The sequence below is a fragment of the Saccharopolyspora sp. NPDC049426 genome (assembly GCF_040676935.1).
GTDB lineage: Bacteria > Actinomycetota > Actinomycetes > Mycobacteriales > Pseudonocardiaceae > Saccharopolyspora.
Map to the genome: position 1 here is coordinate 170,538 of NZ_JBFAPZ010000010.1, position 114,756 is coordinate 285,293.

The following is a 114,756-nucleotide window of genomic DNA, read 5'->3' on the forward strand; positions in this document are numbered from 1 at the left end:
GGCGGCGTCGAGCACGCCCGCGAGCGCCAGTCGTCCCACGTTCCCGGTGCCGATGTGAGCCACCCGAATCCCCACAGCGCCTACCTCCTCGCGAACCGGCGGCAACGCCGAAGACTACCCGCCCGAACCGAATCTCTGAAACATGTTCCAGAAATTCCGGGCAGCGGATCATTCGCCCGCGAGCAGCACGTCCACCGAGGAAGGCGAGTAGACCGAGTCGACGACCATGGTGTGCACGCCGACGATTCCGGCTCGATCACCGAGTTCTGTGGTGGTGACCAAGAGGTTCCGGGTCGCCCTGGGCAGGGCTCGCCGGTAGAGGACTTCGCGGAGGCCGCTGACGAACTGCGCCTCGGCGAGGTCACCGGCCAGCACGAGCACCTGCGGGTTGACCAGGCAGACCACGGTGCTGAGGACCTCGCCGATGAGCTGCCCGGCTTCGCGGGCCAGGCGCACGGCCTCCGGGTGTCCTTCGCGGACGCGCGCGGCGAACTCGCTGCTGGAGGCCGTCGGCACGCCGGCCGCATCCAGCCTGCTGGCCAGCGCGGAGCCGCTGGCCAGCGCGGCGAGGCAACCGGTCGAGCCGCACATGCACTGCGCCTGCGAGGCGCTCTCCACCCGGACGTGGCCGAGGTCGCCCGCTCCCCCGTCGACTCCGCGGTAGACCTCGCCGCCGAACACCATGCCCGCACCGATCCCGGTGGCGACCTTGATCAGCACCAGCGACGTGCTGTCCGGGAAGCGGGCGGTGCGCTCGCCGATCGCCATCACGTTGGCGTCGTTGTCCACCAGCACCGGCGCGTTCCAGCGCTCGCGCAGGTTCTCGGCGATCGGGTACCCGTCCCAGCCGGGCATGATCGGCGGCTGGCGCACCACGCCCGCGTCGAACTCGACCGGTCCGGGAACGCCGAGCCCGATGCCGCGCACCTGGTCGGGCTCGCCCCCGGCTCGGGACAGCAGGTCGCGGAAACGCCGGTCGACCCAGTTCAGGACCTCCTCCGGGCCGTCGGCGATGTCGATGTCGTCGACCTCTTCGGCCAAGGAGCGCCCGGCGAGGTCGAACACGGCGGTGCGGGCGTGGGTCGCGCCGAAGTCGGCGGCCAGCACCAGGCCGTGCTCGTGGTTGAAGTCCAGCCGCACCGGCGGCCGTCCTCCGGTGGAGGAGTCGACGCCGGTCGGGCGCAGGAATCCGTGCGAGAGCAGGGCGTCGAGCCGCTGACCGACGGTGGACCGGGACAGGCCGGTGACCTGTTGCAACTCCGCGCGCGTGCGAGCGCGCCCGGTCCGCACCAGCCACAGCAGGTGGCCGGCGCTCGTCAGGTCCTCAGCCCTTGTCGGCACCGCTGGTGAGCCCTTCGGTCAGCATTCGTTCCGCCGCGTAGAACAGCACGACGATGGGGATCGTGAGCACCACCGATCCTGCCATGAGCACCGTCTTGGGCACCTCGATGCCGCTGGACAGCTGCGCCAGGCCCAGCGACACCGTCCAGCCGTCGCGGTCCTCGACCAGGAACAGCAGCGCGAACAGGAACTCGTTCCAGGCGATCATGAACACGTACAGGCCGTTGGCCAGCAGGGCGGGCGCGGCCAGCGGCATCGTCACCCGCCTCATCGTCTGCCAGCGCGAACAGCCGTCGATGGCGGCGGCCTCCTCGATGGCGTCCGGGATCGTCGACAGGTAGTTGCGCAGCATGTAGATCGACACCGGCACGGTCTGGGCGATGTAGACGATCGCCAGGCCGAGCAGCGAGCCGCGCAGGCCGAGCCGGGTGAAGGCCACGAACAGCGGCACCGCCAGAAGGATCGCCGGGAACATGTACACCGCGAGGAACAGGAAGTGCACCTGGCCCCGCCCGAAGAACCGCAACCTGCTGACCGCGTAGGCGCCGGGGATGGTCACCAGCAGGGTCAGCACGACGGTGCCCAGCGACACCAGCGCCGAGTTGGTCAGCAGGGTCAGCATGCCCTGGCCCTCGGCGTCCTCCGGGCGCAGCACCTCGGCGTAGGTCTCGGTGGTCCACTCCGAGAAGCCCACCCACAGCGCTCCCGGGTCCTGCAGCAGCTGCTCGACCGGCCGGACCGAAAGCAGAAACATGTAGTAGAAGGGGAACAGGGTCGCCACCGCGAGCCCCGCGAGCACCACCCAGCGCAGCGCGCCGAAGAGCCTGTTCTCGAAACCGATCCGGGACATCACGACTCCTTGCCGTCCGCCGCTGGGGCGAAGAACTTCAGGTAGACCGCCAGGAACACCAGCAACACCGCCGCGAGCACCAGGGCCTGGGCCGAGGCGGCGCCGACGTCGAAGCGCGCGGTGAGGAAGTCGTAGACCCGCACGCTGGCCACATCGGTGCCGGATCCGCCACCGGTGAGCAGGTAGACGTCGTCGAACTTGTTGAAGTTCATGACGAACCGCAGCATCGCCAGCAGCGCGAGCACGGATGCGAGCTCGGGCCAGACGATGTGCCGGAACCGCTGCGTCGGCGCCGCACCGTCGACCACGGCGGCCTCTTCGAGGTCGCGCGGGATCGCCTGCAGCCGGGCCAGAAGGAACAGGAACGCGAACGGGAAGTACCGCCAGCCCTCGAAGACGATCACCGTCAGCAGCGCCACCGGGACCGGGATCTGCATCCCCAGCAGCGAAACCGTGGTCTCGCGGTCGGTGAGGAACGCGATGGGCTCGTCCCAGCCCAGCAGCCTCATCCCCCAGTCGTTGAGGATGCCGTACTGCGGGCTGAGCATCACCTCCCACACGAACGCCACCGCCACCACCGGCGCCACGTAGGGCAGCAGCATCGCACCGCGCAGCAGGGCGCGGCCCCGGAACGGCCGTCGCAGCGCCAGCGCCGCGACCAGTCCGAGCGCGAGCGAGAGCAGCGTGCCGCCGACCGCGTAGACCACGGTGGTGCCCAGCGAGCTCCAGAAGCCCGGCGAGCCGAGCACGGTGGTGAAGTTGCGCAGCGTGTAGGCGTCGAACAGCCCCGCGCTCCGGATGTCGATCAGCCGGATGCGCTGGAAGGCCAACACCACCGTCCACAGGATCGGCAGCACCACGACCGCCAGCACCACCAGCAGCGTGGGTGAGATCAGCAGCAGTCCGTCCCGGTTCTCGCGCTGCCGCAACGAGCGCGCACGAGTCGTCGAAGTCATGGTCCCGCCCTCTAGTTCATGGAGTTCTGGATGGCGCGGATCTCGTCGGCCGCCTCGGTGGCGGCTTCGACCGGATCGCCGCCGTTGAGCATCGAGTTCACCGCGTGCGGGACGGGCATCTCGCCGAGCGTGGCGCCGACGAGCACGCCTTGGCGCTGCTCGAACCCCCAGCGGCGGAACCGGTCGGTGCCGGTGCGCAGGTCGCCGATCGTCTCCGGCGGGTAGATCTCGGTCAGCGGCCGCTTGAGGTCCACGCCGGCCGGCGCCTGCTGCCAGTCGCGGATGAAGCGCTCGGGGTCTTGCGCGGTTCCCTTGCGAGCGGGGAGCTTTCCTTCCGGCGCCATGCCCAGCCAGTCCGGGTAGCCCCGGTCGAGCATGTGCTCGACGAAGCGCTTGGCCTGCTCGCGCTTGGCGCCGACCGGCACCGTCCACGAGGTCAGCTCGCCGTACTGAGCGGGTTCGGTGGCGTCGGGGCCCTTGATGGCGCTGACGATTCCGGTGTTGCGGGCCAGGAACAGCGGATCGGCCTGGCACTGCGGGCATGCCGGCATCGCGTCGGCGCGCAGGCCGCCGAGCTCGTCGAGCAGGAACGTCGACCAGGACAGCATCGCCGAGCGCCCGGCGAAGTAGGTGGCGCGAGTGGAGTCGATGTCCTGGGCACCGGGCGGCGAGTACCGGGTGACGAGGTCGTGCACGAACCGGAAGGACTCGCGGCACCGCGGGCTGTCGAGCTCGACGCGGCCGGTCTCGTCGACGAGCTTGCAGTCGTTGGCCAGGGCGAAGGATTCGAAGGCCTGGCCGGTGGCGGTGTCGTTGGCGTGGGTGGCCATCGAGATGCCGGACCTGCCGTCGCGGTGGAGCACTCGCGCGGCGTGCTCGATCTTCTCGTAGGTGTCGGGCACCGGAAGCCCGGCCTGGGCGAAGAGGTCCTTGCGGTAGGCCAGGACCTGCGCCCACGCATCGGAGGGCACGGCCAGCGGCCGCTGGCCGTCGGAGGTGAGCTCCAGCGCGCGGCCGGAGAAGGTGGCGGGGCCGAGCGCGTCGAGGATCTCCTGGTTGGCGCGGGTGTCGAGCAGTTCGTTGCCGGCCATCTGCCAGGTCGCGCTCAGCGGCAGCGCGCCGATGACGTCGGGCATCGTCCCGGCCGCCGCCGAGGACATCACCATCTGGCTGAACTGGTTCTCGTCGACGGCGACGACGCGGACCGGAATTCCGGTCTCGGCGGTGAACCGCTGCGTGATGGCCTCGGTCGCGCGCACCCGGTCGGACTGGCTCTCCAGGCTCCACACGACCAGCGCGTCGTCCTCGGCCGGAGGCGCGCAGCCCGACAGCAGCGCGGCGCAGCTCACCGCCGCCAGCAAGACGCCCATCGGCCTGGATCTGGCCCGCATCACCATCACGCTCCTTTGCGCGTTCGTCGCGCCGGACATCACACCAGCCACTTATGCTTGCCCGCAAGACATAAGTATGTAAACTGCCCGACAAATCTCGGAGCGAGGAGGCTCAGTGCCACGGGTCGTGCAGTTCACCGGTGCCCGGCAGGTCGACATCACCGAAGTCCCCACCGAACCCCTTGCGGCGGGCCAGATCCGAGTCCGCACCCGGTACTCCGGCATCTCCGCGGGCACCGAGCTCACCGCCTACCGGGGCACGAACCCGTACCTGACGCGGACCTGGGACGCCGACCGGCGCCTGTTCACCACCGCCTCATCAGCGCCTTCGCAGACCTATCCCGTTGTGGGGTGGGGCTATTCGGAGGTCGGCGAGATCGTCGAGGCCGAGGACCCGGCGCGAATCGGCGAGCAGGTGTGGGGAATCTGGGGGCATCGCAGCGAAGCCGTGCTCCCGGCGGAGAAGGTGCGCCCGATCCCCTCCGGCCTGGATCCGCTGGCCGCCGCGTTCGCCCGGGTCGGCGCGGTGGCGCTCAACGCCGTGCTGTCAGCCGACGTGCACCTCGGTGAGCGGGTGGCGGTGTTCGGGCAGGGCGTGATCGGCCTGCTGGCGACGCGGTTGCTGCGCTGCAGCGGAGCCGAGGTCGTCGCCGTCGACACCATCGCTCAGCGCAGGGACAAGGCCGTCGAGTTCGGCGCCGCGCACGCACTGGACGGTGCCGGGGCGGCCGAGCGGGTGCGCGAACTGGGCGGCGCGGACGTGGCGATCGACCTCAGCGGGTCCTACCGCGCGCTGCACGAGGCGATCCGGACGGTGGTGGTCGGCGGGCGCGTGGTCGCCGCGGGCTTCTACCAGGACGAGGGCGTCGGGCTGCGGCTCGGCGAGGAGTTCCACCACAACCGGATCGAGCTGGTCAGCTCGCAGATCGGCGGAGTGCCGCCCACGCTCTCCGGCCGCTGGGACCAGGACCGGCTCAACGCGACGTTCCTGCGGCAGTGCGCCGACGGCGCCGTGGATCCGACCGCCCTGGTCACCCACCTGCTCGCACCGTCGGAGGTCGAACAGGCCTACCGGCTGCTCGACGAAGGCGCGCCCGACGTGCTGCAGATCGTCCTCGACTTCGGACAGGAGCCATCGTGAAACTCGCCTGCCAGGAACAGCTCCTGCCCGGTGACTCGCTGGAAGGCAAGTGGGAGTTCGCCCGCGACGCCGGGTTCGACGCGATCGAGCTGCGCGGCCGCGGCGACTTCCACTTCCGCGACCGGCTGCCGGAACTGCGCCGCGCCCGGGCCAACGGCGTCGTGATGCCGACGGTGTGCGTCGAAATGCCGCACTTCTTCGCGGCTTTCGACGACGAACTGCGGCGGGACGCGATCGAGCAGCTCAAGTCGCAGCTGTCGGTGATGGCCGAGATCGGCGGTCGCGGCGCGATGACCCCCGCGTCGTGGGGCATGTTCTCCCGGCGGCTGCCGCCGTTCGAGCCGCCGCGCTCCTCGGAGGAGGATCGCGAGGTGCTGCTCGCGGGCCTGGCGGAGCTGGGCGAGCACGCGCGGGCGGAGGGCGTGGAGATCTACCTCGAACCGCTCAACCGCTACGAGGACCACATGGTCAACCGGCTGGACCAGGCGACCGACCTCGTCGGCGAGGTCGGTCTGGGCTCGGTGCGGGTGGTCGCCGACACCTACCACATGAACATCGAGGAGGACGATCCCGTGACGGCCCTGCTGGACGCGGTACCGCACCTCGGTCACGTGCAGGTCAGCGAATCGAACCGGTTCCAGCCCGGCACCGGCCACCTCGACTGGTCGACGCTGCTGGGCGCGCTGGCCGCCGGCGGCTACGACGGGTACCTGGCGATGGAGTGCCGGTTGCGCGGTGAGCCCGCCGAGGCCGTCGCGTCGGTGCCGAAGTTCCTGCGGAGGCACGGGTGAACCTGCGCGACGAGGCCGCGAAGGTGCTGCTGGGAAACTGGCGCGGCCGCAGCACCATTCCCGCTCCCGGGCTCTACCCGCACCAGTGGAGCTGGGACTCGGCCTTCATCGCCGCCGGGCTGCGCCACCTGTCGCCGCTGCGCGCCCAGCAGGAGCTGGAATCGCTGTTCGGAGCGCAGTGGTCCGACGGACGGGTGCCGCACATCGTCTTCGACCCTTCGGCACCGCGGGACGGTTACTTCCCGGGACCGGACTTCTGGTGCTCCGCGCGGGTCAACGGGCCCGCGCACGCCGACACCTCCGGCATCGTCCAGCCGCCGGTGCACGCGCTGGCCGCGTGGGAGGTGTTCTCGTCGGAGCCCGACCTGGCTCGACGTCGGGGGTTCTTGGAGCGCTTGTACCCGAAGCTGCTGGCCTGGCACGGATATCTTCGCGGGTCCCGTGATCTCGGTGGTCGCGGGCTGGTGTCGATCGTGCACCCGTGGGAGTCCGGAATGGACAACAGCCCCTCGTGGGACGCTCCCCTGCGGCGCGTGGAACCCGTTCCCGCCGGCGAGTTCCGACGCCGGGACCTCGATCACGCCGATGCGGCCGAGCGGCCCACCGACGCCGACTACGGGCGTTACGTCCGGCTTGCCGCCACCTACCGCGACCACGGCTACGCCGACGGCCTGGACGTGCACGAGTTCGCCGTCGAGGACCCGCTGACCAACGCGCTGCTCGCCGCGTCCGAGGACGCGCTCGCCCGCATCGCCGAGGAGCTCGGCGAGGACCCCCGGCCGCACGTGGCCGAGGTGTCGCGACTGCGGGACGCGCTCGCGCAGCTCCACGCCGACGGGCTGTTCCACTCGCGGGACGTGCACGTCGGCGAGCTGATCCGGGGCGGCAGCGTCGCGGGCCTGGTGCCGCTGGTGGTGCCCGGACTCCCGCAGGCGCCGGAGCTCATCGCGACGATCACCGGCCCCCGGTTCCGGGCCGCCGAGCTCGGGGTGGTGCCCAGCTTCGACCTGACCGATCCGCTGCACGACGCCTCGCGCTACTGGCGCGGCCCGGCCTGGTTCAACATCGGCTGGCTGCTGCGCCGGGGCCTCGCCCGGCACGGGGCCACCGACCTCGCCGAGGTCCTGCGCGGTGGAATGCTGAGCACCGCGACCCGCAGCGGGTTCCGCGAGTACGTGGATCCGACGACCGGCGAAGGCCGCGGAGCCCACCACTTCAGCTGGACGGCGGCGGTGGTGCTGGACCTCACCTCGGCGTGACCACGGCGCCCCGCTGCTGCTCGGTGGCGTGCTGGACGATCCGGGTGCGAAGGGCGTCGATCGCGTGCGCTCGGGCTCCGGCGAGTTCCGGTTCGTCCAGCGTCGCCCGGGCGTAGGCGACCTCGCGGGGTGCGGCGGGACCTCCTGCGAGCGCGTCGAGCACTTCCGGGTCGCGACCCCACGTTCCGCCGAGGACGACCAGCTGCGGGTCGACGAAGGCGATCATGGCCAGGACCACTCCGCGGAGGGCGTCGGCCAGCTGCGGGAGGACGTCGGCGTAGCGGGCGCGCAGCGCGTCGACGTCGATGGCGGTCGTGGCGGGTTGGCGCAGGTCGGTCTCGCGGAAGAAGTCGGTGAAGTGGAGGGCCGAGCCGTCCGGCCCGGTCGTGATCACGTGGGCGATCTCGCCGGTCAGCCCGCTGCCGCCGCGGCGGACCTCGCCGTCGGCGACCACCGCCGCACCGAGTCCCTCGTCGAGGTGCAGGTAGACGAAGTCGTCCACACCGGACGCGCAGCCGCCGTCCCGCTCGGCGCGGGCCGACCAGTTCACGTCGTTGTCGACCAGGACGTCGCCGGAGACCAAGGGGGCCAGCACGGCGACCGGGTCGAGGTCGCCGATCAGGAACGGCTCATCGGGCAGTTGGACCAGCCGACCGGTCCGGCGATCGACCGGGTCCGCGGCGCTGATCACCGCGCAGCGCAACGGCATGCCGTCCGCGAGCTCCCCGGCGACCTCGCGCAGCGCGGCCGCCGCCTTCTCCGGCCCCGCCGCGCGTCCCAGCTCGGCCCGGGAGCGGGCGACGACGGCGCCGAAGGCGTCGACGGCCTCGGCCCGCACGCCGCGCGGGGTGATCTCGGCGACCAGGGCAGCACCCGTCTCGGGGGCCAGCGAGTAGTAGGAGCCCGCCCTGCCCCTGCCGGTGGTGCGTTCCCCCGTGTCGGCGAGCACGCCGGCCTCGGTGAGCCTGCGGACGCTGTCGGAGATCGTGGGCTTCGAGATCCCGGTCAGCGCGGCGATCTCGGTGCGGGTCAGCCGCTCGCCCTCCATGATCGCGCGCAGCACGTGCTCGTCGGTCATGGAGCGCAGCAGCTCCAGCGAAGGCTTGGCGGTCACCGAGCCAGTTTAGTCAGGAGTGTTGCCTAAATGCGCGACTCGGATTACGTTCGACCCATCACTTCTTTAGTAAGGACCCCTAACCAAAGGAGTTCAGGGATGACCGCCGCAGCCGAAGCACTGCCGTCGTTGCCGCACTGGGAAACCCCGCCCGCAGACCTCTCCGGCGCGATCCGGGAGATCAAAGCCGCGCTGCGCGCCCGCATCGAGGCGTCCGGGCGCAGCGTCGACGAGGTCGTCGCAGTCGTGCAGGACCAGGTCCGCACGCGCGTGGCCGAGATCCGGGAGCTGCGGGAACGCGGCGAAGCGGTCTGGCCGGTGATCGACTACGCCGACATCGCCGCGGGCACCGTGCCGCCCGAGAAGGTCGAGGCGGTGCGCACGCGCGGCTGCGCCGTGGTGCGCGGGCACTTCGAGCGCGCGCAGGCGCTGCTCTGGGACGAGAGCATCGTCGACTACGTCGAGCGCAACGCGTTCTTCGAGAACTACCGGGGTCCGGGCGACGACTTCTTCGGCAGCGTCGGCTCGAAACCCGAGATCTACCCGATCTACTGGTCGCAGGCCCAGATGCGGGCGCGGCAGAGCGACCGGATGGCTCGGGTGCAGTCGTTCCTGAACTCCTTCTGGAAGCACGAGTCGCACGGCGCGCGCTGGTTCGACCCGGACCGCGACGCGCTGTACCCCGACCGGATCCGGCGCCGGCCGGAGGGCGCCGACTCAGCGGGCCTGGGCACCCACAGCGACCCGGGCACCCTGGACCTGTGGATGACCGAGTCCTACCAGCGGGCGTTCCGGCACCTCTTCGACGGCAGCGTCGAGCAGTACGACCCGTGGGACGCCGCGCACCGCACCTCGGCCAACCAGTACCCGGGATCGACGATGTGCTCGGCGTTCCGCACGTTCCAGGGCTGGACGGCGCTGTCGGACATGGCCCACGACCAGGGCGTGCTGCACACCGTGCCGATCCCGGAGGCCATGGCCTACCTCATGCTGCGCCCGCTGCTGCCCGACGTCCCCGACGACGACATGTGCGGGGTGACCACCAACCAGGTCTTCCCCGCCGACCACAAGTGGCACTCCGAGCTCCTCGACGGCCTGGTCGGGATTCCCGACGTCGAGGCGGGCGACTCGGTGTGGTGGCACTGCGACATGATCCACAGCGTCGCACCGGTCGCCGACCAGCGCGGGTGGGGCAACGTCATGTACATCCCGGCAGCGCCGTGGTGCCCGCGCAACGAGGAGTACGCCGCGAGTGTCCGCCAGGCGTTCCTGACCGGGTCCAGCCCCACCGACTTCCCCGCCGAGCACTACGAACGCGACTGGGAAGGCCGCTTCACCTACGCCCAGCTCAACGAAACCGGCCGTCGGGGAATGGGTTTCACCGGAGGCTGATCACCGATGACGAACCGTCCGGTCTTCGGGCAACGGGTTTCGGACGAGCTGGTGCAGGGTGATCGCGACGGCCGCCACGAGGGCGGCGAAACCCAGGACCGGCAGGGCTCGCGCGATCAGCGGGGCCGCGCCGAGCGGGTCGACGCCGGCGAGGGTTTCGGCGACCACGACCGCCGCGAAGGCGCCGTAACCGGCTGCTGCCAGCCGCACCACGTTGAGCCGGAAGGCTTCTGATCCGTCGGTGAAGCGCAGCAGCCAGGCGATCGCGGGCAGGACGAGGACGCCGTGCATGGTGGCGGCGTGGCCCGGCTTGAGCACGGCGGTGAACGCGAACGCCGGAGCCACGTCGCCCTGCGTGCGGGTGAGCACCTGGCCGCCCGCCAGCATCAGCACGCCAATCGCCATGGCCAGCAGCAGCGCCAGGAATCCGACCCGCAGCGCCAGGAGCATCCCCGGGTCGAGCTCGTCGTGGCGGCGCAGCGCGAGCACCGTCGAGGTCACGACCACCGCCACGATCACCACCGCGCCCGAAGCCGCCGCGACACCTGCCAGCGCGTCCAGCCCGGTCGCCCTGTCCGGCGGGATGAAGTGCGAGGGAACCCTCCGCCACGCCTGCGTGGTGATGCCCGCGACCTCGACCGCGCCGGCCGCCGCGAACGCGGTGAGCAGCCGGGCGCGCGTGCGCCGCGCCATCGGCAGGAACGACAGGACCCAGGTCAGCGTCGCCACGGTCAGCCCGAACGAGAGCCCGAAGGTCGTCGGCTTGCGCCACGACAGCGGCCCGCTCCACGTCCCTCCCGTCGCGAGAAGTACCCCCAGGTGGAAGATCCCGCTCGCCACGAGCACCAAGGCGACCAGGTAGCAGGCCCGTTCGACCCGCGTCCCGCCCCGGTACGCCTCGGACAGGTCCTTCCCGATCATCGCCACCGCAGATCGCACGTCCGCTCACCTCCGTCGCCTCCGACCGGTCGAGCGTGCGCCAGTCGCCGGTGCGGGTCGTCCGCCGTGGCGCGACGCCGCACCTGCGCGTCCCGACGTAGTTCCGCGGAATCAGACCCTCTGCGTCGGCCCGACGGGGCCGCCGCCAGCTTCGATGCCGTGCCGGTATCGGTGGATGCTCAATCGGGTTTGGACGCGCATCGATGACCGGCTCTACCGTCAGCGTCGACCGAGCACCGGACCTGGAGGAAACGATGTCCCGCTTCTCGCCCGCCGAAGCCGCCGAACGGCTCGCCAGCGGGCTTCTCTCGTTCCCGGTGACGCACTTCCGCGACGACCTGAGCTTCGACGAAGCCGCGTACCGGGACAACATCGGCTGGCTCTCCGGCTTCGGCGCGACCGGGCTGTTCGCCGCGGGCGGGACGGGCGAGTTCTTCTCCCTGACCCCTGACGAGGTCGAGTCCGTGGTGACCGCCGCCGTGCAGGAGGTGCCCGCCGACGTCCCGGTGATCGCCCCCGCCGGGTACGGCACCGCCACCGCCGTGGAGCTGGCGCGCGCCGCCGATCGCGCCGGAGCCGACGGCCTGCTCCTGCTCCCGCCGTACCTCACCGAGGCGCCGCAGGAGGGCCTGATCGAGCACGTCCGCGCGGTGTGCGCGGCCACCGACCTGGGCGTGATCATCTACAGCCGCGCCAACGCCGTCTATACCGACACGACGGTCGCGCGGCTGGCCGAGGAGTGCCCGAACCTCGTCGGGTTCAAGGACGGTGTCGGCGACATCGAGAAGATGACCCGCATCCGCTCGCGCGTCGGAGACCGGTTGACCTACGTCGGCGGACTGCCGACCGCCGAGACGTTCGCGCTGCCCTACCTGGAGATGGGCGTGACGACCTACTCCTCGGCGATGTACAACTTCGTGCCCGAGTTCGCGGTGCGGTTCTACGACGCCGTCCGCGAGCGCGACCGGGCCGCGGTGCAGCGCTACCTCGACGAGTTCGTGCTGCCCTACTGCGACATCCGCAACCGCAGCGCCGGGTACGCCGTCAGCATCGTCAAGGCGGGGATGCGCGCCATCGGCCGTCCGGCGGGCCCGGTCCGCTCGCCGCTGGTCGACCTCGACGACAGCGAGCTGACGATGCTGACCGAGCTGATCGAGCGCGTCCCGGAGGCGGGAGCATGACCGAACCGACCGGACAGATGATCATCGCTAGCGCCCCGGTGGCGGGCTCGGGCGAGAAGATCCGCGCGATCGATCCGAGGACGGGTTCCGAGCTGGAGCCGCCGTTCGGCCACGGCGACGCCGCCGACGTCGACCGCGCCTGCACCGCCGCGGCAGAGGCGTTCGGCCCCTACCGGCGGCTGCCGATCGCCGAGCGAGCGACGTTCCTGGAACGCATCGCCGACAACATCGAGCAGGTGGGTGACGCGCTGGTCGAGCGCGCGCACGCCGAGTCGGGACTGCCGGTGGCGCGGCTGACCGGCGAGCGCGGTCGCACGACCGGGCAGCTGCGGATGTTCGCGACCCTGCTGCGCTCCGGCGGCCACGACGTCCCGCGCATCGACCCGGCCCTGCCCGACCGCACTCCCCCGCGCCCGGACATCCGGCAGCGCCAGGTCCCGCTGGGACCGGTGGCCGTGTTCGGTGCCAGCAACTTCCCGCTGGCGTTCTCGGTGGCGGGCGGTGACACGGCATCGGCGCTGGCGGCCGGGTGCCCGGTGGTGGTCAAGGGCCACGACGCGCACCCGGGCACGTCCGAGCTGGTGGGCCGGGCGATCGCCGACGCCGTCGCCGAGCTCGGACTTCCCGCGGGGACCTTCTCGATGCTGTTCGGCGACGGGCCCGATCTGGGCACCCGGCTGGTGACCGATCCGCGCATCCAGGCGGTCGGTTTCACCGGTTCGCGCACCGGGGGTCTGGCGCTGGTGGCCGCCGCGCGGTCGCGTCCGCAGCCGATCCCGGTCTACGCGGAGATGAGCAGCACGAACCCGGTGTTCCTGCTGCCGGGCGCGCTGGCCGAGCGCGGCCCGCAGATCGCCACCGGGTTCGCGGGGTCGTTGACGCTGGGAGCGGGCCAGTTCTGCACCAACCCGGGCCTCGTGGTGGCCGTCGACGGGCCGGAGCTGCGCTCCTTCCTCGGCACCGCCGCCGACGCGGTGGCCGGGCGCGAGGCGGGCACCATGCTCACCCCGGGGATCGCCCGCGCCTACGCCGAGGGCGTGACCCGGCTGGCCGAGCACCCCGCGGTGGAGGTGCTGGCGCAGGGGCCGGAGACCGATCTCCCGGTGGCGTGCCGCCCGGCGCTGGTGGCCACCGACGCCGAGGCGTTCATCGGGGACGAGTCGTTGCAGCAGGAGGTCTTCGGGTCCTGCTCGGTCGTCGTGCGCTGCCGCGACGCCGCGCAGGTCCGCGAGGTCGCCGAGTCCCTGGAGGGCCAGCTGACCGTCACCGTGCACGCGACGGGTGCCGACCACGCCGAAGCGGCCGAGCTGCTGGACGTGCTGGAGCTCAAGGCGGGCCGGATCCTGTTCGACGGCTGGCCGACCGGGGTCGAGGTCGGTCACGCGATGGTCCACGGTGGACCGCATCCGTCCACTTCGGACTTTCGGACGAGCTCGGTGGGAACGCTGGCCATCGAGCGATTCCAGCGACCGGTGGCCTACCAGGACCTACCCGCCGCGCTGCTGCCCAGCTCGCTGGCCGACGGCAACCCGGACGGGCTCCTGCGCCGGATCGACGGCGAACCCGGCAGGCACTGACCACACGGAGAGCGAACATGACACCCGTGATCTCCCAGATGCGCGTGATCCCGGTCGCCGGGCACGACAGCATGCTGCTCAACCTCAGCGGCGCGCACGCGCCGTTCTTCACCCGGAACCTGCTGGTGCTCACCGATTCCGACGGGCGCACCGGCGTCGGCGAGGTGCCCGGCGGGGAACCGATCCGCTCGACGCTGGAGGACTCGGCGGAGCTGGTCGTCGGGCAGCCGGTGGCACGACTCCGTTCGGTGCTGCGCGCAGTGCACGCCCGCTTCGCCGACCGCGACGTCGGCGGGCGCGGCGCGCAGACCTTCGACCTGCGCGTCACCGTGCACGCGGTGACCGCGATCGAGTCGGCGATGCTGGACCTGCTCGGCAAGCACCTCGGCGTGCCGGTGGCCGAACTGCTCGGTGACGGGCAGCAGCGGGCCGAAGTCCCGGTGCTGGGCTACCTGTTCTTCGTCGGCGACCGCACCAAGACCGACCTGCCCTACCTCACCCCCGAGGACGGCACCGACGACTGGACGCGGCTGCGGCACGAGGAGGCCCTGACCCCGGAATCGGTGGTGCGGCTGGCCGAGGCGGCACGCGAGCGCTACGGATTCCGCGACTTCAAGCTCAAGGGCGGCGTGCTGCCCGCCCGGCAGGAGGCCGAGGCGGTCACCGCGCTCGCCGAGCGGTTCGGCGACGCGCGAATCACGTTGGACCCCAACGGGGGCTGGCTGCTGTCCGAGGCGATCGAGGTCGGTCGCGGGCTGCGCGACGTGCTCGCCTACGCGGAGGACCCGTGCGGCGCGGAGGGCGGCTACTCCGGCCGGGAGACCATGGCCGAGTTCCGCCGTGCCACCGGGCTTCCCACCGCCACCAACATGATCGCCACCGACTGGCGGCAGCTGGGGCACGCGGTGCGCGCGAACGCCGTGGACATCCCGCTGGCCGATCCGCACTTCTGGACCATGAGCGGCTCGGTGCGCGTGGCGCAGTTCTGCCACGACTGGGGACTGACGTGGGGGTCGCACTCCAACAACCACTTCGACGTCTCATTGGCGATGTTCACCCACGTCGCGGCGGCGGCACCGGGTGAGATCACCGCGATCGACACGCACTGGATCTGGCAGGACGGCCAGCGGCTGACCCGCGAGCCGCTGCGCATCTCCGAGGGCCTGCTGCCGGTTCCCACCGCTACGGGACTCGGCGTCGAACTCGACGAGGACCGGGTTCGGGCGGCCCACGAGCTCTACCTCGAGCACGGCCTCGGCTCCCGAGACGACGCCGCGGCCATGCAGTACCTCATCCCGGGCTGGACCTTCGACCCCAAACGCCCAGCCCTCGACCGAACCTGACCCACCAACACCACAAAAGCTCAAGACCCACGCCCCAAAAACCCAGACCCCAGACCCCGATTGCTGCGGTTTTCCGGACCCCGATTACTGCGGTTTTCCGGAACCTGATTACCGGGGTTTTCCGGGGGCGGATTACTGCGGTTTTCGCGTTCCGGAGAACGGCGGTATTCCGTTCCTCAGTCGCCCGATGGAGTGCACCCTGATGAAGGAAGGCAACGATGCCTGCCAGATCGATGGACTTACCCAGCGCGATCACCCTGGCCGCCGATGAGGCACCGGAGACCGCGTGGACGCTGCCGCCCTGGGCGCTGCTGCTGCTCGTGGCCGGCGGGATCGCACTGCTCCTGCTGCTGGTGATCAAGGCCAAGCTGCACGCGTTCGTCGCCCTGCTGGTGGTCAGCGTGGCGGTGGCGGCGGTCGCCGGCATCAGCCCCACCGAGATCCCCGGCCTGCTCGAAGACGGGATGGGCGAAACCCTCGGCGAGATCGCGATCATCGTCGCCCTGGGCGCGATGCTCGGCCGGTTGATCCAGGAGTCCGGAGCCTCCGAGGTGCTGTCCGGTCGGCTGCTGGCGGCGTTCGGCGAGCGCCGAGCTCCGCTGGCGGTCGGGTTGACCGCGCTGATCTTCGGAATCCCGGTGTTCTTCGACGTCGGGTTCATCATCCTGCTGCCGCTGATCTACTCGGTGGCGCAGCGCTCCGGCCGTTCGGTGATCAGCATCGCGCTGCCCGCCGTCGGTGGTCTGGCCATCATGCACGCCGTGCTGCCGCCGCACCCCGGTCCGGTGGCCGCGGCCGGACTGCTGGGCGCGAACCTCGGCTGGGTCACGATCATGGGCCTGATCTGCGGACTTCCCGCGTGGTTCGTCGGCGCGTACCTCTTCGGCACGCGCGTCGGTGACAAGCTGGGCACGCCCGTTCCCACGCAACTGCTGGGCGAGGCCCGCGAGCAGGCCGGGACCTCCGGTGGCGGCGTGACGACGCAGGCTCCGCCGTCGCTGCGGGTGACGGTCGGGGTGATCCTGCTGCCGGTCGTGCTGATCATGTTCAACACCTTCGCCGAGGTCGTGCTCCCGGAGGGAGCGGTCCGCGATGTGCTGACCTTCATCGGCGCTCCGGTGATCGCGCTGACCGTCGCAACGCTGCTGTCGTTCTGGGTGCTGGGGCTGCGCGGCGGCTTCTCGATGGAGCGCATCGAGAAGGCCGCCTCCGCGTCCCTGGGACCGGTGGCGCTGGTCCTGCTGGTCACCGGAGCCGGTGGGGTGTTCGGCGCGGTCCTGGAGGCGACCGGTGCCGGTCAGGCGCTCGCCGACCTGCTGGGCGGCACGTCGTTGCCGGTGGTGGTGCTGGCGTTCCTGATCGCCACCGCACTGCGCGTGGCGCTGGGGTCCAAGACGGTCGCGATCGTGACCACCGCGCCGATCGTGGCTCCCCTGATCGGCGAGCTCGGGCTCTCCCAACCGGAGATCGCCCTGGTCGTGGTCGCGGTCGCCGCGGGCGGCACCGTGCTCTCGCACGTCAACGACTCGGGCTTCTGGCTGTTCAACCGCTACATGAACATCGACATCCGCACCACCCTCAAGAGCTGGACCCTCATGGAGACCTTCATGGGCGGCACGGCGTTCCTCATCGCAGCAGCCCTCAGCGCGGCCCTCTCCCTCACCTGATCCACCCACCCCTAACCCCACGGCTCCGGTGCCCCGTTCCCCGAGGGCGGGACACCGGAGTCACCGCATCCCCCATCGACGTGGTCCCGTCACGAGCACCGGATTTCAGTGGAAATCGGGGTTCCGACTTCCACTGAAACCGGGAACTCCATCCGGGAAGGTGACGTGGTGTGCCGTGTCGGGGACCGCGCGGGTCAGTGCTCGGACACGGGGTGCCGGGTGAAATCCCTCGGGATGATGAGGTCTTCGAGGGTGAGTTCGTCGATCGAGGGGCGGGCGAGGGCCAGGAGGGAGGAGTCGATGCCGGACCGGAGGATGTCGAAGACGTTGCGGACCCCGGCTTGGCCCTCGGCCGCGAGGCCCCACAGGTAGGCGCGGCCGATGAGGACGGCCCGAGCGCCCAGCGCGAGCGCCTTGACGACATCGCTGCCTCGCCGGATTCCGCCGTCCAGCAGGACTTCCACGTCGTCGCCGACGGCGTCGGCGATCGCGGGGAGGAGCCGGATGGTGGCCGGCGTGGAGTCGAGGTTGTTGCCGCCGTGGTTGGACACCGAGATCGCCGTGGCGCCGATGTCGCGGGCGCGGCGGGCGTCGTCGGGATGCGTGATGCCCTTGATCATGAACGGCCCGCCCCAGCGCTCCCGCAACCAGGCGATGTCCTCCCAGGTAGGGGGCGGGGTGAACATCCACTCGCCGTAGGCGCCGAAGAAGGTCGGCGCGGTCTCGCCGCGCGGCACCATGTTCGGCGTGGTCAGATCGGGCAACCCGTGCCGCAGGAACCCGCGCAGCCACCGGGGCCGCAGCAGTCCCTGCGGGGCGAAGCTCAGCTTCGTGCGCAGGTCCAGCTTCTCCGGGATCGGGGGACTCCCCCAGTCGCGCCCGGTGGCGAAGCACCAGTCGAGCGTGACGATGAGGCCCTTCGCTCCGGCGGCTCGGGCGCGTTCGGCGCGGGCCAGCACCTTCTCCCGGTCGCCCACCCAGTAGACCTGGAACAACGTCTTCGGGTTGGCCTCGGCCACGTCCTCGACGGACCGGCTGGCGAACGAGGACAAGCCGATCGCCGTGCCCACCTCGGCCGCCGCCCGCGCGACCGCGACCTCGCCCTCCGGGTGCACGGCCTGCACGCCGGTCGGCGAGACCAGCACCGGGAGTGACAGATCCTGCCCCATCACGGTCGTGGACATGTCCCGCTGGGCCGGCAGGTCCGCCACGCGCGGCGCGAAGCCGAGCTCGCCGAAGGCCCTGATGTTGTCGTCGAGCGTGGCGCCGCGTTCGCTGCCCGCCACCAATGCCAGGTACACCGACCTGGGCAGTCGTCTGCGGGCGCGCCGGTGCGCCTCCGCCACTGTTTCGAACCACTCCGCCATGCCGCACCACGCTAGGGCCAGAAGCCACCGCGAGCACCGTGCGACCGGGTCCACCCCCACCCGTCCGTTCGAACGGGTCCGGTGGGGGTACCTGTCCGAACGGACGGGTGCCGTCCTCCCCGTTCGTCCGGAACCGGGTTCTCGGATGAGGGGTCTTGGGTCGCAGCCGTTCTCCCCGCGTGACGTGGGGCACTAGCTTCCGGGGCATGGCCGGGTTCGACGCCGACGTCCCCCGGAACCGTCCGGGCGCTCCCTCGCCCGGCCGGAGAGCAACGTGCAACGACGCGCGTGGAAAGGACAGCACATGCAGGTCGATGAGCTGCTCAAGCCGTTCCCGATCAAGGAGTTCCACCCGTTCCCCCGCGCCCTGCTGGGACCTGGCTCGCACGAGATGATCGGCCCGGAGGCGCTCAAGCTGGGCTTCAAGAAGACCCTGGTGATGACCTCCGGTCTGCGCGGCACCGACATCGTGCACAAGATCGTCGAATCGATGCGCTACCACGGCCTGGAAGTGGTGGTCTACGACCAGGTCGAGTCCAATCCCAAGGACTACAACGTGATGGACTCCGTCGCGATGTACCAGGAGAACCACTGCGACTCGTTCGTGTCGATCGGTGGCGGCTCCTCGCACGACGCCTGCAAGGGCGCGCGGATCTCGGTGGCCCACGACGGCCGCAACGTCAACGAGTTCGAGGGCTTCAACAAGTCCGAGAACCCGAAGAACCCGCCGCACATCGCGGTGTCCACCACGGCGGGCACGGGTTCGGAGACGTCCTGGGCCTACGTCATCACCGACACCACCACCGACCCCGGCAACCCGCACAAGTACGTCGCCTTCGACGACAACTCGGTGACCTCGCTGGCCGTCGACGACCCGGTGCTCTACTACGACTGCCCGGTCGACTACACCGCGCAGTGCGGTTTCGACGTGCTCGCGCACGCCTCCGAGCCCTACGTGTCGCGGCTGAACTTCCCGCCGTCGCTGGGCAACGCGTTGCACGCGATCAAGCTGACCGCCCAGAACCTGCGCCAGGCGGTGTGGAACGGCCAGGACCTGCCCGGCCGCGAGGGCATGATGTACGCGCAGTACATCGCCGCGCAGGCGTTCAACTCGGGCGGTCTGGGCATCATCCACTCGATCTCGCACGCCGTGAGCGCCTTCTACGACACCCACCACGGGCTCAACAACGCCGTCGCGCTGCCGCGCGTGTGGGCGTTCAACATGCCGGTGGCCTACAAGCGCTTCGCCGACATCGCCGAGGCGATGGGCATCGACACGCACGGCATGACCGACCCGCAGGCGGCCGACGCCGCGCTCAACGCCGCGATCCGGCTGCTGCGCGACGTGGGCATCCCGGAGCGGTTCGTCGACGTCAACGCCGACAGCTACTCGAAGAACCGGCTCGGTCAGGGCCCGACGAAGTTCTACGAGCAGGCCAAGGAGATCAAGGGCGACTCCGGCGACGTCGACCGCATCACCAATCACGTCCTCGGCGACGCCTGCACCCCGGGCAACGCCAAGGAGTGCACCTTCGACACCGTGCGCCCGGTGGTCGAGCACTGCATGACCGGGGATCTGGACGACCTGCTGACCTGATCCCTCCCCCGGACCGGCCGTGGTGTCGCGCCATCCGACCGCGCGGCATCACGGCCTTCCCACCACCGCACCGCTCGAATTCCGGAGGTATCGCAGTGCTCGACGACATCGCGGATCAGCCCGGCGACAAGCCCTTCGAGTCGGTGGAGGAGGTGATCAGCCGATTCGGCGAGCACGGCTACATCGCCGATCGCAGGCTGGCCACCACCGTCTACCTCCAGTCCAGGTTGGACAAACCGCTGCTGCTGGAAGGCCCTGCGGGCGTCGGCAAGACCGAACTCGCCAAGACGCTGGCGGCAGCCACCGGCCGGAGGCTGCTGCGGTTGCAGTGCTACGAGGGCCAGGACGAGAGCAAGGCGCTCTACGAGTGGGACTACGGCAAGCAGCTGCTCTACACGCAGATGCTGCGGGACAAGATCGGCGAGATCATCGCCGACGCACCGGACCTGTCCACCGCGATCGACCGGATCGGCGCGCAGGACAGCGTGTTCTTCTCCGACCGGTTCCTGGCCGCGCGGCCGCTGCTGGAGGCCATCCGCGGTGATCAGCCTGCGGTCCTGCTGGTCGACGAGGTGGACCGGGCCGACGAGTCGCTGGAAGCGGTGCTGCTGGAATGCCTGGCGGAGTTCCAGGTGTCGGTTCCCGAGGTCGGCACCTACACCGCGACGACTCCGCCGTACGTGGTGCTGACCTCCAACAACACGCGCGACCTGTCGGCGGCGCTGAAGCGCCGCTGCCTGCACCTCTTCCTGGACTACCCGGATCACGACCGCGAGTTGGAGATCGTCCGCTCCAAGAACACCGGCCTGCCGGAGAACCTGGCCGAGGAGCTGGTTTCGGTGGTGCGGCAGCTGCGGGCGCTGAAGCTGCGCAAGGCCCCGTCGATCTCCGAGACCATCGACTGGGCCCGCACCCTGGCGGTCCTCGGCGCCGACGAACTCGGCTCGGACGTGCTGGCCGAGACGGTGAACGTGGTCGTGAAGTACGAGCGCGACCTGCACCAGGCGCTCGACGTCATCGGGCACATGGCGGACCCGAACCGCGACATCCCGCAACAGCTGCCGGCCCACGGGCACGGACATGGCCACGGTCACGGACATGGGCATGACCACGACCACGGCGAGGTCGACGGCCGGGAGGTGCGCGCGGCCAAGGACGCACCCGGACGGCACGACGATTCCTACTACGGCGCACCAGGTTCCACCGATTCCGGCCGACGGCCGACGGGCGGTCAGGGACATCGCTCGTTCTCATCGGTGACCCGGCGCAAGTCGTGAGGAGCGGGCCGTGGAATCAGCTCTGCACCGGTTCGTCCGCCTGCTGCGCCTGTTCGGCATCCGCATCTCGGTGTCCGAGGCCACCGACGCGATGCGCTGCGCCGCCCAGCCCGGGATGCTCGACGACCGCGACGCGCTGCGCGACGCCCTGAAGGTCGCGATGATCAAGGACCGGCGCGACGAGGAGATCTTCGACGAGGTCTTCGACGCCTTCTTCACGTTGCGACGTGTCGTTCCCGACGACCACGAGCACGAGCACACCCACGAGCACGACGACCTCTCCGACACCGGCGAGCTCCAGTCGTTCACCGTCTCCGAGGAACCCGCCGACACGCCGCAGGAGGGCCACACCCACGCCAAACCAGCCGATATCCGGGACTACTTCGATCCCGAGGACATGGCCCAGCAGTACAACCTGCACCAGGAGAGCAACAAGATCGACCTCGCGTCGATGACCGACGAGGTGGTGTTCTCCAGCGACAACAGCAGCACGGGAGGCGGATCGGTGCCGTCGGTGCAGCTGGAGACCGAGCACCTGCACAACGCGGGCACGCCCGGATCGCTGGCCGAGCACACCGGTCACCGCATCGACACCCGGCTGAGCATCGCCGAGGAGCAGACGCTGCTGGACTGGCTCGCCGACGACGAGGAACCCGATTCGACGCCGCGCGGGCAGCTCACCGGGGTGTTGGAGAACCTGCCCGAACTGCTCAAGCAGCACCTGGCCAAGCTCGCCGAGCTGGAGCGCACGGCCAAGGAGTCCCGCGAGGTCACCACCGGCCGGCTCGACCGCGTCGACGAGGGCGAGCGGCAGCAGCTGGAGGAGTCGCTGCGCCGGATCGTGCACAGCCTGCGCGGCGCGCCGACCAGCAAGCGCCGCAACACCCCGCGCGGCAGGGTGCATCCGGCTCGCACGATGCGGCGCAACATGCGCTACGACGGCGTCCCGTTCCGGCCGGTCACCGTGACGCGGGCGGAGGACAAGCCGCGGTTGATCGTGCTGGCCGACGTGTCGCTGTCGGTGCGTTCCACCGCGCGCTTCACGCTGCACCTGGTGCACGGGCTGCAGTCGCTGTTCACGCAGGTCCGCACGTTCGCGTTCGTCGACGATCCGGTGGAGATCTCGGAGCTGTTCACCGATCATCCCTTGGAGCGCGCGCTCGGGCTGGTCTTCGACGGGCTGCCGCAGGGCGGGGTCCTCGACGTGGACGGGAACTCCGACTACGGCGCCACTTTCGCGGCCTTCCTCGAGGAGTTCGGCAACAGCCTCAACCGCCGGACCACCGTGCTGATCCTCGGTGACGGGCGCGGCAACGGCAACGACCCGAACGTCGAGGCGCTGGCCGAGATCGCGCGCCGGTCGCGGGAAACCATCTGGCTCACCCCGGAACCGCGCTACTCGTGGCGGCTGGGGCGCTGCGACCTGCCGGACTACGCCGACCACTGCGACCGGGTGCAGGTGGTGCGCGACCTCTCAGGTCTGGCGAAGGCGGCCGAGTCCATCGCGACGGAGGTGACCGGGCGGTGAGCGCGGGAGAGCGCTCGGCGCTGCACCACATCGATCCGCTGGCACCGCACGGCCGCGACCCGCTGGTCACCGTCTCCCGGCACGACGCGCCGTGCGACGCGCGCGTGCAGGTGACCCGCACCGGGCACTTCTGCCTGCACCGGCGCGATCACCGGATGGAGATCAGCCACTGGTTGCGGCCCGATCAGCTGGACAACAACCTGGCGGGCGTCCTCGCCGACGAGCTGTTCGCGCCCGGCTGGCTCAGCGGCGTCGAGGTCTTCGAGCGGGTGTTCACCGAGGTGGTGCAGTCGGTGATCGACGACCCGCTGCGGGCGTGGACGACGTTCTACGACAACACCCTCTCGCGCATCCGGGAGTGCTGGTCGGCTCCGGCGGGGTGCGCGCCGCACTCCTCCATCGCCGACTTCGCCCCGCTGTACCGGCGGGTCCTGCGGCTCGCCCCGCCCGGACGGGTGCTGGACCTGGGCTCGTGCTTCGGGTTCCTGCCGCTGCTGTTCGCCGAACGGGGCGAGCACTCGGTCATCGCCTCCGACCTGGCCCCCGGCAGCATGCGCCTGCTGGAGACGGTCGCGGCCACCCGAGGTCATCGCATGCCCACGCTGGTCTGCGATGCCGCCCAGGTCCCGCTGCCCGACGGCGCCGTGGACACGGTGACGGCCATGCACCTGCTCGAACACCTGGAACCCGGCCGGGGAGACGCGGTCCTCGCCGAAGCGCTCCGCCTCGCCCGACGCCGCGTGATCATCGCCGTCCCCTACGAGGACGAGCCCACCGCGGCCTTCGGCCACGTCCGCACCTACACCCCCACTGACCTCCACCACCTCGGCGACAGCACGGGACACCCCTACGAAGTGACCAACCACCACGGAGGCTGGCTCGAGATCCGCACGTCCCCCTGACCCCGATTCGAATTTCGCGCGAAATTCGAGACGTGTTCGGGCGGCTCGAATTTCGCGCGAAATTCGAATCCCGCCCTGCGGTCGAGCGTGTCCGCACTGGTCAGGTGGGCTTTCTTGTGGATTCGGGGCCGGGGAGATTCGTCAGATGAGGTGGAGCTTGCTGGCTTCGTAGACGGCTTCGGCGCGGCTGGTGGCGGTGAGCTTGCGCATGATGTTGCGGACGTGGAACTTGACCGTGGTTTCGGAGATGAAGAGCTTCGCTCCGATGTCGCGGTTGCTGAGCCCGTGGGCCAGTTGGCGCAGGACGATGAGCTCCCGTTCGGTCAGGCGCGGATCGCTCGACGGCGAGTTCATCGATTCGACCATGGCCGCGGCCGAGCGGGAGTCGAAGGAGCTCTCCCGGCGGGCCACGGCGCGGATGGAGCGGACGAGCTCGGTGGTGTCGACGTCCTTGACGACGTAACCCCGCGCACCGCGGTGGATGGCCTCGACGACCAGCCCGCCGTCGAGGAACGTCGTCAGCACCAGCACCCCGAGTCCCGGGTGCAGCTCGGTGAGCTGCCCGCACAGGTGCAGCCCCTCGGTGCTGTCGCCGGTGGAGAGCTTGAGGTCCAGCAGCACGACGTGCGGGCGGGCGGCGGCGACCACGTCGATCGCCTCGGCAGCGGTGGCGGCCTCGCCGACCACGTGCAGGTCCTCCTCGCGTTCGAGCACCGAGCGCAGGCCGTGCCGGACGATCGCGTGATCGTCGACGAGCACGATCCGCACCTGTCCGCACGATGTGCGCTGGTCGGGCACCGGCGGGGTCATGGCATCACCTCATGGGTCGAGGACAGCGGCACCCGCAGCTGCAGCGCGACGCCGCCCATCCGCGAACGGCGGATGCCCAGCGTCCCGCCGAGTTCCTGCGCGCGGGCGGCCATGTTGGCCAGGCCGCGGTGCCGGCCCGCCAGGTCGGTCGCCGAGGACAGCTTCAGCGATCGCCGCAGCTGCGCGGGATCGCCCGTCCCGTCGTCGGAGATCGTCAGCCTCAACTGCTGCTGCTGGTAGACGAGCTGCACGACGGCACGGCTGGCTCCGGCGTGCGAGACGACGTTGAACAGCGCCTCGCCGGTGAGCCGCAGGATGGAGCTCTCGTCCTCCGGTCGCAGCGGAGCGGGACTGCCCGCCACCCGCACCTCCACCTTCAACTCGCTGGACAGGTGCACGGTGGACAGCTGCTTGAGCAGGACCGGCAGCGAGCCCGGGGGTTCCTCGGCGCCGTGGTGCAGCGCGTAGATCGCCGCGCGCAGGCGTTCCACGGCCTGCTGGGTGAGCCCCTTGGCAGGTGCGAGCTTCTCCGCGACCTGCTCGGCTTCCGGGCCCATCTCGGCGAGTTCGGAGCGGCACACCTCGACGGTCATGCCGGCGCTGAGGACGTACTGGGTGACGGTGTCGTGCAGCTCGCGGGCGATGCGGTGGCGTTCGTCGTCGAGGGCCTGGCGCTGCATGGCCTCCACGAGGCGCCGCTGGGTCTCCTGCAGTTCGGCGTTGCGGGCGGCGAGGTCCCTGGCCTGCTGGGCGGCGGCCTCGGAGAGCTGCTCGGTGCGCCCGCGCAGCTGAGCCGCGGCATGGAACAGGAACGAGTTGTGCACGGCGACCGCGGCCTGGTTCGCCAGCACCCGCATGATCGCCAGGTCGGTGTCGGCGACCTGCACGTCGCCCGGCCAGCCGACGATGCCTCCGACCGGCTCGTCGTCGAGGGTCATCGGCGCCCGGACCCAGCCGGGGCCGTCGGGGGCGAGTTCGATCTCCCACGGCCGGGTTCGGATCACGTCGAGCTGCTCGCGCGCCTCGGGCGGCAGGTGGTCCTCGTCGTCGACGAGTTCGCCGCGGTGCAGCAGCAGGAACCGCGGCCGGGCCGCGCGCAGGGCTCCGTCGGCGATGCCCACCAGCAGCCGGTCGGCCTGGAGGTGTTCGGCGGCGGCGCGCACCACGGCTTCGACGAGCGTGCGGGGGCCTTCGACGGTGCGCACCAGCGCGCGGGAGATGCGGTCGAGCGCCTGCACGGCGCATTCGAGGCGTTCGGCGGAGCGCACGTACTCCGGGTAGAACGAGCGCTTGCCGGAGCGCAGCCCGGTCAGGACGCCGAGGTCGTCGCCGAAGTCGCCGCCTGAGGTCCCGGCATCACCGCTCACAGCGCCGCCCGGAACAGCGCCGCGATGTCGGTCGCCCGCGCTTCGCGCGGATTCGTCGTCAGGCAGGCGTCCTTGAGCGTGTTGCGAGTCAGCACCGGGATGTCCACATCGGACACCCCGAGCGAGCGCAGCGTCTGCGGGACGCCGACGACGTCGGCCAGTTCCCGCACCCGGTCGGCGAGGGCGAAGGCGACCTCGAAGGGGGGAACTCCTGCCGTGTCGATCCCGATCGCCGCGGCCAGCGGCACGTAGCGCGAGGGGTCCGTCTCGGCGTTGAAGCGGATCACGTGCGGCAGCAGCACCCCGTTGATCACCCCGTGCGGGGCGTCGAGCAGCCCGCCGACCTGGTGGCTCATGGCGTGGGTGGCGCCGAGGATGGCGTTGGTGAAGGCCATCCCGGCTTCCAGCGCACCCTGCGCCATGGCCACGCGCGGTTCGGCCTCGGTGGGGCGGAACAGGGTGCGGGCGAGGTTGCCGGTGATGAGCTTCGCGGCGTGCAGCGAGTGCTGCTCGGTGAGCGTGTTGTGCGCGCGGGAGACGTAGGACTCGATGGCGTGGGTGAGCGCGTCCAGGCCGGTGGCGGCGTTGAGCCAGTCCGGCATGCTGGTCAGCAGCCGCGGGTCGACCACCGAGATCTCGGGGACGAGGGCGCGGCTGAGGATGGTGATCTTGGTGGCGTTCGCGGTGTCGGTGATGATCGCGAACTGCGAGACGTCGGCACCGGTCCCCGACGTCGACGGCGCCATGACCAGCGGCGGGATCGGGTTCACCACCTGGTCCACGCCTTCGTAGTCCAGGATCCGGCCCCCGTTGCCGGAGAGGATCGCCACGCCCTTGGCCGCGTCGATCACCGAACCGCCGCCGACGCCGACGATCACGTCGGCACCGGATTCGGCGTAGCGCTGGTGCGCGGCCTCGACCTCGTGGTCCTTGGGGTTGGGCGTGACGGCGTCCCACACGACGGCCTTCAACCCGACCGCGTCGAGGTGCTCGGCGGCTTCGGCGGCCCACCGGGCTTCGGCGACGCCGCCGTCGGTGACCAGGAACGGGCGGCGCGCGCCCAGCCGCCGCGCGCAGTGCCCGAGCTCGGCCAGCGCGCCGGGCCCGAACACGACCTCCGGGACGTGAAACTTCGCCAGCCCGGGCGAGCCGCCGCTCAGCGGCGTGATCTGCGGTCCGGCCAGCTCGGCGACCGCTGGTTCGCGCGAGCTGGGCACCCGGCTTCGCACTGTCATCAGGCATCCTCCAGGCACCGGGGCGGGGGTGTGCGCGGCTCGGACCTCGACGATCACCGTTCGGGCCGACGAGCCGAACCCCGACCCATCCTAGTCCGAAAAGTGACCTGAACCACACCGCGAACCACCGTCGACCAGATTTCCACTGACCGGGGACGCGCGTGCGCGCGGTGAGGGCGCGAGCGGGGCCCACCCGGTGGGGCAGGCCCCGACATCGCCCCCCTGAGAACGACGCCGCCGATCAGGCGAGGCCGAACGCCTCCAGCTCGTCGTCGGTGAGCAACCGGGAGCGGATCAGGAACCGGACCCCCTCGGGGGCCTCCAGCGAGAACCCGCTGCCCCGGCCGCGCACGACGTCGATGGTCAGGTGCGTGTGCTTCCAGTACTCGTGCTGCGCCGCCGACATCCACACCGGAACCGCCTCCCCGTCCACCTCCAGGTCTCCGAGGTGCACATCCGAGCCGCCGGTGCGGAACTCCCCCGCCGGGTAGCACATCGGGGCGCTGCCGTCGCAGCACCCGCCGGACTGGTGGAACATCAGCGGGCCGTGGTCGGCCCGGAGGCGGCGCAGCAGCTGCGCCGCCTCCGGTGTCACGGCGACCCTGGCGGGCTCCATCAGAAGAAGCCCAGCTTGTCGGGCGAGTAGCTGACCAGCAGGTTCTTGGTCTGCTGGTAGTGCTCCAACATCATCTTGTGGTTCTCGCGGCCGATGCCGGACTGCTTGTAGCCGCCGAAGGCCGCGTGCGCCGGGTAGGCGTGGTAGTTGTTCACCCACACCCGGCCGGCCTGGATCTCGCGACCCGCGCGGTAGGCGGTGTTGGTGTCGCGCGACCACACCCCGGCACCCAGGCCGTAGAGGGTGTCGTTGGCGGTCTTGATCGCGTCGGCGTAGTCGTCGAAGCGAGCGACCGAGACGACCGGGCCGAAGATCTCCTCCTGGAAGATCCGCATCTTGTTGTGGCCCTCGAACACCGTCGGCTGCACGTAGTAGCCGCCGGAGAGCTCGCCGCCGAGGTCGGCGCGCTCGCCACCGGTGAGGACCTTGGCGCCCTCCTGCTTGCCGATGTCGAGGTAGGACAGGATCTTCTCCAGCTGGTCGTTGCTGGCCTGCGCGCCGATCATGGTGTCGGTGTCCAGCGGGTTGCCCTGCTTGACCGCCTTGGTGCGCTCCACGGCCTCGCCGAGGAACCTCTCGTAGATGCCGCTCTGGATCAGCGCCCGCGACGGGCAGGTGCACACCTCGCCCTGGTTGAGCGCGAACATCGTGAAGCCTTCGAGCGCCTTGTCGTAGAAGGCGTCGTTGGCCGCGGCCACGTCGTCGAAGAAGATGTTCGGGCTCTTGCCGCCCAGCTCCAGCGTTACCGGGATGATGTTCTCGCTGGCGTACTGCATGATCAGCCGCCCGGTCGTGGTCTCACCGGTGAAGGCGATCTTGCCGATCCGGTTGCTGGAGGCCAGCGGCTTGCCCGCCTCGACGCCGAAGCCGTTGACCACGTTGAGCACACCCGCGGGCAGCAGATCGCCGATGATGCTGATCAGCACGTGGATCGAGGCCGGGGTCTGCTCGGCCGGCTTGAGCACCACGGCGTTGCCCGCGGCCAGCGCGGGCGCCAGCTTCCAGACGGCCATCAGGATCGGGAAGTTCCACGGGATGATCTGGCCGACCACGCCCAGCGGTTCGTGGAAGTGGTAGGCCACCGTGTTGTCGTCGACCTCGCCGAGGCTCCCCTCCTGCGCGCGGATCGCTCCGGCGAAGTAGCGGAAGTGGTCGATGGCCAGCGGGATGTCGGCGGCCAGGGTCTCGCGGACCGGTTTGCCGTTCTCCCAGCTCTCGGCGACGGCCAGCCGTTCCAGGTTCGCCTCCATGCGGTCGGCGATCCGGTTGAGCACGTTGGCCCGCTCGGCGACCGAGGTGCGGCCCCAGGCCGGCGCCGCGCCGTGCGCGGCGTCCAGCGCGCGCTCCACGTCGTCGGCGGTTCCCCGGGCGATCTCGGTGAAGTCCGCACCGGTCACCGGCGTCGGGTTCGCGAAGTACCCGCCCTTGGCCGGGGCCACGTACTCACCGCCGATGTAGTGGTCGTAGCGGGATTCGTAGGCCACGACGCTGCCCTGCGTACCCGGCGCTGCGTACTTGGTCATGCGTTGCCTCCTGCACGAGAACTTCCGTTGTCGCGCGGAATCGTGTCGTGCCTCACGTTGCAACGAGGTTGCACCGGGATTGCGCCGACCGGGTGCCTGACCGAACGGACGGTTTTGGTCCTGGTGGCGGGTGGCGCTCTTGTCCCCGGTGTCGCGCGTGGTCATCATGACCCTCACGCGTCGACGCCGACGTCGGGACTGGAGGCAGGGTGCGCACCGAGGAGGAACCCACGACCGCCGCGATGCTGGCCGACCCGCTGGAGTACGCATCGTTGCTGGGGCGCGTGTGGGACGCGGTGCTGCGCGGGGACCGCGCGCCCCGCTCACCGCGAACGCTGGTCTCGGAGTCCTGGCAGCGTTCGCTGGCCGCCGAGATCGACCCCGACTCCTGCGAGGCGCCGGTGGTCTGCGAGCGCGGCGAAGTCCGCGACATGCGCACCGAACATCCCCTGGCCGCAGCGATTCCCGTGCTGCGGCAGACCGTGCTCGACGTCGCCGACGAGGCGATGCACGTGATGATCGTGACCGACCGGGACGGGCTGATCCTCTGGCGCGAGGGCAACTCCGAGGTGCAGCGGCGCGCCGACCGGGTGCGGCTGTGCGAGGGAACCCGGTGGGCCGAGGAGGCCATCGGCACCAACGCGATGGGAACCACCCTGGCGGTGGGAAAACCGGTGCAGATCTACTCCGCCGAGCACCTGGTGCGCACCTACCACGACTGGACCTGCGCGGCGAGCCCCATCCACGACCCCGACACCGGTGACGTGCTGGGGTCGGTGGACATCAGCGGCCCGCTGCGCACCGTGCACCCGGCGATGGTGTCGCTGGTCAGCGCCGCCGCGCAGCTGGCCGAGAGCCACCTGCGCGCGCGGATGGCCGCGCGCGACGAGCAGCTCCGGGCCCGCAACATGCCGCACCTGCGGGCGCTGCGGGGTGAAGCGGGCGCGCTGCTGACCCGCACCGGGCGGGTGCTGGCTGTGGAACCGGGCGCGTCGCTGCTGCCCGAGCGCGTCGACGTCACCGACGGCCGGGTCACGCTCGCCGACGGCCGCGAGGCGGTGCTGGAACGGCTCGCCGAGGGGTACCTGCTGCGGCTGCCCGGTTCGTCGGCGGCGCGGACGCGTCCCCGTCCCGTCCTGTCGCTGTCCTTCCTGAACTCCGCGGGGCCGCGCGCGGTCCTCGACGGGCGCGAGGTTCCGCTGTCGTTGCGGCACGCGGAGATCCTGACGCTGCTGGCGATGCGACCAGCGGGCCTGACCGCCGACCGGCTGGCCTTCCAGCTCTACGGCGAGCGCGGCAACCCGGTGACCGCCCGCGCGGAGATCCACCGGTTGCGCACGCACCTGGGCGAGCACGTCATCGCCACCAAGCCCTACCGGTTGCAGGCGGCGGTCGACGCGGACTTCCTCACCGTGCGCCGCGCGCTGCACGACGGCGACATCCGCACCGCCTCGGAGACCTACCGGGGGCCGCTGCTGGAGGCCAGCGAGGCGCCGGCGATCCGCGACGAGCGGGAGGAGCTGTTCGCGTCGCTGCGCAACGCGGTCCTCGACCGCGGGGACGTGGCTGCGCTGTGGGCGCTGTTCCGCGACCACCCGACCGACGACCTGGAGATCCTGGGGCAGCTCGCGCACCGCCTCCCCCACCACGACTCCCGCAGGCCGCTGGTCACCGCCCGGATGCAGCAGGTCCTCGCGGGCGAGTCCTGATCAGGCCCGCAGACCGGCGAGCATGACCTCCACGACCCGCTGGACCGACTCCACGCCTCCGGGCACCGGCAGGTGCGACGACAGCGCGCCCTCGACCATCTCGCAGATCAGGGCCAGGTCGTCGGGGCCGACATCGCTGCGGATGACACCGGCCTCCTGCGCCTCGCGCAGTCCCGGGGCCAGGATCGAGACCAGCTGACCGGCGTATCGGCGCTGGTCAGTGGGCGGGAGCTCGCGGAACAGCCGCACCAGCGGGCGCCGCGAGATCTGCTCGTCGAACAGCTCCTCCAGCACCTCGATGAAGTCGCATTCGGCGACGAGCTCGCGCAGCAGGTGCAGCTTGCTCTCGGCCACCGCGATCCCGAGGGCGTAGCGGTCCGAGAAGTGCCGGTAGACGGTGGCGCGGCCCAGTCCGGAGCGGCGGGCGATCTCCGACAGCGGCACGAGGTCGACGTCCTCGGTGAACGCCTCGTCGGCGGCCCGCAGGATGACCTCGCGATTGCGGCGCGCGTCGGTACGGCGAGAGCTCAGCACCGACTACCTCCACGTGGCCACACGGGACCCCAACTTACTCGTCAGTAGTGAGATCGTCGACCAGTTCAATGTCTCGTTTTGGCTCCCTAGGCTCGCGGCTCAGTCACCGAGGACGCGCGCCTGGAGGTACCGCATGCCCGAACTCAGCCGCCGCACCCTGCTCGCCGGAACAGCCGCGGCGACAGGCCTGTCCCTGCTGGGCCCGTACGCCCACGCGGCCGGCCGCGTGCCCCTCACCCGCGAGGAGCACCGGGTGGTCGTCATCGGATCAGGGTTCGGCGGTGGCGTGACGGCGCTGCGGTTCGCCCAGGCCGGGGTGCCGGTGCTCGTGCTGGAACGGGGCAAGCGCTGGCCGACCGGCCCGAACGCCGACACCTTCCCCACCCTGGCCGCCCCGGACAAGCGGTTCTTCTGGCTGGGTTCGGGCCCGTCGCTGTTCGGGATCTCCCCGCCGCCGTTCGAGCGCTACACCGGCCTGCTGGAGCGCGTGACCGGCAACGGCATGGACATCATGTGCGCGGCCGGGGTCGGCGGCGGCTCCCTGCTCTACCAGGGCATGACGCTGCAACCGACCGAAGAGGTCTTCAACGCCAACATGCCCGAGCGGCTCGACTACGCCCGGATGGACGGCGTCTACTACCGGCGCGTGGCCGAGATGCTCAAGATCGCCACCGCCCCGGACGAGCTGATCAACAGCGAGACCTACAGCGCATCGCGGATCTTCGCCTGCAACGTCGAGCGGGCCGGCTACTCGGTGGAGAAGATCCCGATGCCGATCGACTGGGACTACGCGCTGCGCGAGCTCCGCGGCGAGATGAAACCCTCCTACACCAACGGTGATTGCGCGTTCGGCGTGAACAACGGCGGCAAGCACTCCGTCGACGTCACCTACATCGCCCAGGCCGAGGCCACCGGCAAGGTCACCGTCGCCGAGCAGCACAACGTCACCGACGTGGCCAAGACCCGCGACGGCCGCTGGCAGGTCCACGTCGACCGCATCGCCACCGACGGCACCGTGCTGGAGCAGAAGATCATCACCACCGGTGCGCTGGTCATGGCGGCGGGCACGGCGGGCACCACGCGGTTGTTGATGCGCGCCGCCGCCAAGGACCAGATCCCGGACATGCCCGACGGTCTCGGCTCCAACTGGGGCTCCAACGGCGATCGCATCTACACCTGGACCAACCTCGCCGACGACTTCGGCGCGCCGCAGGGCGGACCGGTGATCTACGGCAGCAAGGAGTGGGACGACCCGACCCTGGCCAACACGGTCATCCAGGCGTCGCTGCCTCCGACGCCGAACCTGCGCACCACGATGCTGGTCGGCTACGGCGTCAGCTCCGGGCGCGGCCGGTTCGTCTACGACTCGGCGAAGGACGACGCCGTGCTGGACTGGCCGTCGCAGGCGGATTCGGTGCTGGCCGAGCGCATCGACGAACGCGTCGCCGCGGTCGCGGGCGACGGCTCGGTCCGGCTCGACACCACCTCGCTGGTGCCCAACACCTGGCACCCGCTGGGCGGCGCGTCGATGAACGTGGTCTGCGACCTCGCCGGCCGGGTGAAGGGCCACCGGGGGCTCTACGTCCTCGACGGCGCCCTCATGCCCGGCAACACCGCCGCGTGCAACCCGTCGATGACCATCGCGGCCGTGGCCGAACGCGCCACCGACGAGCTCCTCGCCCAGGACGCCGGCGTCGTCTTCTGATCCCCTGCCCCGCGCCACTGCGGTGGCGCGGGGCGAGGTGTCACCTCGCGGCGTGCGATGCGTCGAGGAACTCCTCCCGGTGGATCTTGCGAGGAGCCATCCGCCGCCGCTTGAGCGCCTTGACCCCCGCCTCGATCATCCCCGGCGGACCGCAAAGGAACGCGCTGAGCCCGCGGCAGGATTGGAAGTCCGCCAGCACCACGTCGGTCACGAGCCCGGTCGCACCTTCCCAGTCCTCTTCGGACAGACAGGGCCGGTACCCGAAGTTCGGGTGCTCGCGTGCCAGGTCCTCGAAGAACTCGACGTCGTAGAGGTCCTGCCTGCTCCGGCCACCGTGGTAGAGGTGCAGCTCCGGGGCGAGGTCGTGGGCCAGCGCGTGCCGCACGATCGACTTCAGCGGCGCCAGCCCGGTGCCCCCGGCGATGAGGATCGCCGGTTCCTCCTGCGCCACGGGCATCCCGAAGTCCCCGAGCGGCCCCTTGAGCTCGACGCGCTCCCCCACCGCCAGGCCCGCGAACATCCAGCCGTCGGTGGCGATCCCACCGGGGGTGCGCCGGACGTGGAACTCCAGGCGCGAGGTCTCCGACGGCGGGTTGGCCATCGAGTACTGCCGCGCCACCTCGGTTCCCGGCACTGAGATCTCGGCGTACTGCCCGGGGTTGAAGACCATCGGTTCGTCGAGCTCGACGACCAACCGCCGAATGTCCCGGGCGATGTCGTCGAGCACGACCACGGTCCCGATGTGGTCGCGCAGCGGGTGCCGCGGCACCCCGTCGTCGGGGTCGACCTGCTCGACGGGTTCGAGCACCAGCCCGGACATCGGCGTGGCCTGGCAGCCCAGGGCGATCCCGGACTCCCGTTCCTCCGGGGTGAGCGTGTACTCCGATGATTCGCGGTGGTCGACCTCACCGGCGAGCACCTTCACCTTGCAGCTGCCGCAGGTGCCCTGCGTGCAGGAGTGCGGCAGCCAGATGTCGTCGCGCAGGCACGATTCCAGGATCGACTGCCCCGCAAGGCATGTCGTCGACCGGTCCAGCGGATCGATGCGGACCTCGTGGGTCGTCTCGGGCGCGGCCATCACACCTCCCACGCCGCGTGCAGCTCGACCGGGCCGCGGAAGCCCCATCCCCAGAAGTCCACCTCGTGATCGGTGTCGGGCTCCAGGTTCGGGATGGCCTCGAACAGCTCCTCCAGCGCGATGCGCACGACCTCGGTCGCGAAGTACGTTCCCGCGCAGGCGTGCTTGCCCGCGCCGAAGGCCAGGTTCGGCACCGGCGTGCGATCGAGGTCGAACACCGCGGGCGAGCTGTAGTCGTTCTCGTCGTGGTTGGCCGACCCGTAGGACATCATCACCACCGAACCGGCGGGCAGCTCGATGCCGTCGATGGTCATGTCCTGGTGGTTGCGCCGCGCCACCGCCGACCAGATCGGCGAGGTCCAACGCACGCCCTCGGTGATCGCCCTGCGCACCAGCGACGGATCGTCGATGACCCGTTCCAGCTGGCCGGGGCGGGTGAACAGGCCGGCGATGGTGGAGGCCATCGCGTGTCCCGGTTCCTGCATCGCACCGAGCAGGAACACGAAGACGTTCGGGTAGATGATCTCGCGGTCGCGGACCTGGCCGGGTGGCATGCCGTCGTGCAGCCAGTGCGACAGCGCGCTGTCGTCGGGCTCGACGGTCCAGGCGTCCAGCAGCGGGTCCACCACCGCGCGGATCTCGGCCTTGGCCTCGTCACCGGGCAGGAAGCCGTCCGGGTTGGCCCAGTCGCCGTTCTCGTCGACACCGGCGTTGGTGAACGAGACGCTGAGCTTGCGGAACCACTCGCGCAGCTTGTCCGAGCTCACCGACCGCAGGCCCATCAGGTCGCCGAGGCTGCGCACGCTGACCGGCTCGCAGAACTGCGACACCAGGTCCGCCTTGCCGTCGTTCTCGAACGCCTCCAGGTAGCGGCGAGCGATCGGCCGGGCCAGGCCGTCGACGTACCGGTCGACCTCGCTGGGCTGCAGCCCCGGGTCGACCATGGCGCGCAGGTCGTCGTGCTCGGCGCCGTTGGCGTCCAGCACCGCCGGGTCGCCGAAGGTGCGGCGACCGGCCGGGGCGATGACGCCCTCGAAGTCGCTGTCATCCGTACCCGCGATCCGCTTGCACATCTCCTTGGTGGAGGCCACCCAGCAGCCCAGCGCCGGGACGTAGGCCAGCGGGGCTTCCGCGCGAAGCCGCTCGTAGAACGGGTACGGGTCGCGCTCCAGCTGCTCCATCGTCACGTCCGCGATCCAGCTCGGCGTGGTCATCGTCATCGCAATTCCTCCGTCGCTCTTCCGGCGCACTCGCATTTCGGGAGATCGGGTTCCTTCCGCAGCGGATCCGGGATCGCCGTCCGGGCGGTGTCAGCAGGAAAAACACCACGGTCCGGCGGGCGCGGTCGAGCCGCTGGGCGCGGTGCCGGGACGAATTGCGCGACGAAATCGGGATTCACCCGTGGCAGCGCTTACCCATCGCGTTCCCGGACGGTTTAATCCCTGGCAAGCCGGCTCAAGGACGAGGAGGCGAGATGGTGACCGGAACGTCGCAGGAGGCGGTCCGCCGGGCGGCGACGCGCGACTGGAGCGAGGCGATCCGCGCCGTCACCGGCGCCTACTTCCCGCACGAGCTGCGCCCGCTGTCGCCCACCGACCGGCTCGACCTGTCGATGCAGACCGTGGACCTGGGGCCGGTGACCGTCGGCCGAATCGGCTGGGGCGTGGACGTGGCCATCGACTGCGCCTATCCCGACGCCTACGAGGTCAACATGCCGCTGGCCGGCCGCCTGGAATCCCGGCACGGCCGCGACCAGGTGGTTTCCGGCGAGGGCACCGGCACGATCTTCCCGCCCAACCGCACCACCCCGATCACCCGCTGGTCGTCGGAGTGCACGGTGGTCGGCGTCAAGTTCGACCGCGCCTGCCTGGAACGCGAGGCCGACCGGGTGCTGGCCGCGCCTCTGCCCGGCGGACTGGACCTGCCCGCGCAGATCGACCGGCGCAGCGCGGCCACCCGGGGCTGGCTGCACTTCGTCCGCAACCTCACCGCGGACCTGGGCGAGACCAACGCGATGCTGTGCGACGACGTCCTCAAGCGGCAGCTGTCGAGCACGATCATGACGGGATTCCTCCTGGCGATGCACCCCGACCGGCGCAGCGCCGCTCCCGCCCGGCCGCGCATCGTCAACCGCGTCCTGGACCGGCTGCGCTCGGACCCGGCCCACGCGTGGACGGCCGCCGAGATGGCCGAGATCGCCGGTGTCAGCGTCCGCCGCCTGCAGGAGGGCTTCCAGGAGTACGTCGGCACGACACCGTCGGCGTGCCTGCGCGACATCCGCCTGACCCGCGCCCACGAGGACCTGCTGGCGGCGAGCGCGTCCACGGTAGCCGAGGTCGCCGCCCGCTGGAACTTCACCAACACGGGCCGCTTCGCCGCCGCCTACCGCGACAAGTACGGCCGCACGCCCTCGGAGACCCTGCAGGGCTAGGCGGATTCGAATTTCGCGCGAAATTCGAATCCGCCCACGCACCCGGGCATGTCCGCACAGGTCAGAGGGCCGTGTCGGGCTCGGTGGTCGAATTTCGCGCGAAATTGGAGCGCTGCGTTTCGCGCTCGAATTTCGCGCGAAATTCGAGGGCTCTCCCCTCCCGGGCGAGCCGCGGGGTGAGGGGTTGCGGGGTGGAAGTGAAGGTCGCACGAGGAGGCTCATGAGTTGACTGTCGACATCGGGCTATCATCTCGGCGTGGCGGAAGAGTCTTTGCGCAGTTTGGATCGCTTGACCTTGCGGGAGCGCGCGCTGGTGGCGCTGCGCGAGGCGATCCTGACCGGGCGGTACGGGCCGGGTGATCACCTCGGCGAGGTCGAGATCGCCTCGCAGCTGTCGATCAGCCGCGGCACGGTGCGCGAGGCGCTGCGTCATCTCCAGCAGGAAGGCCTGGTCACGCCTGGTGTGCGCGGCATGCTGCGGGTGCGCAGCCTGTCGGCGAACGAGATCGACGAGCTGTTCCGGGTCCGCTGCGCGCTGGAGGGCCAGGCGGTCGCCGAGATCGTCGAGTCCGACCGGCTCGCGCAGGTGGTCGGCGAGCTGCACTCGGCGCTGGACAAGCTGGAGGCGGCCACCGGCGACCTCAGCGAGCAGCTGGAAGCCGACCTCGCCTTCCACGCCCAGCTGTGCGAGCTGTCGGGCAACTCGATCCTGCTCGACACCTGGCGGCACCTGGAGGGTCCGATCCGGGTGGTCGTGATGAGCGCGTCCACCGAGAACCGGCGCTTCCCCATGTCCGCTGACCACCACCGGCCGATAGTCGAGGCCGTCGAACGCGGCGACGCCGACACCGCCGTGCGCGTGCTCCGCGAGCACATGCAGGCCGCGGTCAAGCTGCTCAACAGCAAGAGCTGAACCCGGTCTCGGGGCGGAAAATCCGTCCTTGACACCCCGCCGACCGGACTTATGATGACTGTCAACATTGACTGTTGACACTCAACACTCAGCCACCCGGTCAAGGAGGATCGCGATGGCAAGCTCCCCATCCCGGGCGTCGGTGAACGGCAGCCCGGAGAAGTTCAGAGTCGCCGTCGGCTGCGGAGTCGGCGCGACCATCGAGACCTACGACTTCATCGGCTTCGGAACCGCCGCCGCCCTCTACTTCGGCGACGCGTTCTTCCCCGGATCCGACCCCCTGTCGGCTTCGCTGATGTCCTTCGCAACCCTCGGCGTCGGCTTCGCCGCACGTCCGCTGGGCGGCATCATCGCAGGTCACCTGGGTGACCGCATCGGACGCAAGCCGGTGCTGGTGGCCTCACTGCTGCTGATGGGCGTCGCCACCGTGCTCATCGGCTGCCTGCCCACCTACCAGCAGGCCGGTATCTGGGCGCCGGTGCTGCTGGTGGCCGTCCGCATCGTGCAGGGCCTCGCCTTCGGCGCGGAGTGGGGCGGTGCCATCCTGATGACCTTCGAACACGCGCCCTGGCGCAAACGAGGTCTCTACACCGGCATCACCCAGGCCGGGTTCCCCGTCGGCCTGCTGCTGGCGAACCTGGCGTTCCTGCTCAGCGCCGGACTCGGCGGCACGCTGACGTGGCGAGTCCCGTTCCTGCTCTCGGCGGTGCTCATCGTGGTGGGCATCCTGATCCGCCTGAAGATCGACGAGTCGCCGGAGTTCGAGGAGCTCAAGGAATCCGGCGAGGTCGCGCGCAACCCGATCCTGGAGGTGCTGCGCGACGACTGGCGCAACGTGCTGCGCACCTTCTGCCTGCGCGTGGTCGAGACGGCGGGCTACGCGGTCTCGGTGACGTTCATGCTGTCCTACTTGGAGCTCGACACCTCGCCCACCTCGGGGTCCTTGAGCCTGCTGGCGCTGACCACGGCCGCGGGGATCGGCATCCTGGCCACCACGCTGTGGGGGCACTTCTCGGACGTCTTCGGCAGGCGCCCGATCTACCTGCTGGGATGCGTAGCCGCCGTGGCGTGGGGCGTGCCGATGTTCTTGATGGCCAACACCGGCTCCGCGGTGCTGATCGTGCTCGCCTTCGTGATCAGCTACGCGATCTGCCAGAACTCGCTGGCCGGGGTCCAGGGCGCCTGGTTCTCGGAGCTGTTCGAGACCAAGACCCGCACCGCCGGGGCGTCGCTGGCCTACCAGATCTCCGCGGTCGTCTCGGGTTTCACGCCGATGATCGCCACCGCCCTGTACGCGCAGGCCGGTTGGCTCGGACCGGCGCTGCTGTTCAGCGGCTACGGCGTGCTGGGCCTGGTCGCGGCGGTGCTCACCCGGGAGACGTGGGGCCCGGCTCAGAAGGCGGAGGTCGCGGCCCTCGAGCGCGCCGCCAACGGCAAGGAGGAAGCAGTTGTCTGATCGAACGCGCAAGATCGCGGAGTCGGCGCGCCGCATCCGCGAGAACGCCCTGGACATGGGCGAACTCCAAGGACAGGGCTACATCGCCCAGGCGCTCGGGGTCGCCGACGTGCTGGCGGTGATGTACTCCGACCAGCTGCGGTTCCGGCCCGAAGACCCGGAGTGGGAGGACCGCGACCGGTTCCTGCTGTCCATCGGCCACTACGCGATCGCGCTGTACGCGGCGCTGGCCGAGGCCGGGGTGATCGACGCCGACGAGCTGCAAACCTACGCCTCCGACGACTCGCGGCTGCCGATGTCGGCCATGGCCAGCTACACCCCGGGGGTGGAGATCTCCGGCGGTTCGCTCGGCCACGGGCTCGGCGTCGCCGTGGGCATGGCACTCGGGTTGCGGCACAGGGGAAATCCGGCCCGCGTCTACAACCTGCTCTCCGACGGCGAGCTCGACGAGGGTTCCACGTGGGAAGCGGCGCTGGCCGCCTCGCACCACGGGCTGGACGGCCTCATCGCGATCGTCGACGTCAACGCGCTGCAGGCCGACGGCCCGACGGTCGACGTGCTGCGCACCGAGCCGATCCAGGCCAAGTGGGAGTCCTTCGGCTGGAACGCCGTCCGCGTCGACGGCAACGACGTCGACGCCCTGGTGGCAGCGCTGGACGGGCTGCGCGAGCACCGGGGTTCGCCGTCGGTGCTGATCTGCGACACCCGGGTCGGCCGAGGCGTCCCGTTCCTGGAGACCCGGGAGAAGGCGCACTTCATGCGGGTCGAACCGCACGAGTGGCAACTGGCACGCGACCACCTGCAGGAGGCCGGGGCATGACGACCGCGACCAAGAAGGCCACCACGTCGGCGATGATCGCCTCGTTCGCCGACGAGGGCCAGAAGACCACCAAAGCCCCGTTCGGGCACGCGCTGGCCCGGCTCGCCGAGCAGCGCCAGGACGTCGTGGGCCTGTCAGCGGACCTCGCCAAGTACACCGACATGCACGTCTTCCGCGACGCCCACCCGGAGCGGTTCTTCCAGATGGGCATGGCCGAGCAGTCGCTGCTGGCCGCGGCCGCGGGGATGGCGGAGGTCGGCCTGACGCCGTTCGCCTCGACCTATTCGGTGTTCGCGACCAGGCGCGCCTACGACTTCCTGTGCCTGGACATCGCCGAGCCGGGGCTCAACGTCAACGTCATCGGCGGACTTCCGGGGCTGACCACCGGCTACGGGCCGAGCCACCAGGCCACCGAGGACGTCGCGATCCTGCGCGGCATCCCAGGACTGACCATCGTCGACCCGTGCGATTCGGTGGACATCGAGCAGGCGGTCCCGCAGCTGGCCGACTCGCCCGGCCCCACCTACCTGCGGTTGCTGCGCGGTGCGGTGCCGACGGTGCTCGACGAGTACGACTACCGCTTCCAGCTGGGCAAGGCCGCTGAGCTGCGCACCGGCCGGGACGTGCTGATGATCTCCAGCGGGCTGATGACGATGCGCGCCCTGACGGCGGCCGCCGAGCTCGCCGACGATCACGTCGACGTGGCCGTGCTGCACGTGCCGACCATCAAACCCCTTGACCGGCAAGCGATCCTGTCCGCCGTGGGACGGGACCGGTTGGTGGTGACGCTGGAGAACCACACGGTCGTCGGAGGTCTGGCCGAGTCCGTCGCGTCCTGCCTGGCCTTCGCCGGGGTGGGTGAGCGCATCGTGCCGATCGGCCTGCCCGACGAGTTCCTGGCCGCGGGCGCGCTGCCCACGCTGCACGACCGCTACGGACTTTCGGTGCCGCAGATCAAGAAGCGCGTGCTCGCCGAGCTCGGCTGACCCACCTAGGAGATCGCATGAACAGCAACCGCACAGCCATCGTGACCGGAGCCGGTTCGCGTCGCGGCATCGGGCAGGGAATCGCGCACGCGCTGGCCGGGCAGGGCTGGAACATCGCCGTGCTCGACGTCGACGAGGCCAGCGCGAAGGACGTCGCCAACGCCGTCGCCGAGGCGCACGGCGTGGCCGCGGTCAGCGCTGGTTGCGACGTGACCGACAAGGCGGCGGTGGACGCCGCCGTGTCGGTCGTGGAATCGGAGTTGCCGGAGATCGGCGCGCTGGTCAACAACGCCGGAATCACCTCCCCCGTCCCGTTCCTGGAGGTCTCCGACGAGGAGTGGGATCGCGTCTTCGAGGTCAACGTCCGGGGCAGCTACCTGATGACCAAGCGGGTCGTCGGTGGCATGGCCGAGCGGGGTTTCGGGCGCGTCGTGAACCTCTCGTCGGTGTCGGCGGAGCGCGGCGGCGGGGTGTTCGGCGGTGTCGCCTACTCGGCGGCCAAGGCCGGGCTGCTCGGGTTCTCCCGAGCGCTGGCCCGCGAACTGGGCCCGTCGGGGGTCACGGTGAACTCCGTGGCCCCGGGCCTGATCGACACCGACATCACGGCGGGCAAGCTCGACCCGGAGCGCAAGGCCGCGATGATCGCCGACATCCCGACCCGCCGCGCCGGCCGCGTCGACGACGTCGCCGATGTCGTCGCGTTCCTGTGCCGACCGGAATCGGGCTACCTCACCGGTGTCACCTACGACATCAACGGCGGCTCGCACATCCACTGACCGGACGGTGGGGTCCGCGCGTCGGCGCGGGCCCCACCGATGGCATACTTCCGCCGGTGCGCAGGACGTTCTCGATCGTCGCCGTGTCGGCCGCGCTGCTGGCCGCGATCCTCCTCGTGGGTCCGTCGATCACGCTGCACGAACAGGTGCTGCACCACGAGACCTCCGGGGACGCGGGCGTGACCTACGAGCACTCGGGTGCGCGGTGGTCCAGCGACCTCCACCTGGTCGAGCTCCGCACGGTCACCGACACCCGCTACGAACTCCGCCTGGGCCCCGACGCCGCGTCCTACTACTACCCCGTCGAGCTCGCCTTCGGCTCCGAACCTCCGGCACTCCGCCAGGTCACGTGGCTGCCCGACGCCGTCGAGATCACCTTCACCACGGGAGAAGCGCTCCACGTCCCAGCCGACAACTTCCGCAGCACCCGGTGACTCACCCGTCCCACCCGAGGGTTCCGAAGGGACGCGATTCGAGGTAACCGCGCAGGCCGGCGGCCGGGTAGCCGATGATGTCGCCGGGCAGCGCGTCGAGCGCGAACCAACTCAGCTCGTAACACTTCTCGGGCTCGCGGTTCTCCGGTTCGCCGTGCCAGGCGGGGGCTTCGAAGAACACCCCGAGGCGCGGCTCGACACCGGTCGCGGTCGCGTGCAGCGTGTGCACGTGCCGGAGATCGTTCCCGTCGATGCGAACCCCGACCTCCTCCCACGCCTCCCGAACCGCGGCCTGGACCAGCGATTCCCCCGCATCGACCTTCCCCGAGGGAAGGTGCCACAACCCGTCCCCGAAGCTCCCGCGCCTGCGGCTGAGCAGCACTCGCCCCTCCCGCACCATGATCACGTGAGCATCAACCACCGTTCGATGAACCACCACCCGATCATCCCCCAACGCACGCACCCCAGGACGCGGGAACGTCCCGACTTCCACTGAAATCCGGATCCAGCCGAGCACCGCGGACATGTCGGGCATCGCCGGTACGGTCCCGGCATGGTGATGGCGGATCCGGGAGGCGATGAGTTCTGCGCCGGGCACGCGAGGGGGCGCTCATGAGGACCGGTGACGACGGCACTCGACTGGTGGTCCTTCGCGGGCCTTCCGGTTCTGGGAAGTCCTCTGCGGCGCGGGAATTGCGTCGGCGGGTCGGGCGCGGCGTGGCCCTGGTGGAGCAGGACTACCTGCGCCGGATCCTGCTGCGTGAGCGCGATCGGCCTGGTGGGGCGAACATCGAGTTGATCTCGAACACCGCGCGGTTCGCGCTGGATCGCGGATTTCACGTGATCCTCGAAGGGATCATGCCGGCGGCCCGCTACGGCGCGATGCTGCGGTCCCTCCACGACGACCACGCGGGCCGGAGCTTCTTCTACTACTTCGACATCAGCTGGTCCGAGACCTTGCGGCGGCACGCGACGCGACCGAAATCCGCCGAGTTCGGGGCCGCCGAGATGAGCGAGTGGTTCGGCCAGGCGGGTCGGCTGGAACTGATCGAGGAACGAACGGTGCCCGAGAGTCTCAGCCTGGACGAGATCGTTCGGCGGCTTCAGCGAGAGGTGTTCTAGCGGTTGCGGGTTCGCGCGGTCAGTCGCGGAATCGGACGACTCCTGCCGTCAGCCGCTTCACGCGGTCGGCGTCGCGGATGCCGTCGATCTCCACGATGCGGCCGTCCACCACGGTGAACACCATGATCGACACCGGACGGCCGGACCGGGCGGCGACCACGCCGGGCAGGCCGTTGACGAGCACCCGGTGGAGCTCCGCACCGCGACTCGCGCGGGACTGCCGGGCGATCTTCTCAGCCCCTCGGTACACCGCGGGCGGCCGCTCGCCGCCGTAGTCGGTGCGGAAGACGACGTCGGGGTCGAGCAACCGCACCAGCGCGTCGAAGTCCCCGGCGTTCGCGGCGGTGAAGAACGCGTCCACCACCTCGCGCTGCCTGCCGATGTCCTGGTCGGGGGTGGGTGGCTCGGCGCCCCGGACGCGTCGCCGCGCGCGGCTCGCGAGCTGCCGGGCCGCCACCGGCGTGCGGTCCACCAGCCGCGCGACCTCGTCGAAGGGCAGGTCGAACATGTCGTGCAGCACGAAGGCCAACCGCTCGGCCGGGCTGAGCGACTCCAGCACCACGAGCAGCGCGAGGCTGACCGAGTCGGCGAGCAGCGCCTGCTGCTCCGGCCCCTCCCCCTCCGGGGCGGAGACCACGGGGTCCGGCAACGGGGTGGCGGCGGTGTCGACGAGATCCTCGCGGCGACGCCGACGCGACCGAAGCAGGTGCAGCGCTTCGCGAGCGACGACGGTGGTCAGCCAGCCTCCGAGGTTGGCTATCTCGTCGGGCTCCGCTCGGCTGAGGCGCAGCCAGGCGTTCTGCACCGCGTCCTCGGCATCGGTCACGGACCCGAGCATCCGGTAGGCCACCGCGCGCAGCTGCCCTCGGTGCTGCTCGAACCGCTGGGCGAGCCGATCGTCTTCCGCCACCTGTCACACCGTCCCTCCGGCCGGGCTCATCACTGTGAACCCACCGATCCGCGGGATGTGACGACGAGGGAGGACGCCATGCCCGACAACGCCGGTGATTTCGTCAGCGTCAGGTACATGGTCGATGATGTCGACAAGGCCGTCGAGTTCTACGCGCGCCATCTGGGATTCACCGTCCGGACCGACTTCGCGCCGGCGTTCGCCGACGTCATCAGGGGTGACCTACGGCTGCTGCTGAGCGGTCCGGCCAGCTCAGCGGGCCGGGCGATGCCGGACGGCGCGATCCCCGGCCCCGGCGGGTGGAACCGGATCCACCTCATCGTCGACGATCTCGCCGCCGAGGTGGATCGGCTGCGCGCCGAAGGTGTTGATTTCCGCAATGACGTCATCAGCGGTCCGGGCGGTCAGCAGGTCCTGCTGCGAGACCCCTCGGGCAACGTGGTGGAGCTGTTCCAGGCCCGATGACGCGTCGGCGTCGTTTCCCCGCCGTAGTCAACGTATAGCGCACCCGGGGGCTTGCGGCAAGCCCCCGGGTATGCCGCAGAATCTCCGATCTGAAGCCGTGAGCTGCGAAGATGCCGAATTCGCTGCACGGAGTGACCGGGGGTTGAGAGATGATCGACGTTGTTGTCGCCGGTGCCGGTCCGACCGGTCTGATGCTGGCGGCGGAGCTGCGGCTGCACGGGGTGGGCGTGGTCGTGCTGGACAAGGCCGCGGAGCCGACGGACTTCGTGCGCGCGTTGGGGCTGCACGTGCGCAGCATCGAGGTCCTGGACCAGCGGGGCCTGCTGGAGCGGTTCCTGGCCGAGGGGACGAAGTACCCGCTCGGCGGTTTCTTCGCCGCCATCTCCAAGCCCGCGCCCGAGCGCCTGGACACCGCGCACGGCTACGTGCTGGGCATCCCGCAGACCACGACCGAACGACTGCTGGCCGAGCGGGCAGCCGAGCTCGACGTCGAGGTCCGGCGGGGCTGTGAACTGGTCGGACTCGATCAGGACGAGGACGGGGTGACCGCCGAGCTCGCCGATGGCACGCGGTTGCGGGCGCGCTACCTCGTCGGCTGCGACGGCGGTCGCAGCACCGTGCGCAAGCTGTGCGGCATCGGGTTCCCCGGCGAGCCGTCCAGGGTGGACACGCTGCTCGGCGAGATGAAGATGACCGCGTCGCGGGAGACCATGGCCGCCGTGACGAACGAGGTCCGCAAGACCCAGAAGCGCTTCGGCGTCGGTCCTCTCGACGGCGAGTGGTGCCGGGTCGTCGTACCGGCCGCCGGTATTGCCGAGGACCGTTCGGCGCCGCCGACCCTCGGGGAGCTCACCAGCCGGCTCGAAGCGATCGCGGGCACCGACTTCGGCGCGCACTCCCCTCGCCGCCTCGCCCGCATCGGCGACGCGACCCGGCAGGCCGAGCGCTACCGCGCGGGTCGCGTGCTGCTCGCAGGCGATGCCGCGCACATCCACCCTCCGGTCGGGGGCCAGGGGCTCAACCTCGGTCTGCAGGACGCGTTCAACCTCGGTTGGAAGCTCGCCGCGGAGATCGCCGGGTGGGCATCGGCGGACCTGCTCGACAGCTACCAGGACGAACGGCATCCGGTGGCCGCCGCCGTCCTGGACAACACGCGCGCGCAGATGCAGCTGATGTCCACCGAGCCGGGCGCGCGGGCGGTACGTCGGCTGGTGTCGGAGCTGATGGACTTCGACGAGGTCAACCGGCACCTCACCGAGAAGATCATCGCGCTCGACGTGCGCTACGACTTCGGCGGGGACCACGACCTGGTCGGCAGGCGCATGCGCGATGTCAACCTGGAGCGAGGCCGCCTCTACGAGCTGACGCGAACGGGACGCGGACTGCTGCTCGACCGGACCGGGGAGCTCTCGGTCGAGGGCTGGGACGACCGGGTCGATCACGTCGTCGACGTCGGCGCGGATCTCGACGCGCCCGCCGTCCTGCTGCGCCCGGACGGTCACGTGGCCTGGGTCGGGGACGATCAGCGAGACCTCCTCCCCCACCTGTCGAAGTGGTTCGGGAAGTGACTCATTTCTCCCTCCGACACGCCCATGTTGGTGTTGGTGGACGAGTCAGACCCAAGATGTAGAGTGTCGCTCGCTGGTGGTTCACCGGGCCCGCGCGGGTCCGGTGTGGCAACAGGGAACCCGGTGCGAATCCGGGACTGCCCCGCAGCGGTGAACGGGAACGACCGCCGTCATCACGCACTGGACGCCACGCGTCCGGGAAGCGACGGCCAGTAGGACCGGTCTTGCGATTCCCCGAGACCGGACGCCCGTGAGTCCGAAGACCTGCCATCGGCGCGCGCACGCCCGTGCGCGCCGTCCGGGACCTCGCGGGAGGGTCCACGCGGACATGCGACGGTCTTCGCTTCCGTCGCGTCCTCGCGTGCTGTCGCCGCCGGTTCCGGGCATGCCTTCCGAGCTCGCGAGGAGAGAGTCCCGGTGACCGACACCGCACTGTCCGAACCCATTCCGCTCACCGGCGGCCGCGTGTCCACTGTGGTCGAGCAGTCCTGCGCGGGACTCGCCGACGTGGACCCGTCGGCGGTGCTCACCGAGGTCGAGCGCAACGTCTACCCCGGCATCGGGGACGCCGAACTCGGCGAGGCGCTGATCATGTCGGCGCGCACGCTGGTGGAGTCCGAGCCGAACTACTCCCTGGTCACCGCTCGACTGCTGCTGGACAAGCTGCGCGGCGAAGCGCTGAGCCACCTGGCCGGTGCGCCGCAGCAGACCGACCAGGAGCAGATGCGCGACCGCTACGCGTCCTACTTCACCGACTACGTGCGGCGGGGCATCGAGCTGGGCCGGCTCGACCCGGAGTTGGCCCGCTTCGACCTGTCCCGGCTGGGCGCGGCGCTGGACGCCGAGCGGGATCTCGCCTTCGACTTCCTGGGGCTGCAAACGCTCTACGACCGGTACTTCCTGCACCACGACGGCATCCGGTTCGAGCTGCCGCAGGCGTTCTTCATGCGGGTGGCGATGGGCCTGGCGATGCGCGAGGACGACCGCGATGCGCGTGCCATCGAGTTCTACCGATTGCTGTCGTCGTTCGACTTCATGTGCTCCACGCCGACGCTGTTCAACTCCGGCACGACCCGCCCGCAGCTGTCGTCGTGCTTCCTGACCACTGTGGACGACGACCTCCAGTCGATCTTCAGCTCGTACCGGAACAACGCGCTGCTGGCCAAGTACTCCGGCGGGCTGGGCAACGACTGGACCCCGGTGCGCGGCATCGGCGCCCACATCCACGGCACCAACGGCGAGTCCCAGGGCGTGGTCCCGTTCCTGAAGATCGCCAACGACACGGCGGTGGCGGTCAACCAGGGCGGCAAGCGCAAGGGCGCGGTGTGCGCGTACCTGGAGACCTGGCACATCGATGTCGAGGAGTTCCTGGACCTGCGCAAGAACACCGGTGACGACCGCAGGCGCACCCACGACATGAACACCGCGAACTGGGTGCCCGACGAGTTCCTGCGCCGCGTCGAGGCCGACGAGTCCTGGACGCTGTTCTCCCCGGACGAGACGCCCGACCTGCACGACCTCTACGGTTCGGCGTTCGCCGAGCGCTACCGGGCCTACGAGGCCGCGGCCGAGCGCGGCGAGATCCGCGTGTTCCGGCGGGTCCGGGCGGTGGAGCTGTGGCGGCGGATGCTGACCATGCTGTTCGAGACCGGGCACCCGTGGATCACCTTCAAGGACCCGTGCAACCTGCGCTCGCCGCAGCAGCACACCGGGGTGGTGCACTCGTCGAACCTGTGCACCGAGATCACCCTGAACACCGCCGCCGACGAGGTCGCGGTGTGCAACCTGGGGTCGGTGAACCTGGCCCGGCACGTCACCGCCGACAGCCTGGACCGCGACCGGCTCGCCGCGACCGTGCGCACGGCCGTGCGGATGCTGGACAACGTCATCGACATCAACTTCTACACGATCCCCGAGGCCGAGCGCTCCAACAGCCGGCACCGGCCGGTGGGGCTGGGGCTGATGGGATTCTCCGACGCCCTGCTGAAGCTGCGGATCCCGATGTCCTCCGATGACGCGGTGGAGTTCGCCGACCGCAGCATGGAGGAGATCAGCTACCACGCCATCGACGCGTCCAGCCGACTCGCCGAGGAGCGCGGGCGCTACGCCTCGTTCGAGGGCTCGCTGTGGAGCCGGGGAATTCTGCCCATCGATTCCCAGGAGTTCGTTCAGGAAGCGCGCGGGAGTGCGGATCTGGACCGGAGCTCGACGCTGGACTGGTCGTCGCTGCGGGAGCGGGTTCGCGGCAACGGGATGCGCAACTCCAACGTGATGGCCATCGCGCCGACCGCGACCATCGCCAACATCTGCGGTGTCGGCCAGTCCATCGAGCCGCTGTACCGCAACCTCTTCGTCAAGTCGAACATGTCCGGCGACTTCACCGTCGTCAACCCGCACCTGGTGGCCGACCTCAAGCGGGCCGGGCTGTGGGACGAGGCGATGGTGGCGGACCTGAAGTTCTACGACGGGTCGCTCGGGCCGATCGACCGCGTCCCGGACGAGCTCAAAGCCCGCTACGCCACCGCGTTCGAGATCGAGCCGCACTGGCTGGTCGAGGCCGCGGCCCGCAGGCAGAAGTGGATCGACCAGGCGCAGTCGCTGAACCTGTACCTGGCCACGCCCAGCGGGCGCAAGCTCGACGAGCTCTACCGGCTGGCCTGGCGCAAGGGCCTCAAGACGACCTACTACCTGCGCTCGTCCAGCGCGACCCACGTGGAGAAGTCCACGCTGCGCGGTACCGACGGCAAGCTCAACGCCGTCCCCGCCGCCGCCTGCTCGGTCGAGGACCCCGATTGCGAGGCCTGCCAGTGATCCCCCAGGAGAAGGAGCTCATGAGCACCACCACCGGACTCGGCACCATCGACCGCGACGGCGGGCGGGTCGACGTCTCCGAGAAGGCGATGATCAACTCGCGGGCCGACGTCAACCAGCTGCTGCCGCTGAAGTACGGCTGGGCCTGGGACAAGTACCTCGCGGGTTGCAACAACCACTGGATGCCCACCGAGGTGTCGATGCAGGCCGACATCGCGCTGTGGAAGTCCCGCGACGGGCTCACCGAGGACGAGCGCACCATGCTCAAGCGCAACCTCGGGTTCTTCGCGACCGCGGAATCGTTGGTGGCCAACAACATCGTGCTCGCGGTCTACCGGCACCTCACCAACCCGGAGTGCCGGCAGTACCTGCTGCGGCAGGCGTTCGAGGAGGCCGTGCACACCCACACGTTCCAGTACATCTGCGAGAGCCTCGGTCTCGACGAGGGCGAGTTGTTCAACGCCTACCGGGAGATCCCCTCGATCGCCGACAAGGACGCGTGGGCGCTGCGCTACACCCAGAACCTGGAGAACCCGGAGTTCGCGACCGGCACCCCGGAGGCCGATCAGGCGTTCCTGCGGGACCTCATCGCGTTCTACGTGATCTTCGAGGGCATGTGGTTCTACACCGGGTTCGCGCAGATCCTGTCGCTGGGCAGGCGGAACAAGATGGTCGGGATCGCCGAGCAGTACCAGTACATCCTGCGCGACGAGTCGATCCACCTGAACTTCGGCATCGACTGCATCAACCAGATCAAGCTGGAGAACCCGCACCTGTGGACCCCGGAGTTCCAGCAGGAGGCGCGCACGATGCTCCGCGAGGCGTGCGAGCTGGAGAACGCCTACGGCCGGGACACCATGCCCCGCGGGATGCTCGGCCTGAACTCCGAGGTGTGCGAGCAGTACATGCGGTTCATCACCAACCGCCGCTGCGCACAACTCGGACTGGAACCGGTCTTCCCGGAAACCGACAACCCGTTCCCCTGGATGTCGGAGACCATGGATCTGAAGAAGGAGAAGAACTTCTTCGAGACCAGGGTCACGGAGTACCAGTCGGGCGCGGCGCTCACCTGGGACTGAAGCGCCGAGGGGCGGTTTTGGTCCGAACTGACCCGAATTCGATCGTGGAAGGTTCGGACCAAAACCGCCCGGTGTCGGCGCCACCGTCACAACGGCGGCCGCCGGCGACGGGGACCCGGCTGGATCAGGGGCGGGTGCGGTGGGCCGCCTCGGTCATGTTGCGCAACGCCGGTTCCACCTGCGGGTAGTCGCGGGTCTTGAGACCGCAGTCCGGGTTGACCCACAGCCGGTCGGCCGGAACTGCCTTGAGAGCGGCCCGCAGCAGCTCCCCCATCTCCTCCTGGTCGGGCACCCGGGGTGAGTGGATGTCGTAGACGCCTGGCCCCACGCCCCGGTCGAAGCCGACCTCGTTGAGGTCGGCGAGGACCTCCATGCGGGAGCGGGCCGCCTCGATGCTGGTCACGTCGGCGTCGAGGGCCACGATCGCGTCGATGACGTCGCCGAACTCCGAATAGCACAGGTGGGTGTGGATCTGGGTCGCCTCGGCGATCCCGGAGGTGGCCAGGCGGAACGACTCCACCGCCCACTCCAGGTAGGCCGGCCGTTGCTCGGCGCGCAGCGGCAGCAGTTCGCGCAGCGCGGGCTCGTCGACCTGCACCACGCGGATCCCGGCCGCCTCCAGGTCGCGGACCTCGTCGCGGATGGCGAGCGCGACCTGGCGGGCGGTGTCGGCCTGCGGCTGGTCGTCGCGGACGAACGACCACGCCAGCATGGTGACCGGACCCGTCAGCATTCCCTTGACCGGCTTCTCGGTGAGCCGCTGCGCGTGCGCGGCCCACTCGACCGTCATCGGTTCCGGACGCCGCACGTCGCCGAACAGGATCGGTGGCCGCACGCACCGGGAGCCGTAGGACTGCACCCACCCGTTGTCGGTGGCGGCGAAACCGTCGAGTTGCTCGGCGAAGTACTGCACCATGTCGTTGCGCTCGGGCTCGCCGTGCACCAGCACGTCCAGGCCGATGTCCTCCTGCAGCGCGATGACGCGCTCGACCTCGTCGCGCATCCGCTGCCGGTAGGTGGCCGCGTCGATGCGCCCGGCGCGCAGCGCGGCCCGCGCCTTGCGGACGTCGGTGGTCTGCGGGAACGATCCGATCGTGGTGGTCGGCAGCGGCGGCAGGCGAAGCGACTTCTGCTGCGCTTCTGCCCGTTTCGCGTAATCGGTGCGCCGGGAGTCCTGCGGGCGCAGTGCGTCGAGTCGCGCGCGAACGCGGTTGTCGCGCACCCGCTCCGCCCGCGCCCGGTCGGCCACCGCCGCTCGCGCCTCGACGAGCTCGCTCTCGACGACGTCGCGGCCCTCGCGCAGCGCCCGCCCGAGGGTGACCACCTCGCGGACCTTCTGCGCCGCGAAGGAAAGCCACGGCTTGACCTGCGGATCGAGCGAGGTCTCCGCGTCGATGTCGTAGGGCACGTGCAGCAGCGAGCAGGACGTGCCGATGCCCACCTCGCCGGCCGAGCCCAGCAGCGTCGCCGCCGCGGTCATGCACCGGTCGAGGTCGGCGCGCCAGATGTTGCGGCCGTCGATCAACCCCGCGACCAGAGTCTTGTCGCGCAACCCGGGAGTGGCGGCAACTCGGTCCTGAGTGGACGGATCGGTGACCAGGTCCAGCGCGATGCCCTCGATCGGCGCGGCGGCGAGCACGCCGAGCGCGTCACCGGGATCGCCGAAGTAGCAGGCGGTGAGGATCGCGGGGCGTTCGGCGAGGTCGCCGAGGCGCCGGTAGGTGTTGCGCAGCGCGTCGAGCTCCTGCGGCGTGCGGTCGGCGGCCAGCGCGGGCTCGTCGAGCTGCACCCACTGCGCTCCGGCCCGGTGGAGTTCGCCGAGCAGCTGCTCGTAGGCGTCGGTGAGTTCGGCGAGCTTGTCCAGCGGGTCGAAGTCCTCTTCGGACGGTTTGGACAGCAGCAGGAACGTCAGCGGCCCCACCAGCACCGGCCGGGTCTCCACCCCGAGCTTGCGCGCCTCCCGGAACTGCTCGACAGCGGTGCGGTCGGTGAGCGAGAAGCTCGTGTCCGGGCCGATTTCGGGGACCAGGTAGTGGTAGTTGGTGTCGAACCACTTCGTCATCTCCAGCGGGGGCACGGCCTCGGTGCCGCGCGCCATCGCGAAGTAGGTGTCCAGCGCGCCGAGGCCCAGCTCGGCGTAGCGGCGCGGGACGGCCCCGAAGGCGACGGCGGTGTCCAGGACGTGGTCGTAGTAGGAGAACGTGTTGCCCGGGACCGAGTCGAGGCCTGCTTCGGCCAAGCCTCGCCAGGTGTCCTCCCGCAGCCGACGCGCGACCTCCCGCAGGTCCGCCTCGCCGCTGCGGCCCGCCCAGTAGGACTCCAGGGCTCGCTTGAGCTCCCGGTTCGGGCCGATCCGGGGATGTCCGAGTACGGTGGATCCGATCTTGCTGGTCAACGCTCTCTCCTCGCGAGCTCGACGTGGTCGGTCGAGGACTTCGCGGCAGGCACGCGCCGACCAGCGGACGCACGTCGCCCGCTGATCGTCCGCCAGGCCCTCCCGCGAGACCTCGGACCAGCGCGCACCGTCGGTGCGCGCGCCGGTGGCAGGTCTTCGGACTCGCGGGCACCCGGTCTCGGGGAGGTCCCGGTGGAACCTCGCGCCTCAAGACCGGACCTACTGGCCGTCGCTTCCCGGACGCGTGACGCCCAGTGCTCATGACGGCGGTCGTTCCCGCTCACCGCTGCGGGGCAGTCCCGGATTCGCACCGGGTTCCCTCTTGCCTCGTTCGATCGCGCTCACCGCTCGACCGGACGAACCACCAGCACCCTCAGGCTAACCATCCGCGGGCACGAGACAACCCCGCGCGGCGTTCGGCCGGGTCCCCATCACGGCTCTGAGCTCGTGTTCGACACCCGGAGGAGATCCCGATCACGGAGCGGTCAGCCGGCCTTGGCGGAACCGATGGTGAAGGGCGTGCCGAACGGGTCCTTGACCTCGGCGATGCGGCCGTAGGCCATGTCGTAGGGGGGCTGGACAACGCCGCCCGCGTCGGTGGCCCGTCGTGCGGTGGCGTCGGTGTCCTCGACCATGAACAGCGTGCCCCAGGACGAAGCGGTGGCGGACGGGTCGCCGAGGATTCCGCCGATCTCGTGGCCGTCGGGTCGGCGCAGGAACGTGAAGTCACCTTCGCCGAGGTGTCCCTCGCTGTCCAGGCTGAAGCCGAAGACCTTCGGGTAGAACTCCCGCGCCGGACCCGGGTCCGGGGTGACGAGATCGTTGCGCAGCAAGGTGTTCGGCTCGTTGACGAGGCGGGATCCGATGTGCTTGTTGCCGTGCCAGAGCCCGAACTGCCCGCCGACCGGGTCCTTGAGGATCGCCATCCGCCCCTTGTCCATCACGTCCATGGGCGGGGTGATCACCTGGCCGTCGGCGGCCTCCGCCTTGGACACGGTGCCGGCGACGTCATCGGTGGCGAAGTAGACGTTCCACCAGAACTCGGTCGCCTCGAGGTCGTGGTTGGGCATGAGCGCGGCGACTTCCCTGCCCCGGACCAGGCACATCGTGTAGCGGCCCATCCCCTCGGGCCCCACGTCGAACTCCCACCCGAAAACGGCGCCGTAGAACGCCATCGCACGATCGAGGTCGGGGATTCCCAGGTCGATCCACGCGGGCGTCCCGTTGGGCTGCACCGCATCCACTTCCGCCATGACTCCTCCTCAGCTGCCGGGGAACTGCCACGACGGTAACCAGCGGCCCTGACAAATCGCCCACCGAAGCACGGGAGAGTGTCACCCCGGTGCACGGAGGAATTCTCAGGTTTTGATGGGGGACCAGGCTCGCAGCCACGTGTCGGGGTTGCTGAGGTCCGGGGTGGCGGTCGCGTTGCGCACCACCGGAACGCGCATCAGCATCCCGAAGTTGTCCGGGTCGGCGATCCGGTGCTTGAGGCGCTCGTGGTTGCGCTCGCGCAGCTCGGGGTCGGTGAGGCAGCGGACCGCGCCGAACCCGCCCCGGGTGAACACACCGCTGCACAAGGTCAGGCTGCGCCGCACGTTGTAGGGGTTGGGGAAGCGCGCCAGCATGCCCACGTCCTCGATCAGCCGGTCGTCGTGCAACGTCGGCCGGTACTGCCGGGATTCCTCGGCGATCTCGAAGACCTCCCCGTGCCCGAGGTCGTCGACCTCGACCTGGCGCACCGGCAGTCCGAAGCGCACCTGACGCCGCATCGGGTTCATCGCCGGACTTCCCAGCAGCACCAGGTGCGCATGCAGGTCGTGCGGGTCGATGCGGCGGGCGATGTCGAACCGCACGTCCGACGCGGGGTTCAGCGCGCGGACGTGCCCGTAGAGCTCGATCAACGAGTCGCCGTCGGCGTAGGAGGACATCCCGATGTAGTTGCGCCGCTCGGGCGAGGCCAGCGGCGAGAGGTTCCGGGCGGGAACGCGCCCGGTGAGGATGCGCACCGGGCCGCCGTCGGGGAACCGCCAGAAGTCCGAGAACCCCTGCGCCGACGTGGACTCATCCGCGTGGGACCGCAGCGCGTCCAGCTCCTCCTTGAGCTTCGCGCGGAGCCGGCGCTCCTGTTCGGTGAGCGAGGCCGGTGAGGGGAGTTTCCCGTTCCTCGCCGGGTTCTCGGCCGCGAAGAAGGTCGCGTAGTCGCCGAGCCGGGGCGGTGGCGGCACCTTCACCCCGCCTTCCCACTGCGAGACGCTGGAGACCGCCACGCCGAGCACCCGCGCCAGCTTCCCCTGGGTCAGGCCGTGCCCCTGGCGCAGTTCCCGCAGCCGTGCGCCGAGACCGGACCGCTGCGCACTCACCATCGCCGCCTCCTCGTGATCAGGTCTTCGGTCGCCACTCGTAGAGCCGGTTCGCCGGGTTCTGCAGGTCGGGCGTGCCGGTCACGTGCCGCATCACCGGAACCCGCATCAGCACCCCGAAGCGGTCGAGGTCCTCGACCTCGTCGTGGAGGTAGGCGAGGTTGCGGTCCTTGGCCTGCGGATCGGTCAGGCAGCGCACCGCGCCGAACCCTCCCCTGGTGAACACGCCGCTGCAGAAGGTCAGCGTGCGGCGAATGTTGTTCGGGTTCGGGATCCGGGCGAGCATTCCGACGTCCTCGACGAGCTGATCGCCTCGGAAGCCCGGTTTGAGCCTGCGCTCGCCGTCGATCTCGAACACCGAACCGTCGGGGACGTCCTCGTCGGGGACCTGCCGGACCGGCCACTCGGCGGTCAGCCACTCCACCCACGGGTTGGCCGCACCGCTGCCCAGGAACACCAGGTGGGCGCGCAGGTCGTCGTCGCCGAGGTTCTCGAGCCGGATCTCCACCTCGGAACGCGGGTTGGCCGCGCGCACCGTCCCGAACAGCTCCACAGCGGCGTCGAGGTCCGCGCAGCGGGCCAGCGACAGGAAGTTCGGCTCGCTGGGAGTACCCAGCGGCGACCAGTGCTTCTCGCTGAGCCCGCCGGTGACGATGAGGACGGGTCCCCCGTCGGGGAAGTGCCAGAAGTCCTGGCCCGCTTCGGCTTCCGCGGGACCGCGCACCTCGTCCAGCGTCGTCCGCAGGCGGTCGAGCTCCTGCTTGAGCCGCAGGCGCTCTTCGCGCTGCTCGCCGGTGAGCTGGTTCTCCGGCGGGACCCCGCCGGTGGCGTCGGCGGCGAAGAACGTCGCGTAATCGGCCAATCGGGTGAGCGGAGGTAGTTTCGCGCCGCTCTCCCAGGAGGAAATGCTCGACACCGCGACGCCGAGGGACCGCCCCAGCCGAAGTTGCGTCATACCGCGGGATTCGCGCAGCTCGCGAAGCCGCGAGCCGAGCCGTCCGGTTCCGCCCTGGTTCCCGGGACGGGCCATCGCGCCGTCTCCTTCACTCCGTTCGGATAATTTCACCAAACTTCACTGAACCACTGAAGACCAGCAGATACTGACACCTCGGGTGCATAACGGCAAGTCGTTGCCCAGCAAAGACATTGACGGTCTGTTGAAGTGATCGCATACTGACGGCGGAGCGTTTCACCTGGCGGCGAAGAACTTCAACGGAGAAGTGAAATTTCACCGCAGCAGAGGCGCTGGGCGTCTCGGATCACCATCAGAGGCGCGGCCGGCGGATCGTCGGCCGGACACGCGAACGCCCCCGGCAATCGTTTGGCCACGACCGGGGGCGCTGCGCACACTCACGATCACCCTCACAACGGGAAACACCCGTGAAGGGAGCTCGCATGTTCACGATACTCCCGGAGGTGCTGGCGGCAAACGACCCACAGGTCGTCACCCCTGACACCGTTTCCTCCGTCCTGCAAGGAATGCTGTTCGGCATCCTGGTCGCGTTGTTCGCGGCGGCGGTGGTGCTGGCCCGGGCGATGTCCGGACTGGCGACCATCGCCCGGTCCGTGCTCGGCCCGCCCGCGGCCGTGTTCACCGTGCTGTCGGTTCTCGCCCTCGTCCTGCTCGCCGGGAACGCGGGAGCCAGTCCATGATCCACCGACCCGATCCGCACCTGGCGGGCCCGCCGAACCGGGTCCGCCGCCGGTGCGGTCGGAGACGACCCGGGAAGCACCGACCTGCGAGTTCGCCCCGCAAGGCAACTCGTCGGTAACAGATCGGAACGACCTCTCCCGATTTGTCCGATCCTCATTGCGCGGGTGCGTGACCTCGATTACGTTCCCGCCCATGCCTGCCGCGATCTCCTCAGAATTCCGCTCGGTTCCTGACATGCTGCGCGATCGCGTCCAGCGGTCGGGCGACAGCGAGGCGTTCCGCTACCCGGAAGACGAGCAGTGGCGCTCGCTGACCTGGTCGCAGACCTGGGAAAGGGCGCGAGCGATCGCGCTGGGGCTGCACGCGATCGGCCTGGGGTCGCAGCAGCGGTGCGGGATCCTGGCCGGCACGCGGATCGACTGGATCCTCGCCGACATGGGCGTGATGTGCGCCGGTGGCGCCACCACGACGATCTACCCCACGACCACGGCCGAGGGCTGCGCCTACATCATCTCCGACTCCGGTTCGACGATCGTCTTCGCCGAGGACGACGAGCAGATCGCCAAGCTGCGCGAGCAGCGGGACAACCTGCCCGAGCTGACCCGCGTCATCACCTTCGACGGCACCGCCGACGGAGACTGGGTGCTGAGCCTGGCCGACCTGGAGGCCCAGGGCCGCGCCAAGCACGAGGCCGAGCCGGAGCTGTTCGACCAGCTCGTCGAGGCGGTCGGCATCGACGACCTGGCGACGCTCATCTACACCTCCGGCACCACCGGCAACCCCAAGGGCGTGCGGCTCGCCCAGTCGAACTGGGTCTACGTGGCCGAGGCGATGCACGCCACCGGCGAGATGACCGCCGAGGACGTGCAGTACCTGTGGCTGCCGCTGTCGCACGTGTTCGGCAAGGTCCTGCAGGTCGGCCAGATCCGCACCGGCTACCTGACCGCGGTGGACGGCCGGATCGACAAGATCGTGGACAACCTCGGCGAGGTGCGTCCGACGTTCGTGGCCGGTGCGCCGCGGATCTTCGAGAAGATCTACAACAAGGTCGTCGTGCAGGCCAAGGAGGGCGGCGAGCTCAAGTACAAGATCTTCCGCTGGGCCTGCGCCGTGGGTCTGGAGATCTCCCGGCTCCAGCAGAGCGGGCAGCAGGCCGGCCTGGGGCTCAAGGTCCAGTACGCGGTCGCCGACAAGCTCGTGTTCTCCAAGCTGCGCGAGAAGTTCGGCGGCAGGCTGCGGTTCTTCATCTCGGGCAGCGCCGCGCTGGCACCGGACATCGCGCGCTTCTTCCACGCCGCGGGCGTGCTGATCGCCGAGGGCTACGGGCTGACCGAGACCACCGCGGCCAGTTTCGTCAACCGCACCAACGACTTCCGCATCGGCACGGTGGGCCAGCCGCTGCCCGGCACCGAGGTCCGCATCGCCGAGGACGGCGAGGTGCTGTTGCGCGGTGGCGGTGTGATGCTCGGTTACCACAACATGCCGGAGGCGACCGCCGAGGTGCTCACGGGCGAGGGCTGGTTCCACACCGGTGACATCGGCGAGCTCGACGAGCAGGGCCGGCTGCGCATCACCGACCGCAAGAAGGACCTGATCAAGACCTCCGGCGGCAAGTACGTGGCGCCGCAGTCGGTGGAGGGCAAGTTCAAGGCGCTGTGCCCCTACGTCAGCAACGTGGTGGTCTTCGGCGACAAGCGGCCCTACTGCACCGCGCTGGTGACCCTCGACGAGGAGTCGATCGTCGAGTGGGCGCAGGCCAACGACCTCGGGGAGCTGTCCTACGAGGAGCTGGCCGCGCATCCCAAGGCTCACGAGATGGTGGCCGCCGCAGTCGAGGACCTCAACGCGACGCTGAACCGGCACGAGACGATCAAGAAGTTCGCGATCCTGCCGCGCGAGCTGACCATCGAGCACAACGAGGTCACCCCGAGCCTGAAGATCAAGCGGAAGGCCGTGGCTGACAACCACGTCGAGGCCATCGAGGAGCTGTACCCGAACACCGTCGAGACGCTGTAGCGAATCGCTCGAACGGGCCACGCCGATGAGGCCAGATCCTCCGGCGTGGCCCTTTCGCATGTCGGTGGGCGGTCGCACCATCTGCAGATGTGTCGAGGCTTGGCCGCCTGTGGAAGGGCGCGGTGCACACCTGGGAGGTGTGCCGCGAGGCCGAGGAGCGCAGGCAGTTGATGTGCCGCCCGTGGGAGGAGCAGATCCTGCACTGGTCGCGGCAGGAGGACGGCTGGGTGCTGCACGGCGAGCACCTGCCGCCCGACGCGCGCTGGCGCTACGGCTCCACCAAGTGGGGCTGGTGCCCCCGATCCGACGGCTGATCCCGAACTCGCGCAACGGGCTTCCCGAAACGGGACCACTACTCCGTCAGCGTGGCATATGTTGTGCCTACCGGGCAGTAGCCTTACTGTACAGGAATGAACAGGACTGGACAGGTTCCCTTCGGGAAACGTGACCGGTTGATCGCCGAGCTCACCGAGCAGATCCGCTCGGGGCGGCTCGCGCGCGGCGAGCAGTTGCCGGGCGAGAACCAGATCGCGGAGAAGTACCAGGTCAGCCGCGGTACCGTGCGCAGCGCCCTGTCCGAGTTGCAACGCCAGGAACTCATCGCCACCCGCAGCGGCGTCGGCTCCTTCGTCACCTTCGACGGAGTCACGCTCGACCAGACGGTCGGCTGGGCCACCGCGCTCGCCGACTCCGGGTTCGACATCAGCACCGAACTGCTGGGCATCGAGCTCACCACCGACGCCGAGCTCACCGAGCGCTTCGGACTCGAGGAGTTCATCGCCATACGCCGCCTGCGCCGGGATCGGGCCGTCGGGCCGGTGTCGGTGGAGACCTCCTTGATCCCGGCGGTCGGAGAACTGCGCGAGCTGCCCGAGAAGGGGCTGCTCGAAGGCTCCATAACAGCCACCCTGCTCTCGGCCGGGCTGGTCGCCGGCGCCGGCGACCAGCGCATCGGCACCCACGCGCTGTCCGCCCGGATGGCCGCGCTGCTCGAACGCCCCGAGGGCGAGCTGTTCCTGCAGGCGGTGCGCACCAACGTCACCGCCGACGGCCAGCTCGTCGAGCAGGTCACCAGCCTGCTCGACCCGAACCGGTTCCAGTTCCACCTGACGTTTGGCCGCCCATGAGCACACGCGACCGCGCGCTCGGCGCTTTCTACGGACTGGCGATCGGCGATGCCCTGGGCATGCCGACGCAATCGATGTCCCGCGAGGACATCGTCACCCACTACGGCTTCATCCGATCGCTCCGCGACGCCGTCGCCGAGCAGCCGATCTCACCGAACCTGCCCGCGGGCACCATCACCGACGACACCGAGCAGGCCGTGCTGGTCGCCGACCTGCTCATCGGCGGCTCCGGCACGATCGACCCGATGGTCTTCGGAAAAGCGCTGCTGGACTGGGAATCCGGGATGGTCGCGCGAGGCCTGGCGGACCTGCTCGGGCCGTCCACCAAGCGCGCGCTGAAGCTGCTCGAATCCGGCACCGACCCGGAGGAGGCCGGTCGCGGCGGCACCACCAACGGCGCGGCCATGCGCATCACCCCGGTCGCCATCGCCACTCCCCCTGACCTCGGCGGGCTGGTGGAGGCGGTCGCAGCGGCCAGCAAGCTCACGCACAACACCAACGTCGGCATCGCAGGCGCTTCCGCCGTGGCCGCCGCCGTGTCGGCGGGCATCGACGGAGCCGACCTGTCCACCGCGCTCGATCAGGGCGAACACGCCGCCGCGCTCGGGGCCCGCAAGGGCTGGTGGTGCGCGGGTGGCGACATCGCCTGCCGAATCCGGTGGGCTCGTCGCTGGGTTCGGGGCATGGACCGAACCACTCTGTCCTACGCCGTTTCCAAGGTCATCGGAACGTCCGTCGCCGTCCAGGAGTCGATGGTGGCCGCCTTCGCCCTCGCCGAGGCTCTGGGCGACACACCGGTCGAGGCGCTGACCACGGCCGCGGGCCTCGGCGGTGACACCGACACGATCGCCGCCGTGCTCGGCGCGATCCTCGGTGCGCAGCACGGGCTTTCCGGTTTCCCCGTGGGCCTGCTCACCAAGGTGCGCGAGGTCAACGCCCTCGACCTGGAACCGGCCGTGGACGGTCTGCTCGAACTGAGGGGTCAGTTCAGCGTGCGGCGGTAGCCGCTGTTCTCAGGTGTGGGACCGAACCGCGTTCTCAGCGGTTCTCCGTGAGGGCAGCCGCAACGCCGTGCGGGTTCCGCCACCCGCACCGCTGAGCAAATCGAACTCGCACAATCACAAGAACTCCGGTAGCCGAAGGAGATCGCATGGTCCGCGAGGCCACGACCGAGAACGCGGAAAGCGCCCTGGAGACGCGCGGGATCGAGCCGGTACCGGAGGAGGAGCGCACCGGCCATCCGATGCAGCTGTTCTGGGTCTGGTTCGCCGCCAACATCTCGATCCTGGGCTTGCCCCTGGGCGCGACGCTCGTCGCCGAGGGCCTGGCCTTCTGGCAGGCGGCGATCGTCGCGGTGATCGGTTCGGTCGGCTCGTTCGCGATCGTCGGCGTGGTCTCGATCGCCGGACGCCGGGGCGGCGCACCGGGTTTGACGCTCTCCCGCGCGGTCTTCGGCGTGCACGGCAACGCCGGTCCGACCGTGGTGTCGCTGATCTCCCGCCTGGGCTGGGAAACCGTCAACACCACCACGGCCGCGTTCGCGCTGCTGTCGCTGTGCGCGATCCTGTTCGGCACCGCCGGCGATGCCAAGGCGACGCCGGTGCTGACGATCATCTGCATCGCGGTCTTCGAGCTGCTGACGATGGTGGTCTCCGGCCTCGGCCACAAGGTCCTGGTGGCCGTGCAGCGTTGGGCCACCTGGGTTTTCGGCGCGCTGAACATCGTGGTGGCGATCAGCCTGATCGCCACCATCGACTGGCACGCGGTCGGTGCGGCCTCCCCCGCCCCGATCGGCGTGGTCATCGCGGGCATCGGCACGATCGCCGCCGGCACCGGCATCGGCTGGGCGAACGCCTCGGCGGACATGTCGCGGTACCAGTCCCCCGCCGTCAGGGCCGGCTCGCTGGTCGCCTCGGCCGCCGTGGGCGCCGGCATCCCCCTGATCCTGCTGATCTCGCTGGGATCCCTGCTCTCGGCGGGTGATCCGGCGTTGGCCGAGGCCGGCGACCCGGTGGCGGCGATCCGTGCGATGCTGCCCGCCTGGATGGCCGTTCCGTACCTGATCGCCGCGGTCGGCGGACTGCTGCTGTCCAACCACCTGTCGGTGTACTCGGCGGGGTTGTCGACGCTGACCATGGGCATCAACATCAAGCGGGTCTACGCGGTCGCCGTGGACGTGGTCGTGACCTTCCTCGGCTCGATCTACTTCATGCTCGTGGCCGACAGCTTCTACGACCCGTTCGTCACCTTCATCAGCCTGCTGGCCATCCCGATCACCGCGTGGCTGGGCGTGTTCCTGACCGACATGCTGCACCGCAAGACCTACGACCCGGCCGGGCTGATGGACATGCGCAGCACCAGCTCCTACTGGTACCGGGGCGGGGTCGAGCCGCGCGCGTTCTTCGCGTGGGCGCTGGCCATCGTGGTCGGATACCTGTTCAGCAGCAACGACTTCTTCACCGGTCTGCTCGCCGAGACCTGGCTGGGCGAGAACGGGCTGGGCTGGGTGATCACCTTCGTGATCTCCGCCGGTGCCTACGCGCTGCTGGGCGGCGCCCGAAAAGCATCAGTGCAGTAGGGAGGTCGTCCTCATGCCCGGTCGTCTCGTGCACACCGGCCAGGTCGTGCTGGACCTGGTCATGCGGGTGCCGTCGCTGCCGCCGACGGGCGGTGACGTGCTCGCCGAGAGCACCGAACTGCTGCCGGGCGGCGGGTTCAACGTGATGGCCGCCGCCGCTCGATCTGGCGCCGAGGTGGTTTACGCGGGCGCGCACGGCACCGGGCGCTTCGCCGATCAGGCGCGAGAAGCGCTGCGCGCCGAGGGAATCGAGGCCGCCCAACCGCAGCAGCCCGATTCCGACAACGGGATCTGCGTGGCGCTGGTGGAACCCGGCGGTGAGCGCACGTTCGTCACCGGCGTCGGCGCGGAGGGCCGGCTGCTGCCGGAGCAGCTGGCGCAGGTGCGCACCGAAGCGGCCGACATCGTCTACCTCAGCGGCTACAGCCTGCTGCACCCCTCCAACCGGGAAGCGCTGCTGGCCTGGCTGCCGGGGCTCCGTTCGCGGGTGCTGCTCGATCCGTGCCCGCTGGTCGCCGACATCCCCGCCGAGGTGCTCGACGCCGTCCTGCCGAGGGTGGACGTGCTCAGCTGCAACGCTGAGGAGGCCCGCGTCCTCGCCGGCGTGACCGAGGCCGAAGGCGCGGCCGGGAAGTTGGCCGGTCGGCTGGGCGGTTCCACCGCGGTCGTTGTGCGCGACGGCCCGTCGGGCTGCCTGCTCACCGTCGGCGGTGCGACGCAACGCATCCCGGGCTTCCCGGTCACCGCGGTGGACACCAACGGAGCCGGGGACACCCACTGCGGTGTCCTCGCCGCGATGCTCCTCGAAGGCGCGGACCTGCCCACCGCCGCGCTGCGCGCCAACGCGGCGGCCGCCCTGTCGGTTCAGCACCGAGGCCCGGCCACCGCACCGCAGCGCGACGAGCTGGACGAGTTCCTCACCGGGCGCGCCTGATCCCGAGCAGGACCGCCACGCCCAGGTGCAGGAACTGCGAAGCTGGTGCGGGAGGTGTTGTGATGATCCGGTTGGCCAGGGAGGACGACCTTCCGATCCTGCGGGAGGTGGAGCGCGACGCGGGCGGACCGTTCGCCGACCTCGGGATGGACCTGGTGGCCTACGACGAACCTCCGTCGCCGGCGGTGCTGCGGGAGTTCCAGGAGGCCGGGCGGGCGTGGGTCGCGGTCGTCGAGGACGTTCCGGTGGCGTACCTGATCGCCGCGGTCGTCGACGGGTGCGCGCACGTCGAGCAGGTCTCCGTGCGTCCGGATCACGCCGGTCGGCGGATCGGTTCCAGGCTCATCGAGACCCTCGCCGCGTGGGCGCGGGATCGAGGTCTGCCCGCGCTGACGCTGTCCACCTTCACCGAGGTCCCCTGGAACGGGCCCTACTACCTGCGCTGCGGATTCCGGTACCTGACCGACGACGAGCTCACCCCGGGTCTGCGGGAGATCCGGGCCGCCGAGGCGGTGGCAGGACTGGACGCGTGGCCGCGGGCCTGCATGCGACGCGACCTGTAGGCGGATCTTGCGGGTGCCGGTCCGGGCTTGCAGACTTCATCGTCATGTCGAATTCCATACGTTTCGCCCTGTTGTCGGCGTTGATCGCCGTGGTGACAGCGCTCGGGCTCGTCGCTCCTGCGGGCGCGGCGCGCGAGATCGGCCCGCGGCCGAGCACCGAAGACCTGGCCCGGCAGCTGCTCGACCTGCAGGTCCGCAGCCGCGGTGAGGTCCGGGTGACACCGATCGGCGCCAGCAACCAGCAGCGGCCGGTGTGGAGCGCGCGGGTCGGGCACGGTCCGCAGCGCATCCTCTACGTCACGCAGCAGCACGGCGACGAACCGCTGGGAACGCCTGCGGCCCTGGAATTCCTGCGCGAGGTCGGCGTCGGCAACGATCAGCACCAGCGCTGGTTGCGCGAGCAGGTGACCGTGGACGTGGTGGTGCGCGCCAATCCCGACGGCCACGAGCACAACTGGCGCTACAACTACGACCCGGACGCCGATCCGGAGTTCGGCGAAGCGGGCAAGGGATACGACATCAACCGCTACCACGACCCCGCGGTGGCACCGGAGGACAACCCGGCGACCGAGGCCGGTCTGATCCAGCGGCACCACGACGACTTCAAGCCGCACATCACGGTCGACTACCACATGCAGGGCCGTTACGTCGGCGGCGACGGACGTGAGATCACCGCGTCGTTGATGTGGCCGACGACTCCGGGCGTCGCCGAAGAACCGCTGAACCTGGCCAAGCAGGTCTCGGTGATCGCGCGGTCGGCGATGGACGCCGGTGGTGCCAACGTCTCCCAGTACCCGGGCGGCGACTACCAGGGGATCGCCCGCAACGCCTACGGCCTGCTGGGCAGCGGCAGCGTGCTCATCGAGCTCAGCGACATGGGTCCGGAGCACGAGCAGTTCCAGATCACCTCGGCGCTGGCCTCCATGCACGCCATCGCCGAGGCCACGGCGGACGGCTCGGTCACCGCGGTCGATCCCGCCGAGGCCGACGCCATCCCGCCCCGCGGCGAGCCCATCTCCGCGGCCACCGCCCGAGCCGGCGACTGAGCGGAGGGCCGTTCGAATTTCGCGCGAAATCGACGTCCGAAGTTCCAGGTCAAATTTCGCGCGAAGTTCGAATCCCCTCGCCCGGCGAGCGGGGCGGTCCGCTAGAAGACGACCGTCGTGGCGCCGTCCTGGAGGACTCGGTCGTCGCAGTGCCAGGCGACCGCGCGGGAGAGGACTTGGCGTTCGACGTCGGCGCCCTTGCGGCGGAGGTCCTGGGCCGAGTCGCGGTGGGAGACCCTGATGACGTCCTGCTCGATGATCGGTCCTTCGTCGAGCTGCTCGGTGACGTAGTGGGCGGTGGCGCCGATGAGCTTCACCCCTCTCTCCTTGGCCCGCTGGTGCGGGTTGGCGCCGGTGAACGCCGGCAGGAACGAGTGGTGGATGTTGATCACCGGCGCCCCGAGCTCGGCCAGGAAGTCCCCCGAGAGGACCTGCATGTAGCGGGCCAGCACGAGCAGGTCCACGTTGCCCTTGAGCAGGTTCACCTGCTCCTTCTCCGCCGCCGCCTTGGCCTCGCGCGGCAACGGCACCTGGAAGAACGGGATGCCGAACCGCCGCACGTCATCACCCAGGTCGGGGTGGTTGGACAGCACCATCGGGACGGTCATGTCGATCTCGCCGCGACGCTGCCGCCACAGCAGGTCGAGCAGGCAGTGGTCGGCTCGGGACACGAAGATCCCGACGCGCTTGCGCCGCCGCACCTGCACCAGCCGGAAGTCCAGGCCCAGCTCCTCGCCGAGCCGGATCTCCAGCGACGCGTTGAGCTCGTCGATCCGCGACGCCAGGTCAGGCAGCTGGAACACGGTGCGCTGGAAGAACCTCCCGCCTTCGGGATCGCTGGAGGACTGGTCGAGGGCGAGGATGTTGGCGCCGTGCTCGGTGAGCGCGCCGGAGACGCTGGCCACGATGCCCGGCCGGTCGGCACCGCGCACGATCAGCCTGCCGTAGTCGAAACCGCCGTCCATCAGCGCGCTTCCCCCTCCGCGAGCGAGTCGAGCAGGCGTCGCCGCCACCGCTCGGTTCCGGCCAGCTCGTTGAAGGTGAAGATGTGCAGCCCGCGCAGGTTCGTCCCGGGCGCCACCGCGCCCAGCCGCCTGGCCAGGCGGGTCGGGTCGTAGCTGCCGGGCAGCAGGAACCGCCACAGCAGCCCCTGCTGCTTCTGCAGGAAGCGCGCCGACCGACCGAGTCCGATCCCCGCCGAGATGCGCACCAGCTTCTGCCTGCTCACCGGCCCCGGCATGCCCACCGCGACCGGCAGGTCGACCTCGCTCGCCCAGTCGCGGGTGGTGGCGGCGTCGAAGCAGATCTGGGTGATGACCCGGGTGGCCAGCGGCGTCTTCCGCCGCAGCGCTTCGTCGATCACCGGTCGCGGGATGCTGCCGTGCCCTTCCGGGTAGCCGCCGATGCCGACCTCGGAGAACGGGTGGCCGATCTCAGCCATGACCTCCAACAACGAATGCGCGTCGGGGAACTTCCCCGCCGGTCGCGGCGCGTCGCCGCCGATGACGAAGGCGGAGTCGGCACCGGCCGCGGTCAACCGGTCCAGCACGTCGGAGACGTGCGCGCGGTCGACGAACTGCCGCGCGGGCAGGTGCGGGGCGACTCGGTAGCCGCGCGCCAGCAGTCGTTCGGCGAGGCCGAGGGTGGCGTCGATGCCCTTGGCCTCGGTCGCGGTGACGGTCAGCGGCACCGAGCTCGGCACGGATTCCACGACGGCCTGCTCGGTGCTCTTGAACGGCATCACCTCGTAGCTGATGTTGCGCACCAGTGCGGCGAGACCGGACCGGGGGCCGGCGATCTCCTGCTGAGTGGTCATGACGGGGCTCCCTGTGAAGGCGCGTGGGGATGCGGGCGTTCTCGCGACGCGCGAGCACCCAGTACAGCCGAGCCCGAGGCGCCGATCGCCGGGCGCAGATGCCGTTTCGGGCGCGACAATTGTCCGACCCGGCACCTGAGATCCCGCCCGGGACAACGGCGAGTACGTCATCCGACGCACCCGGGGTGCCCGGTTCAGCCCGGTTCGCAGCCGCAATTGCGCTGTGTCGCAACGTGTTTGCCGCTGCGTAGCGTGAGCGGACCAGCATCACGCGAGGACGGGTGGACGATGAGCGCGAAGAACCTGCAGGAAGTGCTGGACCAGGCCGGTAACGCGGTCGATCTGCTCCGGAACTCACAGCTCGGGGCCTACATCTACCCGGTGGTCCCGGCGGAGTTCAGCAACTGGCGGCGCGAGGTCATCGCCTGGCGCGAGACGGCGGTGCTGTTCGACCAGACGCACCACATGGTGAACCTGTGGGTTTCGGGTCCTGACGCGCTGAAGTTGTTCTCCGACAACGGGATCAACTCCACCGCGAACTTCCCGGTCGATTCCGCCAAGCAGTACGTCCCGGTCTCCCCGCAGGGCGGGGTCATCGGCGACGGCATCCTGTTCCGGCTGGCCGAGGAGGCGTTCGTCTTCGTGGGCCGCGCCCCGGTCGCCAACTACCTGATCTACCGGGGTCGCTCGGGTTATGCCGTCGACGTCCGGCTGGACCAGCGCTCACCGTCGCGGCCCTACGGCAACCCCGTGCGGCGGGACGTGTGGCGCTACCAGATCCAGGGGCCGAACGCGTGGAAGATCATCGAGAAGGTCAACGGCGGGCCCGTCGAGCAGCTGCGGTTCTTCCGCATGGGGACGATGAACGTCGCCGGCGAGCAGGTCCGCACGCTGCGCCACGGCATGGCGGGTGCGCCGGGCCTGGAGATCTGGGGCCCCTACGAGAGCCGGGACCGGGTGCGCGACGCGATCCTGGAGGCCGGTCGGGAGTTCGGCATCGAGCAGACCGGGTCCCGCGCGTACGCGTGCAACACCCTGGAGTCGGGCTGGATCCCCTCACCGCTGCCCGCGATCTACACCGGTGAGGAGCTGCGCGACTACCGCGAATGGCTCGGCGCCGACAGCTACGAGGCCACCAACGCGCTGGCGGGCAGCTTCGTCTCCGACGACATCGAGGACTACTACCTCAACCCGTGGGAGCTGGGATACGGCTCGTTCGTGAAGTTCGACCACGACTTCGTGGGCCGGGACGCGTTGGAACGCATCGATCCGGCCACCCAGCGGCGCAAGGTGACGCTGGCCTGGAACGCCCAGGACCTGGGCGAGCTGCTGGCGAACCCGGCGCAGCCCGACGGGCCGCGGTACCAGTTCTTCGACCTGCCCAACGCCAACTACGGCTCGTCCAACTTCGACGCGGTCCTGGACGCCGACGGCAACGCGGTGGGCCTGTCGCTGTTCACCGGGCTCAGCGCCAACGAACGCACGGGACTGTCCCTGGCAACGGTCGCACCGGACGTTCCGCTGGGCGCGGAGGTGCGGGTGGTGTGGGGCGAGCCGGACGGCGGCACGCGCAAGGCCACCGTGCAACCCCACGAGCAGTTCTCGGTCCGCGCCGTAGTCAGCCCGGCGCCCTACTCGAAGGTCGTCCGGGAGAGCTACCGTCCGGGCTGGCGTTCGGCCGCGGTGTGATCGATGTCCGATGTGTCCGGTCAGTTCAGGCCAGAACTGCCCGGGCCGCTCAGCCGTTGACGATGCGCCGCAGCCACGCGGTCCGGGCCTCGGCGGCGGACTTGCTCAGCTGCGCACCGGGGAACATCCGGAAGCCGTGGAAACCACCTGGCCAGACGTGCAGTTCGGCGACCCCGCCGGCCTGCCAGATGCGGGTCGCGAAGGCGACGTCCTCATCGCGGAAGGTCTCCGCGGATCCGACGTCGATGAACACCGGCGGCAGCCCGGACAGGTCCTCGGCGCGTGCGGGAGCCGCGTAGGGCGAGACGTCGTCACCGCCGCGGGAATCGCCGAGCAGCGCGGTCCAGCCGACCTCGTTGGCCTGCTGGTCCCAGATGCCCAGCCCGCGCATCTGGTGCGCCGACGGGGTGTCGTTGCGGTCGTCGAGCATCGGGGCCTGCAGAAGCAGTCCGATGGTCTTCGGTCCGTCGAGGTCCCGGCTCATCAGCGCCACCCCGGCGGCCAGTCCGCCGCCCGCGCTGCCGCCGGTCATGACGATCCGCTCGGTGTCGAAGCCGTGCTCCGCGCCGAGCTCGGCGATCCAGCTCAGCCCGGCGTAGCAGTCCTGCACCGGCGCGGGGTGCGGGTTCTCCGGCGCCACCCGGTAGTCCACCGACACGATCGCGCAGCCCAGTTCGCGGCCCCACTCGGTGGCCATGACGTCGAGGGCCTGCCGGTGATCTCCCATGATCATGCCGCCGCCGTGGATCGAGTAGACGACCGGCAGCGGACCGGTCGCCTCCGCCGGGCGCACGATCACCAGCGGCACCTCGGGAGCGCCCTGCGGCCCGGGAACGGCGCGGTGCTCGACGGTGAGCCCGTCGGCCTGGAGCTGCTCATCGGTGGTGAACTGCCGCGACATCTCCCGCAGCTTCGGAACGTCCTCCAACTTGAAGCCCATCCCGGTGTCCGGCATGGCCTTCAGGAAGACCTCCAGCTCCGGGTCGAAGGGGACCGGCGGCGCAGCCTCGCTCATCACGCATTCCTCACAGCTCTCGACGCGGCCGGACGCACCGCGTTCCCCGAAGGATTCAACCACCGCCCGCAACCGAATTCAGCGCGCCGCACGCGCGGTGACCAGAACGGCCTCGACGGGCCGGTCCTTGCCGGGCAGGAACGCCGCGATGCTCAGCGCCGCCAGGGCGGCGAGGCAGCCGATGCCCATGATCACCTGGAAGCCCGCCTGCGACGGCACGGTGATCGGTCCGAAGTCGGTGGTCATCTGCGCCAGCACGGCTCCGGCCACCGCGCTGGACACCGAGGTCCCGATGGAGCGCATCAACGTGTTGAGGCTGTTGGCGGCTGCGGTCTCCGACACCGGCACGGCACCCATGATCAGCGCGGGCATCGCTCCGTAGGCCAGGCCGATCCCGGCGCCGATGATGCTGGAGACGACGATCAGCTGCCACAGCTGCGACATGAACACCACGCCCAGCCCGTATCCGGCGGCGACGACCACGGCACCGATCATCAGCGTCACCTTCGGCCCGCGGGCCTTCGAGGTGCGCGCCGAGACCGGCGACATCGCCATCATCACCAGGCCGGAGGGCGCCATCACGATGCCGACGGCGAGCATGGTCTGCCCCAGGCCGTAGCCGGTGCCGGTGGGCAGTTGCAGGACCTGCGGGAGCACCAGCGACATCGCGAACATGGCGAAGCCGAAGACCGCCGAGGCGATGTTGGTCAGCAGCACCTGGCGGCGGGTGATGGTGCGCAGGTCCACCAGCGGTGCGGCGACGCGCAGCTCCCACCAGCCCCACACGCCGAACACCACGACGCCCGCCGCGGCGAGCCCGAGCGTGGTCGCGCTCCCCCAGCCCCAGCTCGCGCCCTTGGACACGACCAGCAGCAGGCAGATCAGCCCGGCCGAGAGCCCGAGCGCGCCGAGCGGGTCGAAGCGTCCGCCGGAGCGCACCGGCGACTCGGGCACGAAGGTCACCACGAGCACCGTTGCCAGCGCGCCGAGCGCGGCCGAGGTCCAGAACAGCACGTGCCAATCGGTGCGCTCGGCGAGGAACGCGGCCGCCGGCAGGCCCAGCGCACCGCCGACGCCCAGCGAGGCGCTCATCAGCGAGGTCGCCGAGCCGAGCCGGTCGGCGGGCAGCTCGTCGCGCATGATGCTGATGCCCAGCGCGATCACGCCGGAGGACAGGCCTTGCATGACGCGGCCGATCACGATCATCGGCAGCGAACCGCTCATCCCGCAGATGGCCGAACCGATGATGAGCATCGCCAGGCTGATCAGCAGCATCCGTCGCTTGCCGTGCATGTCGCCGAGGCGTCCGACGACCGGGGTGGCCACGGCACCGGCGAGCAGGGTCGCGGTGACCGCCCATGCGGTGTCGGACGCGGAGGCGTGCAGCAGGCCGGGCAGCATCGGCACCAGCGGGATCACCGTGGTCTGGGTCATCGCGACCGAGATGCCGGCGAAGGCCAGCACCAGGACCACGAGGTTCGATCGATCTTCCCCTGGAGCAGCGGATTTCTCCGCTTTGCCGGGAATCGCTCGCATGCTCGGGGGACCTCTCGTTCGAACTGTCCGGTGTTGTCCGGGATAGCCTAATTCAGTCAGTTGACTTAATCCAGTTCGCCCCCTAGTTTCGGGTCAGCACGACCACGATCACGAGGAAGGTCGGCATGACCAACACGCTGCACCCGGCCGACGAGGCGGAGATCCCCGAATATCCGATGACCCGCGCGTCGGGTTGCCCCTTCGACCCGCCGCCGCGGCTCAAGGCCCTGCAGGAGGAGGCACCGATCCACCGGGTGCGGCTCGCCGACGGCACCACACCGTGGCTGGTGACCCGGTACGCCGACCAGCGCGCGGTGCTCGCCGACCCGCGCATCAGCTCCGACGCCGACCGGCCGGGCTACCCGCGCGGCATGCCCGCGCAACCCGGTGGTTCGAAGATCAGCTTCATCCTGATGGACGACCCGGAGCACGCGCGGCAGCGCCGGATGGTGACCGCGCCGTTCACGGTCAAGCGCATCGAAGCGATGCGCCCGGCGGTGCAGAAGATCGTCGACGACCAGATCGACGCGCTGCTCGCCGGACCGAAACCGGTGGACCTCGTCGAGGCGTTCGCGCTTCCGGTGCCATCGCTGGTGATCTGCGAACTGCTCGGCGTCCCCTACTCCGACCACGACTTCTTCCAGGACAACAGCAGGGTCGTCATCCGCCGGGACGCCACGCCCGAGCAGCGCGCCGCGGCGATGAGCAGCCTCACCGGCTACCTGGACGACCTCGTCGGCCGCAAGCTCGAAAACCCCGGCGACGACCTGCTTTCCGGACTGTGCGAACGGGTCGAGGCCGGGGAGCTGGAGCGCTCGGACGTCGCGCAGATGGGCGTGCTGCTGCTCATCGCCGGGCACGAGACGACCGCCAACATGATCGCCCTGGGCACCCTCGCGCTGCTGGAGCACCCGGAGCAGCTGGCGCTGCTGCGCGAGACCGAGGACCCCGAGGTCGTGGCCGGTGCGGTCGAGGAGATGCTGCGCTACCTGCACATCACGCACAGCGGGCGCCGCCGGGTCGCGCTGGAGGACATCGAGGTCGGCGGGCAGCTGATCCGCGCGGGCGAGGGCGTCATCATGCCCAACGACATCGGCAACCGGGACCCGGAGGTCTTCGACGACCCCGACCGCCTCGACCTCAGCCGCGACGCCCGCAAGCACGTCGCCTTCGGCTTCGGCGTCCACCAGTGCCTAGGCCAGCCGCTGGCCAGGATGGAGCTGCAGGTCGTCTACAGCACCCTGTACAAGCGGATCCCGACGCTGCGGGCTGTTCCCGGGCTCGACGAGATCCCGTTCAAGCACAACGGCGCCGTCTACGGCGTCTACGAGCTGCCCGTCACCTGGTAAACCCGAACACCCCACCACGAAACGGAAAACCCGCTCATGAAGGTCACCATCGACCAGGACAAGTGCGTCGCCTCCGGCCAGTGCGTCATGGCCGCCGAGGACGTCTTCGACCAGCGCGACGAGGACGGCATCGCGGTTCTGCTCACCGACTCCCCCAGCGCCGAGCTCGCCGACGACGTCCACCACGCGGCCGCGGTCTGCCCGGCCCTGGCCATCACCGTCGAGGACTGAGGCCGGCGACGTCGAGCGCCGCGGCGATCGTGCGCCCGATCGCCGCGGCGCTGCTCAGCCCCAGACCTCGGCCGCGGTCTCGACGATGAGCCGGAGCTTGGCGATCTGGTCCTCGTAGGTGAGGGCGTTTCCCTCCACCGTGGACGAGAACCCGCACTGCGGGGACAGGCAGAGCTGGTCGAGGTCGACGTACTTGGTGGCCTCCTCGATCCGGCGCTTGAGGTCGTCCTTGCTCTCGAGCTCGCCGCGCTTGGTCGTCACCAGCCCGAGCACGACGCGCTTGTGCCTGGGGACGTAGCGCAGCGGCTCGAAACCTCCCGAGCGGTGGTCGTCGAACTCCAGGAAGAAGCCGTCGACGTCGAGTTCGCCGAACAGCGCCTCGGCGACGAAGTCGTACCCGCCCTCCGCCACCCACGACGAGCGGTAGTTGCCCCGGCACAGGTGGGTCGTGATGGCCATGCCCTCCGGACGGTCGGCCAGCGCGGCGTTGATCTGCTTGATGTAGCGCAGGTGCTGGTGCTCGGCGTCCTCACCGCGCTCGGCGATGGCCGCTCGCTGCTTCTCGTCGTTGAGGTACGCGAGGCTGGTGTCGTCGAGCTGCAGGTAGGTGCAGCCCGCGTCGGCCAGCGCGCGGACCTCGGCGGCGTAGGCGGCGGACAGGTCGTTCCAGAACTCCTCGACGTCGGGGTAGATCGCCGGGTCCAGGGCCGTCTTGCCGCCGCGGTAGTGCACCATGCTCGGAGACGGGATGGTCAGCTTCGGCGTGACCCCCTCGGCGACCGAGGCCAGGTGCTGGAAGGCGTCGAGGAAGATCGGTTCGGCGAGGCCGACCTTGCCCGCGATCTGCAGCGCCGCCGGCTGCCACTCCACCACGCCGTCGGCGTTCTGGAACCGCACGGTCGTCGTCGCGTCGCCCTGGCGGATGCCGTCGAGCTGCAGGATGAAGTCCTGGTGCCAGTAGGCGCGGCGGAACTCGCCGTCGGTGGCCGATTTCAGGCCCACGTCGCGCTGCGCCTTCACGACCTCGCGGATCGCTTCGTCCTCGACGCCGCGCAGCTCGGCGGCGTCGATGCGGCCGTCGGCGTGGTCCTGCCTGGCCTTGTGCAGCCGCTGCGGGCGCAGCAGGCTGCCGACGTGGTCGGCGCGGAACGGGGGTTTGGCATTGGACTCTTCCGGTCCCGTCACGGTTATCCCACTCTCGATCGACTCGCCCGGCCCGGCCGGTGCGCTTGTCCGCACGAGAATCCAAACATCCGCGGCGCTCCCCGATCGTCGGTGCGATGACCCACCACCGCCTCGGCGGATGTCCCGACGACGCCACGACAAATGTCCCGAACCCGAGGCACGAGGTGGTCGCGTCGCCGTCACCCGTGGGCAGGGGAGATCAGGAGCGGTGGAAGCCCGCGTAGTCGTGGTCGGCCGCCTCGTCGCAGAGGGCTGCGTAGTGGGCGAGGCCGCCGGCGTAGGGCATGAAGACCCGGGGTTTGCCCGGCACGTTGGCGCCGAGGTACCAGGAGCTCTTCGCCTGCGGGAGCAGAGTCCGGTTCGCCGCCTCCTGGACCTCCTCGCCCCAGGCCCGCTCGGCCTCCTCGGTGGCCTCGATGCGCTCGAACCCGTTGTCGCGCAGGTCTCCCAGGCAGCGCGCGATCCAGTCGACGTGCTGCTCGATCGAGGTCGGCATGTTGGTCAGCACCGACGGGCTGCCCGGCCCGGTGATGATGAACAGGTTCGGGAACCCCGCCACCTGGAGACCCAGGTAGCTCTGCGGGCCGTCCCGCCACTTCTCCGCGAGGGTGCCGTTCGTGCCCCGGACGTCGATGCCCAGCATCGGGCCCGTCATCGCGTCGAATCCGGTGGCGAACACGAGCGCGTCCAGCGGGTGTTCGGCCTCGGTGGTGCGCAGCCCGTCGCTGGTGATCTCGACGATCGGCGTCTCGCGGACGTCGACGAGGGTGACGTCATCGCGGTTGTAGGTCTCGAAGTACCCGGTGTCGATGGGTGGGCGCTTGGCGGCGAACGGGTGGTCGTGCGGCAGCAGCCGCTCGGCGACCTCCGGATCGCGCACGGTCTCCCGGATCTTCTCCCGGATGAACTCCGCAGCGGTGTCGTTGGCCTCCTCGCTGCTCAGCAGGTCGTTGAAGGCCGCGCGGAAGCGCAGGCCACCGCGCCGCCAGGCCGCCTCGTAGATCTCCCGCCGCTGGTCCGGCGGGGTGTCCACGGCGTTGCGCGACGAGATGCGGAAGGGGTGGCCGTTGCTGGTTTCCCGTTGCAGCGCGCGGATCTCGGCGTACTCCGCCCGCACGGCGGCCTGGAACTCCTCGTCCAGCGGCGCGTTCCGCGCCGGAACGCTGAAGTTCGGGGTCCGCTGGAACACCGTCAGGTGCGCGGCCTGCTCGGCGATGACCGGGATCGCCTGGATGCCGGTCGACCCGGTGCCGATGACACCGACCCGCTTGCCCGCGAAGTCCACGTCCTCGTGCGGCCACCGACCCGTGTGGTACCAATCGCCGTCGAAGGCGTCGAGACCGGGGATCTCCGGCACGTTCGCCGACGACAGGCACCCGACCGCGCCGATCAGGAACCGAGCCCGGAGCTCATCTCCCCGCTCGGTGAGCACTGTCCAGCCGTCGTCGAAGGACGCTTCGGTGACCCGCGTGCCGAACCGGATGTCGCGGCGCAGGTCGAAGCGGTCGGCGACGTGGTTGAGGTAGGCCAGGATCTCCGGCTGGCGCGGGTACCGCTCGCTCCAGCGCCACTCCTGCTGCAGGTCGTCGTCGAAGGAGAACGAGTAGTAGTGGCTCTCGGAGTCGCAGCGGGCACCCGGGTACCGGTTCCAGTACCAGGTGCCGCCCACCTCGTCACCGGCTTCGAGGACCGCGGCGGACATGCCGAGCCCGCGCAACCTGCGGAGCATGTAGAGCCCGGAGAACCCGGCACCGATGACGATCGCGTCCAGCATGCGGCCTCCTCATCTACCTGCTGCGCAGGGCTTTTCGGTGAGCCGTTCACCACGCTAACCGTTCGAACCGGGCATGGCCATGGTGAAGCAGACCGCCGTTCCCTCCAGCACCGTCGTGCCGTCGTCGCGGCTGACGGTGGTGGTCAGCTTCGTGATGGGCTTGTCGTCGCGGACCTCGTCGACCTGCACCCGCCCGGTGATGGTGTCGCCCGGCCGGACCGGTGCGGTGAAGTTCCAGTTCACGTTGAGGAACACCGTCCCCGGTCCGGGCAGCTTCTCGGCCACGACGGCGTTGAGCACCGCGCTGGTCACCCCGCCCTGCACGACGATCTCCCCGAACTGCGAGGACTCGGCCGCCTCGACGTCGTAGTGCAGCGGGTTGCGGTCGCCGCTGATCTGGGTGAACAGCCGGATGTCGGTCGGTCCGATGGTGCGGGACAGCTCGGCGGTCTCGCCGACCTGGGGTTTGCCGTGGGGCCACACGTCGCTCATCAACGCCTCCTTGGTCTGCCGGTTCCCCCGTGAGTACCAGCGCGAGCGGCGCGTTTCCACTCACCGCGCCCGCCGCGCCCCGAGCCTGCCCATCGCGATCGCACCGACGAACGGTCCCGGCACCAGCAGCAGGAACGCGAACCGCCAGCCCACCGCGGCCGCCAGCAGCGGGACCAGCTGGATGCTGACCACGGTCAGGGCGAATCCGATCGCGGTCTGCGCGGTCAGCGCGGTGCCCACGAAGCGCGGGTCGGCGGCCTCGCTCAGCGACGTGGAGAACACGCCCGAGTCGGCGATCACCGCCGCGCCCCACACCACGCAGAACACCACCAGCACGCCAGGCCCGGCGTCGAAGGCCAGCGGCGAGAGGACGCAGCACGCACCGCTGATCACCAGCGCGGCCACCGCCGCCGGGGAACGTCCGTAGCGGTCCGCTCCCCACCCGCCGAGCAGGCAGCCGACGGCACCGGCGATGCCGATGGTGACGAACACCGTGATCCCGGTCGAGGCGGGCAGGTTCCGGCCCGCCTCGCTGGCCAGCAGGAACGTGGGGATCCACGTCCACAGCGCGTAGAGCTCCCACATGTGCCCGAAGTAGCCGAGGTTGGCCAGCCGGGGCCCGCGCTCGGTGAACATCGTCAGCGCGTAGCGCGGGTTGTGCACCGCCGCCGATGCGGCGAGGTGCGGTCCGGGCCGCACGACGGTCGCCGCCACCAGCGCCCCGAGCAGCCCGGTGCAGGCGGCGGCGACCAGCACCGCGCGCCACGGCAGCGATCCGAGACCGCCGATGAGGTGCGGCAGCGCCGAGCCGATGGTCAGCGCCGCGATCAGCAGCCCCATCGCCAGTCCGCGTCCCCGGCTCGGCGCCCAGGAGGCCATCAGCTTCATCCCGACCGGGTACACCCCGGCCAGGCACATGCCGGTGAGGAACCGCAGCGGGATCGCGGTGGCCATCCCGTCGACCAGGCCCGCGAGCAGCAGCGTCCACCCGGCGGCAAGCGCGGCGCTGACGGCCAGCAGCAGGTGCGGGCGGATCCGGTCGGCGAGGTTCAGCAGCGACGATCCGACGGCGCCTGCGACGAACCCGAGCTGCACCGATCCGGTCAGCCACACCGCCGCGGCGGCGCTGATCCCCCACTCCTGGCGGAGCGTGGGAACCACGGCGGACACGGAGAACCACACGGCAAGCCCGAAGACCTGGACCACGGCGATCGCGCCGCGCTGCACACCCGAACGCATGCACCGCAGTCTGCCGCACCGAACCCGGTTGACCCGACGGGCACGGGGTGCTTGTGTCGGAGCGTGCTGGACAAGGAACGGATCGTGGAAGCGCTCGCCGCCGAGTGGGACGCGCTGGACCGGCTGCTGACCGGGCTCGACGACGCGCAGTGGGAGCAGGGCACGCCGCTGCCGGGCTGGCGGGTACGGGACGTCGCCGCGCACCTCATCGGCACCGAGCTGATGCTCAGCGGTGAGCCGACGCCGGACACCGGCGGGGACGTCGAGTCGTTGCCGCACGTGCACAACGACATCGGCGCCCGCAACGAGCGCTACGTGGCGCACTTCCGGTCGCAGTCCCACGAGGCCGTGCTGGCGAAGTTCCGCGAGGTCACCGCCGCGCGGCTGGCATCGCTGCGGGCGATGTCGGACGAGGAGTTCCACGCACCGGCGATGACCCCGGCCGGTCAGCAGACCTACGCGCGGTTCATGCGGATCCGGGTGTTCGACTGCTGGATGCACGAGCAGGACATCCGGGACGCCGTCGGCCTGCCCGGTGACGAGCAGGGCGCGTGCGCGGAGCTGTCGGTCGACGAGATCACCACGGCCTTGGGCTTCGTCGTCGGCAAGCGCGGTGGCGCACCGGACGGTTCCAGCGTCACCTTCGATCTCGGCTCCCGCGCTCTGCACGTCGCGGTGGACGGCCGGGCGAAGGTCGTCGAGTCGTTGCCCGGGGAGGCCACGGTCCGCGTCACGCTGCCGCTCGGCGTGTTCACCCGGCTCTGCGGCGGTCGCGTCGATCCCGAGAAGGTCTCGTCCTCGGTCTCCTTCGACGGAGACGAGGTGCTCGGCGAGCAGCTCGTCAAGCACCTCGCCTTCACCATCTAGTCGAGGTGGAAGACCTCGTCGATGGGCCGCATCGCCTCGTCCGGCGTGACGGTCTCCTCGAAGAGGTCGCCCATCTGCGCCTGCCAGCGGGTGTTGACGTCCTTCTCCGCCATGGCCGCGCGGGACGCCTCGAAGTCCTCGCACTCCAGGTAGCCGATGAGGGTTCCGTCGGGGCGAAGGAACAGCGAGTAGTTGCGCCAGCCGGTGTCGTGCAGCGCCTGGCGCATCTCCGGCCACACCGCGCGGTGCCGCTCCCGGTACTCGTCGACCTTGTCGGGTTTGACGTGCAGCACGAAGCAGATCCGCTGCATCATCTGGCCCACCCCTGCTCCTGCTCGATCTCCTCCAGCGTCAGACCTTCGGTCTTCGGGCCCCAGATGACGCCGATGACACCGCTGACCACGATGAACGCGGTGAGGATGTAGGCCAGCGTCTGGAACCCGGTGGCCGTGATGATCGGGACGAAGAAGCTCCAGAAGCCGAGCCCGATGCGCACGACGGCGAACATCAGCCCTTGCGCGGTGCTGCGCAGCTTGGTCGGGAACAGCTCACCGGACCAGATCTGGAAGAAGTGCTGGGCACCGAAACCACCGCCGATGCCGATGGCCACGATGTAGCCGAGCGCGGTGCCGAAGTTCAGCGGCAGCACGGCCAGCAGCAGCATGCCGCCCGCCTGGATCACGGTGGACAGCGCCAGCATCAACCGCCGGTTGAACCGGTCGTTGAACGGCATGAACACCAGCACCGTGAACACCGCGACCAGCAGGAAGTACAGGCACTGGAGGCCGACGCTGGCGGCGTCGCTCTGGCTGCCGAACGCCTTGAGCAGGTACGGCGTGTAGAAGCCGTTGGTGCCGGCGAAGAGGTTCCAGATCCCGTACATGCCGATGAGCATCAGCGACAGCCGCAGGCCCTTGCCGGTGAGCAGCGGGCGCAGCGCGGCACCCCACTTCACCGGGCCGGTGTCGGTGGTTTCCTGCTCCCAGCGCGCGGATTCGCCGATGCCGTGCCGCATCCACCAGGTGATCAGCGCGGCGACGAACAGGCTCGCGAACAGCAGCCGCATGCCGAGCATTCCGAGCGGTTGCAGCGCGAGTCCCAGCGCCAGGGTCACGATCGGCCCCAGCGACCACAGGACTTGGGACAGCCCGCCGAGCTTGCCGCGCTTGCGGGCCGGGGAGAACTCGGTGATCAGGCTCCACGAGGCCGGGATATCGGCGCCGACGGCGAGACCGACCAGGATGTAGCCGACGAAGAGCATCCAGGTGTCGAAGGCAAAGATCAGCCACAGCGTGCCGAACATGTACAGCAGCAGGTCGTAGGCGTAGATCTTCTTGCGCCCGTACCGGTCGCAGATGTAGCCGCCGACGAGCGCGCCCACGCCTGCCGAGATGGCGTTGGAGCTCAGCGCGCCGAGCAGTCCGACGGTGCTGTCGGTGAGTCCGTACGCCTGGACCCACACGCTCAGCGCGACAGATCCGGCGACGATGGAGCCCGCGTCGATGTAGCTGGCCATCGCCGCTACGAACGACCATTTCCAGTGCTGTCCTGACGAGGCGTGCTCGCTCTGCCGAACGCCCGCGGATGAAGTCATCGTTGTCCTTCATGCAGCTCATCGAACGTCGTCCGCACCCGGGGCGACGCTTGAAACGTTTTATTTGGCGAGCACACTAGAGAGCGCCTCCACCCCCGTCAAGAGTCCGATCGGACGAGGGCATCTCCCGCAAAACCTCGTCAAGGGAATTGACTCCCGCCAGGCTCGCCGCCTACCGTAGGAACCTGATTTAAACGTTTCAAGCACGCGCACTGGAGCGACGATGGCCGACCGCAAGACCGTCAAGGCGGCGCTGACCGCGCAGCGGATCGAAACCCCCTCCTGGGCCTACGGGAACTCCGGGACGCGGTTCAAGACCTTCCTGCAGGAGGGCATTCCGCGCGACCCGTTCGAGAAGCTCGACGACGCCGCCCAGGTGCACGCCTTCACCGGCATCGCCCCCAGCGTCGCGCTGCACATCCCCTGGGACCGGGTCGACGACTACGCCGCGCTGGGCGCGCACGCCGAATCCCTCGGGTTGGCACTGGGCGCGATCAACCCGAACACCTTCCAGGAGGACGAGTACAAGCTCGGCAGCATCTGCAACCCCGACCCGGCGGTCCGCCGGAAGGCGCAGGCACACCTGCTGGAGTGCGTCGACATCATGGACGTCACCGGTTCCGACGCGCTGAGCCTGTGGTTCGCCGACGGGCTCAACTACCCCGGTCAGGACTCCATCGCCGAGCGCCAGGAGCGCCTGTCGGAGGCCCTGCGAGCGGCCTACGCCCGGTTGGGCGAGGACCAGCGGATGCTGCTGGAGTACAAGTTCTTCGAGCCCGCGTTCTACGCCACCGACGTCCCGGACTGGGGCACCTCCTACGCCCACTGCCTGGACCTCGGCGAGCGCGCGCAGGTGCTGGTCGACACCGGGCATCACGCACCGGGCACCAACATCGAGTTCATCGTGGCGTTCCTGCTCGGGCGCGGTCGGCTGGGCGGCTTCCACTTCAACAGCCGCTTCTACGCCGACGACGACCTGATCGCCGGCGCCGCCGACCCGTTCCAGCTGTTTCGGATCATGCACGAGATCGTGCGCGCCGGTGCCCTGGAGGAGTCGGCGAACGTCGCGTTCATGCTCGACCAGTGCCACAACCTGGAGCCGAAGATCCCGGCCCTGATCCGCTCGGTGCTCAACGTCCAGGAGGCCACCGCGAAGGCCCTGCTGGTGGACGGTGACGCCCTGGCCGGGGCGCAGCGCGAAGGCGACGTCCTCGGCGCCAACGCGGTGCTGATGGACGCCTACAACACCGATGTCCGCCCGCTGCTCGCCGAAGTCCGCGAGGACATGGGCGTCGACCCCGACCCCATCGCCGCCTACCAACGCTCCGGTTACGCGGAGAAGATCATCGCCGGCCGCAAGGACGGCACCCCCGCGGGCTGGGGCGCCTGAGGAATTCCTGTTCCGCTGAGCACGGAGAGGTTTGACATGAGCTCGACGCATCCCGAAGTGGCTGCGCTGCTTGCGCGTTCGCACGAACTGGGCGCGGACCCCCGCAACACCAACTACGCCGGGGGCAACGCCTCGGCCAAGGGCGAGGAGACGGACCCGGTGACCGGCGGTCCGGTTCCGCTGATGTGGGTCAAGGGTTCCGGTGGTGATCTGGGGACGCTGACCGAGGCGGGGTTGGCCGTGCTGCGGCTGGACCGGCTGCGAGCGCTGGTCGACGTCTACCCGGGTGTGGACCGCGAGGACGAGATGGTCGGCGCCTTCGACCACTGCCTGCACGGCAAGGGCGGTGCGGCACCGTCGATCGACACCGCCATGCACGGACTGGTCGAGGCCGCCCACATCGACCACCTGCACCCCGACGCCGGCATCGCGCTGGCCACGGCCGCCGATGGTGAGGCGCTGACCGCGGAGTGCTTCGGCGACCTGGTCGCGTGGGTTCCGTGGCGGCGCCCCGGTTTCCAGCTGGGCCTGGACATCGCCGCGATCAAGGAGGCGAACCCGCGGGCCATCGGCGTGGTCCTGGGCGGCCACGGCATCACCGCGTGGGGTGCGACCAGCGAGGAGTGTGCGCAGAACTCGCTGCACATCATCCGCACCGCGGAGAAGTTCATCGCCGAGCGCGGCAGGCCCGAGCCGTTCGGGCCGGTCATCGAGGGCTTCGAGCCGCTGCCGGAGGAGCAGCGCAGGCGGCGGGCGGCCGAGCTGGGTCCGGTGATCCGCGGCCTGGCCTCCACCGACCGGCCGCAGATCGGCCACTTCGACGACGCACCGGAGGTACTGGAGTTCCTGGCGCGCGAGAACCACCCTCGCCTGGCTGCGCTGGGCACCTCCTGCCCGGACCACTTCCTGCGCACCAAGGTCCGCCCGCTGGTGCTCGACCTCGAGCCCCACGCCGAGTTCGACGAGGTGGTGGCCCGGCTCAAGCAGCTCCACGAGAGCTACCGGGAGGACTACCGCGCCTACTACGACCGGTTCGCCGAGCCCGACTCGCCTGCGATGCGCGGTGCGGATCCGGCGATCGTGCTCGTGCCGGGGATCGGCATGTTCTCCTTCGGCAAGGACGCGCAGACGGCGCGCGTGGCCGCCGAGTTCTACCGCAACGCGATCAACGTGATGCGCGGTGCGGAGGCGATCTCCACCTACCAGCCGATCGACGAGGCGGAGAAGTTCCGCATCGAGTACTGGGCGCTGGAGGAGGCCAAGCTCGCCCGGATGCCCCGGCCCAAGCCGCTGGCGACCCGCGTCGCGCTGGTCACCGGGGCGGGCTCGGGAATCGGGAAGGCCACCGCGCAACGGCTCTCGTCCGAGGGCGCGTGCGTGGTGCTGGCCGATCTCGACCTCGACAACGCCCAGGCGCTGGCCGACGAGCTCGGCGGACCGGACAAGGCCGTCGCGGTGCGCGTCGACGTCACCGACGAGGAGCAGATCGCGGCGGCCTTCCGAGCCGCGGCGCTGGCCTTCGGCGGTGTGGACCTGGTGGTCAACAACGCGGGCCTGTCGATCTCGAAGCCGCTGCTGGAGACGTCGGTCGCCGACTGGGACCTGCAGCACGACGTGATGGCGCGCGGCTCGTTCCTGGCTTCGCGGGAGGCGGCGCGGGTGATGATCGCCCAGGGCATGGGCGGCGACATCGTCTACATCGCCAGCAAGAACTCGGTGTTCGCGGGCCCGAACAACGTCGCCTACGGCGCGACGAAGGCCGACCAGGCGCACCAGGTGCGGCTGCTGGCCGCGGAGCTGGGCGAGCACGGCATCCGGGTCAACGGCGTCAACCCCGACGGTGTGGTGCGCGGGTCGGGCATCTTCGCCGGTGGTTGGGGCGCGCAGCGGGCGAAGGTCTACGGCGTGGAGGAGGAGAAGCTCGGCGAGTTCTACGCCCAGCGCACCATCCTCAAGCGCGAGGTGCTGCCCGAGCACGTGGCAGCGGCGGTGTTCGCGCTGGTGGGCGGGGATCTCACGCACACCACTGGACTGCACGTGCCGGTCGACGCGGGTGTCGCCGCGGCGTTCCTGCGCTGAGGGAGTGCTCGGATGACGACGGAGTCGCCGACGTTCGCGGCGGTGGACCTGGGCGCTTCCAGCGGGCGGGTCGTCCTCGGACGGCTCACCGCCGGGCGGCTGGAGACCACGGAGGTGCACCGGTTCGCCAACGGCCCGGTGCCGCTGCCGGACGGGTTGCACTGGGACGCGGTCGGGCTGTTCCGCGAGGTGCTCGCCGGGCTGCGCAAGGCCGGTGGGCCGGTGTCGGTCGGGGTGGATTCCTGGGCGGTCGACTACGGGCTGCTGGACTCCTCGGGCTCGCTGCTGGGCGAGCCGTTCCACTACCGGGACTCGCGGACCGATTCGGTCGCGGAGTCCTTCGTGGACTCGTTCGGCGCTCCGGAGCTGTTCGCGCGCAACGGTTTGCAGTTCCTGCCGTTCAACACGATCTTCCAGCTCGCCGCATCGAAGGGCGCGGCGCTGGAGGCGGCGGAGGTGCTGCTGCTGATCCCGGACCTGATCGGGTACTGGCTGACCGGGCAGGTGGGGGCGGAGCTGACCAACGCCTCCACCACCGGTCTGCTCGACGCGCGAACGCACGAGTGGTCACCGGAGCTGGCGCGGGCGGCGGGCATCGACCCGTCGCTGCTGCCCCCGCTGCGCAGACCGGGCGACGTCGTGGGCGAGCTGCTGCCGTCGGTGGCCGGGGAGACGGGTTCGACCGGCACGTCGGTGGTGGCGGTCGGTTCGCACGACACCGCCTCGGCGGTGGTCGGGGTTCCCGCCCGGTCGCCGAACTTCGCCTACGTGTGCACCGGCACCTGGTCGTTGACCGGCCTGGAGCTGCCCGCTCCGGTACTCACCGAGGAAGCTCGCCGCGCGAACTTCACCAACGAGCTCGGCATCGACGGCGCGGTCCGCTTCCTGCGCAACATCATGGGCCTGTGGCTGCTCCAGGAGAGCCTCCGAACCTGGGGTCTGACCTCGGAAGACCTGCCCGATCTGCTGGCCGAGGCGGCGCGGGCGGAACCTTTGACGGCGGTCGTCGACGCCGAGGACACCCGGTTCCTGGCGCCCGGCGACATGCCGGGCCGCATCGCCGAAGCCTGCCGCGAGACGGATCAGCCGGTTCCGCAGACGCGAGGGGCTCTGGTCCGCTGCATCCTCGAAAGCCTCGCCCTGGCCCACCGCCGCGCAATTCGCGAGGCCGCCGAACTCTCCGGCCGGGACGTCGACGTCGTCCACCTCGTCGGCGGCGGCGCCCGCAACGAACTGCTCTGCCAGTTCACGGCCGACGCCCTGGGCACCCCGGTCGTGGCGGGCCCGGTCGAAGCCACGGCGACCGGAAACCTCCTCACCCAGGCCAGAGCCGCCGGCCACGTCGCGGACCTGACCGAGGTCCGCCGGATCATCGCCACCTCGCACCGCCTCGACCACTACACCCCGCGAGGAAGCACGGGACCCTGGGACGAAGCCGAAATCCGACTCCCCCGCAGATCAACCCCGTGACCACCCCGAACCCCCGCCGCCCTCCCGGGTGAAGAATTCGAATTTCGCGCGAAATTTGAATTGGGCGCCGGGTCAGGGGTTCTCCAGGAGTGACTTGGCGCGGGCGAGTTCGAGCTTGCCCGTGGGCGTTCTGGGGAGTTCGGGGCGGAAGGTGATCTGGCGGGGGATCTTGTGGCCCGCGAGGGTGCGGCGGGCCCAGGCGTGGAGGTCCGCTGCGGTGAGGTCCGGGGAGGCCGTCGCGACCAGGGCGGCCACGCGTTCGCCCCAGTGGTCGTCGGGGATGCCGATGACGACGCAGTCGGTGACGTCGGGGTGGTCGAGCAGGACCTCCTCGACCTCCGGCGGGTGGACCTTCTCGCCTCCGGTGTTGATCACCCCGGAGCCGCGCCCGAGGAACCGGATCGCGCCGTCGGGTTCGAGCTGCGCCAGGTCACCGGGCACGGAGTGCCGCCGTCCGTCGATGTCGCGGAACGTCGTCGCGGTCTTGGCGCTGTCGTTGTGGTAGCCGAGCGGCATCGGCCCGGAGTAGGCCAGCACACCGGTCTCCCCCGGCTCGACCTCCGCCCCTCCGGGCGTGATGACCCTGGTCCCGGGCACCGGGTGGAACCGCGACGGCAGGTCGCGGACCGAGGAGGTGACCGCGAACGCGAAGGGACCGCCCTCGCTGGAGGCGATCGCGTCGAACACGGTCACCTCGGCGCGCTGGTGCAACGCCCGCTTGAGCTCGTCGCTGAACGCCGTGCCGGAGCTGATCACCGACCGCAGTGATCCCAGATCGTGCGGAGCTCCCGCGCTCTCGGCCTTGCGCAGCTCGTCCACCAGCGGACGTCCGACGGCGTTCCCGGCCAGGATCAGCGTGCTCACCCGCTGCTCGGCGACCCGCCGCCACACGTGCTCGGCGTCGAGCCCGCCCGGCCGCGCGGTCACCACCCGTCCGCCGACGAGCAGCGCGCCCATCGAGTTGAACAGCCCGGTCCCGTGCATCAGCGGGACGACCGGCATCGTGCGCGGCGCCAGGTCTGCGCTGCGCTCGGCGATGCGCACCGCCTCCCCCAGCGTCGCAGGGAGCTCGGGGACTCCCAGCGGCCGGAAGATGGGCACCAGCAACGAGTTCAGCAGGTCCGACAGCTGCCAGATCACGCCCTTGGGCTTGCCGGTCGTGCCGCCGGTGTACATGAACAGCCGGTCGGTGCCGGGACGCGGCTCGGGCGGCCTCGGCGGTGTCGCCGCGAGGAGCTCCTCCAGCGCATCGGTTCCCACGACGAGCCGCATCGGGGGCAGGTTCACGATGTTGGCGGCGAGTTCGGAGCTGAACACCAGTGCTTTCGCGTCGGCGTCGGTGAGCAGCTCGGCGAGTTCGTCCCGCGTGTAGCGGTAGTTGACGTTGACCGGGACGGCCCCGAGCTTGAACGCCGCGAACACCGTCTCCAGGTAGGCGGCGCCGTTGTGGAGGTAGCAGGCGACCTTGTCGCCCGCCCGGACGCCGGATTCGGCCAGCGCACCGGCGAGTCTGGCGGCACGCCGCTCGAACTGGCCGTAGTCGCGGTCGAACCCGGGTTCGGAGATCGCGATCGAGCGGGGCATGCGCTCGGCGATCGCTTCCCACAGCGTTCCGAAGGAGACGTCCACTCCACCGACCTCCTACCAGCGCGCCTGATCAGAGGTTCGTCCCTCGACGGCCCGGCGGGCAACGGGGATGTCGCGCAGCGGAAGCCCGGTTCAGCGCTCCGCGCGGCCGACGAGGTGGAAGAGCCGGCTGAGCCCGCGGTACGGGTCGCGTCGACCGGCTTCGAGCTCGACCTCGGCCGCGGCCCGCAGCTGGTCGGCGTCGTTCGGGTCGAGCGCGGCTCCGCCGAGGTCGAGCCAGTCGACGAACAGCCACACGCCGTACCACTGGACGGGCCGGACGCCGCGCGCGTCGATGAGGTCGCTGATCTCCTCGACAGTGTCGGCGCGGGTCGGCAGTCCGAGCACACCCGTCTCGCGGGTGGCGTCGAACGAGGCGAGGGCGTCGGCCCACCGCCGCTCCAGGGCAGGGCGCACGGCCATCGCCCCGGCGTTGCCGGCCATGATCGACACCAGGCCGCCGGGAGCGGCGCACCGGCAGAGCTGGTCGACCACCGGTTCGGGATCGTCGAGGTAGCCGATCACGCCGTGGCACAGCACGGCGTCGAACCGCTGTCCGCCTACCGCCTGCGAGGCGTTCGCCCCGTCGCCCTCGACGAAGGTGACCCGTCGCCGGGCGTCCTCGGGGAGCTGCTGGAGCCGTTGCCGCGCCTTGTCCAGCATGCCCGTCGAGGAATCCATCAGGACGACCTCGTAACCCGCCCTGGCCAGCGGGAACGACTGGTGTCCCGCACCGGCGCCGACGTCGAGGATCCTCGCCGGTGGCGGCGGCAGGTGCTCCACCAGCTGCCGGTGGACCACGTGGGTGCGCACGCGCCCCTTGACCGAGGCGTACGCCCCGTCGGCGAACTCGTCGGCCAGCCCGGCCCAGGTGTCATCGGCGGTCACATCCCGGAGTATCCCGCGTCGGCCCGCGAAGGTTGGTAGAACTCCTCGCATGGCCGCTTGGGACGCCGACGCACCTGGGGTGCTGACACTTCCGTCGGGACGCCTGGTCCGGGGACGCGGGTTGCGCAGACCGCTCCCCAAAGGCCCGCGCCCGGAGTTCGCGCTGCACCTGCTGGGCCGCCGCCCCACCCCGGTCGAGTGGGATTCCCGCTGGGTGCGCTGGCCGGACTTCCGGCTCCCCGCCGACCGCGCCGACGCCGCCGACGCCCTCCGGGAGGCGTGGCGTCGAGCAGGCGGCGAACGCGTCGAACTCGCCTGTGGCGGAGGCCGCGGGCGCACCGGCACGGCGCTGGCCTGCCTCGCCGTCCTCGACGGCGTCCCGCCCGGTGAAGCCGTGGCCTTCGTCCGCACCCACTACCACCCCGGCGCGGTCGAAACTCCCTGGCAGCGGCGCTACGTCCGCGGTTTCCGCGCCTGAGGCCAGGACTTTCGGCCGGTCCCCGGGCTCCCGGACGCGGCTGACACTGGTGTGGTCGACAGGGTGCCCACCCGGCACTCCGCGATGGGATGGCAGGGGCGGAGACCATGCGAATGCTCATCAGGATCAGGCCGGGCCTGCAGGCGGCCAACACCGCGGTGACCGACGGCTCGATGAAGGTGGCGATGGAACGGGCTCACGAACAGCTCAAGCCCGAGGCTTCCTACTTCCTGCCGCAGGACGGCCAGCGCACGGCGCTGTTCATCTGCGACATCGCCGACGAGTCCCAGCTCGTGTCGATGCTCGACCCGTTCTTCTCCAACCTGGAGGCGAAGATCGACGTCTTTCCCGTGATGAACTTCGACGACCTCCGCGCGGGATTGGACCAGCTGTCCCAGGGCTGAGCCCACCTCTGCCCAGGTCAAGAGTCCGTTCTGAATCCGCCTGGGGTTCGCCAGGACGTCATCTGTGCTCCATAGCGTCAGTCCGGTTTTCCCGAAACTGACCGAACAGGTGGAGCATGACCTCGAACTCCTTCCGCCCCAACCGACGCCAGGTGCTGCTGGCCGGTTCGGCTGCCATCGGCGTTGCGGCGCTGGGCTCTTCCGGGCTGGCCGGTGCCGCCGGTGCCGGTACCGGCCGGATCAGCGCACCGTTCCAGCTGGGCATCGCCTCCGGTGACCCGCTGCCGGACGGCGTGGTGCTGTGGACCCGATTAGCCCCCGAGCCGCTGACCGAGGACGGTTTCGGCGGCATGCCCGACCAGATCGTGCCGGTGCAGTGGCAGGTCGCCACCGACGAGCGGTTCACCGACGTCGTCGCCGAAGGCACCGAGCAGGCCGAGCGCGCATCGGCTCACTCCGTGCACGCCGAGGTGTCCGGACTGCGGCCGGGCGCCGAGTACTTCTACCGCTTCCGCGCCGGCAGCGAGCTCAGCCCGATCGGGCGCACCAAGACCGCCCCGGCGCCGGGCTCGAAGCTGGACAGGTTCTCCTTCGCCTTCGCCAGCTGCCAGAACTACGTCGCCGGGCAGTACACCGCCTACCAGCACATGGCCGAAGAGGACCTGGACCTGGTGGCGTTCCTCGGCGACTACATCTACGAGGGCGGCGACGCGGGCTCGATCGGGCGCCCGCACGTGCCCGCGCACGAGCTCATGAACCTCGCCGACTACCGGACCCGGCTCGGCCAGTACAAGGCGGACCCGTCCCTGCAGGCAGCGCACGCCGCGTTCCCGTGGGCCGTGGTCTTCGACGACCACGAGGTGGAGAACAACTGGGCGGGCGACCTCTCCCAGCCCGACACCGAACCCGACCAGGACCCGGCGGTGTTCCGCGAACGCCGCGCGCAGGCGTTCCAGGCCTACTACGAGCACATGCCGCTGCGGCGCGCGCAGCGGCCGTCGGAATCGGACATCCGCATCCACCGCCGCTTGACCTTCGGCGACCTGGTCGACGTGCACCTGCTGGACACCCGCCAGTACCGCGACGACCAGGAGGTCCCGCCGGAGCAGGTCGCCGACCCGGAGCGCACCCTCCTCGGTGCCGAGCAGCGGAAGTGGCTGCTGGACAACCTCTCCGGCCAGACCGCGCGCTGGAACGTGCTGGCGCAGCAGGTGTTCTTCAGCCAGCGGGACTTCACCGCGGGCGATGCCGACTCGTTCAGCAACGACGCGTGGGACAACTACCCGGCCGAGCGCAACCTGCTCCGCGACCGAATGGCCGGCGTCTCGAACCCGGTGGTGATCACCGGTGACGTGCACGCCAACTACGCCGCCGACATCAAGGCCGACTTCAACGACCCGGCCTCGGCGACGGTCGGCGTGGAGCTGGTGGGCACCTCGATCACCTCCGGCGGCAACGGCTCCGACCAGAACCCGAGCGATTCGGTGCAGCTGCAGGAGAACCCGCACATCAAGTTCATCAACCGCAAGCGCGGGTACGTCCGCAACACCATCACCCACGACTCCTGGACCGCCGACTACCGCGTCGTCGACCAGGTCACCGCCCCCGGCGGTTCTCTCTCGGACCGCGCCACCTTCACCATCCAGGCCGGCAAGCCGGGCCTGATCCAGGGCTGACCGCCTCACCCGTGGAGGGTCGGGACCCCGACCCTCCACAGTGGAACGAGCCGACCCGGGCCCCAACACGCGGCCAACACCGGGTGAAGACCTGCTACCAGCGGAGATCGTGTGCCTTCCGCAGCGCGGAGGCGGGTGGGCGTTGGGTACTGTGGAGCCGATTCAACGGCGAGCTCGTAGGACGTGACATGGCGAACGCGCGGCGGAAGCTGATCTTGGTCCGGCACGCGAAGTCGGCCCACCCGGACGGTGTGGAGGACTTCGAGCGGCCGCTGGCCGAGCGCGGCCGACGCGACGCTCCCGCAGTGGGCCGCTGGCTGCGGGACAACGCCTACGCGATCGAGGCCGTGCGCTGCTCACCGGCCCTGCGCACCCGCCAGACCTGGGAACTCGCCGGGGCGCACATCCCGGCCGAACCGCAGGTCAGCTTCGACGAGCGCATCTACGACGCCACCGCGCACCAGCTGCTCGCGATCGTGCGCGAGATGCCGGTGAACGCGATGACGACCGCGATCATCGGCCACAACCCCGGCCTGGAAGACCTGGTCCACCTGCTCACCGGCGAACCCGTCGAGCTCAAGACCTCCGCGGTGGCCCTGCTCAGCAGCGAACGCGCCTGGTCCGACGCCGACGATTCCTGGACGTGCGCGTCCACCTTCGCCAAGCCTCGCGGCTGACCACGGCACCCGGATCGCCACCACCGCCCGTCCCCGCGCGGCCACCGCGACGGCGTCGCGGGTCCGGCGTTCTAGACTCCGCTCATGGTCGACATCGCTGGTGAGCCGTTCTTCCGCCCCGACGGGAACCTGCTGGTCCCGGCCCCGCACGCGAGCAGCCCGTGGTCGCCGCAGATGATGCACGGGCGGTTGTTCGGCGGCCTGCTGGCGCGCTCGCTGGAGATCGAGCACGGCGCGGAGGACTTCCAGTTCGCCCGGCTGACGGTCGACCTGTTCCGCAGTGCCCAGCTCGAACCGGTCCGCGTCGAGACGCAGCGGGTCCGCGACGGCCGTCGCATCCGGGTCGCCGACGCCACGATCTACTCCGGGGAGAAGGCGGTCGCCCGGGGCAGCGCCGTCCTGCTCCGCCGAGGTGAGCAGCCCCAGGGCGAAGTCCCCACCACTCCGCCGTGGTCTATGCCCACCCCCGCCGAACTCGGCCCGCCCCCGGCCTCGGCGGGCCAGTGGGAACCGCCGTTCAACATCTGGATGCTCGACGAATCCGGTGTCCCGACCGACTGGTCCAACGCGGGCGCCCGCCGAGCATGGCTCCGCGACACCCACGACCTGGTCGAGGGCGAGACCATGACCCCGTTCGTCCGCACGGCCACCGCCGCGGACTTCGCCAGCCCGCTGGCCAACATGCCCAAGGGCGGCGCGCTGGGCTTCATCAACGCCGACTACACGCTCACCCTCAGCCGGATGCCGTCCACGCCCGAGATCGGCATGGAGGCCACCGGCCACCTCAGCCACGACGGCGTGGCCACCGCGTCCACGACGTTCCAGGACGCCGAAGGCCCGTTCGGATACTGCAACGTCACTGCGGTGGCAACCCCACCCCTGGCCTGACCTCGACGTTCAGGGTCAGCTCTCCCGCGTCGAGCAGCCGGGAGCGCTCACCCCTGAACGGTGGATCAGCGCTGACTTCCCATCGAACTCGCCCCTCTCGTCGTCACCAACCCATCTGTTCCGCCGCCTCGGCGAGGAACTCACGTGACTCCACTGGCCCGAGAGCGGCAGCCTGCAACCGACCCCACAAGGCTCCGTACGAGGACACGGCATCGTGGGCGTCGAGGTATCGAGCGTCGTCATGAGATTCGACGTAGACGAATTCCAGCGGCGAACTCACGCCGAATGCGGGAACGTTGAGCAGCGTGAAGCGGTACGCGACCTGCCCCGCGTAGGTGCGAGCATCGAAAGGCAGCAGCGATGACCGGATCGTGCTGTCAAGTGGCGGGATCGTGCCTTCTGCCGAGGCGATTTCCGGCAGAGGATCGTGGCATGAGCAGAGCGCTTCTCGTCATCGATGTCCAGGAGTCCTTCCAGCGGTTGCCGTTGTGGCCGACCATGTCCAACCCCGACATCGCCCAGTCGGTTTCGCGGCTGGTCGACCACGCCCGAGCCGAAGGGGACCTCGTGGTGTGGGTGCTGCACAGCGAGCCCGATTCGGGCGGGGTGTTCGACCCGGTCAACGGGCACCTGCGGCTGCTGGACGGACTCAACCCCGACGAAGGGGAGCCGACCGTGGTCAAGACCTCGCACAACGCCTTCACCAGCACGAATTTGGATCAGATGCTCACGCGGCGAGGCATCCGGGAGCTCGCCGTGTGCGGCATCCGGACCGAGCAGTGCTGCGAGACGACCACCCGGGTCGGCTCCGATCTGGGCTACGACGTCTCGTTCGTCATCGACGCGACGTCGACCAACCCGGTCGCGCACCGGGACGCTCCCGCCGACCTCAGCGTCGAGGACCTGCTGGCCGATCCGCGGACGCTGCGCGCCGAGGAGACCATCGCGCGCACCGAGTACGCGCTGGCCGGCCGGTTCGCCTCGATCCGGACGGTCGCCGAGGTGACCGGGGTAGGCTGACCGGATCGTGAGCCGTGTCGTCTTCCTGCTGCTGCCGAGATTGCACCTGTTGGACCTCGCGGGACCGGCGCAGGTGTTCTCCACCGCTGCCGAGCTCGGGCGCGACTACGAGCTCAGCTACGTCTCCCAGCACGACGAGGTGATCAGCGCGCAGGGACTCCCCCTGCGCGCTGGCACCGCGTGGCCCGAGCTCACCGCCGACGACCTCGTGCTGGTCCCCGGCTCGCGAGTGCCCGAACCACCGCGCTGGCCCCGGCTGCACTCGGCGACCGCGCAGAAGCTGCGCTCCCACCACGCGGCGGGCGGCACGATCGCCAGCGTCTGCTCGGGCGCGGACGTCCTCGGCCAGGCGAAACTCCTCGACGGACGCCGCTGCACCACCCACCACGACCTGCAGGACGAGCTCGCGCGCCGCTACCCGGCGACCTCGGTGGTGCGCGACGTGCTGTTCGTGTCCGACCGAAGGGTCGTGACCTCGGCCGGCATCGCCAGCGGCATCGACCTCGCGCTCCACCTGCTGGCGGGCGAGCACGGCCCCGGCGAAGCGGCGCGGGTGGCCCGGGCGATGGTCGTCTACGCGCGCCGCAACGGCGACGAGCAGCAAGCGAGCGCGATGCTGCGGCACCGCGCGCACCTCGACGACGCCGTGCACCGGGTCCAGGACATCATCGACGCCCGCTTCACCGACGCTCTGCCGCTGAGCGAACTCGCCGCCGCCGTCGGGGTCAGCGAGCGCACCCTCACCCGCTCGTTCACCCAGGCCACCGGGCTGACACCGCTGCGCTACCAGCAGATCCTGCGCTTGGAGCGGGCCGATCACCTGCTCGGCCGGGGTGCCACCGCCGAGTCCGCCGCGCGGGCCGTCGGGCTCGCCGACGCGCGCATGCTGCGCCGCATCCGCACCCGCGAGGCCGCCGCGCGGAGTTGAGCCGCGCGATCGGACCCTTGACTTGTGGACATACACATAACCATTATCTGTATGACTGTCGCTTGGTGATGGTGGTCCGAAGACGTACCCGCACACGAGGAAAGGGCAGGTCAGCGGTGCACGAGAAGCCTCTCACGAACTCCGTGCACGTGGTGCAGGGCGAACGGGTGCACATGCCCGTCGAAGTGCGCGCGGCCACCGGCATCACAGCCCAGTTCCTGGTGCCGGTCGGGCCCGCGCGCGACACGCTCGCCGCCGCCGGGCTCGAACCGGTCACGCCGATCCCGGGACGCGTTCCCGCGACCTTGGGGTTCATCCATTACCTCGACTGCGACCTGGGCGAGTACCACGAGTTCCTGGTGGCCCTGATGTGCAGGCAGCCCGGCGTGCGCGGCTCGACCGGCGTCTTCATCCACTGGCTGCCGGTCGACCAGACCTTCACCTGCGAAGCCGGGCAGAACATCTGGGGGTTCCCCAAGGAGATCTCCACCATCGACGTCAGCACCCGCGGCAAGCGCAACCGCTGCGAGGTGCGGCTGGAGGACCGGCCCGTCGTCGCGATGGAGTTCGGGCGCGGCGTTCCCGCTCCCTCGGCGATGGGCGCGATGACCCTCGACGCCTACACCCACCGCGACGGCGTCCTGCGGCGAACCCCCTGGACGATGCGCGCCGGCGGCACCCGGATGCGTCCCGGCGGTGCGCGGGTCGAACTCGGCGACCACCCGATCAGCGACGACCTGCGGCGACTCGGATTCCCGCGGAAGGCCCTGTTCACCAACCACATCGGCGTGCTGACCATGCGGTTCGCCGACGCGACCACCATTTCCAGCCGGTCGTGATCACGCGCACCGGAGCAGTCAACGGCGACGACTGGAGAAGTTGAACGAAGATGAGCGATGCCGATTACATCGTCGTGGGCGCGGGCAGCGCCGGATCCGTCGTGGCCAGCAGGCTGGCCGAACGCGGCGCGAACGTGCTCCTGCTGGAAGCCGGGCGCAAGGACGACCTCCCCACCGTCACCGTGCCCGGCATGATCTCCGTGCTGCACGTCGTGCCGCAGCTGAAGAAGCAGGTGACCTGGAAGCAGTACTCGACACCGCAGAAGCACGCCCACGAACGCGAGATCCCGATGACCAGGGGCAAGGTCCTCGGCGGGTCGAGCTCGGTCAACGGCATGCTGTTCGTGCGCGGCAACAAGGACAACTACGACTCGTGGGCCGCGGAGGGCTGCGAGGGCTGGAGCTACCAGGACGTCTTACCCGCCTTCAAGCGCCTGGAGAACTGGGAGGAGGGCGCCAGCGACGTGCGCGGCGCGGGCGGCCCGATCGAGGTCACGCGGCAGAAGGACGTCACCCCGGCCGGCGAGCAGTTCATGGCCGCGGCGCAGGAAACCCTCGGCGTGCCGCGGATCGACGACTACAACGGCGAGTCGCAGGAAGGCGTGAGCGTCTTCCAGCAGAGCGCGAGCAAGGGCCGCCGCTACAGCTCCTCGCGCGGCTACCTGACCAACCGCGAGCTGCCGTCGCTGCGCGTGCGCACCCACGTGCACGTCGCGCGCGTGATCATCGAGAACGGCCGCGCGACCGGCGTGGAGGTCATCGACACCAAGAGCGGCCGGAAGGAGACGCTGCGCGCCTCCAACGGAGTGGTGGTCTCCGCAGGCGTGGTCGGATCGCCGCAGATCCTGATGCTCTCCGGTGTCGGCCCGGCCGGTCACCTCAAGGAGAAGGGCATCGAGGTCGAGGCGGACCTGCCGGTGGGCCAGAACCTGCACGACCACCTGTTCGTGCCCATGACGTTCGTGACCAAGAAGGCCCTGCACCGCTCCACCGCGACCTACATGGCCTCCGGAATGCTCAAGGAAGCCCTCGGCAAGCGCGGTGAGTCCTGGCTGGGCAGAACGCTCTTCGAGACCGTCGGTTTCGTCAAGACCTCACGCGCCAAGGGCGACGTGCCGGACATGCAGATCCACACCATCCCGTGGAGCTACCCGACGCCCAACCAGGACGAGGACAAGCTCTACCGGACCGACACACGCCCGGCGATGACGATCTTCCCGACGCTGATCTACCCGGAGAGCCGCGGCGAGGTCCGGCTGGCCTCGACCGATCCGACGGCCTCACCGGTGATCGACCCCGGTTATCTCAGCGAACCGGCCGACACCGAGTTCCTCATCGAGGCGATGGGCATGATCCGGGAGATCATGGCGAACAAGACCATCGCCGCGGACGTCACCGAGGAGCTCAGCCCCGGCCCGAAGTACTTCGACGAGACCGCGCTGCGGCGCGAGCTGCCGACCCGGATCCACTCCGTCTACCACCCGGTCGGCACCTGCCGGATGGGCGTGGACGAGCGAGCGGTCGTCGACCCCCAGCTGCGCGTGCGAGGCGTCGACGGCCTCTGGGTCGCGGACGCCTCGATCATGCCCAGCATCACCGGAGGCAACACCAACGCCCCCTCCTACATGATCGGCGAAATGTGCGCCTCCCTCATCTGACCCCCACCTCGCACGCCAAAACCACGAGCTCACCTCGGTCACCCACCGCACCCTGAGTCCGTGGTCGACCCGGAATACCGCCGTAATCCGCCACCCGATTACTGCGGTGTTCCGGGTACCACCCCGATCACGGCGGTGATCAGGACGCGGAATACCGCGGTAATCGGGTCACCACCTCGGGCGCGGGAGGGAGTCGGCTCGGGTCTGGAGCTGTCGTCGGCTTGTTCGGGGCGTGAGAATCGGGTCATCGCGTTGCGCGGTGACACCGGGCGTTCGCACGTTTAGCATCCGGTTCACCACTACGAAGTGACTTCACATTTCTGAAGCGAGGGTGATCGGGTTGTCGTCGCCGACCTTGGACCAGTTGGGTTTCCGCCTGCACGAGGAGGACTCCGTCCTCATCGCCCGGCAGGACATCGAGCCCGGCACCTACTCCGGACTCGAGATCACGAACACGGTGCCGAGCGGGCACAAGGTCGCCACCACCGCCATCGCGGAGGGAGCGGCGGTGCGCAAGTACGGGCAGATCATCGGGTTCGCCTCCCGCGACATCGCCGCCGGTGAACACGTGCACACCCACAACGTCGCCTACCAGGAGTTCCAGCGCGAACACGCCTTCGGTGCCGACGTCACCACCACCGAGTACGTGCCCGAGGACCAGCGCGCCACGTTCCAGGGCTTCGTGCGGCCCGACGGCCGGGTCGGCACCCGCAACTACCTCGCGGTGCTGACCTCGGTGAACTGCTCGGCGACGGCGGCGAAGATGATCGCCCGCCGCGTCGAGGCGTCCGGGATCCTCGACGACTACCCGAACGTCGACGGCATCTGCCCGCTCACCCACACCCTCGGCTGCGGGCACAGCGGACGCGGCAACGAGGGCTTCGAGGTCCTGCGCCGGGCGCTGCAGGGCTACGCCGGCCACCCCAACATCGCCGGACTCCTGGTGCTGGGGCTGGGCTGCGAGGTCAACCAGGTCAGGGCGCTGACCGAGGACCTGAAGCTGCCCGACGACATGCCCGTGCACGCGATGACCATCCAGGAGTTCGGCGGCACCAAGAAGACCGTCGCCGAGGGCGTCCGGCGCATCGAGGAGATGCTGCCGATCGCCAACTCGCACCAGCGGCAGACAGTCGGCGCCGACAAGCTGGTGCTGGCCATGGAGTGCGGCGGCTCGGACGCCTACTCCGGCATCACCGCCAACCCGGCGCTCGGAGCGGCGGCGGACCTGCTGATCCGCCACGGCGGCACGGCGGTGTTCGGCGAGACGACCGAGATCTACGGTGCCGAGCACCTGCTCACCCGCCGCGCGGTCAGCCGCGAGGTCGGCGAGAAGCTGGTGAACCGGATCGACTGGTGGGAGAAGCACGTCCAGGTCGACGGCAGCTCGATCAACAACAACCCCTCCCCCGGCAACAAGGCGGGCGGGCTGACCACGATCCTGGAGAAGTCGCTCGGCGCGGCCGCCAAGGGCGGCACCACCAACCTCGTCGACGTCCTGCAGTACGCGGAACCGATCACCGACCGCGGCCTGATGTTCATGGACACCCCCGGCTACGACCCGGTCAACGCCACCGGGCTGATCGCGGGCGGAGCGCAGCTGCTGTGCTTCACCACCGGGCGCGGTTCGGCGTTCGGCTGCAAGCCGGCGCCGAGCATCAAGCTGGCCACCAATACGCCGCTGTACGAGCGGATGACCGACGACATGGACATCAACTGCGGTGTCATCGCCGACGGCGAGAGGACGGTGGCGCAGATGGGCGAGGAGATCTTCCAGCACATCCTGCGCGTCGCCTCGGGCGAGGAGACCAAGAGCGAGGAACTCGGCTACGGCGAGGAGGAATTCGTCCCCTGGCACCTCTCGACCGTGCTCTGAGGGAGGCGCGGACGTCTCGATCAACGTGAGAGCGGTTCCGCCGAACCCGGGTTCGGCGGAACCGCTCATCATCCCCCTCGATCAGACCGCTACGGCCTCGCGGCGCGGGACGTCCAGGTCCCAGCGGTGGCGGTGCAGGAGCACCGGCACCTGCTCACCGCGCTGCGCGGCGGCGAAGACCTCGGCGCGAGCGCGCCGCCACCAGACCCAGGTGCGCGAGGCGCCGAAGATCAGCAGCGCGACCAGGGCCAGCATCGCCACCCGGTACTCCGAACCGCCGGGCATGAACTCGAACAGGTCGAGCACCAGACCCACGGTCAGCACGCCCAGCGCCGTGGCCGAGTGCCCACCCGCGTTGGCCACACCGGTGGCGGTGCCGACCTGGCGCAGCGAGTTGTAGTCGCGCACCAGGGCGAAGGCCACCGAGGACACCGGACCGCCGATGGCGAAGATCAGGAACGCCACCGCGATCACCGCCAGCGGCGGGCTGCCCTGCGGCCAGGTCAGCAGCGCGCACCACGCCAGCGCGTTGAGGCTGAGATAGCCCATGACCAGCCACATCCGGCACTCCGGCCGCTTGCCGATGAGCGCTCCGACCAGCGGGCCGCCCACGACCTGACCGATGATCAGCAGGCTCAGCAGCACGCTCGCCGTGGAGGCGGCCACGCCGAGCCCGTCGACCAGGTACGGGAAGCCCCACAGCAGGGTCAGCGCACCCGAGACGAACATGGTGCAGAAGTGCGTCCAGAACGCCAGCCGCGTTCCCGGCACCGACCAGGCGTCCCGCACCTGGGCCAGCACCGCTCCCCCGCTCTTGGGAGCCGAGGCCTTCGGCGTGGTGTCACGCACGACCGAGACCGTCACCGCCGCGTAGGCCATCGTCAGCGCGCCGACCAGCAGGAACGTCCCGGTCCAGCCGATCGCGCGCAGCGCCGCGGCCAGCGGGAACGTGGCCGCGACACCACCCAGCGCCCCCAGAGCGCTGGAGATGGTGGCCACCAGCGCGTAGCGCCGCGCCGAGAAGTGCGCCGCCACCAGGCGCAGAATGCTCACCCACATCAACGCATCGCCCAGGCCCAGCACGCCGCGCGCGGCCAGTCCCATCGCGTACGTGTCGGCCAGCGCGAACAGCGCCTGGCCGGTTCCCAGCAACAACACCGCCGTGGTGATCACCCGGCGTGCGCCGAAGCGATCCACCAGCAAACCGGTGGGAATCTGCATGCCGGCGTAGATGCCGACCTGCAGCACCGTGAACGCGCTGAGCGCGGCCGGTCCGACGTCGAACCGATCGAGCGCCTGCGTCCCGGCAACCCCCAAGCTGCCCCTGTGAAATACCGCGGCGAGGTAGGCGACCACCGCCACGCTCCAGATCCACCATGCCCGACTCTCCGGTCGGTCGGCAGCCACGAATGCCCTCCCATGTTCTTCATGTCAACAACGCCCTGCGAACGCTTACTCATCCGTTACATCGTTTCGCGGGGGCTCGGGGTTAGCGATCTCGCGAGTGGACTGCACCACATGCTCCACAGTGGATGGACGTCGATCCGAGTCTTGGCCCAGGAGCGAAGCTCGCCTAGCCTCGAACCCGGTGCCCGCGACGCGGCGGGCCGCGACGCATCGAAAACACCGGCGCGCCAACGCGCCAGGTGGGATGGAGCGCGATGGACGGCAACACGGCCCCGCATCCGGCGATCCACCGCATGTTGCACCCGAGGTCGATCGCGGTCCTCGGCGCTTCGAACAACCCGGTCAAGCTCTCCGGCCGCGCGATCGCGCTGATGAAGCGCTTCGGCTACGCGGGCAGGCTGCTGCCGATCAACCCGGTGCGCGCGCGGGTGCAGGGGATTCCCGCCCACCCCCGGCTGGCCGACGTCGACGGCGAGATCGACCTCGCGATGATCATGCTTCCCGCCGACCAGGTCGTCGACGCTCTCCGGGACTGCGCCGATCGGGGGATTCCGGCGGCGATCGTGGGCGCGGCGGGATTCGCCGAGCTCGACGAGCAGGGAGCGCGACTTCAGCACCAGCTCAGCGAGGTCGTCTCCGAGACCGGCATCCGGGTGCTCGGGCCGAACTGCCTGGGCATGTTCAGCCTGCGCGACAAGGCGATGCCGACGTTCACCTCGGCGATGGACGGGGACTTCCAGCTGCGCGAGGGGCCGTTGGCGTTCGTCAGCCAGAGTGGCGCGTTCGGCACCTTCATCTTCTCCGCGGCGCAGCACGCCGGGATCGGCATCTCGCACTTCCTCAACACCGGCAACGAAGCCGACCTGTCGGTCGCCGAGCTGCTGGGCGGGCTGGTCGAGCTCGACGAGGTCCGGGTGCTGATGGCCTACCTGGAAGGCGTGCACGACGGCCGGGAACTGCTGACCGTGGCCCGGCGAGCGCACGAGCTGGACAAACCGGTCCTGGCGGTCAAGGTCGGGCGGTCGGACGCCGGTGCCAGGGCTGCGGCGTCGCACACCGCCTCGCTGGCCGGTGAGGACGCGGTCTTCGACGGCGTCGTGCGGCAGTTCGGCGTGGTGCGGGTGGACGGGATGGAGGAGCTGCTCGACGCGGGGATGATCTTCGCCGACGGACGCAGGGCCCGGGGCAGGCGTCTGACCACGCTGTCGCTGTCCGGCGGCGCCGGGGTGCTGATGGCCGACGCCGCCGCCCGCCACGGCTTGGACGTCCTCCCCTGGGAGTCCGAGTGGCAGCGCCGGATGGCCGAGGTGCTCCCCGCGTTCGGTTCGCCGCGCAACCCGGTGGACCTCACCGCGAACCTGATCAGCGACCCGGCGATGCTGCGGCACGCCCTGGAGATCGCGGTGGAGCACCCGGGCTCGGACATGATCGCGGTGCTGCTGGGCAATTCCGACCACGTCGCGGAGGAGCTCATCGGCGCCGTCGAGCACGCCCACCGCGCCACGGACCGACCGCTGATCGTGGTGTGGACCGGCGGCAGCGGACGTCCCCGGGAGTGGCTGCGGGAGCTGGGGATTCCGTGCTTCACCGACCCCGGACGCGCGGCCGCAGCGCTGGGCGCGCTGGCCGGGTACAGCCTGCGCCCCGCTCCACCGAGCTCGCGGCGGCCGCACGACATCGACAGCAGGGCCGTGCGCGCCATCCTGTGCGAAGCCCGCGATCACGGGCGCGAGCAGCTCGACGAGCACGAGTCCAGCAGGCTCATCGCGGCCTACGGGGTGCCGTGCGCGGGCGCCTTCCCGGCCAAGGACCCGCAGGGCGCGGTCGCCGCCGCGCGCGACCTGGGGATACCGGTGGCGGTGAAGATCCTCTCGCGCAGCATCGGCCACAAGTCCGACATCGGTGGCGTGCGGCTGGGACTGCGCACCGACGCCGAGGTCCAGTCGGCCGCCGAGGACCTCCTGCGGCTGGATCCGGGGGCCAGGCTGCTCGTGCAGCGGATGTCGTCCGGCACCGAGCTGATCGTCGGCATCAAGCACGACCCCGCGTTCGGCCCGGTCGTGGTCGTCGGGCTCGGCGGTGTCCTGGTGGAGGTCCTCGCCGACAGCCAGGTGGGCGTGGCACCGCTGGACGCCGCCTCGGCAAAACGACTCCTGCTGTCCCTGCGCGGCAGCGAGGTCCTCGCGGGCGTCCGGGGCCATGCCCCGCGCGATCTCGACGCGGCGGCCGACGCCATCGCCAGGCTCTCCTGGCTGGCCCACGACCTCGCCGACGACCTCGTCGAACTCGACGTCAACCCGCTGCTGCTCGACGAGCACGGCGCCATCGCAGTCGACTGCCTCGCGGTGCTGAGCAGCCCGAACTCCTAGCCCGACCACCCTCTGCGCACTCGGCGTCCGGATCGCCGAGTGCGCCCGTTCGCGTTGCGGTCGCGTCCTGTCAACGTCGGGTTACAGCTTTTGACCGCTCGAATTTTCTATTGACCGGTCAATTGCGCGGAGCTAGATTCCGTCCATGACAACCCCGGCGTACCTGCGCATCCGCACCGAACTGGAGCAGCGGATCCGCTCGGGTGCGCTGCTGCCCGGTAGCAAGCTCCCCACCGAGGCGGAGCTGCGCGAGCAGTACTCGGTCAGCCGTGCCACCGCTCAGCGGGTGCTGACCGAACTGGCCCAGGCCGGGCTGGTGGAACGACACCGTCGGCGCGGCACGTTCGTCGCCGAAGGGGCGCGGCAGGAGAACCTGCTGCGCCTGGTCAACCCCGCGCTGCAGGGCCCGGAGATCCCCGGGCGGCACGCGGTGGACTCCGCTGCGGTCATCCCGGCGCGCGACGCCGACGTCGAGATGCCCGGGGTGGAGGACGACGCGCCGGTGGTCCAGCTGCGCCGGCTCAAGTTCGACGTCGACGACAACCCGATCGCCATCGAACTGTCCGCGGTCCCCTTCTCGCTGGCACCACGACTGCTCGACGAGGACTTGGCACACCTGACCGTGCACGACTACTTCTCCCGCAACGGCGTCCCCGCGGCCAAGTCCCGCGTCTACATCGACCCGGTGCTGCTCGACGACGACACCGCGTCCCGGCTGCACCTCACCTCCGGCCAAGCCGTGATCCGGCTGCGCCGGCTGACGTGGCTCATCGACGGCAAGCTCGCCGAAGCCATGTGGCACATCATCCGTCCCGACCTCGTCGAGTTCTTCATCGAGCACAGCGTCCTGTCCACGCAGGACCGCTGATTCCCCTTCACCCCTGACGGTTTCGCGGTGGAACCGTTCGTTCAGCCTGCCCGGAAAACCTTGGAGGAGTGTTCATGACTCGCGTCGCGGTGATCGGCACCGGCGTCATCGGTGCCATGACGGCCTGGCGGCTCGCGCTGCGCGGAGCCGAGGTGCTGGCCTTTGACGCCTACGGCCCCGGCCACGACCGGGGCGCCTCGGCAGGCGAATCCCGCATCTTCCGCACCGCCTACAAGGAAGGCGCCGGTTACGTGCCGCTGCTGCAACGCGCCGAAGCGCTGTGGCGCGAGCTGGAACGCGGCGCGGACGCGCAACTGCTGACGATGTGCGGCGGGCTGACCATCGGCGCGCCCGAGAACCCCGACGTCGCCGCCGTGCGGCGCTGCGCCGAGGACGCCGGGCTCGACCACGAGGTCCTCGACACCGCCGAGGCGCGAAAGCGGTTCCCGCAGCACCGGATCGACGACGGCGAAGTCATGGTGCTCGACCCGGCGGCAGGTGTGCTGCGACCGGAACCCGCCGTGCAGGCAGCGCTGAGATCCGCCGAGGCGGCCGGGGCTCAGATCCTGCCCTACCACCCCATCTCCGACGCCACCGAGACCGCGGACGGCTGGCGGATCACCAGCAACGACACCACGTTCGACGTCGATCACGTGATCTTCGCGCCCGGCCCGTGGGCACGACACCTGGCGCCGCTGCGGAACCTCCCGGTCGAGGCGCGCCTGATCACCGCCTACTGGTTCGCGGCGCGCGACGTCGCAGCGCACTCACCGGACTCGCTGCCCATCGCCATCCGCAGGCACGCCGAAGCCGGGTTCTCCTGCTTCCCCGCGCTCGACGGGGTCGCCATCAAGATCGTGCCGCACCACCTCGGATGGCCCGAGCTCCACGGTCCCGACGACCTCCCGCGCAACTCCACCACCGACCACGCACGAGCCGCTTCGGCCGCCGCCGCGCGGCTCCTGCCAGGAGTGACACCGCACCCGATGCGGACCGGCACGTTCGCCGAGGGCTTCACCCCCGACGACCACGCCCTGCTCGGCCCGCTCCCCGGTCACCGGCGGGCCACCGTCATGACCGGTTTCTCCGGGCACGGCTTCAAGCTCGCCCCCGCCTTCGGCGAGATCGGCGCGGACCTCGCGCTGACCGGAGGCACCTCGCACGACATCGCAACGCTCGACCCGAACCGCTTCCCGCTGTGAGCCCACTGGAGGCCAACCATGCTCACCGGTTCCACCGGCCAGATCGCCGGGATCATCATCGCCAGCCTGCTCGTCATCGGATTCGGCATCGGCATGTCCGTCTACTTCGGACGCAAGGCGAAGAACTCCGCGGACTGGCTTTCCGCGGGTGAATCGCTGCCGCTGATCGTCGTCATCATCACCCAGTTCGCCACCGCCACCGGCGGCGGCGTGCTCATCGCGCACGTCGGCATCGGCTACCGCTCCGGGTGGTCGGTCTTCCTCTACGAGGGATGCGTGCTGGTCGGGTTCCTGGTGCTGATGTGGATCGCGAAGTGGCTGCGCGAGCAGCGCTTCACCACCGTTCCCGACATCATCACCAAGCTGTTCGGCCGCAACCGGCTGGCCATCGCGATCGCCGCGCTGGCCGCGCTGGTCGTGCCGTTCGGCTGGCTGGCCACCCAGTTCGTCGCGTTCGCGCAGCTCTTCGGCCAGCTCACCGGCGTGTCGCCGACCGCGCTGATCCTGGTCATCATGGTGGCGTCGTTGTTCTTCGTGCTGCCCGGCGGCCTGACCTCGGTGGCGTGGACCGACTTCGTGTTCGGGATCTTCATGATCGTTATGTCGCTGGGCGTGGCCGCCTACGCCATCCACCTCGCAGGAGGTTGGGGCCAGATCACCGCGACCGTCCCCCAGCGGTTGTGGGGTTGGGAGGGGTTCACGGCGGCCGGCTGGGACCAGATCTGGCTGTGGGTCGCGGCGATCCTGCCCGGAACCCTCACCAACCAGCTCTACTACCAGCGGGTCTTCGCCACCAAGAAGGTCTCCGACGCCCGTCGCGGGCTGGGCCTGTCCGGCCTGACGATGCTCATCGGAGGCATCTACGCCGGGTGCATCGGCCTCGCCGTCCACTCGATGAACCCGGGCCTGGCCAACGAGGAGGACGCCGCCGGCTGGCTGCTCACCCAGCTGCCGACCTGGCTGGTGATCGTCTTCGGCGCGTTCCTGGTGTCCACCATCATCTCCACCACCGGTGCCGCGCTGCAGTCGGTGGTGGCCAACCTGACCCGCGACGTCTACCAGAACATCGCGGGCAAGCAGGCCGGTGAGCGGCAGACCGTGACCCTCTCGCGCATGATCACCGTCGGGGTGTCGGTCCTCGCCGCGGTGCTGGCGATCCTGTTCCCGAAGGCGCTGACCTGGCTGGTGGCGACCTACGCCTACTCCGCGGCGGCGCTGGCGGCGCCGATCTTCCTCGGGTACCTGCTGCACCGGCGGCGTCGGCTCACCCCGACCGCCGCCATCGCGGGAATGGTCGCAGGCATCCTGGGCTGTGCCCTCGCCCAGCTCGCGGACACCACCGTGCCCTACGCGGTCTACGGCATCGCCGTCTCCGCCGCGGCAGTGCTGGGAACCGCGCTGCTGACCCCCGCCCGTCCCGCCGTCGAGAACGAAAGGGCAGTCCAAGCATGAACATCGCCGTGATCGGCCTGGGTGTCCTGGGCGCGGCAACCGCGCGCTCGCTGAGCCTCGCAGGTGCCCGGGTCACCGTCTTCGAACGCACCGCGCCGCTGGCGGGCACGTCGAACACCTCGTTCGCCTGGGTGAACTCGCACAGCAAGAACCCACGCCCGTACCACGACCTGAACGTGGCGGGCATGGCCGAGCACGACGTCCTGGCGGCCTCGCCGGGCCGCTGCGCGCCGTGGCTGACGCTGGGCGGCAACATCGAGTGGGCCGAGGACCAGGCCGGGACCGAACGACTGGCAGCCTCGGTGCGCGAGCTGGAGGACCGGGACTACCCGGTGGAGTGGATCGGGCCGTCGCAGGCGCGCGACCTGGTGCCCGACCTCCTCGTTCCCGACGGCGTGCAGGACATCGCCCACTACCCCACCGAGGGCCACCTGATCCCGGCACTGCTGGTCGCGCGCCTGTGGGGAGAGGCCCGCGAGAACGGCGCCGAACTGCGGTGCCCCGCCGAGGTGGTGTCGGTGTCCGAGACCGGAGACGGGGTGCGGATCGGCCTGTCGGACGGGCAGGTCTCCACCGCCGACGCGGTGGTGTTCGCTGCCGGGCGCTGGACCGAGGCGCTCACCGCGACCACCGGTCACCGGGTGGCGATGGCCGATCCGGACGTCGCGGGATCGGCGACCGTCGGGCTGCTGGGCTACACCGCTGCGCTGCCGACCAGGCTGGACGCGGTCCTGACCACGCCTGCGCTCAACGTGCGTCCCGACGGCGGCGGGCGGCTCGTGGTGCAGGGCTTGGACCTGGACGCCGACGCGGATCCGGCGAATCCTCCTGCGGTGGACGGCCGCCACGCCCAGGAGCTGTGCCGGCGGCTGAACGACCTGCTGGCGGGGACCTCCGGAGCGGTTCTGGAGTCCATCCGGGTCGGACAGCGGTCGATGCCCGGCGACGGGTTGACGGCGGCGGGTTTCCTGGGCGAGACCGGGCGGATCTACGTGCTGGCCACGCACAGCGGGGTCACGCTGGGACCGCTGCTCGGCAGGCTCGCCGCCACCGAAGTGCTCGGTGGGGTACCCGCACCGGAGCTGCGGCACTTCCGACCGGACCGGCTGGTCGACCGAGACTCGTTGCCGCCCTTGGAGAAGGCGCGTTTCGCCGGCCAGCAGTGAAGCTCACTCCGCAGTGGTGTGATGAAACGCTTTCCAGTCCAACACATTTCGGAGCGTGACCAGGTGGATCATCCCATCCAGCGATCGCTTTTCGCTCGCGTTTTCGAATGGTCGGCGGCACAATGGGCACATGAGTTCGATGACACCGGAGATGATCCGAGAACAGTTGCGAGCACCCGGATGCGGTGGCGTGACGAGGAATTCCGTCGACCGCGACGTGACTCGCGTGTCGGCCCCCAGCCCACGGGATCACGAGCCAGGTCTCGGCACCGCCAGATGACCATCGAGAACCGGCCCGCGAAGACCGGTCCCCGTACGCCCCTTGAGAGCACGGCTGTTGTTTGACAAGTCCAGAGTGGGAAAGCTCAACCCAGGTGGCGGTGCAGGAAGTCCAGGGTGCGCGGCCAGGCGACGCGGGCCGATTCCTCGTGGTACGACGCGGGGTTCTGGTCGTTGAAGAACGCGTGACCGGCCGCGTACACGTGGACCTGGGGGTGGACGTCCGTCTGTTTCTTGATCTTGTCCGCCACCTCGCCGACGGCGTCCACCGTGACGCCGCGGTCGTACTCCCCGAAGTGGCCGAGCATCGGTGCCGTCATCGCCGAGAAGTCCGTCTCCACCGGCGGAATCCCGTAGAAGGGGATGACGGCGCCGATGCGGTCGCCCTGCTGGGCGGCCAGGACCAGTGCGAACTTGCCGCCCATGCAGAAGCCGACCGCACCGACCGCCGACCCGGTCACCAGCTCGTGCCCGAGCAGGTGGTCCACGGCACCGGCGAGGTCACGAGCCGCCCGGTCGACCGGCAGCTCCTGCATCATCCGGGCGGCTTCCTGCGCGTCGTGCGTGGTGTGGCCGCCGTAGAGGTCCGGGGCCAACGCCACGAAACCCTCGGCGGCGAAGCGGTTCGCGACATCGGCGACGTGATCGGTCAGCCCCCACCACTCCTGGATGACCACCACTCCCGGGCCGGGTCGCCCGGGAGTGGCCAGGTAGCCGTGGGCGGTCCGTCCGTTGCTGGCGAAGCTGACGTTCTGGTGCGGGTTCGTCACGCTCGTGCTCCTTCGTCGGAGGATGACCGGTCGCCGGGTCCGCTCGTGCCCGCACCATGATCCCGCCGCGAACAGCTGACCGCAGCCCTCAGTCGAGCGGCATGTGGAAGATTTCCCAGATGTGCCCGTCCGGGTCTTCGAAGCTCCGGCTGTACATCGGGCCTTCTTCCACGACGTCCCCGATGCGCGGCGATCCGGCCGCGCGGGCCTTCGCCACGAGCTGGTCCACCTGCTCGCGCGAGTCGGCGGTGAGGGCGGTGATGACCTCGGCGACCTTGGTCGAATCCGCCAGGTCCTTGGTGATGAAGGATTTGAAGAACGGTTCCACGAGCAGCATCGCGTAGCTGTCGTCGTTGATCACCATGCAGGTGGCGTTCTCGTCGGTGAAGTTCTGGTCGAAGGTGAACCCCAGGGCGGTGAAGAACTCCACGGAACGGTTCAGGTCCTTGACGGGCAGGTTGAGAAAGGTCTTCATGGCCATCGTCATCACTCCACTCAGTTGAGGTCGGAACTGTCAGGATCGGGCGAGGAAGGGGATCGTGCTGCGGCGAGCCCAGGCGACGAGCAGCAGCACCACGCACAGCACGAGCGGCGACAGGGCCAACGCAGGGGCCCCGAGCGGGAAGACCTCCGCCAGCACGGCGCCGACCATCACCAGCGCCAGCCCGAACGCCGCGAGTCCGCACAGCCGTGGGATCAGCAGTCCGATCGCACCGAGCAGTTCGACCGCCCCGGTCAGGTAGCGGAACCACTGCCCGAAGCCGATCAGGTCGAACATCTGCACGGCGATCGGATCACCGAGCAGCTTCGGGACCGATGCGAAGATGAAGAACGCCGCGAGCAGCACCTGCAGCACCCAGAGCGCGATGTTGACCGCCCGTCTCGGCGGACCCTTGGTTTCGTTCGCTCTCGTAGTCATCCGGACGCACCCTTCCCATCGCGCTGTCGAGATTCGATCGCAGGTATCGACTCGACGCGCGCTGGAAACTCATCGGTGTCCACCGACGAAGGAGTGTCAGTCCACCAACTGGTCGAGCACGGTGGTGAAGACGTCGCGGTCCACGGTGGCCGGGTCCTGCGCGAGCCAGTGCCCGATGTCCTTGACGAACTGCGCCGGAGTCATCGGCACCACCTGCTCGTCGGGCTGCTCGACGGTGGTGATCTCACCGGCCCGACTGGGGTAGATCAGCACCGCACCGCGCACCTCGACCTCGGGCAGCAGCGCCTCGAAGTTGGCCACGCCCTCGTTCAACCGGGTCACGCCGCCGCGGAACGGATGCCCGTTGCGCCACAGCGACCCCTTCTCGTCGGTCGTGTAGTGCCCGGGCAACCAGCTCTTGGACTCCACGAGCACCAGGCGACGTCCGCACAGCACCGCGTGGTGGACGTCTTCGAACACCGAGTCCGGCCAGGTCAGACCGTGGAAAACCCGCGCACCGGGCAACCGGATGAGGTACTTCGCGCACAACTCGGCGGTGAGCAGCTGGGCCCGCTCGTGCTGGATGTCGGGCAGCCCGAAGATGCGCTGGTTGCCGAACTCGGCGGTGAACATCCGGTGCTCCCGGTGGGCACCGATGTGGCGGCGCAGCAGCACCACGATCACTACCCCGGAGCTGATCAGCAGACCCAGCCAGGTCGCCATCAACACCGCGTTGAGCTCGACCGCCATCCCGGCCAGCAACAGCAACGACCAAGCGCCGACCAGCGCGAACGTCGGCATCCGGTCCGGACCGAGAACCGGCAGGTACTGCACCCGCGCCTGCGGGTCGACGCTGTCCCACCAGCCGAGGTCGTCGAGACGCACCCTCGGCATCCGGGGCACGTAGTCGGGGTCCTCCCCGAAGTCGCGACCGGGCCGCCTGGTTCCCCCCGGCCGTCGCGGACGCCTCGACGGAGCGGTCTCGGCCTCGACCGGACGACGACGAGCGCTGTCGTAGGAAGCGCGGCGCACCGGGTCGGTGAGCGTCTCGTACGCCTCCTGCAGGAGCCGGAACGCACCGTCGCTGCCGCCGACGTCGGGGTGCATGCTGCGGGCGAGCGTCCGATAAGCCGATTTGATCTCGACCTGCGTCGCGTCGCTCCCCACACCGAGGAGTTCGTAGTAGTCGACCCCGCGCACTACCCTCCCCCGCCTCCCGGACCGCGCGGCAACAACGAGCTGCAATGAGAACGCCCGGCAATGATAGGACGTGCGCCGAGATCAAGATCAACCGACCGGCCGTATTTCACCCCGTAACGGACCACCGATCCGGCGGGAGCACCTCTGGCCTCCTTTCGGATCTTCGTCGTTCCGGTGCTCTGGATCATGAACCCGCAGGTCCCCCTGTAGTTCGACCCCAAGTCTTTACAGGGAAACCTTCACGATCAAGATCTACCGCCCGTCCCAGGTGCCGTTACCGCTGCCGCGATGACTTCGAGCCGGGACGGAAGGCACTGGGGTCCCCGGCTTTCAGAGCATCTGTTGTCAGAAACTCACGCTCGGGGAGGCCACGACGAACGTCGAAGAACTTGAGCCAAGCCGGGGCAGCGAGCCGCTTGCCGCTTTGGGGATGTCCCAGAGGACTAGGTCCCTGGTTCCGCCAATAGCCAGACCCCACGCTTGGTCTTGCCCAGGAGTCGACACCACTGGATACGGACGTAACCTCGATGGATTCCTTCACCGGTACGGCCGCGGCCGTCGGGTTCGCGGCCGTGTTGTTCGCGAGCTCGGCGTTGGTTTGGGGCAACGCCGCTCCAGATCCGCCTCCCCCAGCCCCACCGGCAACCACCACGGCCCCGGCACCGACCGTTGCACCGCCTCCTCCCGTGACTGATCCCGCGGATCCGACAGCGGCGGAGCCGACGGTCGACGAGCCGGCAGAGCCCGAGGAGTCGACTTCCTCACCGGGAGACCACGTGCCCTACGAGCCCGAGGGGAATAGCGGCAACCAGCAGTTCCAGGACTACAAGCAGAACACGGGCTACCCCTACAGCTACGAGGAGTACGACCAGCTCCCCGGCTACCAGCAGTGCGGAACCGCCTGCGGCCAGGAGAAGACCTCCGGCGAGACCCAACGGCAATGGCTTTGCGAACAAGGCATCACCACCGAAGGCTGCTGACGAGCACCGAGCGCTCAACAGGGCCGGGCCTTGATCCCTGCCGTCTTCCGGGACTGGCGGGGATTCTCATGAGGTCATGCGTACGCACCGTGAGCGACCTGTCGGGGGAAACCCAAGCTAGCAGGCCTCTGACCAGGGGAAACGCGGGAACGAAAAAACCCGCTGACCTGCTTGGCCAGCGGGCTCTTCCACGCGGATGACCGAGGCGGCGCTCCGCCGCCCCTCCCTTTTGGCCACCCGGGAGCCGGGCTCGGTCCTGGATGGCGCCTGGGACCGGCTCGGCCTGCTGTGCGGTGCACGACCGCGTAAGTCTGGGGTGAATGCTCAGCGGGCGGGGACCCGTCCAGCATCGCCGTCCACCATAGCCGATCGAGGCGGCGTTGTGGGTGAAATCCGTCTGGCGCGGCGAGCCGGTCCGCTCGGCGTGATGATGGGCCGCATGGACGTGACCGAAGTGCTGCTGCCGGGAGTCGGGCTGCGCTACGAGTTCACCACCGCTGACGGCCAGCGCATCGGAGTGGTCGCGCGGCGACGAGGTGACTTCGAGTTCGTGTCCTACCCCGAGCAGGATCCCGACGAGGTCCGAGTGCTGTTCCGGCTCAACGCCACCGACGCCGAGGCGGTCACCGAGATCCTGGGAGCGCCGCGCATCGCCGAGCGGTTCGCGGACCTGACCCGCGAGGTTCCCGGCCTCAACGCCGGGCAGGTCGAGGTGACGGCGGGTTCCCCGTTCGACGGTCGCATGCTGGGCGAGACGCGGGCGCGGACCAAGACCGGCGCGTCGATCGTGGCGATCGTGCGAGGTGAGGACGTGATCGCCTCACCTTCCCCCGGGCAATCGTTGCGCGCCGGGGACATTCTGGTGGTGATCGGCACGCAGCAGGGGATCACTGGGGTGGAACACATCCTGGCCGGGTGACCGACGTGCACACGTCGATCGCGCTGCTGCTCGAGCTGGGTACCGTGCTGGTCCTGCTGAGCGCGGCAGGCTCGTTGACCAGGCGGTTCGGCGTGTCACCGATCCCGCTGTACCTGTTGTGCGGGCTGGCGATGGGTGAGGGTGGGTTCGCGCCGCTGCCTGCGGCCGGCGACTTCGTGGAGATCGGCGCGTCGATCGGCGTGGTGTTGCTGCTGCTCACCCTCGGTCTGGAGTTCTCCGTGGAGGAGTTCCCCGTCACTCTGCGCAAGCACGTGCCGTCCGGCGTGGTGGACCTGCTGCTCAACGCCCCGCCAGGTGCGGTGGCGGGCTGGCTGCTGGGGCTGGACGCGACCGGAATCGTGGCGCTGGCGGGGGTGACGTGGGTGTCGTCCTCGACGATCGTCTCCCGGCTGCTCGACGACTCGCACCGGCTGGGCAACCGGGAGACCCCGGCGGTGCTGTCGATCCTGCTGCTGGAGGACTTCGCGATGGCGGTGTACCTGCCGATCCTGGCGGTGCTGGCCAGTGGCGGGACGCTGCTGCAGGCTCTGGCGAGCGTGGCGGTCGCGCTGGGAGTGCTCGCACTGGCGCTGGTGATCTCACGGCACTGGGGCCACCGGGTGGGCCAGGTGGTCGACGACCGGGACACCGAGCAGCTGCTGCTGCGGATCGTGGGACTGGCGCTGGTGGTGGCGGCGGTCGCGGAGCTGGCGGGCACCTCGGCCGCGGTCGGTGCGTTCCTGGTGGGGCTGGCGCTCACCGGACCCCTGGCCGAGCGGGTGCGCAGCGTGATCTCGCCACTGCGCGATCTGTTCGCAGCGGCGTTCTTCCTGGCCATCGGCTTTTCGATACCACCCGCGTCGTTGCCGCCGCTGCTGCCGGTGGCGTTCGGGCTGGCGGTGGTGACCGCGCTGACCAAGATGGGGACCGGGTGGTTCGCGGCTGCCCGTGGCGGGTCGGGCCGTCGCGGTCGTCTGAGAGCGGGCAGCGTGCTCGTGGTGCGCGGCGAGTTCTCGGTGATCATCGTCGGCCTGGTCGCCGCCCAGGGCGGCGTGCTGGGTCCGCTGGCGACCGGGTACGTGCTGATCCTGGCCGTGGCGGGGCCGTTGCTCACCTGGTGGCTCGGGCGACCCGACGCGACCTTGACGTGATGTGATTCGACGTGCATAAGATCGCCGGTCGAGCCGCTGGCTGAAAGGGTGCAGATGGCTGCGGATCCGCTCGCGTCCGGTGTCTGGGGCGTGGTCGCCACACCGTTCACCGAGTCCACACAGGACGTCGATCTGGCGTCGCTGGCGAAGCTCGTCGGGCACTACCGGCGGATCGGCGTCACCGGGCTGACGGTGCTGGGCGTCTTCGGCGAGGCGGTGCGCCTGTCGGCGGCCGAGAAGCGAGCGGTGCTCGAAGTCGTGGTGCGAACCGTGGACCTGCCGATCGTGGTGGGTGCCTCCAGCACCTCGCCGGCACCCGTGGCCGAAGAGGTCGAAATGGCCACCGACGTGGTCGGCGACCAGCTGGCCGGGGCGATGGTGCAGGTCAACACCCCTGACCCGGAGCTGCTGGCCGCCCAGCTCAACGCCCTGCACGCGAGAACCGGCGCCGGCCTGGTCGTGCAGGACTACCCGCTGGTCACCGGCGTGTCGATCAGCGCGGCCGACCTGGCCTCAGCGGTCGAGCAGGTCGAATCGGTGGTGGCGGTCAAGGCCGAGGCCCCGCCCACTCCCCCGGCGATCGCCACGCTGACCGCTCGCACCGGTGTTCCGGTCTTCGGCGGGCTCGGCGGTGTCGGGCTGCTGGACGAGCTGGCCGCGGGCGCGGCGGGAGCGATGACGGGGTTCTCGTTCCCGGAAGGACTCAAGGCCTGCGTGGACGCGTGGCGGCGGGGCGGCTACCAGGCCGCGCTCGAGGCGTACCTGCGGTACCTGCCGCTGGTGAACTTCGAGGCTCAGGCCCGCATCGGCCTGGCGATCCGCAAGGAGGCGCTGCGCCGACGGGGCCTCATCGGCGAATCGCGGGTGCGGGCACCTGCGCCCGGTATGCCGGAGAGCCTGGAGAAACAACTGGATCGGCACTTGGCGGCCGTGGAGAACATGGAGAACTGATGGATCTGGGAATCGCCGGCCGCAATGCGCTCGTCTGCGCCTCGACTGGTGGGCTGGGTGAGGCGACCGCGCGGGCGCTGGCCGCCGAGGGCGTCAACGTGGTGGTGTCCGGCCGTCGCGGTGACCGCGCGAAGGCGATCGCCGCCGAGCTGCCCGGTGCCACTGGCGTGGAGGTGGACCTGACCGCGCCGGGCGGGGCCGAGAAGCTGCTGTCGGCGGCGCAGGACGCGCTGGGGCAGATCGACGTCCTGGTGCTCAACGGTCCCGGGCCCCGCCCGGCCAGCGCCTCCGAGGTCGGCCCGGACGACACCGCCGAAGCGGTGCGGAACCTGCTGCTGGTGCACCAGACGCTGGTCGGCGGCGTGCTACCGGGGATGCGGGAGCGCGGTTGGGGCCGGCTGCTGGCGATCGCCTCCAGCGGGGTGGAGGCTCCGATCCCGAACCTCGCGCTGTCCAACATCGGTCGCAGCGCGCTGGCAGCGTACCTGAAGAGCCTGTCCATCGACGTGGCCGACGAGGGCGTCACCGCGAACCTGCTGCTGCCGGGCCGGATCGCCACCGATCGCCTGTCGTCGCTGGACAGCGCCACGGCGGAGCGCGAACGCCTGCCGCTCGAGGAGGTCCGCGCCCGGGGAGAGGCCGCGATCCCGGCCAAGCGCTACGGCGAGCCCGCCGAATTCGGCGCCACGGCCGCGTTCCTGTGCAGCGCCCACGCCTCCTACATCACCGGGACCGCGATCCGCTGCGACGGGGGCCTCGTCCCGACCTTGTGACATCGCGACGGCTGAACGAGGCGTGCCGCGTGGAACGACGGGAGGTTTCTCCATGCGACACGCCTCTTCCGCCTCCGGGAGTGTCAGCCGGTGACGGAGTTCAGGGTCGGCAGGTACGCGTTGGCGTGCCCGTCGACGTCGGGGTGGAAGGACTCCTGGATCGGGTTGCTCGGCCCGTTGATCCACTCGTCGGAGGCGCACACGCCGTGCCCCTCGAACGCGCTTCGCGGATCGGCGAAAGAGAATCCGGCGGCCGAGGCGCGTTCGGAGATCACCGAGGCGAGTTCGTCGGCGCCCTCGTTGATCCGCTGGCGCTTGTACTCGGAGTAGAACGGGATCCCGCAGTCGCCCATCTCGTTGATCTTCGGGTACCCGAGGACCACGACCTCGGCGTTGGGCGCGGCGGAGCGGATGTTGGCGTAGGTGGTGTCGAGCTTGGCGGGCAGCTCGTTGCGGGCCTTCTCGGAGGCGTCGTTGACGGCGTGGTCGCAGCCCTCGTCGGTACCCGCGACACAGCTGGTGATGACGTCGACGAAGCCGATGTCGTTGCCGCCGATGGAGATGGTGACCAGCGTGGTGTCGGCGCTGAGCGAGCCGAGCTGGTCGGCGTTGACGTCGTCGGTGACGGCACCCGAGCAGGCCGCGAACTCGAAGCTGGCGACTCCGTGCGAGTCGGCCCACAACTGCGGATATGCCTTGGGGCTTCGAAGACAACTACCGCTGTCCTCGAAGTACTCCCGGGTCCCGGTTCCCGAGGCGTAGGAATCGCCTAGGGCGACGTAGTTTTCGGCGGCGGATGCGGAGTCGGAATCAGCTGCGAAGGCCGATGCGGCGGTGCCCGAGACGACCGTGCAGGCTGCCACCGCACCGATGAGGTACCTTGCGTGACGCATGTTTTCCTCCGTTCGGAGCGCGAAAAGCTCCTTCATTCAAGGAAGTCCGCGCCGAATTTCGGAGGAGTTGGCGAGTACCCGCCAGTAACCGGCTCTCGCTGCAGCTCGAACGTCGCACCGGTAGCCGCCATCAGGACAA

103 protein-coding genes and 2 riboswitches (1 of these 105 cut by a window edge) are annotated in these 114,756 nt (G+C 70.1%); of the genes, 62 read left to right on the forward strand and 41 right to left on the reverse strand.

Features of this window, described 5'->3' with window-relative positions; translation table 11 throughout:
• From AB0J78_RS22365 to AB0J78_RS22385, 5 genes are all read right to left on the reverse strand, one after another.
• On the reverse strand, positions 1–75 hold the start of the coding sequence (locus AB0J78_RS22365; protein WP_363791992.1) for a diacylglycerol kinase. The gene continues 1,014 nt to the left of window position 1, outside the view; the window shows 75 of its 1,089 coding nt (coding positions 1–75); its start codon is at positions 73–75; the stop codon falls past the left edge of the window.
• A 93-nt stretch (positions 76–168) separates the two neighbouring features.
• Entirely contained in the window at positions 169–1,341 is a 1,173-nt protein-coding gene (locus tag AB0J78_RS22370; RefSeq protein ID WP_363791994.1) for an ROK family protein, read from the reverse strand.
• Positions 1,325–2,191 carry a carbohydrate ABC transporter permease gene (locus AB0J78_RS22375; protein ID WP_363791996.1) on the reverse strand — a complete coding sequence of 289 codons (867 nt, stop codon included), beginning with the start codon at positions 2,189–2,191 and terminating at the stop codon, positions 1,325–1,327. The genes AB0J78_RS22370 and AB0J78_RS22375 overlap by 17 nt, the downstream gene beginning before the upstream one ends.
• On the reverse strand, positions 2,191–3,147 hold the full coding sequence (locus AB0J78_RS22380; protein WP_363791998.1) for a sugar ABC transporter permease: 957 nt from the start codon (positions 3,145–3,147) through the stop codon (positions 2,191–2,193). Before AB0J78_RS22380 ends, AB0J78_RS22375 begins: the two co-directional genes overlap by 1 nt.
• An 11-nt stretch (positions 3,148–3,158) precedes the next feature.
• Complete coding sequence (locus tag AB0J78_RS22385) at positions 3,159–4,538, reverse strand: ABC transporter substrate-binding protein (RefSeq protein ID WP_363792000.1); 1,380 nt, start codon at positions 4,536–4,538, stop codon at positions 3,159–3,161.
• 115 nt (positions 4,539–4,653) lie between these two features.
• Here AB0J78_RS22385 and AB0J78_RS22390 point away from each other — a divergent pair, with 115 nt between their 5' ends.
• The 3 genes from AB0J78_RS22390 to AB0J78_RS22400 are packed head-to-tail and all read left to right on the forward strand — an operon-like array spanning position 4,654 to position 7,729.
• Positions 4,654–5,679: a zinc-binding dehydrogenase gene (locus AB0J78_RS22390; RefSeq protein WP_363792002.1), complete on the forward strand. Its 1,026-nt coding sequence runs from the start codon at positions 4,654–4,656 to the stop codon at positions 5,677–5,679.
• The gene (locus tag AB0J78_RS22395) at positions 5,676–6,470 is read left to right on the forward strand and encodes a sugar phosphate isomerase/epimerase family protein (RefSeq protein ID WP_363792004.1); all 795 of its coding nucleotides are present in this window, start codon (positions 5,676–5,678) and stop codon (positions 6,468–6,470) included. Before AB0J78_RS22390 ends, AB0J78_RS22395 begins: the two co-directional genes overlap by 4 nt.
• Positions 6,467–7,729 carry a hypothetical protein gene (locus tag AB0J78_RS22400; protein WP_363792006.1) on the forward strand — a complete coding sequence of 421 codons (1,263 nt, stop codon included), beginning with the start codon at positions 6,467–6,469 and terminating at the stop codon, positions 7,727–7,729. Before AB0J78_RS22395 ends, AB0J78_RS22400 begins: the two co-directional genes overlap by 4 nt.
• On the opposite strand, the gene AB0J78_RS22405 is transcribed toward AB0J78_RS22400, so the two are convergent.
• Positions 7,716–8,843, reverse strand: coding sequence for an ROK family transcriptional regulator (locus tag AB0J78_RS22405; RefSeq protein ID WP_363792008.1), 1,128 nt, complete (start codon positions 8,841–8,843; stop codon positions 7,716–7,718). The two genes, AB0J78_RS22400 and AB0J78_RS22405, sit on opposite strands and share 14 nt — an antisense overlap.
• 99 nt (positions 8,844–8,942) lie before the next feature.
• Between AB0J78_RS22405 and AB0J78_RS22410 the strand changes: the two genes are divergently transcribed.
• Positions 8,943–10,235, forward strand: coding sequence for a DUF1479 domain-containing protein (locus tag AB0J78_RS22410; RefSeq protein WP_363792010.1), 1,293 nt, complete (start codon positions 8,943–8,945; stop codon positions 10,233–10,235).
• On the opposite strand, the gene AB0J78_RS22415 is transcribed toward AB0J78_RS22410, so the two are convergent.
• Positions 10,236–11,174 (reverse strand): hypothetical protein, encoded by a 939-nt coding sequence (locus tag AB0J78_RS22415; RefSeq protein ID WP_363792012.1) that lies wholly within the window; start codon positions 11,172–11,174, stop codon positions 10,236–10,238.
• A 254-nt stretch (positions 11,175–11,428) separates the two neighbouring features.
• On the opposite strand from AB0J78_RS22415, the gene kdgD reads away from it, so the two are divergent.
• The 4 genes from kdgD to AB0J78_RS22435 all read left to right on the forward strand — a co-directional run bounded on the left by kdgD (position 11,429) and on the right by AB0J78_RS22435 (position 16,942).
• Positions 11,429–12,355, forward strand: a complete 927-nt coding sequence (gene kdgD / locus AB0J78_RS22420) for a 5-dehydro-4-deoxyglucarate dehydratase (protein ID WP_363792288.1) — start codon at positions 11,429–11,431, stop codon at positions 12,353–12,355.
• Complete coding sequence (locus tag AB0J78_RS22425) at positions 12,352–13,932, forward strand: aldehyde dehydrogenase (NADP(+)) (RefSeq protein ID WP_363792013.1); 1,581 nt, start codon at positions 12,352–12,354, stop codon at positions 13,930–13,932. The genes kdgD and AB0J78_RS22425 overlap by 4 nt, the downstream gene beginning before the upstream one ends.
• Positions 13,933–13,949: 17 nt before the next feature.
• The gene (locus AB0J78_RS22430) at positions 13,950–15,275 is read left to right on the forward strand and encodes an enolase C-terminal domain-like protein (protein ID WP_363792015.1); all 1,326 of its coding nucleotides are present in this window, start codon (positions 13,950–13,952) and stop codon (positions 15,273–15,275) included.
• Between the two features lie 218 nt (positions 15,276–15,493).
• Positions 15,494–16,942 (forward strand): gluconate:H+ symporter, encoded by a 1,449-nt coding sequence (locus AB0J78_RS22435; protein ID WP_363792017.1) that lies wholly within the window; start codon positions 15,494–15,496, stop codon positions 16,940–16,942.
• A gap of 194 nt (positions 16,943–17,136) precedes the next feature.
• Here the strand turns inward: AB0J78_RS22435 and mftD are convergent, their stop codons facing one another.
• Entirely contained in the window at positions 17,137–18,309 is a 1,173-nt protein-coding gene (gene mftD, locus AB0J78_RS22440) for a pre-mycofactocin synthase MftD (protein WP_363792019.1), read from the reverse strand.
• A gap of 304 nt (positions 18,310–18,613) precedes the next feature.
• On the opposite strand from mftD, the gene mdo reads away from it, so the two are divergent.
• The 4 genes from mdo (at position 18,614) to mftM (ending at position 23,613) form a co-directional block, all read left to right on the forward strand.
• Entirely contained in the window at positions 18,614–19,906 is a 1,293-nt protein-coding gene (mdo, locus tag AB0J78_RS22445; protein ID WP_363792021.1) for an NDMA-dependent methanol dehydrogenase, read from the forward strand.
• Positions 19,907–20,001: 95 nt separating this feature from the next.
• Positions 20,002–21,183, forward strand: coding sequence for a MoxR family ATPase (locus AB0J78_RS22450; RefSeq protein WP_363792023.1), 1,182 nt, complete (start codon positions 20,002–20,004; stop codon positions 21,181–21,183).
• Between the two features lie 10 nt (positions 21,184–21,193).
• Complete coding sequence (locus AB0J78_RS22455; protein WP_363792025.1) at positions 21,194–22,711, forward strand: VWA domain-containing protein; 1,518 nt, start codon at positions 21,194–21,196, stop codon at positions 22,709–22,711.
• A complete protein-coding gene (mftM, locus tag AB0J78_RS22460) occupies positions 22,708–23,613 on the forward strand; it encodes a mycofactocin oligosaccharide methyltransferase MftM (protein WP_363792027.1) in 906 nt (301 codons plus the stop codon). Before AB0J78_RS22455 ends, mftM begins: the two co-directional genes overlap by 4 nt.
• Positions 23,614–23,754: 141 nt before the next feature.
• Here mftM and AB0J78_RS22465 read toward each other — a convergent pair whose 3' ends face one another.
• The 5 genes from AB0J78_RS22465 to adh form a co-directional block, all read right to left on the reverse strand.
• Positions 23,755–24,423 carry a response regulator transcription factor gene (locus tag AB0J78_RS22465; RefSeq protein WP_363792029.1) on the reverse strand — a complete coding sequence of 223 codons (669 nt, stop codon included), beginning with the start codon at positions 24,421–24,423 and terminating at the stop codon, positions 23,755–23,757.
• Positions 24,420–25,790 (reverse strand): histidine kinase, encoded by a 1,371-nt coding sequence (locus tag AB0J78_RS22470; RefSeq protein ID WP_363792031.1) that lies wholly within the window; start codon positions 25,788–25,790, stop codon positions 24,420–24,422. Before AB0J78_RS22470 ends, AB0J78_RS22465 begins: the two co-directional genes overlap by 4 nt.
• Positions 25,787–27,025, reverse strand: coding sequence for an iron-containing alcohol dehydrogenase (locus AB0J78_RS22475; RefSeq protein WP_363792033.1), 1,239 nt, complete (start codon positions 27,023–27,025; stop codon positions 25,787–25,789). The genes AB0J78_RS22470 and AB0J78_RS22475 overlap by 4 nt, the downstream gene beginning before the upstream one ends.
• A gap of 241 nt (positions 27,026–27,266) precedes the next feature.
• Positions 27,267–27,641, reverse strand: coding sequence for a DUF779 domain-containing protein (locus AB0J78_RS22480; RefSeq protein ID WP_207922138.1), 375 nt, complete (start codon positions 27,639–27,641; stop codon positions 27,267–27,269).
• Positions 27,641–29,164, reverse strand: coding sequence for an aldehyde dehydrogenase (gene adh / locus AB0J78_RS22485; protein ID WP_363792035.1), 1,524 nt, complete (start codon positions 29,162–29,164; stop codon positions 27,641–27,643). Before adh ends, AB0J78_RS22480 begins: the two co-directional genes overlap by 1 nt.
• Positions 29,165–29,406: 242 nt before the next feature.
• Between adh and AB0J78_RS22490 the strand changes: the two genes are divergently transcribed.
• Positions 29,407–30,873: a GAF domain-containing protein gene (locus AB0J78_RS22490; protein WP_363792290.1), complete on the forward strand. Its 1,467-nt coding sequence runs from the start codon at positions 29,407–29,409 to the stop codon at positions 30,871–30,873.
• On the opposite strand, the gene AB0J78_RS22495 is transcribed toward AB0J78_RS22490, so the two are convergent.
• On the reverse strand, positions 30,874–31,407 hold the full coding sequence (locus AB0J78_RS22495; protein ID WP_363792037.1) for a TetR/AcrR family transcriptional regulator: 534 nt from the start codon (positions 31,405–31,407) through the stop codon (positions 30,874–30,876).
• A gap of 133 nt (positions 31,408–31,540) precedes the next feature.
• Between AB0J78_RS22495 and AB0J78_RS22500 the strand changes: the two genes are divergently transcribed.
• Positions 31,541–33,112: a GMC oxidoreductase gene (locus AB0J78_RS22500; RefSeq protein ID WP_363792040.1), complete on the forward strand. Its 1,572-nt coding sequence runs from the start codon at positions 31,541–31,543 to the stop codon at positions 33,110–33,112.
• A gap of 40 nt (positions 33,113–33,152) precedes the next feature.
• On the opposite strand, the gene AB0J78_RS22505 is transcribed toward AB0J78_RS22500, so the two are convergent.
• Both AB0J78_RS22505 and AB0J78_RS22510 read right to left on the reverse strand, forming a co-directional pair.
• Positions 33,153–34,190, reverse strand: a complete 1,038-nt coding sequence (locus AB0J78_RS22505) for a 2Fe-2S iron-sulfur cluster-binding protein (protein ID WP_363792043.1) — start codon at positions 34,188–34,190, stop codon at positions 33,153–33,155.
• On the reverse strand, positions 34,190–35,410 hold the full coding sequence (locus AB0J78_RS22510) for a cytochrome P450 (RefSeq protein ID WP_363792045.1): 1,221 nt from the start codon (positions 35,408–35,410) through the stop codon (positions 34,190–34,192). The genes AB0J78_RS22505 and AB0J78_RS22510 overlap by 1 nt, the downstream gene beginning before the upstream one ends.
• A gap of 254 nt (positions 35,411–35,664) precedes the next feature.
• Between AB0J78_RS22510 and AB0J78_RS22515 the strand changes: the two genes are divergently transcribed.
• The 7 genes from AB0J78_RS22515 (at position 35,665) to AB0J78_RS22545 (ending at position 42,006) form a co-directional block, all read left to right on the forward strand.
• Positions 35,665–36,621, forward strand: coding sequence for an AraC family transcriptional regulator (locus tag AB0J78_RS22515; protein WP_363792047.1), 957 nt, complete (start codon positions 35,665–35,667; stop codon positions 36,619–36,621).
• Positions 36,622–36,910: 289 nt separating this feature from the next.
• Positions 36,911–37,534 carry a GntR family transcriptional regulator gene (locus AB0J78_RS22520; RefSeq protein ID WP_363792049.1) on the forward strand — a complete coding sequence of 208 codons (624 nt, stop codon included), beginning with the start codon at positions 36,911–36,913 and terminating at the stop codon, positions 37,532–37,534.
• Between the two features lie 115 nt (positions 37,535–37,649).
• Positions 37,650–38,990: an MFS transporter gene (locus AB0J78_RS22525; protein WP_363792051.1), complete on the forward strand. Its 1,341-nt coding sequence runs from the start codon at positions 37,650–37,652 to the stop codon at positions 38,988–38,990.
• Positions 38,983–39,810, forward strand: a complete 828-nt coding sequence (locus AB0J78_RS22530; protein WP_363792053.1) for a transketolase — start codon at positions 38,983–38,985, stop codon at positions 39,808–39,810. The genes AB0J78_RS22525 and AB0J78_RS22530 overlap by 8 nt, the downstream gene beginning before the upstream one ends.
• Positions 39,807–40,796: a transketolase C-terminal domain-containing protein gene (locus tag AB0J78_RS22535; RefSeq protein WP_363792055.1), complete on the forward strand. Its 990-nt coding sequence runs from the start codon at positions 39,807–39,809 to the stop codon at positions 40,794–40,796. Before AB0J78_RS22530 ends, AB0J78_RS22535 begins: the two co-directional genes overlap by 4 nt.
• Before the next feature lie 17 nt (positions 40,797–40,813).
• Complete coding sequence (locus tag AB0J78_RS22540) at positions 40,814–41,572, forward strand: SDR family NAD(P)-dependent oxidoreductase (RefSeq protein ID WP_363792057.1); 759 nt, start codon at positions 40,814–40,816, stop codon at positions 41,570–41,572.
• 56 nt (positions 41,573–41,628) lie between these two features.
• A complete protein-coding gene (locus AB0J78_RS22545) occupies positions 41,629–42,006 on the forward strand; it encodes a hypothetical protein (protein ID WP_363792059.1) in 378 nt (125 codons plus the stop codon).
• A 1-nt stretch (position 42,007) separates the two neighbouring features.
• On the opposite strand, the gene AB0J78_RS22550 is transcribed toward AB0J78_RS22545, so the two are convergent.
• The gene (locus tag AB0J78_RS22550) at positions 42,008–42,427 is read right to left on the reverse strand and encodes an NUDIX domain-containing protein (RefSeq protein WP_363792061.1); all 420 of its coding nucleotides are present in this window, start codon (positions 42,425–42,427) and stop codon (positions 42,008–42,010) included.
• Positions 42,428–42,618: 191 nt separating this feature from the next.
• Between AB0J78_RS22550 and AB0J78_RS22555 the strand changes: the two genes are divergently transcribed.
• The gene (locus AB0J78_RS22555; protein WP_363792063.1) at positions 42,619–43,128 is read left to right on the forward strand and encodes an AAA family ATPase; all 510 of its coding nucleotides are present in this window, start codon (positions 42,619–42,621) and stop codon (positions 43,126–43,128) included.
• Between the two features lie 19 nt (positions 43,129–43,147).
• Here the strand turns inward: AB0J78_RS22555 and AB0J78_RS22560 are convergent, their stop codons facing one another.
• Entirely contained in the window at positions 43,148–44,038 is an 891-nt protein-coding gene (locus tag AB0J78_RS22560; RefSeq protein ID WP_363792065.1) for a sigma-70 family RNA polymerase sigma factor, read from the reverse strand.
• A gap of 78 nt (positions 44,039–44,116) precedes the next feature.
• On the opposite strand from AB0J78_RS22560, the gene AB0J78_RS22565 reads away from it, so the two are divergent.
• From AB0J78_RS22565 to AB0J78_RS22580, 4 genes are all read left to right on the forward strand, one after another.
• On the forward strand, positions 44,117–44,503 hold the full coding sequence (locus tag AB0J78_RS22565) for a VOC family protein (protein WP_363792067.1): 387 nt from the start codon (positions 44,117–44,119) through the stop codon (positions 44,501–44,503).
• Positions 44,504–44,652: 149 nt separating this feature from the next.
• Positions 44,653–46,071, forward strand: coding sequence for a rifampin monooxygenase (gene rox, locus AB0J78_RS22570; RefSeq protein ID WP_363792069.1), 1,419 nt, complete (start codon positions 44,653–44,655; stop codon positions 46,069–46,071).
• A 60-nt stretch (positions 46,072–46,131) separates the two neighbouring features.
• A riboswitch (cobalamin riboswitch) is annotated at positions 46,132–46,358 on the forward strand.
• A gap of 130 nt (positions 46,359–46,488) precedes the next feature.
• The gene (locus AB0J78_RS22575) at positions 46,489–48,882 is read left to right on the forward strand and encodes a ribonucleoside-diphosphate reductase subunit alpha (RefSeq protein WP_363792071.1); all 2,394 of its coding nucleotides are present in this window, start codon (positions 46,489–46,491) and stop codon (positions 48,880–48,882) included.
• A gap of 20 nt (positions 48,883–48,902) precedes the next feature.
• Positions 48,903–49,961 (forward strand): ribonucleotide-diphosphate reductase subunit beta, encoded by a 1,059-nt coding sequence (locus AB0J78_RS22580; protein WP_132674633.1) that lies wholly within the window; start codon positions 48,903–48,905, stop codon positions 49,959–49,961.
• A 124-nt stretch (positions 49,962–50,085) separates the two neighbouring features.
• Here AB0J78_RS22580 and metE read toward each other — a convergent pair whose 3' ends face one another.
• The 4 genes from metE to AB0J78_RS22600 all read right to left on the reverse strand — a co-directional run bounded on the left by metE (position 50,086) and on the right by AB0J78_RS22600 (position 55,749).
• On the reverse strand, positions 50,086–52,356 hold the full coding sequence (gene metE / locus AB0J78_RS22585) for a 5-methyltetrahydropteroyltriglutamate--homocysteine S-methyltransferase (RefSeq protein WP_363792073.1): 2,271 nt from the start codon (positions 52,354–52,356) through the stop codon (positions 50,086–50,088).
• A 129-nt stretch (positions 52,357–52,485) separates the two neighbouring features.
• Positions 52,486–52,737, reverse strand: a riboswitch (cobalamin riboswitch).
• 104 nt (positions 52,738–52,841) lie between these two features.
• A complete protein-coding gene (locus tag AB0J78_RS22590; RefSeq protein WP_363792075.1) occupies positions 52,842–53,609 on the reverse strand; it encodes a VOC family protein in 768 nt (255 codons plus the stop codon).
• 105 nt (positions 53,610–53,714) lie between these two features.
• The gene (locus AB0J78_RS22595) at positions 53,715–54,722 is read right to left on the reverse strand and encodes a helix-turn-helix domain-containing protein (protein ID WP_363792077.1); all 1,008 of its coding nucleotides are present in this window, start codon (positions 54,720–54,722) and stop codon (positions 53,715–53,717) included.
• A gap of 16 nt (positions 54,723–54,738) precedes the next feature.
• Complete coding sequence (locus AB0J78_RS22600) at positions 54,739–55,749, reverse strand: helix-turn-helix transcriptional regulator (protein WP_363792079.1); 1,011 nt, start codon at positions 55,747–55,749, stop codon at positions 54,739–54,741.
• A gap of 365 nt (positions 55,750–56,114) precedes the next feature.
• Between AB0J78_RS22600 and AB0J78_RS22605 the strand changes: the two genes are divergently transcribed.
• From AB0J78_RS22605 to AB0J78_RS22645, 9 genes are all read left to right on the forward strand, one after another.
• On the forward strand, positions 56,115–56,372 hold the full coding sequence (locus AB0J78_RS22605) for a hypothetical protein (RefSeq protein ID WP_363792081.1): 258 nt from the start codon (positions 56,115–56,117) through the stop codon (positions 56,370–56,372).
• A gap of 193 nt (positions 56,373–56,565) precedes the next feature.
• Entirely contained in the window at positions 56,566–58,389 is a 1,824-nt protein-coding gene (locus tag AB0J78_RS22610; protein WP_363792083.1) for a long-chain fatty acid--CoA ligase, read from the forward strand.
• A gap of 89 nt (positions 58,390–58,478) precedes the next feature.
• Positions 58,479–58,703: a hypothetical protein gene (locus tag AB0J78_RS22615; protein ID WP_363792085.1), complete on the forward strand. Its 225-nt coding sequence runs from the start codon at positions 58,479–58,481 to the stop codon at positions 58,701–58,703.
• A gap of 96 nt (positions 58,704–58,799) precedes the next feature.
• Positions 58,800–59,516, forward strand: coding sequence for a GntR family transcriptional regulator (locus AB0J78_RS22620; protein WP_363792087.1), 717 nt, complete (start codon positions 58,800–58,802; stop codon positions 59,514–59,516).
• A complete protein-coding gene (locus AB0J78_RS22625) occupies positions 59,513–60,520 on the forward strand; it encodes an ADP-ribosylglycohydrolase family protein (RefSeq protein ID WP_363792089.1) in 1,008 nt (335 codons plus the stop codon). Before AB0J78_RS22620 ends, AB0J78_RS22625 begins: the two co-directional genes overlap by 4 nt.
• Before the next feature lie 146 nt (positions 60,521–60,666).
• Positions 60,667–62,094, forward strand: a complete 1,428-nt coding sequence (locus AB0J78_RS22630) for a cytosine permease (protein WP_363792091.1) — start codon at positions 60,667–60,669, stop codon at positions 62,092–62,094.
• Between the two features lie 13 nt (positions 62,095–62,107).
• Positions 62,108–63,028: a PfkB family carbohydrate kinase gene (locus tag AB0J78_RS22635; RefSeq protein ID WP_363792093.1), complete on the forward strand. Its 921-nt coding sequence runs from the start codon at positions 62,108–62,110 to the stop codon at positions 63,026–63,028.
• A 62-nt stretch (positions 63,029–63,090) separates the two neighbouring features.
• The gene (locus AB0J78_RS22640) at positions 63,091–63,591 is read left to right on the forward strand and encodes a GNAT family N-acetyltransferase (protein ID WP_363792095.1); all 501 of its coding nucleotides are present in this window, start codon (positions 63,091–63,093) and stop codon (positions 63,589–63,591) included.
• 44 nt (positions 63,592–63,635) lie between these two features.
• Positions 63,636–64,637 (forward strand): M14 family zinc carboxypeptidase, encoded by a 1,002-nt coding sequence (locus AB0J78_RS22645; RefSeq protein WP_363792097.1) that lies wholly within the window; start codon positions 63,636–63,638, stop codon positions 64,635–64,637.
• Positions 64,638–64,738: 101 nt separating this feature from the next.
• Here AB0J78_RS22645 and purU read toward each other — a convergent pair whose 3' ends face one another.
• The gene (gene purU / locus AB0J78_RS22650) at positions 64,739–65,602 is read right to left on the reverse strand and encodes a formyltetrahydrofolate deformylase (protein ID WP_363792100.1); all 864 of its coding nucleotides are present in this window, start codon (positions 65,600–65,602) and stop codon (positions 64,739–64,741) included.
• Positions 65,602–66,453: a 5,10-methylenetetrahydrofolate reductase gene (locus AB0J78_RS22655; RefSeq protein ID WP_363792102.1), complete on the reverse strand. Its 852-nt coding sequence runs from the start codon at positions 66,451–66,453 to the stop codon at positions 65,602–65,604. Before AB0J78_RS22655 ends, purU begins: the two co-directional genes overlap by 1 nt.
• A 288-nt stretch (positions 66,454–66,741) precedes the next feature.
• Here AB0J78_RS22655 and AB0J78_RS22660 point away from each other — a divergent pair, with 288 nt between their 5' ends.
• Entirely contained in the window at positions 66,742–68,142 is a 1,401-nt protein-coding gene (locus tag AB0J78_RS22660; protein ID WP_363792104.1) for an aminomethyl transferase family protein, read from the forward strand.
• A gap of 49 nt (positions 68,143–68,191) precedes the next feature.
• On the opposite strand, the gene AB0J78_RS22665 is transcribed toward AB0J78_RS22660, so the two are convergent.
• Positions 68,192–69,157, reverse strand: coding sequence for an alpha/beta hydrolase (locus tag AB0J78_RS22665; protein WP_363792106.1), 966 nt, complete (start codon positions 69,155–69,157; stop codon positions 68,192–68,194).
• Positions 69,158–69,235: 78 nt separating this feature from the next.
• On the reverse strand, positions 69,236–70,693 hold the full coding sequence (locus AB0J78_RS22670; RefSeq protein WP_363792108.1) for an MFS transporter: 1,458 nt from the start codon (positions 70,691–70,693) through the stop codon (positions 69,236–69,238).
• A 125-nt stretch (positions 70,694–70,818) separates the two neighbouring features.
• Between AB0J78_RS22670 and AB0J78_RS22675 the strand changes: the two genes are divergently transcribed.
• Positions 70,819–72,042: a cytochrome P450 gene (locus tag AB0J78_RS22675; RefSeq protein WP_363792110.1), complete on the forward strand. Its 1,224-nt coding sequence runs from the start codon at positions 70,819–70,821 to the stop codon at positions 72,040–72,042.
• A 36-nt stretch (positions 72,043–72,078) separates the two neighbouring features.
• Positions 72,079–72,273: a ferredoxin gene (locus tag AB0J78_RS22680; protein ID WP_210972697.1), complete on the forward strand. Its 195-nt coding sequence runs from the start codon at positions 72,079–72,081 to the stop codon at positions 72,271–72,273.
• A 54-nt stretch (positions 72,274–72,327) separates the two neighbouring features.
• On the opposite strand, the gene AB0J78_RS22685 is transcribed toward AB0J78_RS22680, so the two are convergent.
• The 4 genes from AB0J78_RS22685 to AB0J78_RS22700 all read right to left on the reverse strand — a co-directional run bounded on the left by AB0J78_RS22685 (position 72,328) and on the right by AB0J78_RS22700 (position 76,963).
• Positions 72,328–73,458: a 5-methyltetrahydropteroyltriglutamate--homocysteine S-methyltransferase gene (locus tag AB0J78_RS22685; RefSeq protein WP_363792112.1), complete on the reverse strand. Its 1,131-nt coding sequence runs from the start codon at positions 73,456–73,458 to the stop codon at positions 72,328–72,330.
• Between the two features lie 199 nt (positions 73,459–73,657).
• On the reverse strand, positions 73,658–75,232 hold the full coding sequence (locus AB0J78_RS22690; protein ID WP_363792114.1) for an NAD(P)/FAD-dependent oxidoreductase: 1,575 nt from the start codon (positions 75,230–75,232) through the stop codon (positions 73,658–73,660).
• 54 nt (positions 75,233–75,286) lie between these two features.
• On the reverse strand, positions 75,287–75,724 hold the full coding sequence (locus AB0J78_RS22695; RefSeq protein ID WP_132674587.1) for a MaoC family dehydratase: 438 nt from the start codon (positions 75,722–75,724) through the stop codon (positions 75,287–75,289).
• Between the two features lie 60 nt (positions 75,725–75,784).
• Positions 75,785–76,963, reverse strand: a complete 1,179-nt coding sequence (locus AB0J78_RS22700) for an MFS transporter (protein WP_363792116.1) — start codon at positions 76,961–76,963, stop codon at positions 75,785–75,787.
• 63 nt (positions 76,964–77,026) lie between these two features.
• Here AB0J78_RS22700 and AB0J78_RS22705 point away from each other — a divergent pair, with 63 nt between their 5' ends.
• Complete coding sequence (locus tag AB0J78_RS22705) at positions 77,027–77,830, forward strand: maleylpyruvate isomerase family mycothiol-dependent enzyme (protein ID WP_363792118.1); 804 nt, start codon at positions 77,027–77,029, stop codon at positions 77,828–77,830.
• On the opposite strand, the gene AB0J78_RS22710 is transcribed toward AB0J78_RS22705, so the two are convergent.
• The gene (locus AB0J78_RS22710) at positions 77,827–78,141 is read right to left on the reverse strand and encodes an L-rhamnose mutarotase (RefSeq protein WP_363792292.1); all 315 of its coding nucleotides are present in this window, start codon (positions 78,139–78,141) and stop codon (positions 77,827–77,829) included. The genes AB0J78_RS22705 and AB0J78_RS22710 overlap by 4 nt on opposite strands.
• Positions 78,141–79,424, reverse strand: coding sequence for an MFS transporter (locus tag AB0J78_RS22715; RefSeq protein ID WP_363792120.1), 1,284 nt, complete (start codon positions 79,422–79,424; stop codon positions 78,141–78,143). The genes AB0J78_RS22710 and AB0J78_RS22715 overlap by 1 nt, the downstream gene beginning before the upstream one ends.
• Positions 79,425–79,647: 223 nt before the next feature.
• On the opposite strand from AB0J78_RS22715, the gene rhaI reads away from it, so the two are divergent.
• From rhaI to AB0J78_RS22730, 3 genes are read left to right on the forward strand one after another with little or no spacing between them, the layout of a single operon-like run.
• Positions 79,648–80,814, forward strand: a complete 1,167-nt coding sequence (gene rhaI / locus AB0J78_RS22720) for an L-rhamnose isomerase (RefSeq protein WP_363792122.1) — start codon at positions 79,648–79,650, stop codon at positions 80,812–80,814.
• 36 nt (positions 80,815–80,850) lie between these two features.
• The gene (locus AB0J78_RS22725) at positions 80,851–82,893 is read left to right on the forward strand and encodes a bifunctional aldolase/short-chain dehydrogenase (RefSeq protein WP_363792124.1); all 2,043 of its coding nucleotides are present in this window, start codon (positions 80,851–80,853) and stop codon (positions 82,891–82,893) included.
• Between the two features lie 12 nt (positions 82,894–82,905).
• Entirely contained in the window at positions 82,906–84,363 is a 1,458-nt protein-coding gene (locus AB0J78_RS22730) for a rhamnulokinase family protein (RefSeq protein WP_363792126.1), read from the forward strand.
• Between the two features lie 72 nt (positions 84,364–84,435).
• On the opposite strand, the gene AB0J78_RS22735 is transcribed toward AB0J78_RS22730, so the two are convergent.
• Both AB0J78_RS22735 and AB0J78_RS22740 read right to left on the reverse strand, forming a co-directional pair.
• Positions 84,436–85,992: an AMP-binding protein gene (locus AB0J78_RS22735; protein WP_363792128.1), complete on the reverse strand. Its 1,557-nt coding sequence runs from the start codon at positions 85,990–85,992 to the stop codon at positions 84,436–84,438.
• Between the two features lie 90 nt (positions 85,993–86,082).
• Positions 86,083–86,877: a methyltransferase gene (locus AB0J78_RS22740; protein ID WP_363792130.1), complete on the reverse strand. Its 795-nt coding sequence runs from the start codon at positions 86,875–86,877 to the stop codon at positions 86,083–86,085.
• 49 nt (positions 86,878–86,926) lie between these two features.
• On the opposite strand from AB0J78_RS22740, the gene AB0J78_RS22745 reads away from it, so the two are divergent.
• The 5 genes from AB0J78_RS22745 (at position 86,927) to AB0J78_RS22765 (ending at position 91,000) form a co-directional block, all read left to right on the forward strand.
• The gene (locus tag AB0J78_RS22745; protein ID WP_363792132.1) at positions 86,927–87,355 is read left to right on the forward strand and encodes a protein phosphatase; all 429 of its coding nucleotides are present in this window, start codon (positions 86,927–86,929) and stop codon (positions 87,353–87,355) included.
• Positions 87,356–87,468: 113 nt separating this feature from the next.
• Positions 87,469–87,759 (forward strand): hypothetical protein, encoded by a 291-nt coding sequence (locus tag AB0J78_RS22750; protein WP_363792134.1) that lies wholly within the window; start codon positions 87,469–87,471, stop codon positions 87,757–87,759.
• 116 nt (positions 87,760–87,875) lie between these two features.
• Complete coding sequence (locus AB0J78_RS22755) at positions 87,876–89,435, forward strand: alkaline phosphatase D family protein (protein ID WP_363792136.1); 1,560 nt, start codon at positions 87,876–87,878, stop codon at positions 89,433–89,435.
• Positions 89,436–89,623: 188 nt separating this feature from the next.
• Entirely contained in the window at positions 89,624–90,112 is a 489-nt protein-coding gene (locus tag AB0J78_RS22760) for a histidine phosphatase family protein (protein WP_363792138.1), read from the forward strand.
• A gap of 84 nt (positions 90,113–90,196) precedes the next feature.
• The gene (locus AB0J78_RS22765) at positions 90,197–91,000 is read left to right on the forward strand and encodes an acyl-CoA thioesterase domain-containing protein (protein WP_363792140.1); all 804 of its coding nucleotides are present in this window, start codon (positions 90,197–90,199) and stop codon (positions 90,998–91,000) included.
• Between the two features lie 103 nt (positions 91,001–91,103).
• On the opposite strand, the gene AB0J78_RS22770 is transcribed toward AB0J78_RS22765, so the two are convergent.
• Entirely contained in the window at positions 91,104–91,421 is a 318-nt protein-coding gene (locus AB0J78_RS22770; RefSeq protein ID WP_363792294.1) for a Scr1 family TA system antitoxin-like transcriptional regulator, read from the reverse strand.
• 11 nt (positions 91,422–91,432) lie between these two features.
• Here AB0J78_RS22770 and AB0J78_RS22775 point away from each other — a divergent pair, with 11 nt between their 5' ends.
• The 5 genes from AB0J78_RS22775 (at position 91,433) to AB0J78_RS22795 (ending at position 97,318) form a co-directional block, all read left to right on the forward strand.
• Complete coding sequence (locus tag AB0J78_RS22775; protein WP_363792142.1) at positions 91,433–92,020, forward strand: isochorismatase family protein; 588 nt, start codon at positions 91,433–91,435, stop codon at positions 92,018–92,020.
• Positions 92,021–92,027: 7 nt separating this feature from the next.
• Entirely contained in the window at positions 92,028–92,948 is a 921-nt protein-coding gene (locus AB0J78_RS22780; protein WP_363792144.1) for a DJ-1/PfpI family protein, read from the forward strand.
• A 116-nt stretch (positions 92,949–93,064) separates the two neighbouring features.
• Positions 93,065–93,787, forward strand: a complete 723-nt coding sequence (locus AB0J78_RS22785; protein ID WP_363792146.1) for an acetoacetate decarboxylase family protein — start codon at positions 93,065–93,067, stop codon at positions 93,785–93,787.
• Positions 93,788–93,837: 50 nt separating this feature from the next.
• Positions 93,838–95,445 (forward strand): GMC family oxidoreductase N-terminal domain-containing protein, encoded by a 1,608-nt coding sequence (locus tag AB0J78_RS22790; protein ID WP_363792148.1) that lies wholly within the window; start codon positions 93,838–93,840, stop codon positions 95,443–95,445.
• A 331-nt stretch (positions 95,446–95,776) separates the two neighbouring features.
• A complete protein-coding gene (locus AB0J78_RS22795; RefSeq protein WP_363792150.1) occupies positions 95,777–97,318 on the forward strand; it encodes an altronate dehydratase family protein in 1,542 nt (513 codons plus the stop codon).
• Between the two features lie 81 nt (positions 97,319–97,399).
• On the opposite strand, the gene AB0J78_RS22800 is transcribed toward AB0J78_RS22795, so the two are convergent.
• Positions 97,400–98,725: an MFS transporter gene (locus AB0J78_RS22800; RefSeq protein WP_363792152.1), complete on the reverse strand. Its 1,326-nt coding sequence runs from the start codon at positions 98,723–98,725 to the stop codon at positions 97,400–97,402.
• A gap of 254 nt (positions 98,726–98,979) precedes the next feature.
• Here AB0J78_RS22800 and AB0J78_RS22805 point away from each other — a divergent pair, with 254 nt between their 5' ends.
• The 5 genes from AB0J78_RS22805 to AB0J78_RS22825 all read left to right on the forward strand — a co-directional run bounded on the left by AB0J78_RS22805 (position 98,980) and on the right by AB0J78_RS22825 (position 105,782).
• Complete coding sequence (locus AB0J78_RS22805) at positions 98,980–101,094, forward strand: acetate--CoA ligase family protein (protein ID WP_363792154.1); 2,115 nt, start codon at positions 98,980–98,982, stop codon at positions 101,092–101,094.
• A 145-nt stretch (positions 101,095–101,239) separates the two neighbouring features.
• Complete coding sequence (locus AB0J78_RS22810) at positions 101,240–101,962, forward strand: GntR family transcriptional regulator (protein WP_363792156.1); 723 nt, start codon at positions 101,240–101,242, stop codon at positions 101,960–101,962.
• A 74-nt stretch (positions 101,963–102,036) separates the two neighbouring features.
• Entirely contained in the window at positions 102,037–103,164 is a 1,128-nt protein-coding gene (solA, locus tag AB0J78_RS22815) for an N-methyl-L-tryptophan oxidase (protein WP_363792158.1), read from the forward strand.
• A gap of 18 nt (positions 103,165–103,182) precedes the next feature.
• Positions 103,183–104,616 (forward strand): sodium:solute symporter family protein, encoded by a 1,434-nt coding sequence (locus tag AB0J78_RS22820; RefSeq protein ID WP_363792160.1) that lies wholly within the window; start codon positions 103,183–103,185, stop codon positions 104,614–104,616.
• A complete protein-coding gene (locus AB0J78_RS22825) occupies positions 104,613–105,782 on the forward strand; it encodes an FAD-binding oxidoreductase (protein ID WP_363792162.1) in 1,170 nt (389 codons plus the stop codon). Before AB0J78_RS22820 ends, AB0J78_RS22825 begins: the two co-directional genes overlap by 4 nt.
• A gap of 365 nt (positions 105,783–106,147) precedes the next feature.
• Here the strand turns inward: AB0J78_RS22825 and AB0J78_RS22830 are convergent, their stop codons facing one another.
• The 4 genes from AB0J78_RS22830 to AB0J78_RS22845 all read right to left on the reverse strand — a co-directional run bounded on the left by AB0J78_RS22830 (position 106,148) and on the right by AB0J78_RS22845 (position 108,950).
• On the reverse strand, positions 106,148–106,831 hold the full coding sequence (locus AB0J78_RS22830) for a dienelactone hydrolase family protein (protein ID WP_363792164.1): 684 nt from the start codon (positions 106,829–106,831) through the stop codon (positions 106,148–106,150).
• Between the two features lie 88 nt (positions 106,832–106,919).
• Positions 106,920–107,312 carry a VOC family protein gene (locus AB0J78_RS22835; RefSeq protein ID WP_363792166.1) on the reverse strand — a complete coding sequence of 131 codons (393 nt, stop codon included), beginning with the start codon at positions 107,310–107,312 and terminating at the stop codon, positions 106,920–106,922.
• Between the two features lie 33 nt (positions 107,313–107,345).
• On the reverse strand, positions 107,346–107,750 hold the full coding sequence (locus AB0J78_RS22840) for a DoxX family protein (protein WP_363792168.1): 405 nt from the start codon (positions 107,748–107,750) through the stop codon (positions 107,346–107,348).
• Positions 107,751–107,846: 96 nt separating this feature from the next.
• A complete protein-coding gene (locus AB0J78_RS22845) occupies positions 107,847–108,950 on the reverse strand; it encodes a DnaJ domain-containing protein (protein ID WP_363792170.1) in 1,104 nt (367 codons plus the stop codon).
• 686 nt (positions 108,951–109,636) lie between these two features.
• Between AB0J78_RS22845 and AB0J78_RS22850 the strand changes: the two genes are divergently transcribed.
• From AB0J78_RS22850 to AB0J78_RS22870, 5 genes are all read left to right on the forward strand, one after another.
• A complete protein-coding gene (locus AB0J78_RS22850; RefSeq protein WP_363792172.1) occupies positions 109,637–109,930 on the forward strand; it encodes a hypothetical protein in 294 nt (97 codons plus the stop codon).
• Between the two features lie 382 nt (positions 109,931–110,312).
• Positions 110,313–110,849, forward strand: a complete 537-nt coding sequence (locus tag AB0J78_RS22855; RefSeq protein ID WP_363792174.1) for a cation:proton antiporter regulatory subunit — start codon at positions 110,313–110,315, stop codon at positions 110,847–110,849.
• Complete coding sequence (locus AB0J78_RS22860; protein WP_363792176.1) at positions 110,846–112,000, forward strand: cation:proton antiporter; 1,155 nt, start codon at positions 110,846–110,848, stop codon at positions 111,998–112,000. The genes AB0J78_RS22855 and AB0J78_RS22860 overlap by 4 nt, the downstream gene beginning before the upstream one ends.
• Positions 112,001–112,054: 54 nt before the next feature.
• Complete coding sequence (locus AB0J78_RS22865) at positions 112,055–112,951, forward strand: dihydrodipicolinate synthase family protein (protein ID WP_363792178.1); 897 nt, start codon at positions 112,055–112,057, stop codon at positions 112,949–112,951.
• A complete protein-coding gene (locus AB0J78_RS22870; RefSeq protein WP_363792180.1) occupies positions 112,951–113,724 on the forward strand; it encodes an SDR family oxidoreductase in 774 nt (257 codons plus the stop codon). The genes AB0J78_RS22865 and AB0J78_RS22870 overlap by 1 nt, the downstream gene beginning before the upstream one ends.
• An 83-nt stretch (positions 113,725–113,807) precedes the next feature.
• Here the strand turns inward: AB0J78_RS22870 and AB0J78_RS22875 are convergent, their stop codons facing one another.
• Positions 113,808–114,617, reverse strand: a complete 810-nt coding sequence (locus AB0J78_RS22875; RefSeq protein ID WP_363792182.1) for an SGNH/GDSL hydrolase family protein — start codon at positions 114,615–114,617, stop codon at positions 113,808–113,810.
• Positions 114,618–114,756 lie beyond the last annotated feature (139 nt).

Bases quoted from the DNA above. Each gene is read 5' to 3' on its own strand.
- AB0J78_RS22375 (WP_363791996.1), bottom strand. From the start codon at position 2,191: ATGTCCCGGATCGGTTTCGAGAACAGGCTCTTCGGCGCGCTGCGCTGG.
- AB0J78_RS22380 (WP_363791998.1), bottom strand. From the start codon at position 3,147: ATGACTTCGACGACTCGTGCGCGCTCGTTGCGGCAGCGCGAGAACCGG.
- AB0J78_RS22385 (WP_363792000.1), bottom strand. From the start codon at position 4,538: ATGCGGGCCAGATCCAGGCCGATGGGCGTCTTGCTGGCGGCGGTGAGC.
- AB0J78_RS22410 (WP_363792010.1), top strand. From the start codon at position 8,943: ATGACCGCCGCAGCCGAAGCACTGCCGTCGTTGCCGCACTGGGAAACC.
- kdgD (WP_363792288.1), top strand. From the start codon at position 11,429: ATGTCCCGCTTCTCGCCCGCCGAAGCCGCCGAACGGCTCGCCAGCGGG.
- AB0J78_RS22425 (WP_363792013.1), top strand. From the start codon at position 12,352: ATGACCGAACCGACCGGACAGATGATCATCGCTAGCGCCCCGGTGGCG.
- AB0J78_RS22430 (WP_363792015.1), top strand. From the start codon at position 13,950: ATGACACCCGTGATCTCCCAGATGCGCGTGATCCCGGTCGCCGGGCAC.
- AB0J78_RS22435 (WP_363792017.1), top strand. From the start codon at position 15,494: ATGCCTGCCAGATCGATGGACTTACCCAGCGCGATCACCCTGGCCGCC.
- mftD (WP_363792019.1), bottom strand. From the start codon at position 18,309: ATGGCGGAGTGGTTCGAAACAGTGGCGGAGGCGCACCGGCGCGCCCGC.
- mdo (WP_363792021.1), top strand. From the start codon at position 18,614: ATGCAGGTCGATGAGCTGCTCAAGCCGTTCCCGATCAAGGAGTTCCAC.
- AB0J78_RS22465 (WP_363792029.1), bottom strand. From the start codon at position 24,423: ATGACCCCGCCGGTGCCCGACCAGCGCACATCGTGCGGACAGGTGCGG.
- AB0J78_RS22475 (WP_363792033.1), bottom strand. From the start codon at position 27,025: ATGACAGTGCGAAGCCGGGTGCCCAGCTCGCGCGAACCAGCGGTCGCC.
- AB0J78_RS22480 (WP_207922138.1), bottom strand. From the start codon at position 27,641: ATGGAGCCCGCCAGGGTCGCCGTGACACCGGAGGCGGCGCAGCTGCTG.
- adh (WP_363792035.1), bottom strand. From the start codon at position 29,164: ATGACCAAGTACGCAGCGCCGGGTACGCAGGGCAGCGTCGTGGCCTAC.
- AB0J78_RS22490 (WP_363792290.1), top strand. From the start codon at position 29,407: ATGCTGGCCGACCCGCTGGAGTACGCATCGTTGCTGGGGCGCGTGTGG.
- AB0J78_RS22500 (WP_363792040.1), top strand. From the start codon at position 31,541: ATGCCCGAACTCAGCCGCCGCACCCTGCTCGCCGGAACAGCCGCGGCG.
- AB0J78_RS22505 (WP_363792043.1), bottom strand. From the start codon at position 34,190: ATGGCCGCGCCCGAGACGACCCACGAGGTCCGCATCGATCCGCTGGAC.
- AB0J78_RS22510 (WP_363792045.1), bottom strand. From the start codon at position 35,410: ATGACGATGACCACGCCGAGCTGGATCGCGGACGTGACGATGGAGCAG.
- AB0J78_RS22515 (WP_363792047.1), top strand. From the start codon at position 35,665: ATGGTGACCGGAACGTCGCAGGAGGCGGTCCGCCGGGCGGCGACGCGC.
- AB0J78_RS22525 (WP_363792051.1), top strand. From the start codon at position 37,650: ATGGCAAGCTCCCCATCCCGGGCGTCGGTGAACGGCAGCCCGGAGAAG.
- AB0J78_RS22535 (WP_363792055.1), top strand. From the start codon at position 39,807: ATGACGACCGCGACCAAGAAGGCCACCACGTCGGCGATGATCGCCTCG.
- AB0J78_RS22540 (WP_363792057.1), top strand. From the start codon at position 40,814: ATGAACAGCAACCGCACAGCCATCGTGACCGGAGCCGGTTCGCGTCGC.
- AB0J78_RS22555 (WP_363792063.1), top strand. From the start codon at position 42,619: ATGAGGACCGGTGACGACGGCACTCGACTGGTGGTCCTTCGCGGGCCT.
- AB0J78_RS22565 (WP_363792067.1), top strand. From the start codon at position 44,117: ATGCCCGACAACGCCGGTGATTTCGTCAGCGTCAGGTACATGGTCGAT.
- rox (WP_363792069.1), top strand. From the start codon at position 44,653: ATGATCGACGTTGTTGTCGCCGGTGCCGGTCCGACCGGTCTGATGCTG.
- AB0J78_RS22580 (WP_132674633.1), top strand. From the start codon at position 48,903: ATGAGCACCACCACCGGACTCGGCACCATCGACCGCGACGGCGGGCGG.
- AB0J78_RS22590 (WP_363792075.1), bottom strand. From the start codon at position 53,609: ATGGCGGAAGTGGATGCGGTGCAGCCCAACGGGACGCCCGCGTGGATC.
- AB0J78_RS22595 (WP_363792077.1), bottom strand. From the start codon at position 54,722: ATGGTGAGTGCGCAGCGGTCCGGTCTCGGCGCACGGCTGCGGGAACTG.
- AB0J78_RS22600 (WP_363792079.1), bottom strand. From the start codon at position 55,749: ATGGCCCGTCCCGGGAACCAGGGCGGAACCGGACGGCTCGGCTCGCGG.
- AB0J78_RS22605 (WP_363792081.1), top strand. From the start codon at position 56,115: ATGTTCACGATACTCCCGGAGGTGCTGGCGGCAAACGACCCACAGGTC.
- AB0J78_RS22610 (WP_363792083.1), top strand. From the start codon at position 56,566: ATGCCTGCCGCGATCTCCTCAGAATTCCGCTCGGTTCCTGACATGCTG.
- AB0J78_RS22620 (WP_363792087.1), top strand. From the start codon at position 58,800: ATGAACAGGACTGGACAGGTTCCCTTCGGGAAACGTGACCGGTTGATC.
- AB0J78_RS22625 (WP_363792089.1), top strand. From the start codon at position 59,513: ATGAGCACACGCGACCGCGCGCTCGGCGCTTTCTACGGACTGGCGATC.
- AB0J78_RS22630 (WP_363792091.1), top strand. From the start codon at position 60,667: ATGGTCCGCGAGGCCACGACCGAGAACGCGGAAAGCGCCCTGGAGACG.
- AB0J78_RS22635 (WP_363792093.1), top strand. From the start codon at position 62,108: ATGCCCGGTCGTCTCGTGCACACCGGCCAGGTCGTGCTGGACCTGGTC.
- AB0J78_RS22640 (WP_363792095.1), top strand. From the start codon at position 63,091: ATGATCCGGTTGGCCAGGGAGGACGACCTTCCGATCCTGCGGGAGGTG.
- AB0J78_RS22645 (WP_363792097.1), top strand. From the start codon at position 63,636: ATGTCGAATTCCATACGTTTCGCCCTGTTGTCGGCGTTGATCGCCGTG.
- purU (WP_363792100.1), bottom strand. From the start codon at position 65,602: ATGGACGGCGGTTTCGACTACGGCAGGCTGATCGTGCGCGGTGCCGAC.
- AB0J78_RS22655 (WP_363792102.1), bottom strand. From the start codon at position 66,453: ATGACCACTCAGCAGGAGATCGCCGGCCCCCGGTCCGGTCTCGCCGCA.
- AB0J78_RS22660 (WP_363792104.1), top strand. From the start codon at position 66,742: ATGAGCGCGAAGAACCTGCAGGAAGTGCTGGACCAGGCCGGTAACGCG.
- AB0J78_RS22665 (WP_363792106.1), bottom strand. From the start codon at position 69,157: ATGAGCGAGGCTGCGCCGCCGGTCCCCTTCGACCCGGAGCTGGAGGTC.
- AB0J78_RS22670 (WP_363792108.1), bottom strand. From the start codon at position 70,693: ATGCGAGCGATTCCCGGCAAAGCGGAGAAATCCGCTGCTCCAGGGGAA.
- AB0J78_RS22675 (WP_363792110.1), top strand. From the start codon at position 70,819: ATGACCAACACGCTGCACCCGGCCGACGAGGCGGAGATCCCCGAATAT.
- AB0J78_RS22680 (WP_210972697.1), top strand. From the start codon at position 72,079: ATGAAGGTCACCATCGACCAGGACAAGTGCGTCGCCTCCGGCCAGTGC.
- AB0J78_RS22690 (WP_363792114.1), bottom strand. From the start codon at position 75,232: ATGCTGGACGCGATCGTCATCGGTGCCGGGTTCTCCGGGCTCTACATG.
- AB0J78_RS22695 (WP_132674587.1), bottom strand. From the start codon at position 75,724: ATGAGCGACGTGTGGCCCCACGGCAAACCCCAGGTCGGCGAGACCGCC.
- AB0J78_RS22700 (WP_363792116.1), bottom strand. From the start codon at position 76,963: ATGCGTTCGGGTGTGCAGCGCGGCGCGATCGCCGTGGTCCAGGTCTTC.
- AB0J78_RS22710 (WP_363792292.1), bottom strand. From the start codon at position 78,141: ATGCAGCGGATCTGCTTCGTGCTGCACGTCAAACCCGACAAGGTCGAC.
- AB0J78_RS22715 (WP_363792120.1), bottom strand. From the start codon at position 79,424: ATGACTTCATCCGCGGGCGTTCGGCAGAGCGAGCACGCCTCGTCAGGA.
- rhaI (WP_363792122.1), top strand. From the start codon at position 79,648: ATGGCCGACCGCAAGACCGTCAAGGCGGCGCTGACCGCGCAGCGGATC.
- AB0J78_RS22725 (WP_363792124.1), top strand. From the start codon at position 80,851: ATGAGCTCGACGCATCCCGAAGTGGCTGCGCTGCTTGCGCGTTCGCAC.
- AB0J78_RS22730 (WP_363792126.1), top strand. From the start codon at position 82,906: ATGACGACGGAGTCGCCGACGTTCGCGGCGGTGGACCTGGGCGCTTCC.
- AB0J78_RS22745 (WP_363792132.1), top strand. From the start codon at position 86,927: ATGGCCGCTTGGGACGCCGACGCACCTGGGGTGCTGACACTTCCGTCG.
- AB0J78_RS22750 (WP_363792134.1), top strand. From the start codon at position 87,469: ATGCTCATCAGGATCAGGCCGGGCCTGCAGGCGGCCAACACCGCGGTG.
- AB0J78_RS22755 (WP_363792136.1), top strand. From the start codon at position 87,876: ATGACCTCGAACTCCTTCCGCCCCAACCGACGCCAGGTGCTGCTGGCC.
- AB0J78_RS22760 (WP_363792138.1), top strand. From the start codon at position 89,624: ATGGCGAACGCGCGGCGGAAGCTGATCTTGGTCCGGCACGCGAAGTCG.
- AB0J78_RS22765 (WP_363792140.1), top strand. From the start codon at position 90,197: ATGGTCGACATCGCTGGTGAGCCGTTCTTCCGCCCCGACGGGAACCTG.
- AB0J78_RS22775 (WP_363792142.1), top strand. From the start codon at position 91,433: ATGAGCAGAGCGCTTCTCGTCATCGATGTCCAGGAGTCCTTCCAGCGG.
- AB0J78_RS22790 (WP_363792148.1), top strand. From the start codon at position 93,838: ATGAGCGATGCCGATTACATCGTCGTGGGCGCGGGCAGCGCCGGATCC.
- AB0J78_RS22805 (WP_363792154.1), top strand. From the start codon at position 98,980: ATGGACGGCAACACGGCCCCGCATCCGGCGATCCACCGCATGTTGCAC.
- AB0J78_RS22810 (WP_363792156.1), top strand. From the start codon at position 101,240: ATGACAACCCCGGCGTACCTGCGCATCCGCACCGAACTGGAGCAGCGG.
- solA (WP_363792158.1), top strand. From the start codon at position 102,037: ATGACTCGCGTCGCGGTGATCGGCACCGGCGTCATCGGTGCCATGACG.
- AB0J78_RS22820 (WP_363792160.1), top strand. From the start codon at position 103,183: ATGCTCACCGGTTCCACCGGCCAGATCGCCGGGATCATCATCGCCAGC.
- AB0J78_RS22825 (WP_363792162.1), top strand. From the start codon at position 104,613: ATGAACATCGCCGTGATCGGCCTGGGTGTCCTGGGCGCGGCAACCGCG.
- AB0J78_RS22835 (WP_363792166.1), bottom strand. From the start codon at position 107,312: ATGGCCATGAAGACCTTTCTCAACCTGCCCGTCAAGGACCTGAACCGT.
- AB0J78_RS22840 (WP_363792168.1), bottom strand. From the start codon at position 107,750: ATGACTACGAGAGCGAACGAAACCAAGGGTCCGCCGAGACGGGCGGTC.
- AB0J78_RS22865 (WP_363792178.1), top strand. From the start codon at position 112,055: ATGGCTGCGGATCCGCTCGCGTCCGGTGTCTGGGGCGTGGTCGCCACA.
- AB0J78_RS22870 (WP_363792180.1), top strand. From the start codon at position 112,951: ATGGATCTGGGAATCGCCGGCCGCAATGCGCTCGTCTGCGCCTCGACT.
- AB0J78_RS22875 (WP_363792182.1), bottom strand. From the start codon at position 114,617: ATGCGTCACGCAAGGTACCTCATCGGTGCGGTGGCAGCCTGCACGGTC.